This window comes from Sporolactobacillus caesalpiniae (assembly GCF_040513385.1).
In the GTDB taxonomy this organism is placed as follows: Bacteria; Bacillota; Bacilli; order Bacillales; family Sporolactobacillaceae; genus Sporolactobacillus.
This window is the reverse complement of the sequence record NZ_JBEVCB010000006.1, coordinates 57672-173014: the sequence shown is the minus strand read 5'-3', so window position 1 is coordinate 173014 and position 115343 is coordinate 57672. Positions and strand designations below refer to the sequence as shown.

At 42.5% G+C, this 115343-nt stretch carries 95 protein-coding genes, 1 other RNA gene and 1 riboswitch (1 of these 97 only partly in view); of the genes, 22 read left to right on the top strand and 74 right to left on the bottom strand.

What is annotated here, in order from left to right; genetic code table 11:
* Positions 1–1255, bottom strand: the 5' portion of a protein-coding gene (mbcS, locus tag ABWW58_RS13135) for an acyl-CoA synthetase MbcS (protein WP_353869558.1). Its footprint begins 335 nt before the window's first position; 1255 of the gene's 1590 nt are visible here — the first part of the coding sequence; the start codon lies at positions 1253–1255; the stop codon falls past the left edge of the window.
* Between the two features lie 106 nt (positions 1256–1361).
* Complete coding sequence (gene spoIIP / locus ABWW58_RS13130) at positions 1362–2453, bottom strand: stage II sporulation protein P (protein WP_353869557.1); 1092 nt, start codon at positions 2451–2453, stop codon at positions 1362–1364.
* A 222-nt stretch (positions 2454–2675) separates the two neighbouring features.
* On the opposite strand from spoIIP, the gene ABWW58_RS13125 reads away from it, so the two are divergent.
* Positions 2676–4397, top strand: a complete 1722-nt coding sequence (locus ABWW58_RS13125; protein WP_353869556.1) for a methyl-accepting chemotaxis protein — start codon at positions 2676–2678, stop codon at positions 4395–4397.
* Between the two features lie 64 nt (positions 4398–4461).
* Here ABWW58_RS13125 and pepF read toward each other — a convergent pair whose 3' ends face one another.
* Positions 4462–6264, bottom strand: a complete 1803-nt coding sequence (pepF, locus tag ABWW58_RS13120) for an oligoendopeptidase F (RefSeq protein ID WP_353869555.1) — start codon at positions 6262–6264, stop codon at positions 4462–4464.
* Positions 6265–6453: 189 nt separating this feature from the next.
* Here pepF and ABWW58_RS13115 point away from each other — a divergent pair, with 189 nt between their 5' ends.
* The gene (locus tag ABWW58_RS13115; protein ID WP_353869554.1) at positions 6454–7302 is read left to right on the top strand and encodes a VOC family protein; all 849 of its coding nucleotides are present in this window, start codon (positions 6454–6456) and stop codon (positions 7300–7302) included.
* A gap of 39 nt (positions 7303–7341) precedes the next feature.
* Here ABWW58_RS13115 and ABWW58_RS13110 read toward each other — a convergent pair whose 3' ends face one another.
* A complete protein-coding gene (locus ABWW58_RS13110; protein ID WP_353869553.1) occupies positions 7342–8103 on the bottom strand; it encodes a DUF975 family protein in 762 nt (253 codons plus the stop codon).
* Between the two features lie 262 nt (positions 8104–8365).
* Here ABWW58_RS13110 and ABWW58_RS13105 point away from each other — a divergent pair, with 262 nt between their 5' ends.
* The gene (locus ABWW58_RS13105) at positions 8366–9646 is read left to right on the top strand and encodes an aspartate aminotransferase type Ic (RefSeq protein WP_353869552.1); all 1281 of its coding nucleotides are present in this window, start codon (positions 8366–8368) and stop codon (positions 9644–9646) included.
* A 177-nt stretch (positions 9647–9823) separates the two neighbouring features.
* Here the strand turns inward: ABWW58_RS13105 and ABWW58_RS13100 are convergent, their stop codons facing one another.
* The 4 genes from ABWW58_RS13100 to ABWW58_RS13085 form a co-directional block, all read right to left on the bottom strand.
* Positions 9824–12478 carry a heavy metal translocating P-type ATPase gene (locus ABWW58_RS13100; RefSeq protein WP_353869551.1) on the bottom strand — a complete coding sequence of 885 codons (2655 nt, stop codon included), beginning with the start codon at positions 12476–12478 and terminating at the stop codon, positions 9824–9826.
* Positions 12479–12506: 28 nt separating this feature from the next.
* Positions 12507–12893, bottom strand: coding sequence for an ArsR/SmtB family transcription factor (locus ABWW58_RS13095; RefSeq protein WP_353869550.1), 387 nt, complete (start codon positions 12891–12893; stop codon positions 12507–12509).
* A gap of 576 nt (positions 12894–13469) precedes the next feature.
* Positions 13470–14096, bottom strand: coding sequence for a cyclodeaminase/cyclohydrolase family protein (locus ABWW58_RS13090; RefSeq protein ID WP_353869549.1), 627 nt, complete (start codon positions 14094–14096; stop codon positions 13470–13472).
* The gene (locus ABWW58_RS13085) at positions 14083–14961 is read right to left on the bottom strand and encodes a bifunctional 5,10-methylenetetrahydrofolate dehydrogenase/5,10-methenyltetrahydrofolate cyclohydrolase (protein ID WP_353869548.1); all 879 of its coding nucleotides are present in this window, start codon (positions 14959–14961) and stop codon (positions 14083–14085) included. Before ABWW58_RS13085 ends, ABWW58_RS13090 begins: the two co-directional genes overlap by 14 nt.
* Before the next feature lie 57 nt (positions 14962–15018).
* A riboswitch (ZMP/ZTP riboswitch) is annotated at positions 15019–15102 on the bottom strand.
* 232 nt (positions 15103–15334) lie between these two features.
* On the opposite strand from ABWW58_RS13085, the gene xerS reads away from it, so the two are divergent.
* Positions 15335–16432, top strand: coding sequence for a tyrosine recombinase XerS (gene xerS / locus ABWW58_RS13080; protein ID WP_353869547.1), 1098 nt, complete (start codon positions 15335–15337; stop codon positions 16430–16432).
* 90 nt (positions 16433–16522) lie between these two features.
* Here the strand turns inward: xerS and ABWW58_RS13075 are convergent, their stop codons facing one another.
* From ABWW58_RS13075 to ABWW58_RS13055, 5 genes are all read right to left on the bottom strand, one after another.
* Positions 16523–17218 carry a YjjG family noncanonical pyrimidine nucleotidase gene (locus tag ABWW58_RS13075; RefSeq protein ID WP_353869546.1) on the bottom strand — a complete coding sequence of 232 codons (696 nt, stop codon included), beginning with the start codon at positions 17216–17218 and terminating at the stop codon, positions 16523–16525.
* A gap of 24 nt (positions 17219–17242) precedes the next feature.
* Entirely contained in the window at positions 17243–17818 is a 576-nt protein-coding gene (locus ABWW58_RS13070; RefSeq protein ID WP_353869545.1) for a xanthine phosphoribosyltransferase, read from the bottom strand.
* A 41-nt stretch (positions 17819–17859) separates the two neighbouring features.
* Positions 17860–18816 carry a magnesium/cobalt transporter CorA gene (corA, locus tag ABWW58_RS13065; RefSeq protein ID WP_353869544.1) on the bottom strand — a complete coding sequence of 319 codons (957 nt, stop codon included), beginning with the start codon at positions 18814–18816 and terminating at the stop codon, positions 17860–17862.
* 47 nt (positions 18817–18863) lie between these two features.
* The gene (locus ABWW58_RS13060; protein ID WP_353869543.1) at positions 18864–19406 is read right to left on the bottom strand and encodes an EXLDI protein; all 543 of its coding nucleotides are present in this window, start codon (positions 19404–19406) and stop codon (positions 18864–18866) included.
* An 825-nt stretch (positions 19407–20231) separates the two neighbouring features.
* Positions 20232–20699, bottom strand: a complete 468-nt coding sequence (locus ABWW58_RS13055) for a MarR family winged helix-turn-helix transcriptional regulator (protein ID WP_353869542.1) — start codon at positions 20697–20699, stop codon at positions 20232–20234.
* Positions 20700–20963: 264 nt separating this feature from the next.
* On the opposite strand from ABWW58_RS13055, the gene ABWW58_RS13050 reads away from it, so the two are divergent.
* Positions 20964–22430, top strand: a complete 1467-nt coding sequence (locus ABWW58_RS13050; RefSeq protein ID WP_353869541.1) for a sugar porter family MFS transporter — start codon at positions 20964–20966, stop codon at positions 22428–22430.
* 79 nt (positions 22431–22509) lie between these two features.
* Here ABWW58_RS13050 and ABWW58_RS13045 read toward each other — a convergent pair whose 3' ends face one another.
* The 3 genes from ABWW58_RS13045 to ABWW58_RS13035 form a co-directional block, all read right to left on the bottom strand.
* The gene (locus ABWW58_RS13045) at positions 22510–23730 is read right to left on the bottom strand and encodes a class I SAM-dependent methyltransferase (protein WP_353869540.1); all 1221 of its coding nucleotides are present in this window, start codon (positions 23728–23730) and stop codon (positions 22510–22512) included.
* Positions 23731–23740: 10 nt separating this feature from the next.
* The gene (locus ABWW58_RS13040; RefSeq protein ID WP_353869539.1) at positions 23741–24607 is read right to left on the bottom strand and encodes a GNAT family N-acetyltransferase; all 867 of its coding nucleotides are present in this window, start codon (positions 24605–24607) and stop codon (positions 23741–23743) included.
* An 86-nt stretch (positions 24608–24693) separates the two neighbouring features.
* Positions 24694–25701 (bottom strand): NAD(P)/FAD-dependent oxidoreductase, encoded by a 1008-nt coding sequence (locus ABWW58_RS13035; RefSeq protein ID WP_353869538.1) that lies wholly within the window; start codon positions 25699–25701, stop codon positions 24694–24696.
* 250 nt (positions 25702–25951) lie between these two features.
* Between ABWW58_RS13035 and ABWW58_RS13030 the strand changes: the two genes are divergently transcribed.
* Positions 25952–26425 carry a hypothetical protein gene (locus ABWW58_RS13030; RefSeq protein ID WP_353869537.1) on the top strand — a complete coding sequence of 158 codons (474 nt, stop codon included), beginning with the start codon at positions 25952–25954 and terminating at the stop codon, positions 26423–26425.
* 19 nt (positions 26426–26444) lie between these two features.
* Complete coding sequence (locus ABWW58_RS13025) at positions 26445–26930, top strand: hypothetical protein (protein ID WP_353869536.1); 486 nt, start codon at positions 26445–26447, stop codon at positions 26928–26930.
* A gap of 3 nt (positions 26931–26933) precedes the next feature.
* On the opposite strand, the gene parC is transcribed toward ABWW58_RS13025, so the two are convergent.
* The 9 genes from parC to ABWW58_RS12980 form a co-directional block, all read right to left on the bottom strand.
* Entirely contained in the window at positions 26934–29378 is a 2445-nt protein-coding gene (parC, locus tag ABWW58_RS13020) for a DNA topoisomerase IV subunit A (protein ID WP_353869535.1), read from the bottom strand.
* A 2-nt stretch (positions 29379–29380) separates the two neighbouring features.
* Positions 29381–31339, bottom strand: coding sequence for a DNA topoisomerase IV subunit B (parE, locus tag ABWW58_RS13015; RefSeq protein ID WP_445783441.1), 1959 nt, complete (start codon positions 31337–31339; stop codon positions 29381–29383).
* Positions 31340–31444: 105 nt separating this feature from the next.
* Complete coding sequence (locus tag ABWW58_RS13010) at positions 31445–32956, bottom strand: carboxypeptidase M32 (protein ID WP_353869534.1); 1512 nt, start codon at positions 32954–32956, stop codon at positions 31445–31447.
* Positions 32957–33285: 329 nt separating this feature from the next.
* Positions 33286–34422, bottom strand: coding sequence for a THUMP domain-containing class I SAM-dependent RNA methyltransferase (locus tag ABWW58_RS13005; RefSeq protein ID WP_353869533.1), 1137 nt, complete (start codon positions 34420–34422; stop codon positions 33286–33288).
* A gap of 933 nt (positions 34423–35355) precedes the next feature.
* Positions 35356–35744, bottom strand: an RNA gene (gene rnpB / locus ABWW58_RS13000) — RNase P RNA component class B.
* Between the two features lie 72 nt (positions 35745–35816).
* A complete protein-coding gene (gene gpsB, locus ABWW58_RS12995) occupies positions 35817–36128 on the bottom strand; it encodes a cell division regulator GpsB (RefSeq protein ID WP_093669235.1) in 312 nt (103 codons plus the stop codon).
* Positions 36129–36238: 110 nt separating this feature from the next.
* Positions 36239–36829 (bottom strand): SLOG family protein, encoded by a 591-nt coding sequence (locus tag ABWW58_RS12990; protein WP_353869532.1) that lies wholly within the window; start codon positions 36827–36829, stop codon positions 36239–36241.
* A gap of 151 nt (positions 36830–36980) precedes the next feature.
* On the bottom strand, positions 36981–38267 hold the full coding sequence (locus ABWW58_RS12985; RefSeq protein ID WP_353869531.1) for a ribonuclease H-like domain-containing protein: 1287 nt from the start codon (positions 38265–38267) through the stop codon (positions 36981–36983).
* Positions 38264–40522, bottom strand: a complete 2259-nt coding sequence (locus tag ABWW58_RS12980) for a DEAD/DEAH box helicase (RefSeq protein WP_353869530.1) — start codon at positions 40520–40522, stop codon at positions 38264–38266. Before ABWW58_RS12980 ends, ABWW58_RS12985 begins: the two co-directional genes overlap by 4 nt.
* 115 nt (positions 40523–40637) lie before the next feature.
* On the opposite strand from ABWW58_RS12980, the gene ABWW58_RS12975 reads away from it, so the two are divergent.
* Entirely contained in the window at positions 40638–41369 is a 732-nt protein-coding gene (locus ABWW58_RS12975) for an SIR2 family NAD-dependent protein deacylase (protein ID WP_353869529.1), read from the top strand.
* Here ABWW58_RS12975 and ABWW58_RS12970 read toward each other — a convergent pair.
* From ABWW58_RS12970 to ABWW58_RS12950, 5 genes are all read right to left on the bottom strand, one after another.
* Positions 41366–42028, bottom strand: a complete 663-nt coding sequence (locus ABWW58_RS12970; protein WP_353869528.1) for an HAD family hydrolase — start codon at positions 42026–42028, stop codon at positions 41366–41368. The genes ABWW58_RS12975 and ABWW58_RS12970 overlap by 4 nt on opposite strands.
* Positions 42029–42132: 104 nt before the next feature.
* Positions 42133–43248 carry an o-succinylbenzoate synthase gene (menC, locus tag ABWW58_RS12965; RefSeq protein ID WP_353869527.1) on the bottom strand — a complete coding sequence of 372 codons (1116 nt, stop codon included), beginning with the start codon at positions 43246–43248 and terminating at the stop codon, positions 42133–42135.
* Entirely contained in the window at positions 43245–44084 is an 840-nt protein-coding gene (gene menH, locus ABWW58_RS12960; RefSeq protein WP_353869526.1) for a 2-succinyl-6-hydroxy-2,4-cyclohexadiene-1-carboxylate synthase, read from the bottom strand. Before menH ends, menC begins: the two co-directional genes overlap by 4 nt.
* Positions 44074–45810, bottom strand: coding sequence for a 2-succinyl-5-enolpyruvyl-6-hydroxy-3-cyclohexene-1-carboxylic-acid synthase (gene menD, locus ABWW58_RS12955; RefSeq protein ID WP_353869525.1), 1737 nt, complete (start codon positions 45808–45810; stop codon positions 44074–44076). Before menD ends, menH begins: the two co-directional genes overlap by 11 nt.
* Entirely contained in the window at positions 45807–47225 is a 1419-nt protein-coding gene (locus ABWW58_RS12950; RefSeq protein ID WP_353869524.1) for an isochorismate synthase, read from the bottom strand. The genes menD and ABWW58_RS12950 overlap by 4 nt, the downstream gene beginning before the upstream one ends.
* 171 nt (positions 47226–47396) lie before the next feature.
* Between ABWW58_RS12950 and ABWW58_RS12945 the strand changes: the two genes are divergently transcribed.
* From ABWW58_RS12945 to ABWW58_RS12935, 3 genes are all read left to right on the top strand, one after another.
* Entirely contained in the window at positions 47397–48083 is a 687-nt protein-coding gene (locus ABWW58_RS12945; RefSeq protein ID WP_353869523.1) for a DUF1361 domain-containing protein, read from the top strand.
* Between the two features lie 209 nt (positions 48084–48292).
* Positions 48293–49735 (top strand): 4-hydroxyphenylacetate 3-monooxygenase, oxygenase component, encoded by a 1443-nt coding sequence (hpaB, locus tag ABWW58_RS12940; RefSeq protein ID WP_353869522.1) that lies wholly within the window; start codon positions 48293–48295, stop codon positions 49733–49735.
* Positions 49736–49902: 167 nt separating this feature from the next.
* A complete protein-coding gene (locus ABWW58_RS12935; RefSeq protein ID WP_353869521.1) occupies positions 49903–51138 on the top strand; it encodes an EAL and HDOD domain-containing protein in 1236 nt (411 codons plus the stop codon).
* A gap of 123 nt (positions 51139–51261) precedes the next feature.
* Here ABWW58_RS12935 and ABWW58_RS12930 read toward each other — a convergent pair whose 3' ends face one another.
* The 3 genes from ABWW58_RS12930 to ABWW58_RS12920 form a co-directional block, all read right to left on the bottom strand.
* A complete protein-coding gene (locus ABWW58_RS12930; protein WP_353869520.1) occupies positions 51262–53109 on the bottom strand; it encodes an ABC transporter ATP-binding protein in 1848 nt (615 codons plus the stop codon).
* Positions 53102–54847: an ABC transporter ATP-binding protein gene (locus ABWW58_RS12925; protein WP_353869519.1), complete on the bottom strand. Its 1746-nt coding sequence runs from the start codon at positions 54845–54847 to the stop codon at positions 53102–53104. The genes ABWW58_RS12930 and ABWW58_RS12925 overlap by 8 nt, the downstream gene beginning before the upstream one ends.
* Positions 54848–54961: 114 nt before the next feature.
* Positions 54962–56632, bottom strand: a complete 1671-nt coding sequence (locus tag ABWW58_RS12920) for a PucR family transcriptional regulator (protein WP_353869518.1) — start codon at positions 56630–56632, stop codon at positions 54962–54964.
* A gap of 256 nt (positions 56633–56888) precedes the next feature.
* On the opposite strand from ABWW58_RS12920, the gene ald reads away from it, so the two are divergent.
* Complete coding sequence (gene ald / locus ABWW58_RS12915) at positions 56889–58025, top strand: alanine dehydrogenase (protein WP_353869517.1); 1137 nt, start codon at positions 56889–56891, stop codon at positions 58023–58025.
* Between the two features lie 134 nt (positions 58026–58159).
* On the opposite strand, the gene ABWW58_RS12910 is transcribed toward ald, so the two are convergent.
* The 15 genes from ABWW58_RS12910 to ABWW58_RS12840 all read right to left on the bottom strand — a co-directional run bounded on the left by ABWW58_RS12910 (position 58160) and on the right by ABWW58_RS12840 (position 74400).
* The gene (locus tag ABWW58_RS12910) at positions 58160–58603 is read right to left on the bottom strand and encodes an ASCH domain-containing protein (RefSeq protein WP_353869516.1); all 444 of its coding nucleotides are present in this window, start codon (positions 58601–58603) and stop codon (positions 58160–58162) included.
* Between the two features lies 1 nt (position 58604).
* The gene (locus ABWW58_RS12905; protein ID WP_353869515.1) at positions 58605–59615 is read right to left on the bottom strand and encodes a S66 family peptidase; all 1011 of its coding nucleotides are present in this window, start codon (positions 59613–59615) and stop codon (positions 58605–58607) included.
* Positions 59616–59717: 102 nt separating this feature from the next.
* Positions 59718–60152 (bottom strand): GNAT family N-acetyltransferase, encoded by a 435-nt coding sequence (locus ABWW58_RS12900; RefSeq protein ID WP_353869514.1) that lies wholly within the window; start codon positions 60150–60152, stop codon positions 59718–59720.
* Between the two features lie 113 nt (positions 60153–60265).
* Positions 60266–61987, bottom strand: coding sequence for an ABC transporter ATP-binding protein (locus ABWW58_RS12895; RefSeq protein ID WP_353869513.1), 1722 nt, complete (start codon positions 61985–61987; stop codon positions 60266–60268).
* A gap of 24 nt (positions 61988–62011) precedes the next feature.
* Positions 62012–63934: an NAD(+) synthase gene (locus ABWW58_RS12890; protein WP_353869512.1), complete on the bottom strand. Its 1923-nt coding sequence runs from the start codon at positions 63932–63934 to the stop codon at positions 62012–62014.
* Between the two features lie 237 nt (positions 63935–64171).
* The gene (locus ABWW58_RS12885; RefSeq protein ID WP_353869511.1) at positions 64172–65182 is read right to left on the bottom strand and encodes an ABC transporter ATP-binding protein; all 1011 of its coding nucleotides are present in this window, start codon (positions 65180–65182) and stop codon (positions 64172–64174) included.
* Positions 65183–66079, bottom strand: coding sequence for a C40 family peptidase (locus tag ABWW58_RS12880; protein WP_353869510.1), 897 nt, complete (start codon positions 66077–66079; stop codon positions 65183–65185).
* Entirely contained in the window at positions 66076–67182 is a 1107-nt protein-coding gene (locus tag ABWW58_RS12875) for a mandelate racemase/muconate lactonizing enzyme family protein (RefSeq protein ID WP_353869509.1), read from the bottom strand. Before ABWW58_RS12875 ends, ABWW58_RS12880 begins: the two co-directional genes overlap by 4 nt.
* A gap of 226 nt (positions 67183–67408) precedes the next feature.
* Positions 67409–68992 carry a peptide ABC transporter substrate-binding protein gene (locus ABWW58_RS12870; RefSeq protein WP_353869718.1) on the bottom strand — a complete coding sequence of 528 codons (1584 nt, stop codon included), beginning with the start codon at positions 68990–68992 and terminating at the stop codon, positions 67409–67411.
* A 55-nt stretch (positions 68993–69047) separates the two neighbouring features.
* Positions 69048–70064: an ABC transporter ATP-binding protein gene (locus ABWW58_RS12865; protein WP_353869508.1), complete on the bottom strand. Its 1017-nt coding sequence runs from the start codon at positions 70062–70064 to the stop codon at positions 69048–69050.
* A 5-nt stretch (positions 70065–70069) separates the two neighbouring features.
* Positions 70070–71026, bottom strand: a complete 957-nt coding sequence (locus ABWW58_RS12860) for an ABC transporter permease (protein ID WP_445783440.1) — start codon at positions 71024–71026, stop codon at positions 70070–70072.
* A complete protein-coding gene (locus tag ABWW58_RS12855) occupies positions 71026–71961 on the bottom strand; it encodes an ABC transporter permease (RefSeq protein ID WP_353869506.1) in 936 nt (311 codons plus the stop codon). Before ABWW58_RS12855 ends, ABWW58_RS12860 begins: the two co-directional genes overlap by 1 nt.
* 163 nt (positions 71962–72124) lie before the next feature.
* A complete protein-coding gene (locus ABWW58_RS12850; RefSeq protein WP_093669690.1) occupies positions 72125–72433 on the bottom strand; it encodes a DUF3870 domain-containing protein in 309 nt (102 codons plus the stop codon).
* Between the two features lie 187 nt (positions 72434–72620).
* Positions 72621–73424, bottom strand: a complete 804-nt coding sequence (locus ABWW58_RS12845) for a serine hydrolase (protein WP_353869505.1) — start codon at positions 73422–73424, stop codon at positions 72621–72623.
* Positions 73425–73479: 55 nt separating this feature from the next.
* The gene (locus ABWW58_RS12840) at positions 73480–74400 is read right to left on the bottom strand and encodes a S66 peptidase family protein (protein WP_353869504.1); all 921 of its coding nucleotides are present in this window, start codon (positions 74398–74400) and stop codon (positions 73480–73482) included.
* Positions 74401–74788: 388 nt separating this feature from the next.
* Between ABWW58_RS12840 and ABWW58_RS12835 the strand changes: the two genes are divergently transcribed.
* Both ABWW58_RS12835 and ABWW58_RS12830 read left to right on the top strand, forming a co-directional pair.
* Positions 74789–75571 (top strand): hypothetical protein, encoded by a 783-nt coding sequence (locus ABWW58_RS12835; protein ID WP_353869503.1) that lies wholly within the window; start codon positions 74789–74791, stop codon positions 75569–75571.
* Complete coding sequence (locus tag ABWW58_RS12830) at positions 75564–75998, top strand: hypothetical protein (protein ID WP_353869502.1); 435 nt, start codon at positions 75564–75566, stop codon at positions 75996–75998. Before ABWW58_RS12835 ends, ABWW58_RS12830 begins: the two co-directional genes overlap by 8 nt.
* On the opposite strand, the gene ABWW58_RS12825 is transcribed toward ABWW58_RS12830, so the two are convergent.
* The 5 genes from ABWW58_RS12825 to ABWW58_RS12805 all read right to left on the bottom strand — a co-directional run bounded on the left by ABWW58_RS12825 (position 75965) and on the right by ABWW58_RS12805 (position 79823).
* Complete coding sequence (locus ABWW58_RS12825; RefSeq protein WP_353869501.1) at positions 75965–76438, bottom strand: Fur family transcriptional regulator; 474 nt, start codon at positions 76436–76438, stop codon at positions 75965–75967. The genes ABWW58_RS12830 and ABWW58_RS12825 overlap by 34 nt on opposite strands.
* Before the next feature lie 280 nt (positions 76439–76718).
* Positions 76719–76967, bottom strand: coding sequence for an LSm family protein (locus tag ABWW58_RS12820; protein WP_093669298.1), 249 nt, complete (start codon positions 76965–76967; stop codon positions 76719–76721).
* 99 nt (positions 76968–77066) lie between these two features.
* On the bottom strand, positions 77067–77387 hold the full coding sequence (locus ABWW58_RS12815; RefSeq protein WP_353869500.1) for an ArsR/SmtB family transcription factor: 321 nt from the start codon (positions 77385–77387) through the stop codon (positions 77067–77069).
* 89 nt (positions 77388–77476) lie between these two features.
* Positions 77477–79033 (bottom strand): ABC-F family ATP-binding cassette domain-containing protein, encoded by a 1557-nt coding sequence (locus ABWW58_RS12810; protein WP_353869499.1) that lies wholly within the window; start codon positions 79031–79033, stop codon positions 77477–77479.
* A 310-nt stretch (positions 79034–79343) separates the two neighbouring features.
* On the bottom strand, positions 79344–79823 hold the full coding sequence (locus tag ABWW58_RS12805; protein ID WP_353869498.1) for a GNAT family N-acetyltransferase: 480 nt from the start codon (positions 79821–79823) through the stop codon (positions 79344–79346).
* Between the two features lie 165 nt (positions 79824–79988).
* Between ABWW58_RS12805 and ABWW58_RS12800 the strand changes: the two genes are divergently transcribed.
* Entirely contained in the window at positions 79989–80363 is a 375-nt protein-coding gene (locus tag ABWW58_RS12800; protein ID WP_353869497.1) for a hypothetical protein, read from the top strand.
* Between the two features lie 1133 nt (positions 80364–81496).
* On the opposite strand, the gene ltrA is transcribed toward ABWW58_RS12800, so the two are convergent.
* The 4 genes from ltrA to ABWW58_RS12780 form a co-directional block, all read right to left on the bottom strand.
* The gene (gene ltrA, locus ABWW58_RS12795) at positions 81497–82885 is read right to left on the bottom strand and encodes a group II intron reverse transcriptase/maturase (protein ID WP_353867335.1); all 1389 of its coding nucleotides are present in this window, start codon (positions 82883–82885) and stop codon (positions 81497–81499) included.
* A gap of 477 nt (positions 82886–83362) precedes the next feature.
* A complete protein-coding gene (locus tag ABWW58_RS12790; protein ID WP_093669308.1) occupies positions 83363–84814 on the bottom strand; it encodes an NADP-dependent glyceraldehyde-3-phosphate dehydrogenase in 1452 nt (483 codons plus the stop codon).
* Positions 84815–85559: 745 nt separating this feature from the next.
* Complete coding sequence (locus ABWW58_RS12785) at positions 85560–86045, bottom strand: dihydrofolate reductase (protein ID WP_353869496.1); 486 nt, start codon at positions 86043–86045, stop codon at positions 85560–85562.
* Entirely contained in the window at positions 86042–86836 is a 795-nt protein-coding gene (locus tag ABWW58_RS12780; RefSeq protein WP_353869495.1) for a thymidylate synthase, read from the bottom strand. The genes ABWW58_RS12785 and ABWW58_RS12780 overlap by 4 nt, the downstream gene beginning before the upstream one ends.
* Before the next feature lie 209 nt (positions 86837–87045).
* Between ABWW58_RS12780 and ABWW58_RS12775 the strand changes: the two genes are divergently transcribed.
* On the top strand, positions 87046–88029 hold the full coding sequence (locus ABWW58_RS12775) for a hypothetical protein (RefSeq protein ID WP_353869494.1): 984 nt from the start codon (positions 87046–87048) through the stop codon (positions 88027–88029).
* Positions 88026–88826 carry a spore coat transglutaminase TGL gene (gene tgl, locus ABWW58_RS12770; RefSeq protein ID WP_353869493.1) on the top strand — a complete coding sequence of 267 codons (801 nt, stop codon included), beginning with the start codon at positions 88026–88028 and terminating at the stop codon, positions 88824–88826. Before ABWW58_RS12775 ends, tgl begins: the two co-directional genes overlap by 4 nt.
* On the opposite strand, the gene ABWW58_RS12765 is transcribed toward tgl, so the two are convergent.
* From ABWW58_RS12765 to trhO, 3 genes are all read right to left on the bottom strand, one after another.
* Positions 88814–90292, bottom strand: coding sequence for an MDR family MFS transporter (locus ABWW58_RS12765; RefSeq protein WP_353869492.1), 1479 nt, complete (start codon positions 90290–90292; stop codon positions 88814–88816). The two genes, tgl and ABWW58_RS12765, sit on opposite strands and share 13 nt — an antisense overlap.
* A gap of 139 nt (positions 90293–90431) precedes the next feature.
* Positions 90432–91109 (bottom strand): type II toxin-antitoxin system HicB family antitoxin, encoded by a 678-nt coding sequence (locus ABWW58_RS12760; protein ID WP_353869491.1) that lies wholly within the window; start codon positions 91107–91109, stop codon positions 90432–90434.
* Positions 91110–91939: 830 nt separating this feature from the next.
* Positions 91940–92878, bottom strand: a complete 939-nt coding sequence (trhO, locus tag ABWW58_RS12755) for an oxygen-dependent tRNA uridine(34) hydroxylase TrhO (protein WP_353869490.1) — start codon at positions 92876–92878, stop codon at positions 91940–91942.
* A 178-nt stretch (positions 92879–93056) separates the two neighbouring features.
* Between trhO and ABWW58_RS12750 the strand changes: the two genes are divergently transcribed.
* Positions 93057–94331 carry a BaiN/RdsA family NAD(P)/FAD-dependent oxidoreductase gene (locus ABWW58_RS12750; protein ID WP_353869489.1) on the top strand — a complete coding sequence of 425 codons (1275 nt, stop codon included), beginning with the start codon at positions 93057–93059 and terminating at the stop codon, positions 94329–94331.
* A 69-nt stretch (positions 94332–94400) separates the two neighbouring features.
* Here the strand turns inward: ABWW58_RS12750 and ABWW58_RS12745 are convergent, their stop codons facing one another.
* Positions 94401–96092 (bottom strand): formate--tetrahydrofolate ligase, encoded by a 1692-nt coding sequence (locus tag ABWW58_RS12745; protein ID WP_353869488.1) that lies wholly within the window; start codon positions 96090–96092, stop codon positions 94401–94403.
* A 148-nt stretch (positions 96093–96240) separates the two neighbouring features.
* On the opposite strand from ABWW58_RS12745, the gene ABWW58_RS12740 reads away from it, so the two are divergent.
* Positions 96241–96666 (top strand): ribonuclease HI family protein, encoded by a 426-nt coding sequence (locus ABWW58_RS12740; protein WP_353869487.1) that lies wholly within the window; start codon positions 96241–96243, stop codon positions 96664–96666.
* Entirely contained in the window at positions 96663–97592 is a 930-nt protein-coding gene (locus ABWW58_RS12735; protein WP_353869486.1) for a DMT family transporter, read from the top strand. The genes ABWW58_RS12740 and ABWW58_RS12735 overlap by 4 nt, the downstream gene beginning before the upstream one ends.
* Positions 97593–98194: 602 nt before the next feature.
* Here ABWW58_RS12735 and ABWW58_RS12730 read toward each other — a convergent pair.
* From ABWW58_RS12730 to cshA, 4 genes are all read right to left on the bottom strand, one after another.
* Positions 98195–99082 carry an IS3 family transposase gene (locus ABWW58_RS12730; RefSeq protein WP_353869485.1) on the bottom strand — a complete coding sequence of 296 codons (888 nt, stop codon included), beginning with the start codon at positions 99080–99082 and terminating at the stop codon, positions 98195–98197.
* Positions 99079–99360 (bottom strand): transposase, encoded by a 282-nt coding sequence (locus ABWW58_RS12725; RefSeq protein ID WP_353869484.1) that lies wholly within the window; start codon positions 99358–99360, stop codon positions 99079–99081. The genes ABWW58_RS12730 and ABWW58_RS12725 overlap by 4 nt, the downstream gene beginning before the upstream one ends.
* 518 nt (positions 99361–99878) lie before the next feature.
* Complete coding sequence (locus ABWW58_RS12720) at positions 99879–100106, bottom strand: IDEAL domain-containing protein (protein ID WP_093669333.1); 228 nt, start codon at positions 100104–100106, stop codon at positions 99879–99881.
* A gap of 283 nt (positions 100107–100389) precedes the next feature.
* Entirely contained in the window at positions 100390–101835 is a 1446-nt protein-coding gene (cshA, locus tag ABWW58_RS12715) for a degradosome RNA helicase CshA (RefSeq protein WP_353869483.1), read from the bottom strand.
* A 348-nt stretch (positions 101836–102183) separates the two neighbouring features.
* On the opposite strand from cshA, the gene zwf reads away from it, so the two are divergent.
* Positions 102184–103656 carry a glucose-6-phosphate dehydrogenase gene (zwf, locus tag ABWW58_RS12710; protein ID WP_353869482.1) on the top strand — a complete coding sequence of 491 codons (1473 nt, stop codon included), beginning with the start codon at positions 102184–102186 and terminating at the stop codon, positions 103654–103656.
* A 105-nt stretch (positions 103657–103761) separates the two neighbouring features.
* Here zwf and dat read toward each other — a convergent pair whose 3' ends face one another.
* The 4 genes from dat to ABWW58_RS12690 all read right to left on the bottom strand — a co-directional run bounded on the left by dat (position 103762) and on the right by ABWW58_RS12690 (position 106273).
* Entirely contained in the window at positions 103762–104619 is an 858-nt protein-coding gene (gene dat / locus ABWW58_RS12705) for a D-amino-acid transaminase (RefSeq protein ID WP_445783439.1), read from the bottom strand.
* Positions 104620–104709: 90 nt separating this feature from the next.
* Positions 104710–105405, bottom strand: a complete 696-nt coding sequence (locus tag ABWW58_RS12700) for an SGNH/GDSL hydrolase family protein (RefSeq protein WP_353869481.1) — start codon at positions 105403–105405, stop codon at positions 104710–104712.
* 100 nt (positions 105406–105505) lie between these two features.
* Positions 105506–106033, bottom strand: a complete 528-nt coding sequence (locus ABWW58_RS12695) for a GrpB family protein (protein ID WP_353869480.1) — start codon at positions 106031–106033, stop codon at positions 105506–105508.
* Positions 106034–106153: 120 nt separating this feature from the next.
* The gene (locus tag ABWW58_RS12690; protein ID WP_353869479.1) at positions 106154–106273 is read right to left on the bottom strand and encodes an FbpB family small basic protein; all 120 of its coding nucleotides are present in this window, start codon (positions 106271–106273) and stop codon (positions 106154–106156) included.
* A 200-nt stretch (positions 106274–106473) separates the two neighbouring features.
* On the opposite strand from ABWW58_RS12690, the gene ABWW58_RS12685 reads away from it, so the two are divergent.
* Positions 106474–107847, top strand: a complete 1374-nt coding sequence (locus ABWW58_RS12685; protein ID WP_353869478.1) for a dipeptidase — start codon at positions 106474–106476, stop codon at positions 107845–107847.
* A gap of 570 nt (positions 107848–108417) precedes the next feature.
* Here ABWW58_RS12685 and acnA read toward each other — a convergent pair.
* The 5 genes from acnA to ABWW58_RS12660 form a co-directional block, all read right to left on the bottom strand.
* Complete coding sequence (gene acnA, locus ABWW58_RS12680; protein WP_353869716.1) at positions 108418–111126, bottom strand: aconitate hydratase AcnA; 2709 nt, start codon at positions 111124–111126, stop codon at positions 108418–108420.
* 180 nt (positions 111127–111306) lie between these two features.
* On the bottom strand, positions 111307–112035 hold the full coding sequence (locus tag ABWW58_RS12675) for a GntR family transcriptional regulator (RefSeq protein WP_353869477.1): 729 nt from the start codon (positions 112033–112035) through the stop codon (positions 111307–111309).
* Between the two features lie 4 nt (positions 112036–112039).
* On the bottom strand, positions 112040–112780 hold the full coding sequence (nagB, locus tag ABWW58_RS12670; protein ID WP_353869476.1) for a glucosamine-6-phosphate deaminase: 741 nt from the start codon (positions 112778–112780) through the stop codon (positions 112040–112042).
* A 1-nt stretch (position 112781) separates the two neighbouring features.
* Positions 112782–113951, bottom strand: a complete 1170-nt coding sequence (gene nagA / locus ABWW58_RS12665) for an N-acetylglucosamine-6-phosphate deacetylase (protein ID WP_353869475.1) — start codon at positions 113949–113951, stop codon at positions 112782–112784.
* 80 nt (positions 113952–114031) lie between these two features.
* Positions 114032–114964: a Gfo/Idh/MocA family protein gene (locus ABWW58_RS12660; RefSeq protein ID WP_353869474.1), complete on the bottom strand. Its 933-nt coding sequence runs from the start codon at positions 114962–114964 to the stop codon at positions 114032–114034.
* Between the last annotated feature and the right edge of the window lie 379 nt (positions 114965–115343).

The window sequence follows — 115343 nt, the reverse complement described above, 5'->3', positions numbered from 1 at the left end:
CGTCGCGCCTGCCTTGAAACCAGAAATAGTTGTCCTTGTCTCTCGATGCTCGGTCGCCAGTTAGAAAATAGTTGCCGATAACGGCCGCTTGGTAACGATCCGGTTGCTGGTAATAAGTCTTGAAGAGGGCGGGAAAGTCTCGGCGCACAGCGATATTACCCACAACGCCTTCCGGCACCTGGTTCCCGTCTTCATCAATGATTGTGATGAATTCGTCAAGTATGGGCTGCCCCATAGAACCGATCCGCACATCCTTTCCGACGAGTGTACCGATGAGTAAGGTGCTTTCTGTCTGACCGTAGCCGTCTTTAAGCTGAATGTCAAAAGTGTTTTTGAAAATATCAATAACGCCTCGGTTCAGCGCTTCACCAGCGGAACATGCGGTATGAAGGTTTGACAAATCATAGTCAGCTAAATGATCGACCTTTGACATGAGTCGATATTCAGTTGGTGTGCAGCAGAGGACGTTAACTTTATAATCTTGGAGAAGCTGCAGCTGTTTTTCCGGATGGAAACGGCCACAATAAACGAGACCGGTAACCCCTTTGCCAAGTACTGAAAGGAACGGACTCCAGATCCATTTTTGCCAGCCTGGACCTGCAGTTGCCCAAACCGTATCGCCCTCTTTAATGTTCAGCCAGCGTTTCGGAGCAATTCTGATATGCGCATATGCCCAAGCGTGCGTATGCACAACTCCTTTTGGCGTGCCTGAAGTTCCTGAAGTATAAGTTAAGAAGGCCATGTCATCTTTGTCTGAATCCACAGTGGTATATGAATCAGAGGCATTCTCCATGAGCTGATCCATGGAGAGCCATCCATCTGTATCACCGGCGACAGAAATCTTATGTCGCAGCGAAGGCATCGCTTCCTGAATGTGGTCAACTTGATCGGTATAATCCTTGAATGTGATGATCGCTTTTGCCGCGCCCTGATTGATACGAAAGCTGATGTCACCGGAACGAAGCATTTCGGATCCGGGGATCACCGCAATTCCTGCCCTAAGCGCACCTAAATAGATAACATAAGCATCAACGATTCTAGGGACAATCGTCATGACTTTATCGCCTTTTTTGATGCCTAATTGATTCAAGGCATTGGCAAAACGTTTTCCTTTTTGAATTAATTCATGATAGGTGACGGTTCGTTTTTCGCCATTTTCACTTTCCCATCGCAGCGCAATTCGATCGGAATCAAAACGGTCAATTTCACTTGTTAAATTATACTTCTGTGGTGCAATGAGATCTGTCAATTCCATAAGCTTCCGCTCATCTCCCTAGATTTTTTCTTGAGCGAGAAAACTCAAGATCAGTGTTTATATCTTAATATTAATACCTGGTGCTAAATATTACAACTTTTTTCACTTATTTATTTTTATTGATTACTTGCGCGAGAGCTTCGCCGAATGCTTGTGAACTACGCGTGATTTCTTGCAGATTATTATCTACTCCGCCAATTTCAATAAGAATTGCATTCTTAGAGAGGTCTTGATTGTAGATCCCGTTTCCTGTTAGTTTTGTCTTGCCGACAATGCCGCGAACAAGATCCGGATACTTCTTATCCAATTCTGTTTTTACCTTTTTGGCCAGATAAAGATTGGCTGAGTAGTTAGGATTTGCCTCGCCAATGATAATGCTGATACGGGCATAGGACGTGCCGCCGATCTTCATCGTTGTGATGCTTCTTCCTGAAGAATCACGATGAATATCTATTAGATAGTTCAAGCTCGGCGTTTGTTTCAGAGCATTCTGCACTACAATCCTTGACTTCTGATAAGCCTCATTGTAGCCCCAACCTTGTTTTACCTTTTGGATATAGCCAACACCATTTTCATTTAATGTTTTTCCGATAATTTCTCCATCTTTAACCACACTCTTTTGCGGTTCTGTATATGTGGAATCTTTCCCGTTGTTTATCGGCTTGTACGATTCCCACGGATGCGTATGATAGATAAGCACTGTCTTTTTTAGTTTTTCATTTGACTTGTTTGTGTCACTTTGCTCCGGTTTCTGCGGTTTCGGAGTATCAATATTAATGGACGGTGATGGCGGATTGTCTTTTGGCAGATTATTGTAGTTTAATCCTTTTCCAGCGACGAAAATGCGTGTGTTATAAATAGTAAAGCCAGGCAGCTCTGATCCGAACAAGCTGCGGTTATCATCAAAACGAAGGTCAGTCATCAACTCAAATAGGAGATGATAGACGGTTTTCGGACGATCCTTTTCCTTGATCGCGTGGTTATACACCACGTTTTCATTTCCAAAGGTTTCACTTAATAAAATTTTTGCCGGCCAATCTGCTTTTTGCATCGCGTCTTGAATGAAACCGATCTTGATTTGGCTTACCGTGACAAGAATAGCCATACCATAGATCAGGATCAGGACAAAGAGGTACTGGAATAAAAGTGAATGGTTTATGGAAGATTGTGTGTTTAGTGGTGGATTGATTCTTTTCAAGCTTGTCCCTCCCAATCCTCTGAGAAATTCATGCTGCTCTATTAATCTATGATTGAGAGGGGAAAAGATAGACATGTTTTTTCTAGTTCATGACTTTTCTTCAATGAGAATGTCTATGTAAATGAATTTTTACATATTATTTACAAAAAATGCCTTTTTCCGACGCTCATTTCCATAAATACTAAGTAGGGATACGAGCCTATGACAATCGGAGGGGTACGATTGAAGAACATCTTTAGAAGGAAAGCATCTTGGCGTCATCTGACAATCAGTATGAAATTTTCAGTTGGATTGTGGATTGTTTTACTGATTATGCTCATTTCTGCGGTCACATCGACTGTGCTGCTTTATCACACGATGCAAAGAGCGGAAGACGCGCGGGTGGCAGGGGAGCGAGCGGCGCAAATCACCGAAATCGGTTCGCTCTTTCGCTCAAAAGATTCACGCGTTGTTGATTATCTGTTGGAGCCTGGTGATCGTGCGGTGAAACTGTATTCTCAGGATCAATTGAAATTGACTAGGGCAGAGAAAAAGTTGAAACCATACATGAAAACAGAAGAACAAAAAAAGTGGTTTTCGCAGATTATGAGTGAGGACGCACGCACGTTCAACCTTTTTCAGAGTGAGTTCGTGCCGGCGGTTCTGATGAACGATAAAGAGAAGCTGATGCAAATTCACAAGGAGCAAAATCAAGTTCAAGAGAGAACTCTGGAGCTTGTGAATCGGTTGCGTACATCTGTGATTAATGAAGAGCAGCAAGCGATGGAAAATGTTCAGAAACAAGTAAAAGGATCCATGCTGTTTCTAGCAATAAGTGTCATTTTCTCTATTTTAATTAGTGCATGGATAACGTGGCGGATCAGTAGACAAATCAAAGCATCTTTTAAGCGCGTCATTGATTCGACAGAAAGAATCGCTTGCGGTGATTTAAGAAATCATGGGCAAATCATACATAACAAGGATGAACTAGGATTGATTTCGGATTCAATTGAAAAAATGAAACGCAATCTGCTTGAAATGATTCAAACCATGGTGCAGGCGGCTGAAATGACAAAAAACAGCGGACAAGCCCTAATTCGTTCGACCCGATCCGTTTCACATGAAAGTAAGGAGATGACCAACACCACAACTCAGCTTGCCGAAGGATTTGAAAATCAGGCGCGCAATGCCAGTCATATCGCAAAATTTACCGAAGAGTTCATGAACCGGCTGGAGTTGGAAATCAAAATGCTGTCCACGGTGCTCCAAAAAGCGCTTAACGCATCGGACTTGACTGAAAAAGGAAAAGTGCTGATTGCGCGATCACAAGAGAATATGCGCCAAATCGAATCAAGTGTACTTGACTCGCGTAACAAAATGGGACGTTTCAAGCTTCAATTAAATGATCTATCAAAGTTGGTGGAAATGGTCGATCATATTGCCAGCCAGACCAATTTGCTTGCGTTAAACGCGACGATTGAATCGGCACGAGCGGGAGAAGCAGGAAAAGGATTCAGCATTATCGCCGAGTCAATTCGGAAGCTGTCCATACAAACTTCGGAGTCTGCGAAAGAGATGACGGCTATGTTAACTGGTGTTAACCTTGGATCAGAAACAGTTGACAAGGCACTTCTGTTAAACCGCGAACAGGTACAGTCGGGAGTTAAGCAAATCACGCATACTGGGGATGCTCTAAGATCAATTAATCATGAGGCACAAGAAATTCGAGAAAACATGAATGAATTGTCATTACGTCTTCATGAAGTCAGTGCAATCGGTTTGCAGATGAAGGAGTCTATTGCTGCGGTAGCTGCAGTCTCTCAGGAATCATCAGCAAGTGTATCGCACGTCAATCAATCGATGAGCCATGTTGAGAAAACAATGGATGGTTTTGTAGATGAAGCGCGTGCACTCGCAGAAACCTCAGAACGTTTTGAACAATTGATTCAACGATTTAAACTATGATTAACCCAAATAAAGGAGTTCCCGACATCATGGGAACTCCTTTTAATTTCATGACTGTGTCTTATTAGTTAACCGATGCGGACTGAAGATCCGTTACAAGGGATCCGACATAAGCAACAGCATTGCGAATGGTTTCTGGATTTAGAATGTCGACCTGTGCTTTTTCAATCAGTTCTTGAGGTGTGATTCTGCCGCCTTCTTTAAGGACCGACAGCCAACGATTAACAGCCGGTTCTCCTTCTTGTTCGATTTGCTTGGCAACAGCGGTCGCCACAGTCAGCCCTGCGGAGTAGGTATAGGAGTACAATCCAGAGTAATAGTGTGGTTGCCGCATCCATGTTAAACCGTCGCGCGCGTCAAGCTGAACAGAATCGCCCCAGAACCCTTGAAGTGTCTCATTGAATAATTCGGTGAGTGTTGATGCTGTCAATGCTTCGCCTGCTTCAGCGCGGCGAAAAACGTTACGCTGATAGACACCTTCCAGCAGATGCGTAACAAAATTATGGTAATAGGTGCTGAGTAAACGTTCGGTAACCGATTTTTTCATTTCTTCTGAAGTAGCATTTCTTTTTAAGTATTGAGCAAGAATCAGCTCATTCATTGTTGACGGTGCTTCGATGAAGAATAGCGACGGACGATAATTGGCTAATTTCTGATATTTTTGCGCGAGCATGAAATGACCGGCATGACCAAATTCATGGGCAAGTGTTAAAATGTTGCGGATATCTCCGGTCCATGTCATCAGAATATACGAATGAGTGCCATAGGGAGAGGAGCAGAATCCTCCTGTAGATTTACCAACGTTATCAGCGTAATCAACCCAACGGTTGTTTAATCCTTCTTCAATAATCGTATGATATTCCGGCCCCATAATTTTTAGTGCCTCAAGAATTGCCAGCTTACTGTCTTCAAACGTTGTTTGTGGATTTGAAGTATCAATCGGAGCGAGCAAATCCGCGTACGTCATTTTATCGAGACCAAGCGCTTGCCGCTTCAGTTCAGCGTAACGCTGCATATGAGGCGCGAGTTCTTTGTAAATAATATCAAGTTGATTGTTGTACATTTGTTCGCTGACAAGTTGACGCTGAAGCAAATAATCGGTAGCTGTCTTGTATCCGCGCAGTTTGGCTACAGCGACAGTTTTCGCTACTTCTGCCGCATAGACAGAAGCAAACGTATTTTTGTAAGCATCCAGTGTTTTGGTAAACGAATCATAGGCGTTTCTTCTAAGTATCGTGTCTCTCGTTGATGCATAACTATTTTCATAAAGTGTGAACGACATCGGTACCGTTTTTCCGCTGCCGTCTGTAACCGGAAGAAACTGCATATCCGCAAGCTTACTGCGCGTATAGATCGTGTAAGGAGCTTCCAGGACCTCTGATAACGCCTTGATCGTTTTCTCCGCTTCCGGATGAAGCCGATAAGGTTTTAAAGCGAACAGCTTACGGAAATAGGGACGATATTCTTTAAGGCCCGAAGCATTCTGCTCCAAGATACTCAACTGGTTCTCATCCAGATTCATTAATTCATCCTCAAAAAAGGAAAGTGTCGTATCAATTTGTGCGTTTGCGGCATCTACACGGGCGGAGTCTGCCTGATTCTCTGAGTTGCTGCTGTCTGCGGATTGTTTCAGGCTAACATAAGTGGAAAGTCGCCACAATCGGGCTGAAAAATCAAAATAATCTTCTAAAGCGCGCAAGAGAGACGGGCCGTTTGCAGCCAGTTTACCTTTAATACTTGCCAATTCACTTACCTTTTCGAGTAGTGCCTTTAGTTCGGTCACGAACGCATCTCGTGTTGGAAAAAGATCGGTCAGGTTCCATGTTTTTTCAGTCGGAACTTGATTTCGTTTCAGTCGTTGATCCATACTTAGTCCTCGATTCGTTAGTATTAGTATTAGTTTACCACAGAGCGCTGTATCCTAACGCAACAGCTTAAGCACATCAGAACAGCGAGAAAGAAGTTTAGACATTCACAACTTATTATTATATACTAACTAACATAATGTAATTAATGATTTAAACAGATAAGCGAAATTTAATCTGGAGGGGTCACAATGAATTTTCACGAAGTGCCGAATACGTATGTAGATCAAATTTTTCTATTTGTGAGGAATTTGCAGCGTTCTAAGGATTTCTATTCGGGAATGCTCGGATTGAGTATCCTACAACAAAACCAGCAGGCAATTACATTTTCTGCAAACGGAACTGATCCTTTGCTTACGGTTGAGCAACCTGTGGATGTGCTGCCGCCCAACAGACGAAGCGCGGGACTTTATCATTTTGCAATGCTTGTTCCATCGCGAAAGGATCTTGCAGCGGTAACCGCGCATTTACTGAAAGAAGATTATCCGCTTGTTGGTGGGGCAGATCATGCAGTCAGCGAAGCTTTATATTTGGAAGATCCTGACGGAAACGGAATTGAAATCTATCGTGATCGCCCGGCGGATGAATGGAAATGGGAAAATGGCAAGGTGCTTATGCTGACAGAAGCGATGGATGAACACTTGCTTGATGAATTAAATGGGGAACCATGGAGCGGATTACCTAAAGAAACAAAAATGGGGCATCTCCATCTCCAAGTTGCAAATCTGAAAGAAACCGAGAAATTCTATGTGGAAGGACTCGGGTTTAACTTAGTTGCCGCTTATGAACCCTATGCCGATTTCATATCAACCGGCGGCTATCACCATCATCTGGGGTTGAATGTTTGGAACAGCAGAGGGGTTCCGGTGCAGGAAGGCATACATGTCGGGTTAAATTACTATCGTCTCGTCTTTCCAGATATTCAAATGCGCCATGAAGCGATTGATCGTTTGCTAAAATCAGGCGTATCCATTGAACAAACAAACGAGCGTATGTTTGCTAAAGATCCATCAGGAATCAAGTTTGAACTGGGAATTTAATAAATGGAAACTGTAAAACCGCCCAATATGGGCGGTTTGTTAATTTTGTTCATTTAATTCAGGTTGTTGAGTCAAAATCAGCCGTTCGTAAAAAGTGGCTAATGAAGTGCAGAAGTAAGGGACGAGCCAAAGGTACATCCAAATGCTTCCAATAATACCGATTGCGAGAAATAAGTAGCCGATTAAGTCATTAATCATAAAGCCAATCAATCCTGCAGCAATAATTCCGCCTAGGGTCGGGACAATCGACAAGAGCCACCAACCAATGAAACTCAATCCAAGAAGAAACAGTTTCCATTTATGGCCCTTCATTAACCGTTTGCTTTCCTTAATCGCTTTACTTGCCGAATAGTCCGGATGATCCTTTAAAATGAAATAGGTCTGGGAATAGGAAAAGGATTTGATGATGCCGGGGATGATAAATAATAAAATCCAAAGACACAAAAGAATGGCCATAAGCACATACGTCCAAACAAGCTTAACAATCATTTTTCCGTGTTCATAACCAAAAAATAGAATTTTCATTTTTGGCGTTTGATCGCGAATTAGGTCCAAGAAGTACCAATAGAAACCAAACTGCATCGGAATAGTGATGATAAAATAAATTAATTGGAAAATATCGGAAAGTGGTGGAGAATCCGTTTGATTTATCCAATTCTCGAACCCTCCGGACAGTGAACTATCAATCACAGTCGGTGGCAAAGCAGAGATTAAAAAGAAAACGAATACGAAAAACCCACTCGAGACAGAGTACCCTTGGAGAGACGTTCGTGCATCTTCCTTAATTCTAGAAATCCACATTTAATGGAATCCCTCCTTACAATTAAGATACGATCAAGGCTAACATAATCAAATTCCTAATGGTTTATTAATTCGATCTTGAACGTATTGTAACACAAAGCGTTTCTGAAAATAAAATGAATCAATTATTCCTATTATATAGAAGTCATCGGCGTTTTTTCATATAATGAGCAATGGGGCAAAAACTTTTGATCATAAAAAAAGTAGAACTGTAATCATTAACGATTCATTACTTTTTTTCTGCAAAGAGGAGGATCTTTAGTTGGGTGATATACATACTTTAGACAAGAGTGAATTGGTTGAACGTTATTCGAAATTAGAAGAAAAGTATGCTGAATTTAAGAGCAAGAATCTTTCGTTAGATATGTCTCGCGGAAAACCAAGTCCGGACCAGCTTGATCTTTCATCAGATCTTTTCAGCATTTTAAACACGAACACAATAAAAACAGTTGATAACAACGACATTCGCAACTATGGGGGAGTGGACGGCATACGAGAAGCAAAAGACTTGTTTGCTGAAATTCTTCACGTGCGACCTGCAGAAGTTATTATTGGTGGTAATTCCAGTTTAACGATGATGTATGACACGATTTCGAGAGCCTTGCTTAAAGGTGTTCTAGACAGCGATCGCCCATGGGGGAAGTTGCCTAAAGTAAAGTTCTTGTGTCCAAGTCCTGGTTACGATCGGCACTTTGCGATTTGCGAATCGCTTAATATTGAAATGATCACCATTGACATGCTTGATGACGGACCGGATATGAATAAAATTGAAGAACTGGTCAGCAAAGATGATGCGATAAAAGGAATTTGGTGTGTCCCAAAATATAGCAATCCTGAAGGGATTACATACAGTGACGAAGTCGTAAACCGCTTTGCGACAATGAAAACGAAAGCAGAAGATTTTAAAATCTTCTGGGATGATGCCTACACTGTACATCATTTAACGAATGAACACCCGCATCTAAAGAATATACTGCAAGTATGCAAAGATGCAGGACATCCGAACCGGGTTTTTATCTTTGCATCGACATCAAAAATAACATTTCCAGGGTCCGGAGTAGCGGCGATGGCAGCAAGCGAGGAGAATATTCAATTTATCCTGGAACAACTTTCTGCGCAAACAATCGGACCGGATAAGATTAACCAATTACGGCATGTGCGTTTTTTGAAAAATTTAGATCATATCAATGAACATATGAAGAAGCATGCAGAATTAATTAAACCCAAATTTGATCTTGTCTTGCGTGAACTTGACTCACAACTAGGCGATAAGCATATTGCTTCATGGAGCAAGCCAAAAGGCGGCTATTTTATCAGTTTAAATACACCAGATGGTTGTGCAGCCGAAGTGGTTAAGCGCGCGGCGGAAGTCGGCGTTAAATTAACAAAAGCAGGGGCGACTTTTCCATATGGTAAAGATCCAAAAGATCGAAACATTCGAATTGCCCCAACATACCCGTCGTTAGCAGAATTGAAAGTGGCAATTGACGTGTTATGCCTTTCTGTCCAAATGGTGAGTATAAAGAAGCTTTTGAACGATTAATAAATCCAAGGGTGAACTATGTTCACGACCATTTATTTATAAATTAAAAGTGCGCTAAACCAAATGAGGTTTAAGCGCACTTTTTTCAACTTAGCATGACAGCAATAAAGCATTAAATGAAGAGCTTTCTAATAATTCTCATTCATGGAAATTCAATTTGTAAAAATAGCTTTTAATTTAATTTCTTTGATGAACTAAGCGTAGGCTGTTTAATATAACAAGCAAAGCAGCACCTGTATCGCTGAATACAGCGAGCCAAAGTGTCAGCCAGCCCGGAAAAATCAAGAACAACGCAGCTGCTTTAACAATTAATGCAAAACTAATATTTTGTTTAATTATTTTTAGTGACTTTTGACTTAAGGAAATGGCAAATGGCAATTTCTCCAGATTATCAGCCATAAGTACAAGATCCGCTGTTTCCATTGCTGTATCCGTTCCTGCGCCGCCCATAGCGATACCGAGGTCGGCACTGGCAAGAGCCGGTGCATCATTAATCCCATCACCAACCATTGCCGTTTTAAGTCCGGAAGCTTGTAGCTTCTTAATTGATGTGACTTTATCTTCTGGAAGCAGGTCAGATAAATAACGTGTGATACCTGCTTCTTTTGCCACTTGCTCAGCCGTTTTCTGGTTATCACCGGTCAGCATCACCAAATCATGAATGCCTATTTTTTGCAACTTATTTAGAGCTGAGCGCGTTGTTTTTCTGATGGTGTCCGAAACGCCAATGACGCCAATCAATTTTTCATCTGTTCCAATCATGACCAGAGTCTGACCAGATTCCAACAATTTCTGAGCCTGAGCATATTCCTCTATAGTGCCGACTCCTTTTTCACGGAACAGTTTCAGACTGCCAGCATAATAAATCGTTCCTGATATATCTGCTTGAACACCTTTTCCGGGGATATTTTGATAATTTTCTCCGGCCAGAGCGAGGCTATTTTTTTCATTTGCATAAGCTGACAGACAACGAGCAATTGGATGCGTTGAGTAGTCTTCAAGTGTCTTAATCAAAGACATCAGATGGTTTTGATCGCTAGTAAAGGCAATAATGCTAGCAACCTTTGGCTTGCCTTCGGTAATGGTTCCGGTTTTGTCAAACGCAATCGCTTGGATTTGACCGGCTTTTTCCAGAAACGCGCCGCCTTTGATCAGGACGCCCTGTTTCGCTGCATTGCCAATTGCAGAAACAATAGCTACAGGGGTTGAAATGACGAGAGCGCAAGGGCATGCGACCACGAGCAGTTCTAACCCTTTATAAAACCATGATCCCCAAGTTCCAATTCCGATCATTGGAGGAATAAGCATGACTGCAACAGCTAGAATAAATACAATAGGTGTATAAATACGTGCAAATCGATCAACAAATGTTTGAGTCGGTGCTTGTTTTTCCTGAGCTTCTTCGACCATTTGAATGATCCGGGCAATGACAGTATTCGTCGACAATTTAGTAACCCTGCATTCAAGTGTTCCATTTTCATTCAATGTCCCGGCAAAAACAGCATCTCCCTGACTTTTGTCAACAGGAATGGATTCTCCGGTAATTGGTGCCTGGTTGACGCTTGATTCACCCTTAATAACCGTACCATCCAGTGGGATGCGTTCTCCAGGTTTCACGATCATGGTTTCACCAACAGTGACTGTACTCACTATTTTTTTTGCTATTGAATCTCCAGATAGTATCCATGCTTCTGCAGGGGCAACTTTCATTAAATCCCCAATAGACCGACGTGTCTTTTCAACAGAACGATTCTCTAGAACAGCGCCTAAAGCAAACAACCAAACAACGGTAGCTGCTTCGAGCCATTGATTAATGAATAGAGCACCGATGGCTGCCGCAGACATGAGAACGTTCATATCAAGCGAACGGCTTCTCAAAGCGTAATAAGCACTTCGCAATGGCTGATGTCCACTTATGATAAGAGCGATACCATATAAAGCAGTTGGCAGAACAGATGTTATCTGAGTAAAAGACAGGACAAATCCGGCAGCAATACAAAGACCGGAAATCAGGATTTCTAAACGTGATTTATGAGAATGGACATGCTGGTCGTTTTCTTGTTCGTCGTGTATATCTGGTAACGTCTGATACCCCAATTTCTTAACTTCCTGCTGAATGCGTTCAGCAGAGAGGGTATGGCTGATCGACATTTTACCGGATGAAAAATTCACCTCGACGCTCTGTACCTCAGGGAACCGATTCAGATGTTTCTCAATGGATTTTGCACAAGCGCCGCAATCCATTCCTTCGATTCTATAAATATCCAGGACATTTGTCTTAGTTTGAGAATTCAAAACTTCAGGCTTTACACGATAGCCAAGTTTGCTTAACTGTTTTGGAATAGGGGAAAGCCTGCTTGCATCTGAATAAGCAACACGCATTTTTCCTGTGCTGTAGTGCACCTGAACGGCTGTTATTCCGGGAATCTGTGACACGCTTTTTTCAATCGTTCGTGCACAAGCCGGGCAATCCATTCCACTTATTTGATAAACTGCCGAAGAAAGGTTGCGATCAAGAGGAGGTACCTCTTTTAGAATATGCTCGTCTTCGCCATCGCAACAATCGTCTGAGCAGGAATCCTTGTAGTGTTCATTTTTGCAACAATCGTCATCACAGTGACTATCATTTTCTTCATCATGACAGCAGTCATCATGGCTGTCTGTACAGCAATGACAGTTATCCGGTTTTATCGCAAGATTTCCACTCGTCTCATAGCATTTACAGCAGTTGCATTTTGCTTCAACACATTCCCGCACTTCTTGATGCTCACATGTTGAGCAGTTACATTGCTTATTGAAATCACGAATAGGGGTTAATTGTATCGGTTTCATTTTAAATCAGACATCTCTTTTCTATTTTTTATGCCATAGCCTCGCTATTAGGAATTTCTTTTGATGCTTGATGCCTGAATGCTAGGTGTACAAGCTGACGGACATAATCGTCATCAAGGGAATAATAAACGAATTTTCCATCTTTACGTGATTGGGCAAATCCGATTTTCTTTAGTAAACGCAAATGGTGGGATGCGGTTGCTTTAGAACAGCCAACAATAGCACATACATCACAAACACACAGTTCTTTCTCAAGAGCCAATGCGTGGACAATCGTTATTCTGGTTTGATCAGCTAAAATTTTAAACAGATCCGCAATCTCATTGGGGTTATTCTTTTCCAGATCTTTTCTGACACGCATCACTCTGTCTTTGTGAATACAAGTAACCTCACAAATATCCTGTGGTTTATTCATTTCAAGTCCTCCAATCAAATGATTGTTTGACTATAGTATACAAAATGATAAACAAATATTCAAATGATCGTTTGACTGTTTGCGGATGCAGAAAGCATAGGTGATTGGGTTCATGTGTTGAATTAGATTGTTTAAAAATCCCGAAAAAAAAAGCAGCCAAATCGGCAGCAATGAAAAATGCAGAGGAGAGAACGCATTAATTTATTTCGAAAAGGATGTTTTGGTTAAGTATAAGATCAAATATGGTGATATGGGGGAATGACATAGGATTGCAAGCGGGAATCTGGACGTGCTACCGAGAAATTTTAATTTGTGTTAACGAACATATACTTAGACAAATCCATAAATAAATGTAGTTCAAAGTATTGGATTGTATTACGAAACTACATGTCAGTAAATTAGTTGAAGAGTAACCGATATTTTTTATTTTGGATTCAAGGAAAGCAAATGATATACAAGTAGAGCATTTTTCTATGAGTTTATATAAAAAAGAGATGTGTAATACGCCTGGATATTACTACGTAAAATATAATTTTGACGAAGTAATATGGTGATGTGTTTTGAAGATTGTCTTTATTAACCTATTTTTGACATCACTGTTTCCATGACATGCTGTTTGATCTTTTGCGCATCACTTATCAATTTTATCCCTTGTTCCTGATAACTCTTTGTAATTGTTTTATCTTTAACGGTCGATAAATTTATTATCACAGTCAACCAAGCAGATTGAATTGCCGCATCCAATGAAATTACTGCAACACCGAGATCTGAGATCACATTCTTATTGAATTGATTAGAAGCATCTTCTAAAATACTCATCGCATCATGGCAGCTTTTCATTAAATGAAGCGGAACTTCCGCAGCCTGAACTGCCGCGCTCTGCAGCTGCGCCGTACGTTCAGTACGCTCTTCAGCAGTTTGTTTTGGCAATTTCAGTGCTGCCATAAAACGGCTAAACGAATCCATATCTTGTTGAGCAAAGCATTCAAAATCATGAATTGCTTTCTGAAGATTTGCAGCAATTTCATTCATCTTTGTTTGTACTTGTGTAAATTTTGGCCCTGTTGACAGATTTGCAACCATAGCGCCCATAGATGCGCCCAAAGCAGCACCTAATGCAGCAATACTGCCTCCACCGGGTGTCGGTGCAGAAGAACTTGCCGCTTCAATGAACTGGCCGATTTGCTGATCAAAGACTTTCACTGAGTTGCACCTCTCTTTTGTTTTCATTTGCTTGAAGGCGCACCGCTTTTAATAGATTTTCAAATAAAATCATTGTCGTTACCTTCCCTACTCCGCCTGGTACCGGAGTAGCCGCGTGGACAATCTCTGAAACTTCAGGTTGAACGTCGCCAACAATACCACCTTGTATCTCATTAATACCTGCGTCAACGACAACTAGGTCTTGGTGAACCATGTCTGTTGTAACTAAGTTAGCTTTTCCCACAGCAGAAATTAATATGTCAGCTTTCTCAATCTGTTCCTGTAAATTATTGGTATACACGTGACAGACCGTTAGTGTTGCATTTGCGCGCAGCAAGAGCTGAACAAGCGGTTTACCAACTGTTTCACCACAACCAATCAATACAACATTTTTCCCTTTTAATGGATAACCAAAGTAATTAAGAATACGAATACATGATTGAGGTGTAGCTGGATACAATCCTTCATCACCAGTAAAGCACGCCAGTTTATTTGCCGGAGACAGACCATCAACATCCTTTTCAGGAGCGATGGCAGCAGCTAACTTTTTCGCATCAAGATGTTTCGGAAGCGGTAATTCAAGAATAATTCCATGAATTGAGGAACAGCGATTCAGCCATTTGATTTTTGCCAGCAGTTCAGTCTCAGTAACTTGCGGATGTACCGATGTGAGTAAATAGCGAATGCCCAGTTTCCGAGCGATGTTTTCTTTTACTTTGGCGTAGCATTCAGATGCAGGGTCTCCTTGAACGATGATTACAGCAATTGTCGGATCAATTCCCTTTTCTTTCATACTCTTTACTTCCGTGACCAAGTGTTCAGAGATCTGTTTTGCTAGAGCTTTTGTTTGTAACAGTTTTCCCATTGGTTATGCCTCCATAAGCAAATAAAAAAAGCATCTGGATAACAAATAAGTTTCCAAATACTTTGCCCAGGCGTACGGCTAATCAAATAGTCACATGCTCCCTCATGGTTCTCCCATGCTACGCCAGTCACACATGATCTGTTAAATTCAATAACGAACAACTCATCTCTAACAATATAACACGATTAGTGTTGAAAATAAAATATATTTCATAGATAAATGATAAATGTCATAGACAAAAATAAATATAGTTCTCGTGAATGCCTGCAAGTATTCTTTTTTATCTTGATTACTTCGTAAAATATTGCTTTACTCGATCGTTTATGTTATGGTTAAATTACCATATAATACCATGTGATTGGAGTCTTTTATTATGGCTGATGAACGAGCGATGCATCTTTATGATCGAATCGATGAAAAAACGGCACAGCTGCCTTGGTATGTACGTGAATACGTAGACAAAAAAATGCGTATCATGTCGCCACGTTCATTATTGAATTACTGTCATGACTATCTTATTTTTTTTGATTGGCTGGTAGCCGAAGGCTTATATCAAGGAGCACGCGTGGATATTCCTTTAGATTGCCTTGAGAAATTAACACCACAGTCGATTGAAAATTTTCTTTCCTATTTACAGTTCCGACTTCAAAATGATAAATTCACAATAAATCGCAAGCTTTCATCTTTGAAATCGTTGTTTAATTATTTGCAAAATGTTGCGGAAACAAACGATCTTAAACCTTATCTCGTCCGGAATGTGATGGCGAAGATTGCTTTTAATAAAATCAAAGAAGACCAGGAAACAGTTGCTCAGAAAATGGCAGGAAAGATTCTCTGGAATGATGAATATGAAGCCTTCCGCCAATTTGTCGCACATAATTATCGAGACGTAATAAAGGATAATCAAAAATTGCTTAATTTTCATACGCGCAATGCTGAACGAGACACTGCCATTGTTTCGTTGATTCTCGGTTCTGGTCTCCGTCTATCAGAAGTCGTCGGACTTGATCTTCATGATGTTGATTTTCAAAAACGCATGGTGCGGGTGATTCGTAAAGGAAATAAAGAACAGTATGTTTTTTTTAGTGAGCAGGCTGGGCTTGATCTTGAGGACTATCTCGCCATTCGTAAGAAAAAGTATGACCTCCCCACTACGAACCAGGCCCTTTTTGTTGCTGCTTCGATGGGACCTAAAGGGACGACTCGCCGGTTAAGCGCTCGCGCGATAGAAAATCTAGTGAAAAAATACGCGATCGCATTTGGAAAGCCCTCGCTCTCCGTTCACAAATTACGCCATTCGTTTGCGACGCGTTACCAGGCAGAGAACAATGACATTCCCAAGCTGCGCCGGCAGCTTGGCCACTCAGCCATTCAGACAACGATGATCTATACGCATCTGTCGAACGATGAGCTGAAACGCGCGGTGGATCATATGGATGATCACTTTGATGAATCACAGGATCAGCAGTGAGTAAAACGAGCTGTCATTCTAGTTAACATAATTTATATTTTGTTAAAAAAAGCCTTGTTATACTTTACCGTTAACAAGGCTTTTGCATTATTATTGATTAACATGGACAATTGGGTAGAGCTGCTCCAACTTATGAATTTCATAGGTAGGCTGTTCATTAAGCTCATTTGTCAGGTTCTTGGCGTTGAACCAGCAGGTATCCAATCCCGCCTGACTGCCGCCATGAATATCAGAGATGAGCGAATCACCAATTATGAGTCCTTCATCTGCCGAAAAGTTCGTGATTCTCTCAAACACGTAATCAAAAAATTGATGATCCGGTTTATGGTAGCCGGTATCTTCGGAAACAAATATTTGTTTGAAACAATGAGACAGGCCCGCATCCCGTAAACGCTTATACTGAGTTTCTGCGACTCCGTTTGTCACGATGTACAAGTCGAACTTGTTTTTCAAGTTTTCAATTAGTTGTTGTGCACCGTTGACAAGCTGATGTCCCTCGCGCAGAAATCGACGATAATTTTGTTCCATTACGACTCCATCAAATGTTCTGCCAAAAGCACTAAATAGTTTGGTAAAACGGGTATTCACTAGTGTGTCGCGTTCAATTTTTCCGTTCTCAAAATCTTTCCACATGCCTTTATTCATTTCTTTATAGTAGCTTTCTATTTCTGGTGTCAGAGATAGCTCTTGACTCTCAAAAAGAAGATGCAGCGCCAAGTCTTCTGCCGCACCAAAATCAAGCAAAGTGTCATCGACATCAAAAAACAAAGTTGTATAGTGACTCATTGTTCCCCTCTCAATCCTGTCTCTTTATTCATCTATAAATGTTATCTGATTGTTTTCTAATGAAGCAATACGCGCTAAAGAGTACACGGAATACCCTGCCTCATCAAGCTTTGAGCGTCCATCTTGGAAAGACTTTTCAATGACAATACCAATTCCGGCGACAACGGCACCTGCCATTTCAATCAAGCGCGTCAAACCAAGCGAAGCCTCGCCATTTGCAAGAAAATCGTCAATGATTAAGATGCGGTCCTTTGCTTGAATCATACCTTCTTCAATATAGACCGAATTATGTACTTTCTTTGTATAGGAGTAGATTTTAGTTGTTAATGCCCCTTCGTTAAGTGTCAGTGGTTTTTTCTTGCGCGCGAATAAAACGGGTACACTTAATTCCAGACCGGTCATTAACGCCGGTGCAATCCCTGAAGACTCAATAGTCAGAACCTTAGTGATACCGGCATCAGCAAAAGCTTCAGCGAATTTTTTACCCACTTGCTTCATTAAAACAGGGTCAATCTGGTGATTCAAAAAACGGTCGACCTTCAAAATATCTGATTGGATCACCGTTCCTTCCTCTTGAATACGTTTTTTTAATTCATCCATTGATTTTAAGCTCTCCCCTTAATTCATTTAGCATGTGCGTTTCATTTGTCAAACCAACCCTTTTTTCGAAAAAAATAGTACATAATCAGAGCAATTAAAAACATCAATCCGAGCACAATAAAATAGCCATATTTCCAGTTGAGTTCTGGCATATTTGCAAAGTTCATGCCATAAATACCGACAATAAAGGTCAGCGGCATAAAAATAGTTGTAATTACCGTCAACGTTTGCATAATACTGTTTGTTCGATATGTAGTAAGCGACAGATAGCTGTCGCGGATGTCAGACGTAATTTCCAAATTTGATTCAATCATATGTGTTAATCGGCTTAAATTTTCATTCACATTACGTAAAAAGAGCTCATGTTCCTCGCTGGTTTGAATATACGACGAGCTGATCATTCGATTTATGATGTCCATGAGCGGTGTAATCACACGACGAAAACTGAGCAACTCACTGCGTAGTTGGAAAACGCGTCGATTCAGTTTATGCATGGGCTCTCTCTTCGCGTTCAAATCAAGATCATCAATTTTATCCTCAAGATCGTTTGCTGCCATAATGTATTGATCAATGAAACGACTCATGAGTCTGCGAAGTACATCATCTGGAATATTGTCCTTGGTGAACTGTTCGTCGGAACGACATTCATGCCAGATATCATTTAATCCTTTTAAATTATTTTTATGAAATGTGATAATCGATTGGTTTCCCACGTACAAAATCAGTTCATGTTTCTTAAGCGTATCCGGACTAATCACTTGCATTGACACAAAATAGCAGTCGTTAAATAGTTTAAGCTGCGGTCGATTGGAGCGATGCTGACTATCTTTGATTTGACGGTAGAATAACGGATTGAATTGTTTCAGCTGTTTCATTTCTTCCTCATCAGGGGCACTTAAATCAACCCAATAATAGTGAGCGTTCATCGCTTCTAAATCTGTAAAGGACAGATCAGTTACCGGATGCTCTTCTTTATTTTGTGCGAGGATACGTATCATTGAATTCAAAGCTCCTTTTAACAAAGCAAGTGTTTCGAATGAACAAATTAAATATCAAGAAATTCTCCATCTTTAATTTCGTGAAGAGCTCGATACAAGTCAGCCGGTATATGACCAGTGAGTGCGTCAATGGAATTGTAGACTTCCAATTTACGCTTATCCGGAGCCAAATCCTCAATTTCTTTTGGAAAAGGAATACTGCCCATGTTTTCGCCTGAAATTTTTTCCATAATTCTTTTCTTCAGTTCATTCTCGATTGACTGTTCAAGAGGAATTTTCTTTTGCTCTCGAATCAAAACGGCGTAGCGGCCATGTGTTGTTTCATAAACGATATAGGTCGTCAAAAGTGAATGGTTTTCATCATGTACACTGGCGGAAGCGAGTTCCCGGCCAATAAATCGCTTCCTTTTATAAAAACCATCTTCACCCTCAGAAACCTCAATATGCTCAAAGCCCTTTCCCTCACCGATCTTTGTGAAAAAACGAAGCGCCTGTACGATTGTAGCGGACAGATTCTTTCCGGAAACATCTTGAGCCTGATCAAATACCTCCAAATCAGCATCGGGAACATAAATGGTCTTATTTGGCATGATGATCTCCTTTACTTTTAATGGTCTATTTACTTTATACATATAAATATACTCGCTTTATACGTAGAATGAAAGCGATATGTACACTTATTATACATATATAACGCACATAACTATACGTATAATGTATGGACCTTTCAAAAAGCTGGAATCTGACTTTTTAGTAAGCGAGACGTTCGCTGTGCACTCTATTCGCATCATCAGCTTATAGAGAAGAACCGATAGGCCGTGATCTTCCAAATACGCGCAGCTGTTTTGAGTGATGAAGCAAATGATTCAGGTTCCATTCGGCGAGTTGCCACATCCTCTCTTGACTTCTTGAGAATGCAAATATATGGAACAAAACGTAAAGTCCCCATTCAAGACTGAAATCATCTGAAAAGAGATGCGCGCTCAAAGCACAATGAATGATGACCGAACTCTGCCACATGACTTCCCTGATTTATGTGATTGGCCGGTCAAATTAAGTTAATCTTTTCGTTTATCGTCAAGGTGCGGAAACGTATGGACACGAAGAAATAAAGCTAAAAGCGGATACAGCAAAAATGGCGCTGGACTTTTTAACTCCCGTTTCTAGAAAATAAAGAGCGGTATACTAATAACACCTAATGATTAGTTAACCGATGAATGTATGAATAAGGATCCTATAAAATTGTGCACAATCATTGGATAACAACCAAAAGGAAGTATTTGCAAATAAAATAGATCCTGATTAATCTCGTCATCCGTTTAGAAGGTACTGATCTTGTTATGTATCTCTATCAAAATAGCGAACACATTGATTAAACAAATGTTTACTTAAGTTTTATGTTCCCTGTAATGATCTCATTCATTACAATCAGAGTTAATCTCAGCGTCATTTAATTTTTTTAACAATTTGATAAGGTGCTTCTGTTCTTTTTTTGTCAGAACCTTAAACTGTTGCAAGAAGAACTGTTTCTGCTCCGGAACAACACGTTTATACATTTCTTTTCCTTTATCCGTCAATAATATGTACTTTGTTTTCCACTCTTGTTCGCGACAAATATAACCTTCTTTTTCCATTTTAATAATTAGTTGAGTAATATTTCCTTTCGTAAAGAACATTTTTTCTGCCAGTTCTTTTTGAGACATCCTTCCATTTTCACCAATTTTCACAAATACTTCATATTGGGAAATAGTTAAGTCCCAGTTTTTTAAGAAATGACTGTAGTATTTTAATTGACGATGATACGTTCTTGACAGTTGAGACCAAAGTTGAAGCCCTGTTTTTGCAGGCTTTTCTGATGAATATTCCATTGTGTTTATTTTCAATTAGTTTCACCTTTTTTGACATTACATCAGTTTAATGTTAAACTAACGGCAAGCCGAAAGAACATCAGGTTTGACCGTGTTGGTTTAGTCTTTAACCGATGGGGATCGGCTCTTATCTATATATCTATAACCTTAGTTTATCCCCGTTTTCACCATGATTCTTTTACGTATACTCACGGTTATGCGCAAACGCTTTATTCCTTATGGTTTAGTGCTTGATTTGTTGTTTCTTTTCGCTGTATAAGGAGGAGATTCACTATTAGTATGAACAAACAGTTCGAATCCGTTCAGAATGTTGCCAGACCCGATGTCCCCCCTCAGAAGAACAATCCGAAAAAATACTTAAAATTAATCACCATTGTTTCCACTTTTGGCGGGTTGCTCTTCGGTTATGATACTGGAGTAATCAATGGCGCACTCCCTTACATGGCAAGACCGGATCAACTTAATCTGAATGCTTTCACCGAAGGTTTAGTTGCAAGCTCCTTGCTCTTGGGGGCAGCGTTTGGTGCCGTGTTCAGCGGTCGGCTTTCTGATCATAAAGGAAGAAAAAAAGTAATCCTATATCTTGCATTTGTTTTCCTCATAACAACGTTGGGCTGTACATTTGCACCGAACGCAGAATTGATGATCTTTTTCCGTTTCTTACTTGGTCTTGCTGTCGGCGGAGCGTCGGTAACTGTACCCACCTTTCTAGCAGAGGTGTCGCCCGTTGAACTTCGTGGGCGGATGGTAACACAAAACGAACTAATGATCGTAACCGGCCAACTGCTCGCCTACACGTCAAATGCACTCATTGCTAATCTTTCCGGTGGATCAACACATATATGGCGCTATATGCTTGTGATGGCCACGTTACCTGCAATCGTACTTTGGATTGGCATGTTCTTCGTACCCGAAAGCCCAAGATGGTATGCTTCTAAAGGTAAATTGAAAAGCGCTTTGAAAGTTCTTCAAAAGATCCGTCATATAAATCATGCCAAACTAGAACTTGTTTCAATTAAGAAATCTATTCACACCGAACAGAAAATTAACAAAGCCTCATTTCGCGATCTTGGCACACCATGGGTCAGGAGAATTGTCTTCCTCGGTATTGGAATTGCTGTTCTTCAGCAAGCCACTGGTGTTAATTCAATCATGTATTATGGTACCCATATTTTGCAGAATGCCGGTTTTCAGATGGATGTCGCTCTGGTCGGAAACATTGTTAACGGTCTCATTTCAGTCATCGCCGTCATCTTTGGCATTTGGCTGCTCGGCAAGGTCAACCATCGTCCTTTACTAATAGTTGGGCTGATAGGAACTTCAAGTGCATTATTCTTGATCAGTATTTTTTCACAGACGTTGCAAGGATCGCCAGTCTTACCTTTTTTGGTCCTCAGTATGACTGTTATGTTTCTTGCCTTTCAGCAAGGCGCGATTGCACCAGTTACCTGGCTGATGCTTTCCGAAATTTTCCCACAGCGTTTACGCGGGTTTGGCATGGGTGTTACCGTGTTCTGTTTGTGGATCACCAATTTCCTAATTAGTCTCTTGTTTCCGGTAATGCTCGACTGGATCGGACTGTCCAGAACCTTCTTTGTCTTTTTTGTTTTCGGTATAGCTGGACTTATTTTTGTCAAATTCCTTTTGCCTGAAACAAAAGGGAAATCACTTGAAGAGCTTGAACTCTATTTTCGTAATAAGGGGCACAGTAAACAGAAAACAGTTAAGATTAGTGAAGGTGACTGAATCGAGCTAATATCACTAAATGATTCAAGAGCAACTAGGGTTGCTCTTTTTTTGTTCAAGTAAGAATGTGCAATAGGACTTATTCAGGTTTTGAACAAACAAGGGTAAATAGTTTAGGCAATCCGATGTCATTAACTTTCATGTTTGGCGTTTCATCCAGTCGTTGCACCATTAGTCCGGCCTGCGCGAATACCGTTACGATCTCACCAAGTGTCCATTCTCTTAAGTAAACAGTGTGTGTGGAGTTACTTGCAGCACCTTTATCAGTATCAAGATGCTTCGAGTAGGCGACATCACGTGTTCGAAGTGTCTGGTCGAAGTAATTTCCAAAAACAATCTGTCGTTTGCCACGGGTTGTGACCAGTTTCGTTGAGATTGGATGGAATTCTTGAATGACAAACGTTCCACCTGGTTTAAGCATTTGGAAAATGAGTTCGGCAAGTGGTTCAAGATCAACAAAATAATGCAGGATACCTAACTCCATGAATACTGTATCATACTTTGCATGGTGTTGATCAATGGGTAACTGCAAAACATCCGAAACAATATAGTTTAATGGTATATGGAGCGCATGGGCAACCTTCTCGGCATAAGCGGCATTTTCGGCAGATATGTCAACGACCGTTACCCTTGCGCCCATTAATGCGAGTGCAAGGGCTTTTCCCGCGTGCGAACCAAGAAGATTGATCACGTTTGTTCCCCGAACATCAGTTAAATAGTTTGCGAGCGCTCCGATCCTGCCAATAGGATCTCGTTTGATTTTATTAGCAGCCTGTTCAGGTGTGCCAAACCGATTAACCCAAGCCTGGTATGCCTCATTATTCCATGCCTGGCCATTCTGACTCGTATCCGATTTCTGCAATTGCCGCAAGTGATCCTTGACCGTCATTCGAATTGTATCATTTTTTTCCAAAGTATGTAAAAAATAACTGAATGATTTGACCGCTATTTGATCCGTTCCAATGAAGATCAGCATTCGATCCGGATCGGTACGAACCACTGTACCCAAATACCCAATAATTTTGACATAATAGTCATTTAACTGAAATGAAAAAGAGCATATTCTCGTGTCTTTTTCTAGTTTTCCCGCATTATATCTGTTCAACTTCTGGTGAAGCTTCTCTACGGCATCCCACTGGATGGAAAACTGAATGGATTCGTCATTTTGTATTGCACAGCCCTGCAAGTTTAACGCAGCAGTGCCTTCCAAAGTTGCGGAAATTTCCTCTTTCTCTAACATGTGCCAAGCATCAAGAACTGTGGCTCTCCAAAGTTCTTGATTGTGTTGTGCTTTATTCATAGTAAGCTCCTCAAAGATCTTTTACATGCACACGATAATAGTCAATCGTCTCATCTGCAGTAAATCCCGTTTTTTTGTAAACATGAAACGCGGATGCATTCCTCGATTCGACCTCTAATTTCACTACCGAGATTATGCCGGAGAACAGCTCATTCAAGATCAATTTAAGAAACGCTCCGCCAATCCCTCTTCCTTGATATTCAGCCATCACACCAAATCCGAATAGAAAAGCTTCGGTTTCGTCAAAGCGTACATAACAAATCCCAACAATCTGATCATCAAGCACAGCCATAAACCCTCGTCGATTCGCTGAGAGCAGGGCCATTTCAATTAATTTTCGCACATCTTCCCTGCTGTCATGGAAACAGTTTACACTAATATCAATCAATTGTTCCATGTGTTCCATTTTTTGTTGCTTTATTACTATTTTCGAATCTATTGGTTGTCTTTTATATGTAGATCGATTAAGTGACATCAGATGCTCTGAAAATTCATAAGTCGCACCGAGATGCTCAGCAATATTCTTATCCGGAAATGATGCTTGTGATACAAAAAGCAAGTCAGGTACTTGAAAAGTGTTCAGCTCCTCTGTGGCCCGAAGCAGCAGTGCGGTAAAATAACCATTTCTGCGATAATCCGGAAGTGTTAGTGCCGATAATTCAGCTTCGGAACTCATTGGTGCGAATAGATGTAAAAAGGCAATAAGTTTCTGATCCTCGTAGCACAGAAATGTATGGTTCATTTCTTTATGCGCATTAAGCGAATCATCTAAATCAGTCAGGTACTTGACGCCGTCTGCTTTTGAACAAATGTGTTCCAATTCATTTATTTGCTTTTTTATTTCTGTTTCTAGTCGAGATACAGATTTGATAATCATCGGTTAGCTCCAGTCATTTATGGGGTTTATACTTTCCAGACACGCAAAGAAGCCTGAAAAAGTTCAGGCTTCTGAGACGCATCGCCCTATTTTATAAATAGTTCGCCGGCACTAGAACTATGCATTGGTTGCGCTCTTGAATCTGGATCAATATAGTGCTTGGCATTATTCACCGCAGTGGGCGCCTCTCCTAGTCCGGTTGCGATCAGCTTCACTTTGCCAGGATATGCGGCGATATCACCGGCAGCATAGACACCGGGGATGTTGGTTTCCATTTTACTATTCACCAGAATTGAATTCTTTTCAAGATCAAGGCCCCAATCTTTAATCGGACCAAGCGCAGAAACAAAACCATAATTCACAATCAGATCGTCAAGCGGTAACGCTTCCTCATCGTCACCTTTAACCATTTGGATAATTAATTGATCAATTTTGTTTTGTTTGCTTGTAACAGCTTTTGCAACAAATGGTGTTTTCACTTGAACCGAAGCTTTTTTCATTTCCTCAACACTTGTCTCATGGGCGCGGAACTGCTCACGGCGATGAACGATCGTAACCTCTTTAGCGATCGGTCCCAATGTGTTCGCCCAATCGACTGCCGAGTCGCCTCCTCCAAGAATTACAACCCGTTTATTCTTAAAAACAGTCACATCTTGAACGTAATAATGAATGTTAGTGACCGCAGTAACATCCTGTTCCACCTTAAGAGGTCTGGGGGAAAATGCGCCGACACCCGCTGTAATCACAACGGTTTTCGTACGATGAATTTCACCGGAAGCACTGCCAAGCTCAATTACGCCATTCTCCAATCTGTTCATTGTTTCAATCTTCTCATCTAGAACAATTGTCGGGTGAAATTGCTGGGCTTGTTCGATTAGATTCTTGACTAAATCCTTAGCTTTAATTCTTGGAAATCCCGCTACATCGAAGATCTCCTTTTCCGGATAGAGTGTGCTGAGCTGCCCCCCAAGTTGAGGAAGACTTTCAATAATTTTCACCTTCATTTGCCGCATTCCAGCATAAAAAGCGGCAAAAAGCCCCGTCGGACCGCCACCAATAATCGTTATATCAAAGAGTTCCTGATCTTTCATCAAAACAATCCCTCCAAATACCTTCAAAACCGGTTCTTTTTAAGTCATGTATTATTCTAAATGATTTTTATTCTCATTGCTATTAGAAAGCTCGTTAGCGTCACATGAATAATAAACAGTTTATTTAGTTGGAAGGATAAAGAATGAAATTCACTCAAAACGTTCAAGATAACAGTTAGTATCATTAGTGAATCAATTAATTCGTATAGCTTCTTGTTTTTAACAATCTCTGGATCAAAGGAGAGGTTAATGAATGATTCTTGCAACAACCTTATGCCTGGCTTGGATTGTCATAAATCTTTTCATTATGATACCCAAGCAGCTGTCACGTGAAGAAAATCTCTTTCTTTTTCTCTCCAGTTCAATCACCATTATGCTATCACTTTTGATTCCGGCAAAGCGCATGTATTTTGGTGATCCTGGTTTTAATTACAGTATTGAAGGAACCGTCGCTTTTCTAATCAATCGAAACATTATTTTCCCTCTGCTCACGTTAATCTCCATTAATTTAGTTCACTATAAAAGTTTCTGGAAACGACTGCTCATATTTCTGGTTAGTCTCTGCACGTTTCTGCTGTTCTGCCGGCTCGATGAAAAGCACACGATTGTCTCGACAATCAGTTCTGTTAAGCTAAGTATTTACTTTATTTGTTACTTCGCGTTTATGCTTGCATTATCCAAAGCTTTTCGAAATCTGGGCGAAAAGCAGCAATTACCTGATAAGTAAACGATAAAAGGAGTTTAACATGATACCTAAAGGCACAGTTTTTGATTCAAATGAAATTTTCATTCTAATTACCGGGGCGCTGGCCTATTTAGTTATGTTTCTTTTACCGAAGTATTTTTCCAAGCAGCAGACCATTACGATGCTTCTGATCGGCAATTATATCAGTACTTTTTTTGACAACACCGTGTGCATTAATCCGTTCAATTATTATAATATCAATGATACGCCACACACTGATTTCTGGGATCTGCTTTCTTGTGTCATGTTCAGCCCCTTCGGGTATTTTTTCGTTTATTTATACGCGATTATTAGAAAAAATCGAACAACTTATTTTTTCTATATCTCGATGTGGTCGCTGATCGCTGTAGTTGCCGAAGCTTTAGCTTGGCATGTTGGTGTTTATCATTATAAAAATGGTTATCAGCTTTTTTTCTCGTTGCCGATTTACATCATTGTTCTTACCGTGACAATGATCTATTATCAATTCTTCATTCAAAAAAGATAAGCGTCATGCACGTTCATTTTCTTGCTTTACATCGATCCAAATGTCCGTTACGGTGCCGTCATCGTCTTGATCTAAAACAAAGGAACCGTTATTGTAGCGATCGGATGCACGAATGTCTGAAGCTTGTACGACTACGCTCTTGCCCTTATCAGTGCTGATTGTTATCCGATCATTTGGATCAACAAGTGTAAATCCAGCAATATGATGTGGTCGCGCCTTTAGTTCGCGCACTATTTGAACGCCGCGTCTTGGTCGCCCGGTCCTGTCAATCTGACCGTCCACAGCCATTTTTTTAACAGCTCCTCGATCAGTCACAATCAGCAAATGACGTTTGGAACTGTGGTCGTATGCGACAGCACCGGCTAAAGTATCGCCATTCTTTAATTGCACTGCTTTAACACCGGCTGCTCTCATACCGACCTCGCCCGCTTCTTCCTCAGAAAATCGTAATCCATAACCCATATGTGTTGCCAGTACTAGATCATAAGAACCGTTTGTCGCCATAGCGGCAAGGCAGGAATCATCTTTTTTCAACTTCAAGGCGGTCAACGGTTTTGAACGTCTTTGTGCTTTATATTCACTCAATTTCGTTCGTTTTACCATACCAAGCTTGGTGAAAAATGTCATATACAAATTCGTGTGATCAAAGTCTTTGACTGGAACTGCGGATATAATTCCTTCATCAGAGTCAATTGGAACCAGGCTCGCAATGTGTTGTCCAAGCTCCTTCCAACGTCGATCTAGGATCTCATGGACAGGAAGGTAAACATATCGACCTTTATCTGTAAACACGAGCAAGGTGTCTGTTGTATTCATCTGTTGCTGGAAGAACGCGTGATCCGTATCTTTCATCGCCACAGCATCATCACCGCTCGCAGAATAAGAACGCAAACTGGATCGCTTTATATAGCCATGTTTTGTCAGAGACACCATGACTTCTTCGGAAGCAACCATGACCTCAAGATCAATTTTAATTTCTTCAATTTCCGCTTCGATAGTTGTCCTTCTTGCGTCTGCATACTTTTTTCGTACTTCAACCAATTCTTTTTTGATTACAGCAATTAATTTTTTACCGGAATTGAGGATGCCCTGCAGTTTGGCGATCAGCTGATCAAGTTGATGTTCCTCTTCTTGAAGTGTCACGATGTCCGTGTTGGTTAAGCGATACAATTGTAAATTCACAATAGCTTCTGCCTGTGCTTCGGTAAATCCAAATGAGTCTGACAGGTTCTGCTTTGCGTTCTTTTTGTCCTTTGAACTGCGAATGACACGAATAACTTCATCAAGAATAGAGATTGCCTTAATCAGACCGCGTACGATGTGCTGACGATCAATACTTTTCTGTAACTCGAACTGAGAGCGCCTGGTTATTACCTCTTTTTGGTGCTTGATGTATGCTTCAAGAATTTCTTTGAGCCCGAGTTGACGCGGTGCTTTGTGATCAATTGCGACCATATTGAAGTTATAAGAAATTTGCAGATCTGTATTTTTAAAGTAATAGTTAAGAATTCCATTGGGATCAGCGTCTTTTTTCAGTTCGATAACAACACGCATACCGCTGCGATCTGTTTCGTCTCTAACCTCGGCCACGCCTTCAACCTTGTGGTCAAGTCGAAGCTCATCCATTTTTTTCACGAGCATTGCCTTATTAACTTCATAAGGCAACTCCATAATGATAATCTGTTTTCGTCCGGTGCGGAGCGTATCAATTTTTGTACGCGCGCGAAGAACAATTTTACCCTTGCCTGTTCTGTACGCCTTCTTAATGCCATCTAGGCCTTGTACAATTCCACCTGTCGGGAAATCCGGCCCCTTGACGAAGGTCATCAAGTCGTCGACTGTTGCATCAGGATTTTCCATCAGCATGATCGTTGCGTCAATGATTTCGGATAGGCAATGCGGCGGAATTTCAGTTGCGTAACCAGCAGATATCCCGGTTGATCCATTTACGAGCAAATTTGGAAACTTTGATGGGAAAACAGTTGGTTCTTCAGTAGAATCATCAAAATTAAGCACGTAATCAACGGTCTTTGCATCGATGTCGCGAAGCAGTTCGGCGGATATTTTGGAGAGCCTCGCTTCTGTATAACGCATCGCTGCAGGCGGATCACCATCAAGACTGCCGTTGTTTCCGTGCATTTCAATCAGCGGCATCCGTACTTTCCAATCCTGACTCATACGCACCATTGCTTCATAAACCGATGAGTCTCCATGCGGATGGTAATTACCAATCACATTACCGACCGTTTTCGCCGATTTACGAAACGGTTTATCATTTGTGTTGCCATCGCGGAGCATCGCATATAGAATACGGCGCTGCACCGGTTTTAAACCATCACGAACATCGGGAAGCGCACGCTCCTGGATAATGTATTTACTATAAATGCCGAATCGGTCGCCCATAACTTCTTCGAGCGTCCGATTCAATAATTTTTCTCTATTTGCCACAATTATTTCACACCTTTCACAGCGGTCAGTCCTTCGCTTTCAACTTCATCGAGACCGAAAGCCACATGCGATTCAATCCATTTACGCCGCGGCTCCACTTTGTCGCCCATAAGTGTCGTCACCCTGCGTTCAGCATAAGCCGGATCCTCGATACGTACTTGAATTAAGGCCCGTGATTCCGGATTCATCGTTGTCTCCCACAGCTGATCAGCGTTCATTTCGCCTAAGCCTTTATATCGCTGGATAGTGTAGCCCTTGCCAATCTTCTGGATCGCTTCTTTGAGTCCGTTATCGTCCCATGCGTATTCAAGCGTTTCCTTTTTGCCGACGCCTTTGCTTACTTTATAGAGTGGAGGAAGAGCGATGTACACTTTTCCAGCGTCAATAAGTGGTCGCATGTAGCGATAGAAGAACGTAAGTAATAGTACTTGAATATGTGCACCGTCGTTATCAGCATCGGTCATAATGATGATTTTATCGTAATTGCTGTCTTTAATGGAAAAATCCGCGCCAACACCGGCACCGATCGCATAAATAATGGTATTAATTTCTTCATTTTTCATAATTTCTTCGAGACGGGCTTTCTGCGTGTTAATGACCTTGCCTCGGAGTGGCAAAACTGCTTGAAATTTACGGTCACGACCTTGTTTTGCCGAGCCGCCCGCCGAATCACCCTCGACCAAATACAGCTCATTTCGATCCGCATTTTTTGAAGATGCAGGGGTTAATTTACCGCTAAGCACTGATTCTTTTCGCTTTGATTTTTTGCCGTTTCGAGCATCTTCTCTAGCCTTTCGTGCTGCAAGACGGGCTTGACGCGCACGCATCGCCTTTCGAATCAACATTTCACTGGTTTGTGGATTTTCCTCAAGAAAATAGGCCAATTGTTCAGATACAACCGTGTCCACTGCCGAACGTGCTTCATTAGTCCCCAATTTTTCTTTGGTTTGACCTTCGAACTGAAGTAAATGTTCCGGTACTCTAATGGAAACAATGCCCATGAATCCCTCACGTATATCGCTGCCGTCCAAATTCTTCTCTTTTTCTTTCAGAATTCCTGATTTACGCGCATAATCATTAAATACGCGAGTCAAAGCAGTCCTGAATCCGGATTCATGAGTACCGCCGTCCTTAGTGCGAACGTTATTCACGAAAGAAATCAAGCTTTCTGAGTAGGCGTCGTTAAACTGAAAAGCAACTTCTACTTCCATCTCGTTCGCAGTGCCTTCAAAAGCCACAACCGGATGCAGTACATCTTTGTCCTCATTCAGATAAGCAACGAATTCTTTAATCCCTTCCTCATAGTGAAAGACTTCTTCACGATCACTTCGTTCATCTGTCAGTACAATTTTCATTCCTTTTTGCAGAAATGCGGACTCGCGAAGTCGTTCACTGAGAATGTCAAACTGATAAGTTGTTGTACTGAAAATGTTCGGATCCGGTTTAAAATGAATCAAGGATCCTTTTCCGCGTGTAGTACCAATCTGTTCTAAGGTTGTGGCTGGATGTCCTCCGTTTTCAAAGCGCTGCTGAAATACCTTCCCATCACGCCATATGGTAACTTCAAGCCATTCGGAAAGAGCGTTCACAACAGAAGAACCAACGCCATGCAGTCCGCCGCTTGTTTTATAGCCGCCGCTCTGACCGAACTTGCCTCCTGCATGAAGAACAGTAAAGATTACTTCAACAGTCGGCTTTCCAGTACGGTGCATTCCTGTAGGCATTCCGCGTCCGAAGTCGCGAACACTGATGCTGCCGTCTTTATGAATGCGTACAAGAATTTCATTGCCATATCCGGCCAGTGCTTCGTCTACAGCATTATCAACGATTTCATAGACGAGATGATGAAGTCCTCTTGAATCCGTTGAACCAATATACATGCCCGGACGTTTGCGTACGGCTTCCAATCCTTCGAGTATTTGTATGGTGTCATCATCATAAGACGATACTTGTCTTGCCAAATAAAGAACCCCTTTCTTCATCCCGTTCATAGAACGAATGGGATTTATCCCGATCCAACAGTGAAGGTCAGGCCTTTTCTTTGCTGTTTCTTTGAATTTTACAAATTACAACCGATAAATGTCACTATATTTTTCAGATAAATAGTTCAGCAGATAGTCAGGATTCGGTCCTTCTCCAGTCGTATCTTTAAGTATTTCAAGTGGTTTTTTCAAACTTCCGAACTGGTGTATATGTTTACTAAGCCAATTTGTGACAACTTTTAGATTTCCTGAACGTACATGTTCATCAAAATCCGGAATATCCTTTGTCATTGTCTGCCTGAATTGAGCCGCGTAAACATACCCGAGCGCATAAGATGGAAAATAGCCAAAGTCTCCGCCCGGCCAATGAATATCCTGAAGCACGCCTTCGCGATCATTTGCCGGGGTAATGCCGAGATACTCATTCATTTTTTCATTCCAGACGCCCGGCAGATCTTTTACCTGCAGATCACCATTGAATAGTGCCTTCTCAATATCATAGCGTACCATAATATGGAGCGGATAGGTTAATTCATCGGCTAAGGTTCGGATGAACGATGGATGAGAAACATTGATTGCTCGATAAAAATCATCGAGTGCCACATCGTCAAACTGACCGTTAGCATAATGCTTTAATTTATCGTAATGACACGTCCAAAATGATTTGCTTCGACCGATGAAGTTCTCGAAAAATAGCGATTGTGATTCATGGATGCCCATAGATGTGCCTTCACAGAGCGGCGTACCAACAAGCTCCCGTGAAATATGCTGTTCATAGAGAGCATGACCGCCTTCGTGAATTGTCCCCAAAACAGTGGAGATAAAATCTAGTTCCTGATAATTAGTTGTTACACGCACATCGCCTGGATTAAGTGTAATTTCAAATGGATGTTCGGTCTCATCAAGGCGTCCCGCTTCAAAGTCATAGCCGATTTCCTTAAGCAGATTGAGACAAAGTTCTTTTTGTTTTTCCACTGGAAATGGGATTGAAAGGAATGAACGATCCGGCTGAGCATGTGAAGAAGTGACCGATTCAACAAGGGGAATTAACCCCTCGCGAAGTTTTCCAAAGACTTGGTCAATGGTTTCAGCGGTCAATCCAGGTTCGTACTGATCAAGTAAAGCGTCATATTTATTTGTTTTGATGCCCCAATAGTCAATAAAATTGCGTTTGAATGCCACTATTTTCTCGAGGTATGGCCTAAGCAGTTCAAAATCGCTCTTTGCTTTTGCTTCCCGCCATACACTTTGCGCTTCAGATTGAAGAATAACATACGCTTTATTCTCTTCGGGAGGAATAGTTACGTATTGATCATACATTTTTTTAGATTTCTCAGCCATTTTTTTCGTAATAAGGCTTAGTTGGTCTTGCACGGAAGAGTCGGTAAGTGCGTCTATGTATCCTTTCATTTCTTTGGATGTTGAACGCTTAAAAACTTCATCAGAGAGTGTGCCGACAACCTCTGAACGTTGCTTGATTCCTTTTTTAGGTGCACCTGTCCTCATATCCCACTCTGCAAGTGCGATTGATTCGTTAAAATCCATGATTTTCTTTACATAATGATCATATGAATCCACGATATCAGAAATAGCCATTGAAAACGCTCCTTCTACGATAGTAAATGCCGGATGTCCTTTGTCTCATTCTTCTTTCTCTTTATCAATCATAATGTCCTTCTTTCTTTGTGAAGAACGTTAACTTAAAAATCATCTTTTTTTGTCTTCTAAAATCGAAATGCCGTTATTTTATACTATAAGAAAGTATCTAATTTTAAGGGTTATAGTATAAGTGGTCCGGCAAACTTCGAAGCCACCACATCCTGCGGAAGTGCGTCCTCCTACGGATCACCGACACTAGGCTGCCCATGGCCTTCGCGACGGCGGCTTCGCATAAAAAAGGCTTGGCGAAGCCAAGTTTTCTAGAACTAGTCAATGTGTTTCTTTCCAAAGTACTGGAAATAATCAGTGCGAATCCGACCATTATACAACTTTCTTTTCTTACTTGCCGGTCGTCCGAAATAGGTCTCAAATTGTTCAAAAGATGAGATAAAGTACAAGGACCACGATTTGTATGTTTTGTACAAGTTTCCTAAATCTTTACAAATTGCTTGGATTTGCTGCTCGTCACCCATTCGTTCCCCATACGGTGGATTTCCAATCATACATCCGTTTTCATCTTTTGTTGTAAAATCAGCAACCTGCATCTGTTTAAATGTAATCAGGCCGCCAAATCCAGCCTCGAGTGCATTATGTTCCGATAATTCAACCATGTTATGATCTATATCGCTGCCCAGAATCATTAATGATTGATCATAGTTTGCCTTATTTTCAGCCTCATCGCGTGCATTCACCCAATTTTCTTTATCAATCACCGGCCATGATTCGGAGACAAATTCCCTGTTAAATCCAGGAGCGATATTTTGTCCGATCATTGCGGCTTCAATAGGCAGGGTTCCGGATCCGCAGAATGGATCGACAAATGGACGATCAGGAGTCCAGCGGCTTAATAAAATCATCGCGCTCGCCAAGGTCTCTTTGAGCGGCGCCAAATTATGAAGCCGCCTATACCCGCGTTTATGCAAGCCTTCACCCGAAGTATCAATGGACAAAGTGGCCCAATCCTTTTCAATAGCGACCTGAATTTTAAACATCGGTCCGTCTTCCTGAAACCATTCTTGGTGATAATGGGTCTTTAACGACTCAACAATCGCTTTTTTTACAATAGCTTGGCAATCTGGAACACTGTGCAGTAACGATTTATGTGATTTACCTGTCACAGGGAACAAGGCGTTCTCCGGCAGGAAATCCGCCCATGGCAAAGCTTTCGTTTGTTCAAAAAGTTCATCGAAGGTAGTGGCCTTAAAGCAGCCGATTTGGAGTCTTAGGCGATCCGCCGTCCGCAGCCAAAGATTACAGCGGCAGATATCCCTCGGACCGCCTGTAAACAAAATCCTGCCATTTTCCACCTTCAAGTCATCATAACCTAAATTTTTCAGTTCCCTTGCAGCAATCGCTTCAAGGCCCATCGCTGTCGTCGCGATCAGCGTCCATTTATCTGTCATCTATTTGTTCCCTTCTTGGTATTCCCTGCTTTTATATACACTAGCGGAAGCTAACAATTTTTTATTAGAAAACTTGCCGATTGGCAAGCCTCTGGCGCAGACAGAGGCCTAGTTGAACTTACGCTCGTTTCCTTTAAATTTTTTCTATACTTTCTTACCAGTGTTAGAAAAACCGGGCACAGCCCGATCCTTACTTCCGCAGGACGCGGTGACTTTCGCGTTGCATACAGGACGTATGCAACGCGAAAGTTCCTTACATACGAAAGCTCCTTTGCTCCAGATACCGTTTTGAATCATCAACCTTGTGCGCGAACAGATATTTCTAGTTCATCAATCATTTTGATCCTTAATTAAGTAACGAGGCCGGAGTAAAATAAGCGGAGATTTTCCGGTTATATGCATCCTGGCGCTTGTTTTACAGGTACATAAGGGTAATTTTTCCGCTTATGCACAGAAAAACCCTCCATTTTCACGTTTTTCAATTCGATAAGCGGAATTTATCCGTCTATTTAAGCAATTTTTTCATTCATTTTGTAATTAAGCGGAATTTTTCCGTTTATTTCTCAGATTGGGCGCTAACCTGCTCAACCCAATCGAATCTTATGACCTTATCGTCGTACCGGCAAGGCAAAACGCTATACTTTCTTACCATTGTTAGAAAAACCGGGCACAGCCTAATCCTTGGCTGTCATTCTGCACGCGGCTTTGATCCATCAACCTTGAACTTGAACGACACTTCAGCTGCTCGCTTGCCGCGGGCGATCCGGGAGTCTGCGGGGTCTCCCCTGGCTCGCTGTCCCGCAGGCGTCTCGCGCTTTCGTATCTGGATACTTTTTCTGGGTCAGCATGCTCAAGATCTTATACTTTCTTATCAGTGTAACAAAAAAAGCCCGTACAGGGCTTTTTCTTCATTAATAATATGCATTATTTATGTTCTGTAAGCCATGTTCTGTACTTTCGTACTCAAGCGGAGCTGCATGCTCCTCGTACGAAAGCGGCAATCATCTATCTACAGAATCATCTGTCCCTTTTTCCGTTTGGTTCCTTCCAAAGGGTTCCTCTACCAAGTTTGAGTTTCCCGCTCGAGGGGTTTACCGCGTTCCACTTCTTTTGTTTCCAAAAGACATCGTCACTATGGCACTTTACAGGACAGCAAGCCATATTCCCGTAGGAACACAGGCTTCTATCCCGCCGTTAGCCTAGATTACTCCAAGCTACCCTGGCTTATGACTTCGCCAGGCACGAACACTACGGTCATCACAGACCGTGCGAGCATGGACTTTCCTCTATATTCACAAGGAATACAGCGATCACCCGAACACAAACAATGTCACAGCTACATATTATAGAGCACTTTAATAAAAGAAGCAACCCATATTTTTAATTAATTGATCTTATTCACCTAATTTGCTGCCGAATACATGTTTCTCAAGATTAGATAGACGTTTAAGAATATCATAATTGGTTAAGCCTTGATTTTCAACAGGCTGCACGGATCGTTGCCCATCTTCATCCAACAATTGGCTTTTTAACCGTTTGTTTTCTTCACGCAGGCGCACTATCTCCGCATGAAAAACATCATAGTCGCTGATCACTAGATCCAGAAATTGATCAACCTCATCTTGTTGGTAACCATGAAACCCGGATTTAAACTCTTTATGAAGAATATCATTTTTAGTTAATCTAATCGTTTTCTGTTCTGTCAAGTCGACCCACTCCAAACTAATGATCTCATCTTATTTTTTCAAATTTAGTCTATTGTGTCAATGGTTCATTCATTACGATTTTTTTCACTCAATCCAGACAAGTGATGAGGTCAATCATCTCCACCCGTCCAGTAGTCGGGGTTTTGCTGCTGGAGCTCTTCAGAGGCAAGCTCCATGTCATAACGGTCGATTGTCTGGATGGGGTAAGCGGATTCATGAGCCTTCCGTTTTGCCGCTCCTAAGTAAAAATTGGGTGAACCCGGAGACTCTTCATCATAAACGATCAGCATGGCATCTGTTTTCGCGACAAGAAAGTCATTCTTTTGACGAAGCTGTGATGGATTTTCGTAGGGACGATTACTGATAACACCCGTGTAATCAGCCTGTTCAATAACGTGTACGTAAAGCTCCTTCTGCCAATCCTTATAATGCTCCTCTTGATTAAGAAAAGGCATGAGTACCGCAAGCTTGACGTTTATTTTATCATTGTCTCTTAGTTCGAGGCACACCTGTCCTGCCCAAAGTTCTACTCCAGTCTGACCACTAATCACAAACCAGTCTGCACCGTCTTCTGCATACTCGCGTATTTTTTTCTTTAATGCGTAGCAAATAACCGGAATTCCGGGATGATCGTTTGAAAAAACACCTAACTCATGAGCTTTGTAACCAGTAACAAGAATAACTGATCCATCTTCATGCATCACATTCCCCCTCCTTTCAAAATAAGATGGTGATTACTTGGGGATCAAACGCATCGCTTATTGTCGAATAATTGCCAATTGAACGTCTAAAGGGACGAGCGGTGACGATTTTAGGCGTTTTTTGCGCTTGCCCGGGTAATATCCTTATTTCTCAAGAAAATTTCTCGAATTGTTTCTGATCAAGACGATTTAATCGTTTTGCATACATTGCCTCAGTCTTCGCAATTGTCTCATCAGAACCCTGACTCTTGTGAAGGCGCTCAATAGCTTTTTGGGTATAATGGATCGCTTTTTCATAATCCTTAAACCGATGTTCCAATAATTTTGCGGCTTCAATACACAGCGAGCCATCTTGATCTCCGTATTCTCGGATGACGGACCGAAACAAGTTCAAGGAGTATACATAGTTACCTTCTCGTTTACACAGCTCAGCAAGTCGCACCTTGGCCGAACTTTGATACGAAGACTTGCCATTGATTAGTGTTTCCCAGAGTTGACGTGCTTTCTCGTGATTACCGAGTTGATCCGACCATCGGGCAATTTCATATTGTTCTTCTGTATCACACTCAATTTCTCCCAAAATTTTATTTGATAAATGAATATAGAGACAAATTAGTGTCAGCACATCTTTACGGTTGTGTTCGATAATTCCTTTTACTAACTGTGCATCCGGATGTTTCAGAAATTGAAAGTAGAGAAAAGGCGCCATTTTTCCTGGAACATCAACAGATCTCTCCATGGACAGAATTTCGCTTTCAATTGTTTGAAGACGTACCGACTCCAGTCTTTTTTTCCATAATCGACGCGACGCATGCAAAAGATCGAAATGTCCGAAAGCCGGCAGCTTTGGTACCTGATCACGCACAAATTGGTGCCGCGTTTTCACTCTTGGCCAGTCGAACGCTTTCCCATTAAAAGTTACTAAATTTTTTAGGGAACCGCAATCTTTTAAAAAGGTATCGTAAAAGGCTGCTTCATGTCCGGGACCCGGTAAAAAATATTGCTTTAACTCAAGTCCATTACAGGTGACGCGGGCCCAACCGATTAAAAAGATCATCTGCCCTGTGCCGGAACCTAGTCCTGTTGTCTCCGTATCAAAAAAAAGCAGATCATCCGCATGCAGGCCACGCGCCGATAATGGATGATCAGAAATATCCGATTGCCACATGTCAACGATCGGCTTCAATTCGCCTAAAGTATAAGGACCGATTTTCGTACTAAGTGGGAGGCGCTCGGTATGAACGAGTACAAATTGATCATCAAAATGACGAATTGATGCGCCAAGTGCGCCCGCCGCCCGCCGAATCTCTTTATTTTCCAGCTCCTCCCTTTTCTCAGAGCAGTCGGAATCATGATCGGATTTTTGCGCGGTCCTAGCATTTTGTTCATGCAGCTGTTTGCGATACAGTTGTAATTTCTTAGTTAGTGACACATTCATCGTTCCCTTAACAAACGCCTTAGCGTCAATTTAGCTGCCCTGCCTTCATTGACAAAGCCGATACACGAGGGACATCCGGATTCGCAAGTACAATTCTCCACCATTTCACTTGCCTTATCCAGCAGCTTAGGCATTTCCTGATATAGTTTCTCGCTAAGGCCGATACCGCCCGGGTATTTGTCGTACAAAAAAACCGTTGGCTTCTCATTATGCGGCGCCTTGATCTTTGGAATAACGGAAAGATCCGATTGATCGCACATAACAAATAGCGGTGCTGCGTGACGAAGCAAGTGGCTGAGTCCAACAAGCGCCCCCTGAAAAACATCTTTACCATAGACATCTAAAAGCGCCGGATCAAAGCTGAGCCATGCTGCGTTCGTATGCATTTCAAGCTCTGGAAGATGGATTTTTCCCCATCCGATATTTTCATAGGTTTCAAACCGAATCTTTTTGAAAATTGTTGGCAGTGCGCGGACAGAGACGTCTCCATAACCTTTTTCCAATTTATCGTTGTCAAAATCAGCATGCTTGTCCATCTCCAGAACATCAAGCTGAACAGCTAAGTCTGAATCTGTATAATAATTGACATTGACTTTGCGCACATACGCTTTACGTTCTTCCAAATCCAAATCATCGACATGATACTGTGTCCCTTGATGAATATAGATCGCATCTTCGTAAAGCATGGTCATTGCTCCAAAACGGTCCATCTCACCGATTACTTTTGCATGACCCTGATCGGTTACATCAACGATCGCAAATGAGTCTTGCGCTGCAGATCGTAAACTGACATTGTTCGCAGGGAAGCCGTCACTCATCCAATACCATTTTCCTCTTTGAAAATGGAGCACATCCTCGTCAGTGAGATAGTCGCATAGTTCATCGACTGCTTCCTCGCCAAACAGCTCCCCTCTTTTGAAGGGCAGTTCATAGGCGGAACATTTGATATGCTCCATTAGAATCATGATATTATCGGGATTGATACGCACTTCCTCCGGGGTTCTCGAGAAAAAGTAGTCCGCGTGATCGGCCATGTACTGGTCAAGCGGGTTCGAGGAGGTTACCATAATAATTATTGCGTCATCCTGCCTTCTTCCCGCCCTTCCCGCTTGCTGCCAAACGCTTGCCATGTTGCCCGGATAACCGGTTAGGATACATACTTGCAGTTGTCCGATGTCCACACCCAGTTCGAGCGCATTTGTACTGACTACCCCCATAATATCGCCGCTGCGTAATCCCCGCTCAATTCTGCGCCGCTCAAGTGGAAGATAACCGCCTCGATAAGCACATATTTTCGCTCGATCTTGCCTCCCGCTGTTCAATTTTTGCAGATGACTGACCAGAAGCTCAACTTTTAATCTGCTTTTCGCAAAAACGATCGTTTGAATTTTATTCTTTAAAAAGTTAGTCGCAAGTCGAGTCACCGCGTAGCTTTCGTCCTCGCGCACATTCAATTGTTTATTCGTTACCGGCGGATTGTAGATAAGAAAATGCTTTCGCACACTTGGCGCACCGTTGCGGTCAATGAGAAACATCCGTCGTCCCGTCAACGCTTCAGCGTGTTCTCTCGGATTGGCAATGGTTGCCGATGTACAAATGAATTGTGGATGACTGCCATAATAATGACAAATTCTTTTCAAACGTCGGATCACATTGGCGACATGACTGCCGAAAACGCCTCGGTATGTGTGCAGCTCATCAATAATAACGAACTGAAGATTTTCAAATAGCGAGACCCACTTTGTATGGTGGGGTAAAATAGAAGCATGAAGCATATCCGGATTGGTCATTACGACTTGTCCGGACTGGCGGATCGTCTGACGGATTGAGCCCGCCGTATCTCCATCATAGGTATGACTTTTTATTGGCAGACCGATTTCGTTTATAAGCTCAGTCATCTCATTCATTTGGTCCTGAGCAAGCGCTTTAGTTGGGAAGAAATACAGAGCTCTGCCTTCCGGATGTTCAATCATAGCCTCGAGTACCGGCAAATTATAGCACAGCGTTTTACCTGAGGCTGTAGGAGTCACAAGTACGACATCTTTTCCTCCACTGACCGCTTCATAGGCTTCTGCTTGGTGGGTATAGAGTGACTGAACACCGCGGCGAACAAGCGCGTCTTTCAGCCTTTCGTCAAGGGATTGAGGAAAGGGCGCATATCTAGCTTCTCTTTTGGGAATGGTTTGCCAATGAACGATATTCGGATCGCTCTTCAATTGATTTAAAAGGTCGTTTACGCTCTGACGTCCAATCATTTAAACCACCTCAATTCATGCATCGTTCGTTATTACTGAACAGTCCTGCTGTCCATCATTATAGCATAACGAATAAACGTTCGCTAAACATTTAAAAACTACCGGAGGGTTTATCATGCCAACACTTAATGAACAAATTCGTAATGATCGAAAGCTCGCCATTCTTACAGGGGCGGGAATCAGCGTACCATCCGGCATTCCACCGTTTCGCGGAACGAATGGTCTTTATCAAAATGCAGATGTGGAACGTTGTTTGTCGATGCATTTCTTCCGAACCCATCCCGCCGAATTCTGGACATTCTATTGGTCACTATTTGATGCAAATCTATTACTCGAAGCGCTGCCGAATCGTGTTCATTATTGGTTGAAAGACCTTGAACGCGCGCACCAAGTCACAGTGATCACGCAAAATATAGACGGTCTGCATGTAAAGGCGGGCAGTTCACAGGTCATCGAAGTTCACGGTGCGTTCAATCGTTGTATCTGCCCTAAATGCGCGTCCGTTTATGAAACGCGTACATTGATAAACGAAAAGGTTCCGCATTGTACCGCCTTATCCAAAGAAGGCAAGCCATGCGGAACGGTATTAAAACCAGATATTGTACTGTTTGGTGAAGCAGTTCGCGGCTTACGAGCTGTCGAACAAGCAGTGAGTCAAGCCGATCGTTTGCTGATTCTCGGCACGTCGCTTGGTGTTGCTCCAATCAACTTTTTGCCTGAGTATGCGGAGAGATTCGGCGTACCCACACTACTAATCAATGATCATCCGGCGCTGCAAATGGACGCCGTCAATCAATTTGTAAAAACGAACTTTTTCAAGTTTGATGCCAACACGATTCATTGTTAAAGTAACGAGTTAGTTGTTTTTTTCAGGAGCTCGACAAACTGGCTGACTTTTGTCCAATAGAATTCCGGTTCTGCCGGAAATGAACTAGATTGTGAGACTTCAAGCCACTGAACAGCAGCCGTATGGATACCCGCCGCTTTTCCTGCCAAAGTATCACCATTTGCGTCGCCTACATATATGGACGCATCCAGATTGGCTTCAAAGGTCTCAAGAGTTCGCTTAATTCCTTCCGGATCCGGCTTAGGAAGTACGACATCATCTCCCGTGATGACGCTATCGAACATCCCTTGAAAACCGAGCTTTTCTTCAGAAATGATGTAGGAGCGACGTGCTTTTCCAGTAATTAGTCCAATCTTTATTCCTTGTTCTTTCAACAAATGCAAGAGGTTAAAAATCTCAGCGTTCTTCTCTACAAATCGTTCATGTTCTTTCTCGTACACTTCAAAATAAAGCTCTGTCGCGTCTGGAATTGCCGCTTTGTTTTTGAAATTATTGGCAATCATGCCCTCTTCCGGTGGTCCGAACATGGAAACAATGCCATCGTGGTCGATGGTTCGTCCATCATATTTCTGAAACAAAATTTGCATGGCGTGAACTGTAAGCGGTAGCGTGTTCGCAAGTGTTCCGTCAAAATCAAAGAGCACGTTTCGTAATTGCATTCTTATACTCCTCCAAAGTTAGGATAATTCACTTAAATACTCATATAAGTATCCTATTTATCTCGTAAGTTTGTCAAAAATTTTCTTACACACATTTTTTTCATCTATAGAGATCCTTTTTTAAAAGTTTCAAGATGTTCCGTCATGTCATGGAGCACCTGAAGATCAATCGCATAGCCGATGCCGGGCTGATCTGGAACGTGAATCAATCCTTGATCAATGGTGATTTCAGGTGCAACAAGATCTTGTTTCCAATAATGATTGGAAGCAAACAGGTCGCCGGGCAACGTGAACCCTTTTAATGAGGCAAGCGCAATATTATGTGCCTTGGCGATGCCGAATTCGATCATTCCGCCGCACCAGAGCGGGATGGAATGGCGCACACATAAATCGTGAATGCCTAAAGCCGCCGCCCATCCGCCTACCCGCGCCATTTTCATTACGAAAATTTTCGCACTTCCTAATTGAATCGCAATTGCGGCGTCTTGATAGGAACATATACTCTCATCGAGACAAATCGGCGTATCGATCATTTTTTGAAGGAAGGCATGATCCGCCAAATCATTATAAGCGAGCGGCTGCTCAAGCATCAGTAAATTGAATTGATCCAACTGACGAAGATGATCACAATCAGCAAGGCTGTAATCCGAATTCGCATCCGCCATAAGAGCGAGATTGGGAAAATGCCTGCGAATGCCTGACAACAACACCATATCATTTGTGCGTGATATTTTGATCTTATAGCGCTTGTACCCCGCGGACATGAGCCGTTCAATCTGTTCAACGGCATGTGCGGGTTCCTTGGCTGTGATTACTGCACCGGCTTCAACTTCTGATTTTGCAGAGCCGAAAAGTTCTCCAAGATACACTTCTTTTTGCTTCGCATAGAGATCCCAAATTGCCTGACTAAGCCCAGATTTGGCCATATGATTGCCGCGTACTCCAGCCCAAATTCGATCGAGCGCATCAGGATGAATCGATTCACAGCGCAACAAAATAGGGATCAGGAAATCCTTAAGCATATGAAGGCATGTTTGAATGGTTTCTTCTGAATACCAAGGACTAGAAAAGGGATCCGCTTCACCATAGCCGATGCGTCCATCAGTATCCATAATTTCAATAATCAGCGCTTCTCTGCGCGTCACTTGCTGTAGATGAGTGATGAATGGTACGTTTAGAGGTGCTGCTATGGCGCGAATCGTGACAGAATGAAGCTTCATTTTATATTTTCCTCTCGTAACCTCAGTGCGTGGCATTGGATGAAGGTATGGATACGTTTCTGATAGTCCGATGGTTGTTCAAGATGAACCGCATGGCCAGCAACCGGAACCACTTGCCAGTCGGCATTTGGCAAACGATCACGCAATTCAGATGCGATCTTACAAAATTTTACATCCAACGCTCCAGTAATTAAAAGAACCGGTATCTGTAAAGTGGAGAGATGTTCCCACCACGACGGTTGTGCTCCAGTTCCCATACCAATTAAACTGCGTGACAGTCCGATTGACTGATTTGAAAGCCGCTGCTCTCGTAGAGCTGAGCGCCTTGATTCAGGGAGATGCTTCTGCGAGTCAAAAAGCTCGAGGTTCTCCCAACGGTTGACAAAAGCGGGAATGCCATCTTCACAAATCGATTCGGCTAACTTTTGGTCGCGTAAACGACGCGCCATTCGTTCTGCTTCCGTTTTCAATCCCGGTGAAGAACTCTCCAAAATTAAGGTGGCGATGCGTTCTGGAAACAGGCATGCAAAAGTGAGCGCAAGCCTGCCGCCCATGGAGTAGCCAATCAAATGCACTTTATCAAGATTTAGTAAATCAAGCAGGGTCAATAAATCCTTTGCCACTTCATTGATCGCATACCGCCTTGAATCCTCAGGGCTTTCAGAGTAACCATGGCCGATAATATCGACAAAAATGAGTTGGTAATCTCGAGCGAGCCGCGCTTCAAGAAAATGCCAGGTTTCCATACTTCCGGTAAATCCATGCAAAAAAAGCAGGGGTTCCCCCGTTCCTTTCCGCTCATAATGATAGATCACACCACGAAGTTCAGCCTTCATAACTAGCTCCCTCCCTGTCAAGGAGTTTTTGCAACGCATGATGCTTTTCAACATTGTCTTCTCGTTTTGTAGGTATTTCAATGATGTTCAAACCATCAATGGTCTGAGATTCGTTGAGTGCTGAGTCAAAAGTTTCCCAGTCGCTGATTTTGGTATAATGAGCACCGTAAAGCGTTGCTGTATGAGCAAAGTCAAGACCATGCGGCGTGCCAAAAAGGGTTTCAAAATGCTTTTTTTCCGATGCCTGTGGAAGAAAGGAGAAGATTCCTCCGCCATCATTGTTCACGAGGATGATTGTCAAATTCGCTTGGTTTTGATTTGCTGCGAGCAGTCCGTTCATATCATGAAAGAAACTAAGATCGCCTATTGCCAGAATCGCACGTTGTCTCGATAAGGCAACACCGACTGCTGTCGAAACAACACCGTCAATACCATTAGCCCCGCGATTTGCAAAAATCCGTGCAGATTTAGAGTGAGTAAACATAAAACTGTCCAGCTCCCTGATCGGCATACTGTTACCGACAAATAGGTTCGTTTTTTCAGGAAGCCATTCGGCCAGCTTCAAGAATACTTTTTCCTCACTCAATAGTTGTTCGTCGCGTATGCTTGAAAGCACCGTTTTCGTTGTTCTATTAACGGAAAGCCATAAACGGAGCCATTCCGTATCATCTGTTTTATCAATCAACGGCAGCAGATCCTCACAAAAGCGCTGTTCATCACAATAGATCATTTCCGTTGCTTTACAAGTCGGATCTCTCCATTCCATTCCACCGTCGATAACAAAATTGGCACAGCTTTGCTGGTTCATCCACAGCTTAGCGGCTTTAGACACCGGCGGCGCGCCAAATCGGATGATCAAATCCGGATCGAATGCGGATGCGATATGTTCATTGCGAAGAAATGTGTCATAAGTCTCAATAACCGTGTCCATTGAATGCGGGCCCCGCCGAAGCTGTGAAAGCGGGTCGGCAAGGATAGGAAAACCCGCATGTTCTGCAAGCTCGATGATGCCGAACGTACGGGCGTCCGTATCCGTGATTCCGCAAATAATAACGCCTTTTTTTGCGGACATAATGCGTTCTGAAATTGCCTTCAGTTGGTTCTGACCAAGCGCGAGCACGCCCTGATTGATCGTCATCTCGGTAATTGTGCGTCCGTTGCCTTCAGACAGCGTATTTAATCGCCCCGGAATTAGTGGTTCTCTGAGTGGAACATTAAGATGTACCGGTCCGTTAGGCAATCCAATTGAAATGGCTACCGCTCGACTAGCTAGAGCTCGATTGTAGTCAAGTAGGCTTAAATCATGCTCCGATAGCTCCAACTGAAAATAGTGTTTGACATGTCTTCCATACATCCCCTGCTGATCCACTGTTTGCGGTGCCGCGACATGCTGCAGTTCGTAAGGCCTGTCCGACGTAATGACGATCAAGGGAACATGAGATAAATAAGCTTCAATCACCGCAGGATAGTAATTAGCCGCGGCTGTTCCAGATGTGCAAAGCAATGCAACGGGCTGAGCAGAGGCCTTTGCGAGTCCAAGTGCCAGAAACCCGGCAGAGCGTTCATCAATATCCAAATATGTCTGAATGTCAGGATGTTCTTCAAAGAGCATCGCGAGCGGTGTCGATCGCGAGCCCGGACTGATAACGACAGTCTGTACATTGTGCTCCGATAGTGTATGAATAAATGCGGAGAGATAGCGCGTCACTAATTCTTGATGATTCATGAGTTCCTCCTCGTGAGTGCATTGAGCATCGGCTTAAACTTAATCGCTGTTTCTTCATATTCTTGTTTTGGAATCGAATCTTTCAGCAAGCCGCAACCAGCATATAAAAGCACGTTCCTGCCGTTAATTAACGCCGACCGTATGCCAACATTAAATTCGCCATTTTCTTGTGCGTCACACCAGCCAATTGGTGAAGCGTAGAATCCGCGATTTAATCGTTCGTGCGCGCGGATCCAATCCATGGCTGCTTTGCGTGGCAGTCCGCCGAGCGCGGGTGTCGGGTGCAGGCGTTTAACAAAATCAAAAACGGAAGCTGATTCAGCGCATATTCCTTCAACCGATGTGTATAGATGCTGGATATTCTTGTTTTTCATCAATACTGGTTGCTTTGGAATGGTCAGCTGTTCACAAAGATCAGTGAGCGAATCGCGTACTGCTGAGACCACATACTGATGCTCCATTCGATTTTTCCGGTCGTTGAGCAGCCACTCACCGAGGCGTGAGTCCTCTTCATCCGTTTTGGCGCGAGAAACCGATCCGGCAAGGCACGCTGAATAAATGCGTCGGCCACTTTTTTTAATCAACCGTTCCGGTGTTGCGCCGAGAAATGCTGCCGACTCTTTTTCCAGACAAAAGACACATGTATTTTCTTGTTGCTCGCGTAAACTCCGTATGAGTTCGTCACTTGAGATCTCATTTTGGAAGATCATATTTCGAGTACGCGCCAGCACAATCTTTTTTATTGCGCGTTCTTCCATTATTTGAATGGCATCGTCAACCGTGTGCGTCCATTCATCCAGATCTTGATCCTTTTGTTCGAGAAGCGGATTCCATGGTTGTTTTTCCCAATGGGTTATTCTCACGTTACGGAATATAGTGTCTTCACTTTGCTGAATCTGCCGCATCAACTCATCCGCGTGATCACCCGGTCCGCAAACCACTGTGCGTGTCAGATAGTACTGTCCCTCTTGCTTTGTCACCAAGAATGTTGGGAGAAAAAAATAGAAACAGCCAAAAGAAGCCCATTCTTTGGACGACTGCTTCGTTGAATCAAACGTATGACCGCCAAATAAAAGCGGTCCGGTGCCCTCGATTCCGCCAATACCAGTCACAGTCGCGGTGTTCCGGAGCCGTTTCAGACTATCTCGCACCAATGTATCATTATCACCTTCTGCAGTTGCAGAAACCGCAACTCCTGCTCCTACTAGAGCAAATCCAGTTGACTGGCTCTCCCAAAAAAAGCGTTCACCACGATACTGCTTCGCGGCAGCATGATAAAAATTGAGCGGATCAATTGATTCTATCGCTTTTACTTCACTAACGACACATTGTTTCCCGATTACTTTGGCATGATCTATCGCAGTACAAATCACGTTATAAAAATCTTGCCTATTTGAAACTGTCACCTTTATCACCTATTATCGCTTCTAATGTGAACATATTATGTCTTTTTAAAGATAACTCTTCTCAATTCTGGCTGTCAATTTCAAAGTATGATGTCTCAATTGAAGAAAAAGAGTAAAACTTGTCCTTGGTTAATATAATCCAAAAGAGTCGTTGACCATTGGGGAAGGGATTTCGATCGCATGTTTCAAAAAAAATATTTTTCACCTAATCCGGTACTCTATTGTATTGTTTTCTATATACTTTTCAGTCTGATTTTGTACGCTCTCACAAAGCGTACGATACATGTTATGATGCTATGGAATCTTCTCTTGGCATTTCTTCCACTCATCTTTGCTGCATGCATGTGTCTCGCAAACGCGGCGCGGGATTGGCTCAGAACATGGGTGCTTGGATTATTGTGGTTGATCTTCTTCCCAAATGCGCCGTATTTGGTCACCGATTTCATCCATCTTCAAGGAATTTCTTTTTATACAACAGGAAAATCGATTGTTTATTCCAATGACTTCTTATCCTGGTTAAGTCTCATTCATATTGGCATCGGCACTTTTGTCGGTACCTGCTCCGGCATGCTTTCGATGTGGATCATCCATCATCGTTTTTTACAAAAATTCGCGCCTCCTATTGTTTCGATCATTATGACTTTGATCTTTATCATAAGTGGTTGCGCGATGTACATTGGCCGTTTCTTACGTTTGAACTCCTGGGATCTCTTCTATCCAACTAGTTTCTTGTCACGAGTGACGCATCATGTCAGTGCTTTTTCAATTGGTTTTTCGTTGCTCTCCGCGTGCTATATTTTTATGACTTACTACTTTTTCTCCGTTCTTTTTACAGCAATAGTAAGGCTTGGAGAACAGTTACGATGAATAGTAGTGCTATGCTAGCATACTTCTCAAATTACCGATTCAAGAACGGGACAGGAGCTAATTTTTTCCGGAAAGCAGTATCAAATCTTTATGTACCTGATCAAAAACAGCGATCAGATCTTTAATTAAATTAATTAGATCTATAAAGTCATTTCCTCAGTTATCTATTCATAATCTAAAAAACAATGATTAGACGGAGGGGACTGCGCATGGGCTGCATCGATGGTAAAACATATCTGGAACGGATTGATCGTCTTCGCAATAATGTCTGGATTAACGGAGCAAAAATATCAGGCAACCTTTCTGAACACCCCGCCTTTAAAAATGTAATGAGAAGCCAGGCAAAGCTTTATGATATGCAGCACGAGAAATCTTTTCGTAACATTCTGACATTCAAATCGCCGAGTACTGGCGAACGAGTGGGTACTGCATATTTGGAACCAAAAAGGAAAAAAGATCTTGTGATACAGAGAAATGCATTTCAGACTTGGGCACGGCAAACTGCCGGTATGATGGGCCGTTCACCCGATTATATGAATACCGTTGTAATGACATTTGCTGCGTGTGCCGATCTTTTCGGTGACAAACAAGGTTCAGACAATATGCGTGCCTTCTATTTGAATTGCAGAGAACATGATCTCTCACTTACCCATACGTTCATTCAGCCTCAGGTGAACCGATCCTCACTTTATTTTGAAAATGAGTCGGACGCTGTTGCTGCACGAGTGATTGATGAAAACAAAGACGGTCTTGTCATTCACGGTGCGCGACTACTCGCCACACAAGGTGGAATGACTGACGAACTGCTTGTTTTTCCGACCGGTGCTTTTCATTTTGATGAAGCTTATGCGTATGCGTTCTCCATCCCCTCAAATACACCTGGTCTAAAATTTATTTGCCGTGAATCCTTTGACACTGGAGAAAGTCATTATGATCATCCGCTCAGTTCACGATTCGACGAAGTTGATTCAATTGTTCTTTTTGATCACGTCACTGTGCCCTGGGATAGAGTATTCCTGCATGGAAATACCGATATTGCAAGCAGGCTTTATACGGACAGTGGTTTTATGCCACTTCAAGTTCATCAAGTGACCTCAAGAAATATTGTGAAAACAGAATTTATTCTTGGTGTCCTCCAGTCGTTAGTTGATGCCATTAAAATTAGTGAATACCAACATATTCAAGAAAAAATAACCGAGGTGATCGTAGCGCTTGAAACGCTCAAAGCATTGCTCACCGCATCAGAGGTTCACGCCTCAATCGATAAATGGGGTACAATGGTACCGGATCGAAAGCCGCTGCTTGCCGCAATGAACGTGTATCCAAAAATTTATCCGCGATTTGTTGAAATTGTACAATTGATTGGCGCAAGCGGATTAGTTACCATTCCTACAGAAAGGGATTTCCAATCAGAAATTGGTGATGAGTTGCGAAATTATTTACAATCTGCAGATCGTAATGGTTATGAGAAAGTTAAATTATTTCGATTAGCGTGGGACTTGGCGATGAGCTCCTTCGCAGGTAGACAAACATTGTACGAACGTTTCTTTTTTGGCGACCCTGTCCGCCTCGCCTCGAACCTTTATCGTGACTATGACCGATCGGAATTTGTTAAGTGGGTTAATGAGTTTCTCAACCGCGAAGAGCTATAAAGTGATTGTGGACCGCAAAAAAACATGGTAGCATAGGAATTATGATCTACGCCTAGCAACTTAAGAATGGATTGGGTATTGCTGTTCTCGGCTATCTGGTACACCATTTTCCTCACAGGTCCGTTTGGGTCAATGGCATGATTACACTTTTATTGCGAGATGATCTAATGGATATTTATGTTGCCCGACAACCTATTTTTGATCGAGAGATGCGTCTTTTTGGTTATGAATTGTTATATAGAGAGAGTGGTACAAATGCGTTTCATGGGACGACAAATGACGGGCATGCAACCGCTTCACTCCTTGCAAATTCCGTACTCGTAATCGGTTTCGATGAGTTGATTGAGGGAACAAAGGGGTTCGTCAACTTTCCAGAGGATTTTCTCGTACAGCAATTGCCTCGGCTGTTACCTAAGCAGAAAATTATCGTGGAAATATTGGAGCGTGTCACCCCAAGTCGTGAAGTGATTAACGCTTGTCGATTGCTGAAACAGGACGGATATACTTTGGCGTTGGACGACTTCATTTTCGGACGTAAAGACTATGAGGAATTGATTGAACTCGCGGACATGATTAAAGTAGAGTTCTCAAGAACAAGGATTAAGGATCAGATGCGTTTCATTCAAAAGTATCGAGGTCAAAAGATTCTTTTGGCGGAAAAATTGGAAACGATGTTGGACTACCGCTTCGCACTCGCGATGGGCTATGATCTCTTTCAAGGGTACTTCTTCAGCAAGCCGCTTATGATCAATGCGAAGGAAATTGGCTATCAACAAGCCAACTTAATTCGAATTCTCAAAGAGTTGCGTGAGCCTGAGCCTGATCTCATTCGGATCAGCACACTCGTCCAAGAAGATCTTGGATTGACCTACAAATTATTGCGTGTGGCGAATACCATCCGCTACGGAGCAAAGTATCGAATTAAATCCGTTGGCCAAGCACTGATCAGGATCGGCACAGAAGATATGATTAAATGGACTCACATTATGTTATTAACCGGTGCGCAGGAAGTTGAAAATGCCGAACTTGTGAAGCGTTCGCTGATTCGCGGGAAGATGTTGGAGCTCATAGCTATTAAACTTGGACTTATAAATCAGAGTTCCGACTATTTTATCACAGGTATTTTCTCCTCGCTGGATCAGATTCTCAGCCAGCCTATGCAAGAGATTTTAACTAAGCTTCCTTTGGATCAGGAAGTATTCGAAGCTTTACTTGGCAACGAAAATGATTTAAGAATATGTCTCGATTCAGTTGTTAAATTCGAACAGGCGCAATGGGACGTGACACTCCCTTTCATTAAAAGCCATAAATTGACTACCGAAGACTTTATGTCGCTCTACTTAAAAGCCATAAAATGGCAACATACGTTGTCTGAAGAAGAGGCGAAGACAAGTCACCTATAAGACCTTATCGACTACGTCTATCGTCTATTGAGTAACAGAGAACCTAATTAGGGTTGCTTTTTCTCTCATTTTGATGCCCCTTCTCGCTCTGAATTTCCTGCTCCCCTAATTCGACACTTCCCCTTATACCGAAAATTGATCCTTGTACATTTTGTAATAAAGACCATTTTTCTTCAAGAGCTGCTCATGACTTCCCTGTTCGGTGATCCTACCATTATGCACAACAAGAATTTGGTCTGCGTGACGAATTGTGGAGAGGCGATGCGCGATAATGAAGTTCGTTCGCCCGTTCATCAACTGTGCCAGTCCTTCTTGAATTTCACGTTCCGTATGTGTATCTACATGGCTCGTTGCTTCATCCATAATTAGAATGGCCGGATTTGCCAGCAATGCTCGAGCAATGGTTAGTAATTGTTTTTGTCCTTCACTCAAATTTTCTCCATTACCCTGTAAAATCGTATCATAACCATGCTCAGAAGCCATGATAAATGAGTCCGCATGCGCTGCCACTGCCGCGCGCTTTATCTCTTCGTCTGATGCCTCAAGCCTGCCATAACGTAAATTATCCTTAAAAGTGCCATGAAAGAGGTAGGTATCTTGAAGAACCATACCGAATAAACTGCGGTAGCCGGAACGGCAATACTTCTTAATATCCGTACCATCGACGCAAATGGAACCGCTAATCGGTTCATAAAACCGCATCATTAAATTGACTATGGTTGTTTTTCCGGCGCCTGTCTGTCCGACAAGTGCGACCGTTTCACCGGGATGCGCGTGAAACGAAATTTTCTTTAGGATGGGGTGCTTCGAATCATAACCAAATGAAACGTTGCGAAAATCAATCTCTCCTCTGCAATTTTCTCGGCTAATTGTCCGAGCGTTTTTTGGATCCGGCAATTCTTCCTTTCGATCAAGAATGTCGAAAACGCGTTCAGCACCAGCTATTGCAGAGAGCAATGTATTAAAAATACTGGCTACATCGTTCAGCGGACGAGAAAATTGCCTTGAATAAGTAAGAAAACTGGCGATCATACCCACGGTGATCATGTTTTTAACTGCTAAAAAACCACTGAAGGAAGCGACTGCAGCAAAGCCTAAATTATTGATTACATTCATCAAAGGCATCAGGTAACCAGACCAAATCTGCGCGCGCAGTCCGACATTTGTTAAGCGTTGATTGATTTGTGTGAACTGTTCAATTTCTTGATGTTCGTGGCTAAATGCCTTGATTACGGACAATCCGGAAATTGATTCTTCGATTCGGCCATTCAAGGTGCCCAACTCTTTCTGTTGTTCTACAAAGAGTTTGGAGGTTCTAGTGGCGATTGTTTTGGTCAAAATAAATACAAGCGGCACCATGATCATACTGGCGAGCGTTAATGAAGGACTGATCCAGAGCATCATAACAACTGATCCGGAAATCATAATCACATCATTCATCAGTTGCACCGTGGATTGCGAAAGTGTGACATCAATATTTTCAATATCATTTGTTAGCCGACTCATGATCTCTCCATGGTTATTGTGATCAAAAAAAGAGATCGGCAATTTCTGTAATTTCCAAAATAGACTTTTACGAATGCTGATTACGATTCTTTGACCTGTGGTTGCCATAAGCCAGTCTTGAAAAAAAGTCAGCACACCATCCATCAAATAGAACATACTAAGAACAAAAATTATAGTGATCAGCATCGAAAACTTAACCGAATGTGCTTCAGTGCCAATCTGGTTAATCGCGATTCCGATAAAATAAGGAATCAACAAGGAAATAATCGAATCAAGCAGAACAAAGAAAAAAACAATGATGAGCGCACGTTTTTCGCGAACGAAATAAATGCCGAGCCTCTTTAATGTAGCCCACATTTTTTCCGGCTTTTCAACAGGGGCGAACCGCCCCGCTCCCCTTCTTCTACCGCTTCTTCCAGGCATTGGTACACTGATATGATCTCTAGAACGCTTCTTTTCAGTCATTTTGGATTCCGCCTCTCTCCATTTGCATAGAATATATACCGCGGTAGAATGCCGAAAATGATAATAATTCCTTATGCGTGCCTATTGCCTCAATGCCTCCACGATTCATCACTATAATCTTGTCCGCATCCTTAATGGAGGCAGCCTTTTGAGAGATGATGATGCAAGTTAACTGATTTAGTGCCTGCTTTAGACGGCTTCGGATAAGTTTGTCGGTACGCACGTCTACAGCACTCGTCGCGTCATCCAAAATCAGAAGATCCGGCTTACGAATCAGTGCACGCGCAATTGAAATGCGCTGCTTCTGCCCGCCAGACAAGTTGACTCCTCCTTGACCAATAATTGAATCATAGCCATGCGGTAGACGGCGGATAAATTCGTCCGCGTCTGCGATCCGAGCAGCATCATAGACTTCTTCATCACTTGCCTGCTCATTTCCCCAGCGAATAGTGTCAATGATCGAGCCGCTGAATAAAAAGGTGCGCTGAGGTACAATTGCGACTCTTTTTCGCAGCTCACCTTCGCTATACCTTTTGATATCGTTGCCATTAAATACTATCGTGCCTTTGTCCGGATCGTAGAAGCGAAGAATTAACTGCGTCAGTGTGGATTTTCCTGACCCAATCGGACCAATAATACCAAGTGTCTCTCCGGGATCAAGATCAAAATTAATGTCTTTCAATACAGGATCTTGACCCTCATGTTTTTGATAGGAAAAGGTAACATGACGAAACTGAACTGCCCCTTTCTTTTCGGGTACAAATAGCTCGAGGTTCCCCGTTTGAAAACGCTGATCCAGTTCAGCATTCATCACTTCTCCGATCCGCTCTGCCGAGGCTTTCGCGCGCACAAGCATATTAAAGGCGTTATTCATCATCATAATCGCAAAAAGAAGTTGCATCATATAGTTAGTAAAAGCGATAATCGCACCCACTTGCATGGAACCGGAATTTACGCCAAGTCCGCCAAACCAGAGAATGGCAAGAATTCCGCCATTCACTGCCAAATTAAGCGCAGGGCCAAAAAGGCTGCCGATTTTAGAGGCGGCAGCTGATAGCTCACCCAGTACTTTATTATTAATTTGGAACTTTTCCTGCTCATATGCGGAGCGATTAAAGACTTTAACGACGCGAATTCCGACTAAATAGTCCTGCATCGAACGATTAACACGATCAAGTGCGCGTTGTACATTTCGAAAAAAAGGATAACTGATTTTCATATTTAAAAACACCAGTACCGCTATAATTGGAGCAATTCCCAGCAATACCAATGAAAGCTTCGCGTTCAAATGAACGGCCATAATAAGACTTCCGATTCCAACGAGCGGCGCTTTTACCATAATGCGCATCATGCCGTTAGCGAAGGTTTGCACACGGGTTATGTCATTCGTGAGACGAGTGATCAATGACGCGTTGCCAAAATGATCGATCTGAGCTTGAGAGAAGCTCTGTATTTTTATGTATAAATCTTGGCGCAGATTCTGAGCGAAGCGCTGAGAAACAATACCCGAGAGTACATTGCGCGCGCTCGCGCAAAATGCACCAATCACCGTTATTGTGAGCATCAAAAGCCCAAACTGTTCAATAAACGGCAAATCTGCCTTGCCAACGCCCTGATCAACGATCCGTGACATTAGTGCCGGCTGCATCAAATCCGCCAAGGCTTCAAGCGACAGGAAAAAGAGTGCAAAAACAAATTTTACTCTATATGTTTTCCAGTAAATACGAAGGTAGCCCATAGAAAACCTTCTTTCTGAATACGCGCTGACAGGTCATAGCTCCGGATTCATTAAGTATATCAACAAGAACGCTCATGAGTAAGCAAGACGACTCGTTTTCTAATACCTTTTGATTTAAAAGGGATTGACGTTCGTGTTGAATTCTTCTATGAGCGGATGCCCGAGCAATGCCATTTCCAGACAATGACGCCGTTCTGGTTCAAAGAAATCCTCGCCTAATATGTCTCTAATTTTCTCAAGTCGATTGTACAATGTCTGACGATGAATAAACAACTTTTTCGCAGTCTCTCCCTTTGAACCCATACACTGAAAATACATAGATAGGGTATCCACCAGATTTAAATGATGTTTATGATCATAGTCGATTAATTGCCCGAGCTGATCCTTTATGAATTCGGAAAGAATCGGATCAGGAACAGCTTTTAGTAACTGATATATCCCCATCTTCCCATAAAAGTTGCGTTGCTTCATCGCCGGCACGGTTTGTGAAATTTCGATCACCTGATAGGCTTCTTTAAAGCTGATCCATACATCTAGCAGCCGTGTCCTTGATTTTCCAATACCTACATGAAAATGAAGACTAGGCAACGCCTGTTTGATGTACTTATCCAAACCGTCAATCAAACCTTGAATGTTTTTGTTAATGCTAGTTAGAGAGTCTTTATTGACACGTTCCTTCGCGCATAGTAAAAAGATTTGATTGTTCTTCATCATTAGCAAGTGGTGCATCTGATATCTTTTTAAAAGCGACCGGATCAGGACAAGAATATCTTGATTTCTCGCTTCCATCCGCTCTGGTCCTGCTTCAATGACATTATGTTCAAATTCGATAATTCCCCCGACAAAAATATACCGTTCGCCATTGGGGGAAGGCAGCCCCATCCTCATTTGCGCCTGTTCTTCACTCTCGATCTGCCGACTAAGAATATCTTGAATGAGTTCATTTTGATTGCTTAATATCTTCTCTTCAAGAAACTGTGTGCGGAGAAGAACGGTTGCTACCGCCTTCGCTGTATAATCGATAAGAAGCTTCATATATTCAGTAGGATGAGCCTGATGCAAAATCATGCCGACGCACGAGAACACTTGTCCAAAACATACAACCGGCTGAATCAAGAGATAATGCGTCTCATCCATCTTCCATATTTCGGTTTCTTGAATTTGATCGAAATCTTTCATTTTCTTATTGCAAAATGTATTAATTGTTTCCGCAGTCTCCGACGTCACAGAAGGATAGAACTTATTCGATTCAATTGTTGAGAGATAGACAATCTGCCCATCAGAATAGCTTTGCAGCAGCCGAAGAATGGCGGGAATATCCGTACTCTGTAAGATCAGCTGCTGCTGTTGCTGTGAAAAGTGTTCCAAATTTTTAAGAAGCCCGAAATGCTGATTGATCAAATAAGAATGGATGTCTTGAGTGATCTCCTCGAACCGTATTGGTTGACGAAATAGAATAAGTGGAAAATCGTGTTGGTCACAAAGCTCAATAATTTTGTCAGGAATTTCATCAATGGTTGTTCCGAACTCAATACAGAGTCCGGATGTTTCATGATCAATAATCTGACGTGTGTATTCCAGTCCTGATTTGACCGAACGCTTCAGCCACAGACCAGTTGTAAGAATCAAATCATGTTTGCTGACATAGGGAGCGGCATGTGTAATCTCAAGAATATGAACCCATCGTACTTCCCGGTATAATCCATGAGCGCCCGCAAGCAGTATTGCTCGTTGGAAAAGCGGTCGTTCAAGCACATCTTTCACACTAAATGGCATTTCGTCCATGCACAGCCCCCCATGTACGTCTCATTTCATTTCATTTCATATAATGTCATATTATCTAACACGTACATCAAATGTCAAGTTATTTGCCAAAAGACTAGACAAAACGTATGATGAAATGATTTTTTATTATTTGTAACATTCTAGATAAGGAATAACTTAACCCCGATCTAATGCATCATTTGTTTTATTGGTCTTGATCGAGGTGACTGATTATTCAATCATTGGTTTTAATACTCAAATTGGGAGGAATTCATTCATGATTATCGGTATTCCGAAAGAATTGAAGAACAACGAACGTCGCGTCGCAATCACCCCTGCAGGTACGTACCACCTTGTTCAAGAAGGCAATGTGGTCTATGTTGAAACGCTTTCCGGCGCAGGTGCAGGATTTTCCGATCAGCAATATGAAGAAGCAGGTGCAGTGATCACTTCAGCAGAAAAAGCTTGGTCTGCTGAAATGGTGATCAAAGTAAAAGAACCAGAACCAGAAGAATATCATTTCTTCCATGAAGGACTAATTCTCTTCACTTATCTTCACCTCGCTCCGGCAGTCGGCGCTGAATTAACAAAAGCTCTTGTTGCCAGCAAAGTTGTTTCAATCGCTTACGAAACCGTTCAACGCGCGGATCGCGTGCTGCCTCTCCTCCAACCAATGAGTGAAGTTGCCGGAAGAATGGCCGTTCAAATCGGTGCTCAGTACCTTGAAAAATTTAGTGACAATGCAGGAAAAGGTATCTTGCTTGGCGGCGTACCTGGCGTATCCCGCGGAAAAGTAACGATCATCGGCGGTGGTATCGTTGGAACGAACGCAGCGAAAATTGCTGTCGGACTTGGTGCTGATGTCACTATTCTTGACATCAGTGCTGACAGATTGCGCGACCTCGATGATATTTTCGGTAATTCGCTGAACACAGTCATGTCAAATCCTTATAATATTGCTGAATCAGTTAAGGAAGCTGATCTTGTTGTCGGCGCGGTTCTAATCCCAGGCGCTAAAGCTCCGAAGCTTGTCACTGAAGAAATGGTTGCCAACATGAAGGAAAACTCGGTTATCGTTGACGTTGCGATTGACCAAGGCGGTGTGGTTGAAACATCAGACCACAGCACAACACATGATGATCCAACTTATACGAAGCACGGTGTCATTCATTATGCCGTTGCCAATATGCCTGGTGCTGTTCCAAACACATCAACACTCGCTCTGACAAACGTGACCATTCCTTACGCTGCGAAAATTGCCAGCAAAGGTTATGCAAAGGCGTGTCTCGAAGATGAAGCGTTGCTTAAAGGTCTGAACACATTGGATGGCTATGTAACCTTCAAAGCAGTTGCCGACGCTCATGGTTTGGAATACAAATGCGCAAAATCATTGCTTGAAACTGCTAAGGTCTGATTCTTAAACCTAGTTAGTATATAACCGTTAACCTAGTTATTCTGTGGCTCTTTGATAGTCCTTTTCCTCCTGTTTATATGAACAGGGGGATTTTTTTAACTTAAGCACGAGTTGCTGCATATGACCGTGTCGCATCACTTTACATCAACCAAAGTAAAACGCTCGCAAACAAGAAGCATGTCCTCTTTAAATAGTTGACCAATTGACGAGAGCTCTTTTGTAAAAAACTCTTGATGAACCTTCCACCAATAGTCATGAGTCCGGCCTCCTTCGCCTTCTTCCCGAGCGTGCTGCTCAGAAACTTGATTCATCGGAATAATAGCCACTTCAATTGTTTTAGTAATGCAAACGGGTTTGTCTTGACTAGTTAAAATAATGTTATAGTCGCCGACCTTTGGTAATTCTTCACGCTCACGTTCATAGAACACGTAGGCAGAACAAGTTGCTGTCTTTATCCCTTTCGCAACTAAATCTGCCAGCTGATCCGGATCTCCGCCAAACTGCCACGCAGACACCGAGACGGGGTGTTTGTTGTCTTTCCAAAAATGAGTCCAATAATCCTCACAAGCTTTATTCATTTCAGAAACTTTCTCCTCTAAATGAGATATGATTGATCCAAACCGATGGATTATCCTTATTCGCGTTGATGCGAATCTGGGACCCGATCGGCATCGTAAGCATCGGATGCGTGTGGCAACAGTCAAAATCAGCAATAATTGGCAATTTGGTTCCATTCAATACCTCAAGCAGCAGGTCAATTGGTTGCTTGCCGGTTCCCTCGTCATCAAATCGCTCATGCTTGCCGAGCAATATTCCGCCAATTTGTTCAAAGACACCATTGACCTTCAGCAATGAGAAGTTCTTCTCCACTTGCGAGGCAGCTTTCATAGAATCTTCAATGAGCAAGATATCCCCTTTTTGTATTTTCGGCATATAGGGACTTCCCCAAAATCCATTCATCGCATTTAGGTTACCACCAATCAGTCTTCCCGTGGCCTTTCCGCCATTTATACCGTACCAATGATTAGGACGTCTCTCCTTTTCCCTAGTTTGTACTTCCCAATTCACACCTTCATCAGACCAATAACAAGGCATGGGCATCTTCATAGGATAAGATGTATGTTCTTGGAACATTGTTTCAAAATAGCTAAATGTTTCATCCACGTAAGGCGGAAATTCTCCAAACGACGGAACAAGAGCAGGTCCATAGAATACCGGACAACCTGTTTGTTCGTATATCGCAAGTAAAAGAGCGGTCACATCTGAATAACCAATCATGATCTTGGGATGCTCTTTAAATGCTTGATAGTCGATATATGGCAGGAGAGAATTTGAATTTGTGCCACCAATAGTTGACATAATCATTTTTATGTCGTTATTTCGAATCAAGGCATTTAATTCTTCAGCACGTTCCTTAATGGAACCTGAACGATAATGATCCCATTTTTCAGTCAAATTTCCCTCTACGATTTGGAATCCCTTTGATTCAAGAAACCGTTTCGCACGCGCAAAGCGTTTTGGCGATGTTGCTGTAATTGGCGACGATGGAGAGTAAATACCTATTTTGTCTCCTTTGTTCAAAGAGTACAATGAAGACGCTCCCTTCAACTATTTTTTGAAAAAAATGCCGACACTAAATTGTCGGCACTACTTCATTCCCTAGAAGGATCAAATTGAAGAAGGTTCTAAAATTTATGACTCGATCACTTTTTTGAATACATGGCCGGAACGGTCAAATTGCATTTTTTCCATATAAAAATGATATGCAGATTCGTGCTGCGATTCACTCGAAAGCAAAACGCTCGAATAGCCATGATCCATTGCCCACTGCTCAATGAATTGAAGCAGCTGCCCCCCATAATCCTGCGAGCGATACTGCTGATCTGTGACTAGATCGCACACCCAAACCGACGGTCCGCTGTATAGCGTTGTCATTGGCATAAAACCAGTAACAGCGACCAGATAATTTCCTTCAAAAACAGCAAATAGATGATAACGCTCATTTCTAGTCGCCTGCATCACAAGTTCAAGATAGGTCTCTTCATCTAAATCTGTTCGGAGCTGATTCATAACTGGAAAAGCAGCCTTCCATTCCGTCACAGTTCTCAGTTCGCGAATGATGCTCATTGACGTTCTCCTGAAATTTCAATTGCTGAATGACTTTTATCGAAAAACTTCCGAATGCCAACAACAACAAAATTCATCATGCAGAACAACTCCTACTTTGTCTTGTTTTATAATTACATGTTCATTGTAAATTGAGATTCATACAAGCGGCTGTAAACTCCGTCACGTTTCAAGAGCTGTTCATGTGTTCCTTGCTCAGTAATTCCATGCTCGGTTACAACAATAATACGATCTGCGTTTTTGATTGTTGCCAAACGGTGTGCAATGATAAGTGTTGTACGCCCTTTCGCCAATTGCTCTAGAGATTGCTGAATCGCCGCCTCTGTTTCTGTATCCAAAGCCGAAGTTGCTTCATCAAGAATAACTATTGACGGATCCTTGAGAAACATCCGTGCAATGGAAAGCCGCTGCTTCTGTCCGCCGGAAAGTTTCACTCCACGTTCGCCGACTACCGTATCCAAACCGTCAGGCATATTGAGAACAGTTTTCTCCAATCGCGCGAGGCGAATCACGTGCCAAATTTCTTCATCGGTTGCATCTAATTTTCCATACGCAACATTTTCGCGGAGTGTACCGGAAAAAAGAAATACATCTTGTTGCACTAGTCCAATATGACTGCGTAACGAAGAAAGTTTAAAATCACGAATATCGATACCGTCAATCGTAATGCTTCCCTCGGTCACATCATAAAAACGTGGAAGTAAGCTGCATAATGTTGTTTTTCCGGCACCCGTAGGTCCAACGAATGCGACAGTCTCTCCAGAATGAATGTGCAGATTGATATGATTCAGCACTTGTTTCTTTCCTTCATACCCAAAGCTGACATTAGTGTAATTAATCCGACCTTCAATAGATGCAACAGTAATCGCCTGTTCACTGTTCACAATTTCGGGGGCTAAACTTTTCAATTGCAGAAAACGCTTGAATCCGGCAATACCCTTTGGATACAGTTCAATAACGGCGTTAAAATTCTGAATCGGTTGAACAAAAATGTTTGAAAGCAATAAGAAGGCGACAAATTGTCCACTGCTCAGTTCGCCATGAATGACAAACCAAGCCCCACTGATTAATGTGAATAACGTAATGAGGCGCATGAAAAAATAATTTGTTGTTACACTCGTCGCCATAATTTTATAGGAAAATAGCTTCGCTTTTCGATATAATTTATTATTTTCTCGAAAGCGCTTTTTTTCATAGTCTTCATTCGAAAATGCTTGGACAACACGAATACCGCCGACAGCATTTTCAACATTAGCATTAAAGACAGCGATATCTTGATAGATTTGATCCGAGGCTCTTGTCATTTTTATGTTAAACATAATGATAAAAGAACCTAGAATGGGAACGAGAACAAACGTAATGCACGCGAGCTTCCAGTTGATCGTCAACATCAGGAAAAACGCACCAAGTAGTGACATGATCGCAATAAAGAGTTCTTCCGGACCATGGTGAGCCGTTTCACCAATATCAAACAGATCCGTCGTGAGACGCGACAACATGTGACCGGTCTTATTATTATCAAAGAAATGAAAGGATTGTCTCTCAATATGTTCAAAAAGCTCCTGGCGTATATCGGTTTCAATGTTAATTCCTAGCATATGGCCCCAATAGGTCACCACATAATGCATCAAAGTATTAATAATATAAAACAATAGCAGGCCTGCTGAGGCAAGCATAATAATCGACCAATCCTTTCCAGGAAGCAGTCGATCGATCACTTGATTCACCGCCATAGGAAAGACAAGTTCAAGTAGCGCAAGCAGAACTGCGCAAGAAAAGTCGAGAATGAATAATTTCTTGTAGGGTCTGTAATAAGAGAAAAAACGGCGAATCACATAAGTACCTCGCTTTCACCTGTTTTAATGTTCAGTTGTCCAAAGATTACGGCTTGCATCTGACGGCATACGCCAATCACCGCGTGGTGACAAACTGACGGTTCCGACTTTCGGTCCGTCAGGAATCGCAGAACGCTTGAATTGCATTGAGAAAAAGCGGCGAATAAATGTTTGAAGCCATTTCTGAATCGTTGCTTCATCATAAGAATCTTTGAACGCAATTTTTGCAAGAAATAGTATTTTTGCAGGTGTGAATCCGCTGCGTACGAAATAATAAAGAAAGAAATCATGCAGTTCATATGGTCCGACAATATCCTCTGTTTTCTGCGCAATTTTTCCTTTGCCATTCTTCGGCAATAATTCAGGAGTTACAGGGGTATCAAGAACATCAAAAAGAATCGCGGCGATTTCCTCACGTGTCTCTTCTTCAGCAACATAGCGAACTAAATAGCGAACAAGTGTTTTTGGGACGGAACAGTTCACAGCATACATCGACATGTGATCACCATTGTAGGTGCTCCAGCCGAGTGCAAGTTCAGAGAGGTCCCCTGTCCCTATAACGAGTCCCCCTTCTTTATTAGCGATATCCATCAATAGTTGTGTGCGTTCACGAGCCTGCACATTTTCATAAGTCACATCATGAATTGCAGGATCATGGCCGATATCTTTAAAATGCTGTAGACAAGCAGCTACAATATTCACTTCGCGGAAGTCAGTCTCCAACTTTTTGCAAAGTGAAACGGCATTCTGATAGGTCCGGTCGGTCGTACCGAAGCCTGGTAAAGTAACCGTTATAATATTTTTCCGGTCATAACCGAGTAAATCAAAGGTTTTTACAATCACAAGCAAAGCCAGGGTTGAATCAAGACCTCCGGAAATTCCAATCACGGCATTCTTCAGACCTGTATGTTCCATACGCTTTGCGAGTGCCGCTGCTTGTATACTGAAGATTTCACTGCAACGCTGCTCTCTTTGCTTCGCATCAGCAGGAACAAACGGATGCTTATCAATTTCCCGATCAAACACTCCGTAATCCATATGCTCAAAGGAATAATTGATTTTTCGAGCTGTCCAAGGCATAGTAGAAGTTGCTTCTCTAAAGCTGATATTCTTTATTCTTTGTAAATTCAATCGATCAATATCAACGATTGATGTCTTAATTTCATTGTCTCTCTGAAAACGCTTGTTTTTATTCAGCATCGTCCCATTTTCAGCGATCAGCAGTTCGCCTCCAAAGACAACATCAGTCGTAGACTCGCCTGTACCCGCTCCTGAATAAATATAAGATGCCATACATTTTGCACTCTGAGATGCCACAAGCGTTTCACGATAACCCGACTTACTCACCACTTCGTTTGAAGCAGAAAGGTTTCCAATTATTTGAGCACCGGCAAGGCTTAGATAGCTGCTCGGAGGCACGACACTCCACAGATCTTCACAGATTTCAAATCCAAATTGGAATGCACCGCTCTGAAAAAGCAGATCAATACCAAAGGGGACATCTTTCTGAAAGGACACATCCACAGTATGATTGGTGATACCTTTACCGGAAGTAAACCAGCGCCGTTCATAAAATTCTTCATAATTCGGTATGTAACTCTTTGGAACAATCCCTAATAGATTACCGTCAAACAAGATATAGGCACAATTATAGACAACTGTCTGAGCATAGAGCGGGGCACCAACAGCAATAAGAATGTCTTTGCCCGTGCAATAAGCGCATAACTCCCTCACACCTTGTTCCACTTCATCGAGCAGCTGCTTCTGTAGAAACAAATCCGCACATGTATAAGAAGTAACGCATAGTTCTGGGAAAACAACCAGCTTCGCATGCTCATGAACTGCTTTATCAATACATACCTTTATATTCGCCACATTTGTGTGGACATCCGCGACTCGAGTCACCGGACATGCGGCTGCCACGCGAATAAAATTCATTGACTCCATCAACATAACCCCCGATTAGAAAACACCTGTAAAGCTTACGTTCATTATTATTCCCCAAAATCAGATCAGACATTGCACAACTGTGCAAAAAGCCTCCCAATATTGGAGAGGCTCTAGAAGCATCAACATCTACTAAATATCAAGCACTAATCTATAAAAGCGATGTACAGAATCAGCTACATTTTAATGCTATATCAAATAATTGTCAATAAATACCTCTATCGTTCAAGATCAACCTTACTCAGCTCTCTTATGCATATGTACGATCACTCGCTCATTTTTAGAGGCATGCAGGTGGCAAGCCGAATAATGTCCCTTTTCTACTTCCACAAACTCCGGACGTTTTTTTGCGCAAATATCCATAACAAACGGACATCGGGTGCGGAAAACACAGCCACTTGGAGGATTAATCGGACTTGGAAGTTCTCCTTTTAGTATGATCCGTTCCCTCTTTTCTTCAATATCCGGATCGGGAATCGGAATTGCCGAAAGCAGTGCCTGTGTGTATGGGTGAAGCGGATTTTCATAGAGATTATGGCTTGATGTCATTTCAACGAGATTGCCGAGATACATAACGCCAATTCGATCACTAATATACTTAACCATAGAAAGGTCATGAGCAATGAACAGCATCGTCAAACCTTTCTCCAATTGAAGTTGCTTCAGCAGAAAAACTACTTGAGCTTGAACAGAAACGTCCAACGCTGATATCGGTTCATCAGCGATAATAAATTCAGGATTAAGGGCAAGAGCACGAGCAATACCGATTCGCTGCCTTTGTCCTCCGCTGAATTCATGCGGATAACGGTTTAAATAATTTCGATTTAATCCTACCTCTTCCAATAGTTGTTCTACTTTTTCCTTGCGCTCTCTTGCACTTTTGCAGGTCTTGTGAATTTCCATCGGTTCTGCGATTATTTCGAGAACCGTTGAACGCGGATTTAATGATGCATATGGATCTTGAAAAATCATCTGCATAGTGCGATGTAAACGAAATCGTTGATCAGTAGTCATCTGATCAACATTCTGACCTTTATACTCAATTTCTCCCCCGGTTTTTTCATAGAGACCCATAATTGTACGGCCAAGTGTGGATTTTCCGCAGCCCGACTCACCCACAATTCCAAATGTTTCACCAGGCTGAATGGAAAGGCTGACGTTGTCAACGGCTTTGAGAACTTGTGATCGATCTAGTTCAAAGTACTTTTTTAGTTGGCTTATTCTAAGAAGAGGTACATTCCCCACCATTCATCCTTCCTTCCAATAACGCCTAATCGCGCATAATTCTTCTTCATAAATTGTTCCTTTAAGTGTGGTCACAATGACTTTTTTTCCGGGAGTCTGTGAATGGATCATTTTTCCATCTCCGTAATAGATACCGACATGATGTACAAAACCCTTCCCCTTTTCATAAGCGAAAAACAGCAGATCACCAGGCAGAATGTCTTTTTGATCAACCGCTTCCCCATGCATCGATTGATCATCAGCATCGCGAGGAATGAGATAGCCAGCCGCGCGAAGCATTGAGTAACTGAAGCCCGAACAATCATATCCATAGGCGCTCATTCCAGCCCATAAATAGGGAAGATCGATGAATTGACTTGCATAGTAAACCACTTCAGCACCGGTAAGCGGCGATCTCCTTTCAGGAAAAGAAACATCTTGCTTTCTAAGAATAAGGGCTCCTAAAGGAGTGGCCACTTGAACAAACATAGCGTTCTCTTCAATTAATGAGAGGAACGTTCCAAAGCTCAAATCCATAAGCGCCTGTTTATCTTTGCTGTAAAGTGTTGCTAACCTCTTTTGCACCATGACGGGTTCAAGTGATTCAGATACATCACAGTCAATCGAATGACTGATTGGCATCCAGCCGGGATACCCGCGCCGATCCTTTGAAAAGTATTGATTTGGAATACAGACCTTTGCCCAGTCTCCTACTTGTTCATCGATAATAATCGGTTCGTTGAACAGTATCTGTGTTTGCGTTCTCTTTTCTTTACATAGTGCGATGGTTTCTTCACGAGTCATGCCGGAGATCCAGCCGTCCATATCCGGAGGGTTCAAAACAGCAGGCATATCAATTGGCCGAACAGAACCTGGTGACGTCCAAACCGTCGCTACAGGAACAGAGATTCTTCTCCTCAATTTCCCTCTCCTCTCTTTATCTTTTTAAAATTAACTCCGGTGATGCCCAAACCCGGAGCATCAGACAAAGTGATTTGACTTTGTCTGTAGCTTGCGCCTCCCTCAATGGGTTCCGAAGCAAACATGAGTGGTGTATCCAAATCGCAGCGTGTCACATTTACTTTTGCAGCCGCAAAATGGCAGGCTGCAGTCACTGAGACTTTAGACTCAACCATACATCCGACCATACATTCAACACCGTATGTTTCGGCCAGAGTGTTAATTTTTTCCGCTTCTGCGATACCTCCGGCTTTCATTAATTTGATATTAATAATATCGCATCCGTGCATTGCAAGCAGTCGTGCCGCGTCTTTGGGGTTGAAAATACTTTCATCAGCCATAATCGACGTATCCACGTGTTCAGTTACGAGTTTCATTCCTTCGAAATCCCATGATGGAACAGGTTGTTCAATCAACTCGATACCCAGATCCATATCCTCCATCTTTCGAATAATGGCTATTGCATCTTTCGCACGCCAGCCTTGGTTGGCATCCAGTCTTAATTTAATCTGGTTGCCAACTGCTTGACGAACACCGGCAACTCTTTCTAGATCCTCATTAATCGTTGAGTTCCCAACCTTTATCTTCAATGTGGTGAATCCTTTTTTAACGATTTCGTGCGCATCCCGCGTCATTTCTTTGACACTATTGACACTAACTGTAAAATCCGTCTCCAGCCTGTTGGCGTTTCCTCCAAGAAATTGATAGAGCGGCATACCTGCCTTCTGCGCAAGGCAATCATAAACCGCAATGTCGACAGCAGCTTTAGCACTTGTATTATGGAGGATTGCTCTATCTATGACTTGGTGAATATGTTCTCTCTTCTCAACTTCAAGTCCGATAATTAAGGGGCGCAGTACCTCCATAATCGTATAGTTGATGCTACCGAGACTGTCACCAGTGATTACGTGTGTCGGCGGAGCCTCGCCAAAACCAATCGTTCCATCATCGCAAGTCAAGCGTACAATCATGCTCTCTGCTTTCTCGACTGTTCGAAGTGCGGTTTTAAATGGTTTAATGAGAGGAATAGATAGTTTATCTGTCTGTACGTTTACAATTTTCATACCAAGGTGCCCTCCGTATTATCTGCATAACCTCAAGTTAAATTGCTTAATTGTTATTCGTTTTGCATTCTTAAGTGAACAAATATTCATTATAATTTTTCGCAAATCAAAAAAGTTGTTCTCTTATCTTCTTCAATGAAAAACCGTTTTCCGTGTTCAGGAAAACGGCTTCTTCTGATTTGAGAATCATCAACTCTAAGGATTCCAATTAATCAGGAGATTTAAGTTAGTTAGACTTTGTCGCCCACTTCAGTTCCATATAGCCTACCGGGTGCCGAACAATTCCTTTAACTTTGCTGTTTTGCAATTCGGACTGATTGTAGAAATATACTGGGAAGAGCGGCATTTCTTTCATGAGCAGTTTTTCAGCCTGATACATCAATGCATAGCGTTTCGCATCATTTTTCTCGTTCTTTGCTTCTTTGATCAATTTATCATATTCTTTGTTGCTCCACTGCATGCTGTTCATTGGCATGCCGGTAATGAAATTTTCCAGGAAGTTGATTGGATCGCCGTAATCGGCTAAGAAAGAGCCGCGTGAGAATTGGAATTTGCCTTTCTTTTGATCAACGCCGTAAACGTTCCATTCCATATTGGCTAATTTCACCGATACGCCGAGATTCTTCTTGTACATTTCTTGAACCGCTTCTGCAACAGCCTTGTTAATATCGGTTGTATTGTAGGTCAGTGTGATTGGCGGCAACTTATTATAGCCTTCTTCTTTCATCCCTTCCGCAAGCAGCTTTTTAGCTTCTGAAGGGTCGTATTTATAAAGATTGCCGTTATGGCTGCGGAAGTCCTCTCCGCTTGGATCCTTAAATCCGGGAGAAACAAAACCGTATGCCGGATCATTTTTCTGCTTAACCACGTAGTTAACGATTTTTTTGTTATCAACGGCAAGTGCAAAGGCTTTTCTGATTTTGGCATTATTGAATGGTTTCATTTTCACGTTCATACTAAAGAAATAGGTACCTGCTTGTGGACCGACAGTAACCTTTCCCTCTTTAAAGAGTTGATCAGATAAGTCAGGCGGTACACTCGCAGTATCAAGTTCCCCTGTTTTAAACATTTGATATTCAGTATTTGTATCATTGACCATGGCCCAGTCGACTTCGTCAAGCTTCACACTTTTCTTATCCCAATAAGTGCTGCTCTTCTTAAATACCATATTTGAATCATGTTTCCATGATGCCAGTTTAAAAGGTCCGTTTCCAACAAATGTCTTGGCATTGGCATACCATTTCGAATCCTTTTCAGCAACTTTTTTGTTTACCGGAAAAAAGGCAGGATTAGAAATCATATTGAGAAAATAAGACTGTGGTGCATTGAGGGTGACCTTTAATGTTTTGTCATCTGTCGCTTTCACTTGTACATCATCAGCGGAGCCTTTTTTCAGGTTATACGCTTCGCCGCCTTTGATTAGGTAGCCCAAGAAGGCTGCAGGTGATGCCGTTTTGGGATTTAACAGTTGTTTCCACGCATACTCAAAATCTCCGGCAGTTAACTCATCACCGTTATCCCATTTCGCGTCTTTACGAATGTGGAATGTATAGGTCATTCCATCTGAAGAAACGTCCCACTTCTCTGCCGATGCAGGATGCGGCTCATTATCCTTACCGAGACGTGTCAAACCTTCCATTAAGTTGTTTAATGCATTCCAAGACACAGAATCAAACCCGATTGGCGGATTGAAAGAAGTTGGTTCCGATCCGTTATTGAGTTTTAAAACCTGTTTTCCGTTCGCTTTCTTGCTCGTTGAATTTGGCTTCGCTGTACATCCGCTGAATGCGAAAACAAGCAAAACTGCCATGCCGAGCAAAAACACATTTCTAAGCAACTTTTTCAAATGAAATCCTCCTGCCTTTTTATAATATTTCAACCTTTTGCCGAATGGTATCAGCTCTTTTATCTAAAAGCCAACAATCAACAGCATGATTTTCATCAACCATAGATGTTGGCGGTTGAACATGTTGACAAACCTCCATCGCAAACGGGCACCGTTCACAAAAAGCGCAACCATCAGGGGGTGCAAATAAATCCGGCGGCGCACCTTCGATCGGCTTTAGTGTATCAGCAGGAATATCGACTCGGACGATGGCGTTAAGAAGCGCTTGAGTGTACGGATGCTTCGCTCTATAAAAAATATCGCGCTTGCTGCCCATTTCCACAATCTTCCCTGCATACATAACTGCCACACGGTCTGCAGTCTTCGCGACAACGCCAAGATCGTGAGTGATCATAATCATGGAGACGCCTGTCTCTTCTTGAATATGATCAAATAATTCCAAAATTTGAGCCTGAATGGTTACATCCAGTGCTGTTGTCGGTTCATCAGCAATAATCAGATCCGGTTCACAAATAAGGGCCATGGCAATCACAATTCTCTGCCGCATACCACCACTAAATTGGTGCGGATATTGCTTCATTCGCTTTTCGCCATTCGAAAGACCGACCATATGAAGCATCTCAATCGCTTTTTTATGAGCTTCTTTCCTTGATACCTTTTTCTGATGAATAATGCCTTCGGTCAACTGTGATCCTATGGTCAATGTTGGATTAAGTGCCGTCATCGGATCCTGAAAGATCATAGATACATTAACGCCCTGAATACGACGCATCTTTTTCGGAGGTAACGTGGTCATCTCAGTACCTTTAAATCGAATGGAGCCGTCGATAATCTTCCCATTGGGCTTTGGAATCAATCCCATTACTGCCAAAGAAGTCACACTTTTTCCGCACCCCGATTCGCCCACAATTGCAAGTGTCTCTCCTTGTTTAATATCAAACGCAACACCGCGAACTGCATGAACCTCACCACCATGCGTTTTAAAGGACACATGTAAGTTATTAACTTCAAGCAACTTGTCCGTTTTTTTTGCCAAGGTGGTCATCTCCTTAATTTCGGATCCAGCGCGTCTTGCAAGCCGTCCCCAAGGATATTAAAAGCAAACATTGTTAAGGAAATAAATAATGCAGGGAAGAACAATCTCCACCAAAAACCTGCTAATAGTGCTGATAAGGCGTCACTAGCCATAACACCCCAGCTTGCATACGGCGCCTGCACACCTAACCCAAGAAAACTGAGAAACGCTTCAGAAAATATAGCTGACGGAACAGTCAGAGTCATTTGGACAATGATTGGTCCCATTGTATTTGGAATAAGATCTTTACGAATAATACGCCACGGCTTGCTCCCAAAAGATTTGGAAGCTGTCACAAATTCAAAGTTCTTCAATTGAAACATTTGTCCCCTTACAATTCGCGCCATACCTGTCCACCCTGTTACTGTCAGAGCAACAATAATGGTCAATAAGCTTGGTCCCATAACCACCATAAGCAAAATGACAACAAGCAAATAGGGGAGGCCGTAAAGAATTTCAATGATTCGCATCAGCACTAAATCTGTCTTTCCACCGATGTATCCGGATAATCCGCCATACGCGACACCAATGAGAAGATCGACAAGCGCCGCAACGACCCCGACAAATAATGAAATTCGCGCACCGTACCATGTACGGGTAAAGACATCTCGACCAAGTTCATCGGTGCCGAACCAATGGCTTGCCGACGGTGCTAAATTCTGCAGCGTCAAGTGTTGGGCCGTGACCGAGTAAGGTGAAAATATCGGACCGAAAATTGCGAATACGGCAAGCAGGATTAAAAAACACATTCCCAGCATGGCCAACTTGTTTTTACGTAAATGAATCCACGCATTTTGCCAATAAGAGATACTTGGACGCGAGAGGTTCTGTTGTACTGACTTGTTGCGGTTCAAAAGACGAAACCATTCTCCTGGAACGTTTTGCGCTGCGCACTGAACCTTTGTCCCGTTTGTATTTGCCATCATCTGCCCTCCTTATTAAGTTTGATCCGCGGATCAAGCCAGCCATAAGCAATATCAACTAGGAACAGCATAACGATTAATATCGCACTATAAAACATTGTCGTTCCCATGATTACCGGATAATCTCTCGAGTTGATACTGTCAACAAAATATTTACCCATGCCTGGTATCGCAAAGATTTTCTCAATCACGAAAGTACCGGTCAAGATACTTGCGGCTAGTGTGCCGAGAACGGTAACGACAGGAAGAAGAGCATTTTTTAATGCATGTTTCGTAACAATTAAAAAAGGTGACAATCCTTTAGCCTGCGCAGTCCTGATGTAATCCTGAGTCAGAACCTCAAGCATGCTGGAACGGATCAGTCGGGCAATAATCGCCATTGGAGCAGTTGCAAGAGCGATGATCGGCATAATCATATAAGAGAGTCCTTGCCACGTTCCTGCGGGAAGCAGGCGCCAATGAACAGCGAGTTCTTGAATTAGAAGAGTAGCCAGTACGAAATTAGGAATGGAAATACCAAGTACCGCAACAGTCATGGCAATATAATCAATCAAGCCATTATGTTTCAAGGCAGCAAAAACCCCAAGTAAAACCCCGGAAAGAACAGCAACCACAAGAGACCACATACCAAGCTCAAATGATACCGGGAAACCTCTCCCGAGTAAGTCATTTACAGTTTGGGATGGTTGTTTTATTGACGGACCATATGTAAAAGTTGCAATTGATTTAAGATAAATTAGATATTGAATCGGGAGCGGCTGATCAATATGATAATGAGATTCCATATTTTTTACCGCGGCGTCACTCAGAACTTTGCCGTTCATGCTATTAAAAGGCGATCCTGGAATTGAATGCATAAGCAAAAATGTCAAAGTAGCGATCACCCACAGGGTTAAAATCATTGCTAGAAACCTCTTGAAAACAAATTGCAGCATAGCAAACCTACCTTTCTATGTAGACTAAATAAAGAGATCCGTTTAACTTGAAATTCCGAATATTATATTCGTGTTTATTCGACAATGCATTAAAAAGCACAAAATCCAGCTCCTCGTAGATTGAGAGCTGGATTTTGCCTAGTTTTATAGACAAAGCGGCATATTAAACTATTTGATTATACTTTTTCACCGCGTCTCCAAAAGCAACAATTAGTGCTTTTTGTGATGAGCCAAAGTATCTTTGCCTTATTTCGTCCACGATTGTAGGATCATTGATTAATCGTCCGGTTAGTAATGAATGAACAAAGCGAGCCGTTAGGTTAATAGTGGCTGAACACTCTGCATCCACAATTCTTCCGCTTGCACGATCAATGACCAATCCAATAAAAAACTGATTAAAACGAATTGTTATCGGATTCTTTTGCGATGATTTGGCATCGCCAATAACAAAAACAGTATCGTTGCAGTAGATCATGATGATTCCTTCCTTACTTATTCAGATGATTTGAGGGGCTGGCAACTGGATGGCTGCAGGAACTCAAATCGTGAACAGCTTCAAGGATTAACAAAAGTATATAAGACAATCTTTTATTTGTCAATATTATAATATTTCAAAAAATAGTGCTTTTTTATTAGTTGGATCACGCATTATCCTGCCATCATCCGACTGATTTCGAGAGTTCGATTAAATAGTGAGCAGCCAGATTACCGATCTCTTGACTAGCAAATAAAGCATCTTGTCTATTTTCAAGTCCGCTTGTCATAACGGTTAACGCCATTGAATGTCCATTACAATAGAAATAAGCCGCATCATGATCAATTTTTTCCATTTCACCCGTTTTGTTATAAACGGTAACCGGTTGTATTTTTTCATCAAATAAACCAGGGAGCTTGTCTCTGAATTGTTGATGAAGCAGCCAAGATTTAACTTCATCCGGCAACGGATCAGATTTTGAAAAGACACGGCGAATCATCCAATTTGCGTCATGCGCGCTTATCCAATTTGTGCGCCCCTCTTGTTGCGCGGCTTCATCCATCATTTTTCGTTCAACTCGTGTTTCCACTAATCCCTGTTCTTCGATCCACGCCTGAATAGCATCAATGCCAAAGAAGTCCATTATTAAATTCGTTGCCGTATTATCTGAAACGTTTATCATCAAAGCGAGGAGATCTTTGACTTTCCATTCATGCGCAGACAATACTTGAAGCACTCCTGAACCGCCCACAATCTGATTTTTACTAAGCGTGATGGTTTGATTAAGCATATCTGAACTGCCATTCAATCCTTTGTATGCGTACAGCAATATCGGTAATTTAATCAAGCTTGCAGAAAGCATAGGGACATTCTCCTTGTATCCCAGAGCAAATCCGTCCGATCCGATAGCCTCAATAGCAATATGGCCATCCAGCTTATAGACAATGTCCATGATTGCTTTGTATAAATCATCATTCAAATCAATCATTAGTCTCCCCCTTACGTTCAAATGGATTTGTGAAAACGCTGATAGATAATAAGTGTTACATCACACCCGGCTGAATCCACAATTGTTTCCGATCTGCATCAAGCATCGCGTCAACACCAAACGGAATTGAGAAATTCGGCGCACAATGTCCGATCATAAAACCGCTGACCATTGGTTTTCCAAGCTCACCTAAATAGGTTTGGAACACTTCTTGATAAGTAAGAGTCGCGTCCCCATTATCCGCTTGATTTTGGTGAAAGTCCCCAATGATAAACCCCGCTGCTTGATCTAATTTTCCTGCTAACCGCAGTTGATTAAGCATACTGTCCACACGATATGGCGCTTCGCCAATATCTTCTATAAAAAGTAATTTGTCTTTAGTTTCAATCTCAAAATCAGTACCAAGCGAGCTCGCAAGCAGTGTAAGATTTCCCCCGACGAGCATTCCCTCAGCTGTACCTCCTTGATATATGGTTAGAGGCGACAGATATTCATCATAACGCAGAGACATCGGCTGAAAAAGCTGAGAGAACAGTTGTTTCGAGAGCAATGGAACGTCATTATCACCAAGATCTGAAGCGAGCATTGGGCCATGAAACGTAACCAATCCTGTTTTTTGACGAATTGCTGTATGCAGGTATGTAATGTCGCTATAGCCCCAAAACACCTTAGGGTGGCTGCGGACCAAATCATAATCAATTCGATCTGCGAAACGTGCCGTACCATAGCCGCCTCTAGAACAGATCACCGCACGAACGGAATCGTCGGCAAACATTCCATGGAAATCATCCAAACGATCATCATCGGGACCAGCCAAGTAACCGTATTTTTTTGCAACATTCTTCCCTAAGCGTACTTGAAAACCGAGCTGTTTCAACCAGTCGGTTGCCACTTCAAGGTGCTCCATATTCGGCGGTCCGGCGGGACTGATCACACCGATCGTGTCCCCTTCATATAAACGGCTTGGAATGATCATTATACCATCTCCCTCAAACATCACAAAATCCAGTTCATCAATCAGGTTGAACTGGATTTAAGCCCAGGATTATTTAGACAAGACAACTCGTGTTTACTGATAGCAGCAGTCGCTGCCGCCTAGATATGGTAACAGCCTTAAACAAACCAAGTATATTAGTCCGGTAATACTTTGTCAATATTTTAAAAATTAACTATTATTTTTCATTATTTGTATTGACAACACAAATAATGATTTCTATTATCATGCGGTAAATGCCAATTTCGACTTTTATGTATGAATCAATACCTCTGAGGAAAGCTAAGAATGAACGGTCTATTATTGATAAAACAAATAATAACAGTAGTTAATGCTGGTGTTCAGTTATTCTATGAATTGAGGTTATAAGATGGCAAGAAGAAAACGAGCCGCACTTAATTTTCTTGGATCTACAAATTTATGTTACCATCGGCCGGTTGTGGTTGCTTGGTGGTCTGCGGCATTTCCAGGTTTCGGGCATATGCTGCTGGATATGCACATCAAAGGGAATGTACTCTTCCTTTTTGAAATTATTATCAATGTTCATTCTAAGCTGAACTTGGCTATGGTTTACAGCTTCATGGGGGAGTTTGACCGCTCAATAAGTGTAATAAATACACGTTGGATACTGATCTATATTCCTTTTTACTTTTTCTGCATTTCAGACAGTTACCGATCTGCTCTTAAACTAAATCAGCTCTCCACGTTGACAAGTGCACAGCCTCTAAATATAAAACCGCTTGATCTGCGCACCTTTGAAAAATGTTATCTTGACAAACGAGGCCCATGGGTCGCTGCGATTTGGTCCATTCTTCTCCCCGGTCTTGGTCAACTTTATGCCCGTCGTCTCATAACATCACTGTTGCTTCTGTCATGGTCGCTCACAATTTATGTTAATTGCCATGAATGTGAATATATCTTGATTTTGACTGATGGCATTACCGACTTTCAGGAGGCGGTTAAGGTACTCAATCCCGAATGGCTGCTTTTTATGCCCTCCCTAATTTTTGGAGCTGCTTATGATGCTTACTTAAAGACGATCGATACCAATAAGTTGTTTGACGACGAACAACGCGAGTACTTGAATCGAGATTGGCAAGCGCATAAAAACAGCGTGCTATTGGGGAATAGGGGGAATCTGATTAATGAGTAACATCATCTGCCTTTTTCAACCGTCACTAGCTGTTGAACTGGTATTAACGGAGTTGCAGAAAAATCAAATAGAACAAAATAACCTTGCTTGTTTTTTTCTAGATCCTGTTCTATCTAAACCAATCATGCAATCAGATGAAAAAATGACAAAGGCAGAATTAGGATTTATTATTGCAACTATTTTCGGAGTGATAGGGGCAAGTGTGGGATTTCGCTTGCAACTGGGACCCATTGTCTGGGGGGTGTGTTCAAGTTTTGTCGGTTTTTTAATTGGATTTGTCATAGATTATTTGATTAAAATAAAGGGCAAAAATAAGCCCCAGTCCTTTGTGGTCATCTCAATTTGCTGCCAAAAGGACCAGGTGCCTGACGTAAAATCAATCTTAACCAGTTATCACGTACTCGGACTTACTGTTATTGAATCATGAATGCCGCCCTCAAATTTTTCCTTCGTCATTTTATCGCGACAGCTTTTGCAATAACCATATATTTCAAATTTGTGTCCGGTCACTTGAAATTCAGGATCAATTTGTGACAAATCTTGCATCGGGCAGACATCAATCGTTCGTGTTTTGCCGCAACGGAGGCAAATAAGATGATGGTGATGATACTCGGTGCAGTGGAATTGGTATATCTTTTCTCCATCAAGTTCTGTCTCTTCAAGAATCATCAGATCCTGAAATAAGGATAGATTGCGATAGATCGTATCGAAACTAATACCTGGATAGTCGCCCTTTAGCTCTATCTGAATATCTTTTGCTGATAAGTAGCCATTCTTCCGATCGAAAAGATCCAGTATATCCTCACGCTTATCCGTGTGTTTGTAACCTTTATTCTTCAATAAAACCATGGCTTCTCGTTTGTTCACTGAGAATCACCTCTTTGGTAGCAAATCAGTACTTCACTTCACAGCATACCATTTTTCTGTGAAAAATCCTAACAATCCTTTTCAAATCAGAAGTGGATGTCTCAAAAGGATTCTGAAATGAAACGTGTACTGCCTTCGATTGTTCGCAATCAGCAGGGATACTCCCGCAGGAATCCGCACCTTGCTTCATTACCTATGCCTTTGTATCTCACTCTAAAAAGGTGCCCCAAGGTCAAAAATAGACCTTTGAGACACCTTCTCAGTTCCTGTTCCTTTATCGTTACCAGAGAAATCCTAACGCCAATATTGCAGCGATTGATGCCAAAGCAATAGGATAACCCCAACCCCAGCCTCCCCAAAGAAATAATCCGGGATTGTTTGACATATCGCTGCCGGCAGGCTGCAAATAAGCGTTACGCTCGTCGACACGAGTCAGAACGCCTCGATGTACCGAACCATCATTGCAACGAATTTCGACCGGTTGATTCACCAAATTGCGACATTGAGAATAAACAGATTGGTTGAGCATTACGCATTCGCTCCCATTCACAAGGTATTCTCTAATACTTTATGTCGGAACATCCTAAAGCGAATCGACATACATCACGCCATTTGCGCCTGTTTTTAATTATTCCCTGATATAGCGATGCCTGGTATGGTCAATTGTTTGAGCAAGCAGATTCATGACATGCTCATCTTCTTCAGAATAATACATCACTTTGCCATCTCTACGTGATTTAACGAGATGTAACTGTTTCAAGAAACTGAGCTGGTGTGACACAGTTGATTGCTGCAAATTAAGAAATTCCGAGATTTGCGAAACTGAGCATTCTGTTTGAGATAGTAAAAATAAAATGCGCACACGTGTCGGTTCTGAAATTGCCTTGAATATTTGAGCAACAGCGTTTAAGGTTTGTTCGTCTAGATCAACAGGTGTTGGGTCAACCATATTCATCCTCCTAATCTAATGCCATCGTTCGTTTAAAAGAAAAAGATCGATGACAGACCTGTTCTTAAGCAGCTTAACATGTAGTCCGCTTATTTTCGTACGTTTACTTTTTTCGACCACTCTTCAATATTCCACACTCTAGTGATCCATTTTTCATAGAATGCGGGTTCATGACTGACAACCAGCACTGTACCTTCATAGGTTTCAAGTGCATTGCTCAGCGCTTCTTTTGCGGAAACATCAAGGTGGTTTGTTGGTTCGTCAAAGATCAGCACATTGCTTTTTTGCAGCATCAGTCTGCCAATGCGCACTTTTGTCTCCTCGCCGCCGCTCAGTGTATCCATTGGTTGACGCATGTGCTCGGCGTAAACGCCACATTGAGCCAAATGCTGGCGCAACACTTTTTCAGGCGTCTCAGGGTATTGGTCCATCATCCATTCTAAAGGTGTCAGATGCGGTGGCGCAGAGAGTTGAGAAAAATAACCTGGTTTTACGCGATCTCCCTGACCAACTTTTCCCGAAAGCGGTTCGAGCTCACCTAAGAATGTTCGGAGAAGTGTCGTCTTACCGATACCATTGTGCCCCACGATCGCAATCTTTTCGCCACGTTCAATTTTCACAGATATGGGAGGAAAGAGCGGCCGTTCATAGCCGACATTTAATTTTTCCGCTGTAAAAATCATTCGAACAGGCTGACTATCCACTTTAAAGTGAAAGGTAGGCTTTTTCACTTGGGAGGGCGGATCCAGTCGATCGATTTTGTCTAGCTGCTTCTCTCTACTCTTCGCCTGTTTTGCCGTTGCAGTTCGCACTTTATTCTTCTGTATATAGGTCTCAAGTTTTTTGATTTCTCGTTGCTGCTGTCTAAAGGCAACGACCTGCTGCTCTCTGCGCGCCTCATGCTGTTTGAGATAGGATTGATAATTTCCGACATAACGTATCAACTGTTGATCTTCCAAATGATACACGAATTGAGCAATGTTATTTAAAAAATCTGTATCATGAGAAATAACGATAAAAGCGTGTGAATAATTGTTTAGATAGTTCGTCAACCATTTGATGTGCACTACATCCAAATAGTTTGTCGGTTCATCTAAGAGCAGAACATCCGGTTTCTCCAGCAATAGTTTAGCCAGACATAATTTAGTTAATTGACCACCGCTCAGTTGATTGACATCTTTATCAAGGCCGATTGCAGACAAACCTAAACCATCGGCCATCTCATGAATTCGCGCGTCGACTGTATAGAAATCACTTGCAAGCAGCAGTTCTTGAAGCTGACCATATTGGTCAATATAGGATGAATCGGCATCCGGCTGCTGCATTTTAACCGCCAGTGTATTCATCTCACGTTCCGCATCGAACAATTTTTTAAACGCATCCTGCAGGCTTTCATAAATAGTTTTTCCATTTCCAAAATGAAGGTGCTGCTCAATAACGCCAATTTTCATATTCCGCCTTTTGCTTATGGTTCCGCCATCTGGCAGCAGTTCACCTAATAAAAGTTTAAGAAAGGTTGATTTTCCGGCGCCATTATGCCCAACAAGCGCGATGTGTTCACCTTCCAAAAGTCTAAAATTCATTTTTTTATAAATCAACTTATCTCCGTATGAGAAAGCGACATTTTTCGCTTCAATAAGTAACATGTATTCACTCCCCTAATTTGTGGCCGATCGAGAAGGCTGCAGATTAGAGTCTTTTCCGCATCCACTTGAAAAAAAGGCGAAGCAATAACGCTTCGCCTCTCCTAAGTTCATGATTCAACCGTAAGAAACAGAAACATCTCTGATCAATTGCTGCAACCGATTAGCCTGATTTAACTCGTGAAGAAGGCAAACTCCCCCTATCAAGCCAATTTAAGTTGCAGACAATCAGACAGAACCATAAAAGTTTCCACTCCTCTATTTTATACTCAATACATTTTAACTCTTTAAAGATCGAAAAGCAATGCATTCATTAATAACGATAGGCGAGCTCAATCTCATGTTCTATAGGAATACCGTCCTCGTTGTATATAGGAATCGCGGGTTTCAATCTTCTTGCTTCAGTTACCGCTCCAATCCTCAATGCAGAGATGGTGAATCCTCTCTTTTGATAAAAGTGCAGGGCATGCGTGTTGTCGTTGGTTGTGGTTAAATACAGCCGGCTTGTTTTCCTTTCCTTTGCGACTTGCAACATTGCTTGGATTAAAGAAGAACCAACGCCGCAACTGATTTTGATGCTGTCCAGTGAAATGATTTCAATCGCATTTTCCATCACTCGGTACGTCAACAAGCCAGCGAATTGCTCATCTATATATGCGAGGAATCCCGGCAAGATCGGCACATCGATCAGTTCGCCATGGATTGCCATCATTCGCCCGCCCCAATGAAACTCCATCTGTCTCTCAACATCCAATCGATCCTTGTCTTCAATAGGCCTTATTTTAACACGCATTTTGACGCCTCCCCGATATTGTCTATAAACAATGACACAGAATTAGTTAATCGCCCCTAATATAAAAGCCCAAACATTTTTCAATACCTTGCATAGTCTACAAATAGGCCTTTGTTTAACCATGACTAGTGTTTATTCGATTTACCGATCATAGGAGGTTAGACCATGTCATATCAACAGTACTGGGAAAATCTAATCAACCAGCCAGTCGAGATTCAATGCAATGACGGATCTGTTCACGTTGGAATCATCGAATCATTTGACCAAAATAATGTCTATCTAAAACCTTTGGACAGCAACCAGACAACCAATGAGACAAGAAGCGGGAATGAAAATGATGAACGTTTCTTCGGCCTCGGCTTCGGACCTCAGGCATTCCTAGGAGGTTTTGCCGGCGGATTGCTTGGTGTAGGACTTGGATCCATTATTGGCGTTCGTCCATGCCCTTACTGCCCACCGAGACCTTATTACGGGCAGGGACCTCGGCCACCATATGGCGGCGGATTCTACGGTCAAGGACCCGGACAGTTCTATTATTGATCTGATCTCTATCCTTTTCGCACACCCGTTGCAGGTGTGCTTTTTCCTATTTAAGGCAATCGGAATCGAAATATTCAATAACTTGGCGTTGCCAAGCCTTTGAAAAGAGCCAAATTGGCGTCACCTCAAGAGTTTGCCTCTGTCTTCCTCCAGATTCCACCTCACGTTGACGCCCTTGCCTTTGGTTAACAGTTCCTACTGCCAAGTCTGTATCAGATGTTTCATCGCCGAGTTGTCACCCATGTCGGGCGCACTTCGAAAAACCGGTCAAGCCCGGTCCTTACTTCCGCAGGATGCGGTGGCTTTCGCGTTGCTTGCAGGACGTATGCGTGCTTAGCGAAAGTTCCTTACTTATGAAAGCTCCTTTGATCCAAATACCGTTTTGAATCATCAACCTTGTCTTGAACAGACATTTCTATTTCATACTGGTAGAGTTTGTTCAAAAAGGAGGACAAAAAGAGCCGAGAAGATCAAGGAAGCGCAGTTTCGAGCACCAGAGCGTATGCAAATTATACGTGAGGAGCGGAGAAACAAGCTGACGCAGAGATTCGACAGCAATTTTTCCCGGACTTTTTGAACACCCTCTGGTAGGAAAGTATAAGAAAACATTTAAAGAAAACGAGTGTAAGCGGTCCGAAAAAACGCCGCGTCCTGCGGCTCACCGGACACTAGGCCGTCCATGGCCGTCGCAACTAAGTCTTCGCCTTCGCCAGGGGCTTGGCGAAACCAAGTTTTCTAATAAATCATTCTGGTCCTTAATTCGGTATCGCGGCCGGAATAAAATAAGCGGAGATTTTCCGCTAATATGCATCCTGGCGCTTGTTTCACAGCTACATAAGGGTAATTTTTCCGCTTATGCACAGAAAAATCCTCCATTTTCACGTTTTTCGATTCGATAAGCGGAATTTCTCCGTCTATTTAAGCAATTTTTTCATTTATTTACTAATTAAGCGGAATTTTTCCGTTTATTTCTCAGATTGAGCGCTTACCTGATCGCCCAGCCCAACCGAATCTTATGATCTTATCGTCGTACCGGCAAGGCAAAACGCTATACTTTCTTAACTTATCGAGTAGGAGGAGATAATTTCTCCGACCTCTCACACCACCGTACGTACGGGTCCGTATACGGCGGTTCAATAGCTTAAGTGTACATGCTCGAACAGATGGACTAGATTTTTGAGTCCCACCTGTTCGAGTATTTTGTTTGTGATCGACCGATGTAAGATATGGCTACAGGCGATGCGCCAGTAGCCTTTTCGTGTATTTGCCCATTCCCATGCTTTTGGTTTTGGAACGTTAAGTTTCATGAGACTTTTATATCTCGTCTTGACTTTCTTCCAACGTTTCCAAATGATCTGGCGAATTCTTCGCCGGAGCCACTGATCAATATGCCGAATATAGCTCTTCATATAGCTTATGCCATAGTAGTTGATCCATCCTGTGGTTACTTCATTAATTTCTTTAACGATCCCACGGATGTTACCGCTTCGGCTTCTTTTCGTCAGTTGTTTGAGCTTTCGCTCAAAGCGCTTTTTCGACTTGATGTGGGGGCGAAATCCCAATCCCTGCTTGGTCGTGTGCAGGCAGAATCCAAGAAATTTAAGTTTCGTTGGGCTGCCGACCTGAGTTTTCTCCCGATTGACGGTTAGTTTCAGTTTATCTTCCAGAAAGGTGGTGATGCTCTTCATGACTCGTTCGCCCGCTCTTCTGCTTTTGACGTAGATCGTACAGTCGTCGGCATAGCGAACAAACTTATGTCCTCTTCGTTCCAGTTCCTTGTCCAGTTGATCAAGATAAATGTTGCCTAGAATGGGCGAGAGATTCCCCCCCTGGGGAACACCGGCCTCGGTCGGTACAACCTTTCCATTCGTATGCACACCACTGCGCAGGAACTTGCGAATGAGTTGAAGGACGATTTTGTCCTTAATCCGTTTTTCCACGCAATACATCAACTGATCATGATTCACTGTGTCAAAGTAGGCTTTTAAATCAAGATCCACCGCATATCTATATCCTGCTTCGTAGTAAGCCTTGACGCGTTTCATTGCGTTATGGGCACTGCGGTGCGGGCGGAAGCCAAAGCTGTTGTCTGAGAACGTCGGATCAACGATTCGTTCCATCACTTGAAGGATCGCTTGTTGCACCAGTCGGTCACAAACAGTCGGAACGCCAAGGTTTCTTTTTGATCCATCGGGTTTGGGAATTTCCACACGTTTTACCGGTTGTGGCTCGTACGAGCCATTCGTGATCTGTTGGATAAGCTCATCCCTATTTCGCATGAGAAAGGGAAAGAGTTCATCAACGGTCATTCCATCAATTCCGGCTGATCCTTTATTCGCCTTAACACGCTTATAGGCTCGATTTAAGTTCATTCGGTCGGTGATTCTCGTGATGAGATCATGCACACCATCTCTTCTTTCAGTTTCACCGTGAGTCGTACTGCACACTTCTACCGTACCTTCGGATTCCATCCTATTCTTCGATAGATAGCCATCTTTTGATGTTGTCTGTGATTGTCGCATGACTCACACCTCCGCTGCTTCCAAGATTACTATTGTTCAGCCCTTCGTCCTGTCGGACTACTATGGCTTCTGCTGACTTCTTACAGTTCACCAAACCATCACTGGCTCGGTTGCTTCTGTGGAAATTTTCTTTCCTCTTGTCGGAGGCCCCTGTAAGATCTCCCCGGGTAAGAACGACCGCTTTCCTTCCATGTGGCTGCTGCATATACTGTTTGAGATTCGGGCAGTATTGGACTTCACCTTGTTACGCAGGCTTATCCGTCTCTATTCAGCCTTAGTATGCAGTTCTTGTTCATCAGCCCAGAAGTTTGCCTCCGGCTTCCTTCAGATTCCACCTCACGGTGGACACCCTTGCCTTTGGCTAACAGTTCCTACTGCCAAGCCTGTAGCGGACTTTCACCGCCTAGCTGTCGTCCATGCCGGGCGCACGTGAAAAAAAGGAATCAGCCTCAGCTGATTCCTTTTGATAATAATTCATTATTTTAAGTTTAAGACAGTCACACGTTCACGGGACATGGACAAGATACTGTTATGGATACCTTGAACACCCATACCGGAAGCTTTCACACCGAGGAATGGGAAATGATCCGGCCCCCGCTCCGTACGGCCATTAATTTGAACCGTACCCGCTTCAACTTGTCGTGCAACGGCGAGTGCACGATCAATATCCTGTGAGAAGATACTTGCTTGCAAGCCGAATTCGGACTTGTTTGCAATTTCAATTGCTTCTTCATCGGATTTTACACGAATGACTGGCAATACGGGACCAAATGGTTCGATCCATGCAATATCCATGTCTTCTGTTACGTGATCCAGAAGTGTAGGATAAATCAGGTTCTCTTTCCGTTTGTTTCCTGTAATAAGTGTCGCGTTCTTCGCCAAGGCATCATCAATTAACCCTTGAACAAAGTCAGCTGACTTGTCATCAATTAAAGGAACAATTGTACTGTTATTTTCCGGTGAACCTACAGTGAGTTTTTCAATCTCTGTTTTCAAACGTGAAACGAGTTCATCAGCAACTTTTTCATTCACGAGCACACGTTTGATTGCTGTGCATCGCTGACCTGAGTATGAAAATGCGCCATTCATAATACTGCTAACGGCAACATCCATATCAGCATCATCAGAAACAAGTGCCGGATCCTTGCCGCCTAGTTCAAGAACAAGTGGAATCATTGCTGTTTGTTTTGAAAGGTGACGTCCGGTAGCGGAACCGCCGGTGAAGCTGATCATATTGATTCCCTTGTGTTCAACGAGGTAATCACCAATCACTGAACCGCGTCCTGTTGTCAGACTAAGCAAGCCTTTTGGAAGACCAGTTTTATCAAGTGCTTCAATCATTTTAATACCGCTGATCGATCCTTGAGTCGCCGGTTTGAATAGTACAGCGTTGCCAGCCATCAAAGCCGGCGCAATTTTCGATGCGGCAAGGTTAACCGGATAATTAAATGGTGCGATCGCAAGCACGACACCCAACGGCGCACGTTCAACGATACCAATTTTCTTTTGATCGCCGCCGGGAAAGCCGTCTCCTTTCAGGCTTTCACCGTGCATATGCAATGCCTCTTGCACAGTATAGCGAATTAAATCCGCGGTGCGAACAACTTCCTTTTGAGCATCCTTAAACCCTTTGCCCACTTCTTGCATAACGGCAGTCGCAATATCCTCGCTGCTTTTCACAAGTTCGTCAGCCCAGTTTTCTAAATAAGCGCCGCGTTCACTTAAAGACAGCTTAGCCCATTCTTTTTGTGCCTTATGAGCTGTTGTGATTGCAGAATCCACTTCATCCTGTGTGACCGCTTGAACATATCCGATCGTTTTTCTCAGGTAAGGGGATTGAATGGCGATTGTCTCTCCAGATGAACTTTTTTTCCATTCACCTTCGAGGTAAGCCATATAGGTGGTCAATTCTGATACGTTAGAAGCCATACCTTTTTCATTCTCCTTTTTTGTCAATTATTTTCTATATCGCAATTGTTCTCAAAGCCGCGCAAAGCCGCAATGAAACAAGCGCTCCAATTGACATTTATTTTCGTTCACCCATTACAGTAATACAATAAGATTTTCAATGAGTACTTATCTTTTCACACATTTATTTTCGCACGAAAAGTGCTTAATATCCAATCTTCTGCTCACTGGCTGTGTGATCCGGTCGTTCTTAGAAGCACGTAATACTATTATTTTACCTGCTTATTATAAGGTTTTAAAGCAATTTCATATATTTGTCAAGAAATTAAATTTATTTGTACTCGACTAAGGAACAGTATTATCCCAACCTTTTATACTTGAATAAGTAAGAACCCATCACCTATGTATTAGAAACGGAGATGTGTAGAACAAGAGACTCCCTGAATTAGGAGCCTCTTTTCAACAATCGCTCTCCTGCATAAACCGAAATCTGTTCGCAAGCGGAGCAAGAATTAACGCCAAAATAACAACAGGCAGCCAAGCAACCAAAAAAAGGAAAAAAGCGGCAAAATGTTTGGGCCGCCAAGTGCACCAGAACGGAAGCAGACCTAACAGTGACCCCATGATCAGTCCAATTATTCCATAACATAACCAAAGTTGTAGACCTGATATGATCATTTTTATCAACTCCGTCACCTTTTTAATAGTTTATGCAGGATAGCTAAAGAGGTGAGGGATGATACGCATTATATCAGGCTCCTAATGGTTAGGTGCGTTCATAGACGTCGAACACGTGTGGAAATATATTCTTCCGATCTAGGACTCCGGGAATGCGGTTTACTAAACGCCATTCGTCTGAATTGAATCCTGTAAAGTAGGTGTCGCCTTCAAATTCCGCGTCAATATGAGTAATATAAAGCCGATCCGCAAAAGGCAAAAAGGCTTTAAAAATTCCAGCACCGCCAATGATGAAGCATTCATGACCATAGGCAGTACCACTTTTCAAAAATGCATCAACTGACGAAAATGTTGTTACATGTTCTTCAGAGAAGTCCGGGTTATGTGTCAGAACGATGTTTTCACGGCCGGGTAAGGGTTTACCAATGGAATCAAAGGTTTTCCTCCCCATAACAACGGGATGACCAAGCGTTTTTTGCTTGAAATAACGCAGATCATTCGGCAGATGCCAAGGCAACTCATTTTTATTACCAATCAGCTGATTACGGTCCATTGCGAGTAGAAAGGAAATCATACCGACACCTTACCTTTAATCGCAGGATAAGGATCATAATCAATAAACTGAAAATCATCATAATCAAAATCAAAGATTGATGAAACAGAGCGCTTGATTACGAGCTTTGGCAGTGTTCTTGGGTTACGCTCAAGCTGAGTCTTGACTTGATCAAGATGATTGAGGTAGATGTGCGCGTCACCAAGCGTGTGGACAAATTCCCCCACTTTTAATCCGGTAACATGAGCGATCATATGCGTGAGCAGCGCATATGAAGCGATGTTAAACGGCACTCCAAGAAAAATGTCCGCGCTGCGTTGATAAAGTTGACAGCTTAAACGACCATCATTGACATAAAACTGAAAGAGGCAATGGCATGGCGGCAGTGCCATATCCGGTATATCCATCGGATTCCAAGCCGTCACAATTAGTCGACGGGAATCGGGATTCATTTTTATTTCATTAATGAGGTTGGTTATTTGATCGACGGTTTCCCCATTTTTTCCCGGCCAAGAGCGCCACTGGTGACCATAAACCGGACCAAGATTCCCCTCTTTATCCGCCCATTCATTCCAAATACGTACACCGTGCTGTTGCAGATACTTGATATTCGTATCCCCTTTGAGGAACCAGAGCAGTTCGTAAATAATTGATTTATAATGCAGCTTTTTTGTCGTCATTAACGGAAAACCATCTTGTAAATTGAAGCGCATTTGATGCCCAAATACACTAATTGTTCCGGTTCCGGTACGATCGTTTTTCTCATGACCTTCGGAAAGTACCCGTTGGCAAAGATCCAAATATTGTCTCACAGCTGATCACTCCACTTTTCTATTGCTGATTTCTAGTTTATCATAATCTGCTCGTTTCAGATACGACAGAAATTGCATGAATCAGAAAGAGATCTTTTTATGTTTTCCCTACTGTTCACTAACTTTTTTATTAAAGAAGGTAAGCGCGAATAATTCATATGGCCGCACATAAGCATGATACAAGGTTTAATACTTTGGGGGGGATCGCGATGAACGCTGATAAGCAGCAGAGCAATCCACTAAATCAATTGAGGCATAAACAACCGGATGCATTAATTGATGAGTGGAATCAAATCTGTCAAACCGATCGCGAACGCGCATTAACATGGATCAATGATCCAAAGTTAGAGTTCCCGGTACTTTACATGCTGAGAGAGCAATTGGAAACACGTGATGAGGATCTCGATCCTCGCGCTCGCATTGCTTTGGCGCAGATCCGTAATGTGCTGCAGGGAGCTGATATAGGTGTAACTAAAGTTGCCGCATTTGCCACTCAGCATGATGAAGTAGTTGGTGCAATGCATTGGATGCTTAATACCGGTTGGAAAAATATTGTATCAACCGATTTTACACAAGTGATCGACCAGACAGCGATCAATTTCTTGCACACATACCATGAAAATTGGCTTAAAGAAATGGTTGATCTTGTCTTATATCGATACAAGAATAAAAGTCAACGCCATTATTTGATTTGCGCCATGTGGGAAACGGCGGATCCAATCTGTCTCGTCTATCTGTCAAACTATCTCTTATCCGATCAGTCTGTCGAGAGCAACTATGCTCGCCGCACGCTCGCGTTCATTCCCGAAGTGCGGCATGCGCTTGACAATCAATCAGCCATGCTCGCTTTTGAAACGTGGTATGAAGAGAATGCACACTACTTGGTGTATACAGGTGAAACGAATGACGCTGTGCCCGGAGGCCGCCCCTATCGTATTCACTACAGTGCGAAATACCTCGGAAAAATTGTTTCACCAAGGAGCGGCGAGCCTATTCAAGCGCTTCTGTCCAAGGAAAAAAAGAATTATTTTGAGTTCATTAAATTACCCGTTCGTTTACAAATAAGTCTGTCCGCATACTCAAGTCTGCTTCGGAAACAGCAGCCGAAGATTTGGCGTGGCTGGGTCGTTCAACCAATTAAAGAGCAGCTTCAATCCATCAGTACACCTGCACATGGGAGGTATAATCTATGATCATCGCCGCAAACGAACAACTTTCAGCCGATGATTACGGAAGTTTCGCTGTCAACGGTCGTTTCGCTCCAGCTATTTTCAGAGCCATGGCGGAGTCTCATGAATGGTTTGCCTTTCCCTCACAACATGAGCTTCACTTTGAAATCAAGCTGAGAAATGAGACAATTGAAGGCGCACGCGCACTGCTTGCGAGTGGCGCATCTTTTGCAACCTTTTACTACTCTGAATGCAACGATTACTATTGGACGTTAACCGGCGACGGAGGATTTGAATTAAAGCCTGGAATGGCAGCTTCAAAAGCCGTTAATGATATTTTTGTCAATGGTGAAGCGTACGCCTTCGAATGCGCGACTGCCATGATGATTATTTTCTATAAAGCTTTAATTGAGACTATTCCGGAACAGCGATTCGACGATGTCTTCCAGCATCTCTATCTTTGGGACTGGCAAAACCATCCTTTCTTTCCGTTAAGAAATACGCCGCGAGTCGGTGGTGGCATTCCTGGTGATGTCCGTTATTTCAAGAATCCTGATGTCAGCCCGCAAACGCCGCAGTGGCAAGGTGAAAACGTCGTGGATCTTTCTGATGGCATGTACTACGGTCATGGAATTGGTATCATGCCGGCAAACCAGATTATAGCCGAGCTGAATAAATTTCGACGTATCGGATCTATGACCTCGGCATTTCTAATGAGCAATGCTACGCGGCCAAATTATCTGGCTCTATCTGCTCTCGCAGACGGCCAGCAAATGGAAGGAATCCGAATTGCCGCCGGTACCTCCTTCTACACATTCTGATTCTTGTCCAATTTTTTTGGCAACAACAAGGCGATGCTGAATGCAATCAACGCAAGCACGAAAAATACGATGAATAGACTATGAATACTCATTGTGAGAATTTCGCGCAGCACGCGCAGCATGGATGTATGCGGCTGTACGTGCCCTTCAGGATGGACAAGTTGATTTAACTGATCGATTGAATAGTGCGCGCCCCCCTCTTCGTGAATGGCTTGTTTTGCTTGGGCGTTAAAATACATGCCGAAGAATGCTGCGCCGATTGTCTGCCCGATACTACGGAAAAATTGGTTGGATGCAGTAACTGTTCCGCGCAGCCCGCTCCCCGCGGCGGACTGTGCCGCGATTGTCGTCAATGTTAACGTTATCCCAAAGCCTAAACCGAGTATCGCTGTTAAAATGTAGAGCGTATATTGATTGCTTCCGCGATCCAGCAATGTCATCCATAATGTGCCTATAAGAATGAATAACGCGCCGAGGCACTCACTTTTCCTTAATCCTAATTTAGGAAGTAGTCGGTCACACCAAAACGAACCTGCCATCCAAGCGAGGGACATTGGTGTCAGTACAAAACCGGAAGCCATCGCACTATAGCCAAGCAGTCCCTGAATCCACATAGGCATATAAATATCATTTCCGATGAGTACGGCACTTGCGATGAGCGCAAGTATATTTGTCACCAGCACAATTGGTGATTTCAAAATTGAAAGTGGAATCATTGGGTCCTCTGCATGGTTCTCAATAAATGTGAACAACCAGAGCAGTAGAATGGATAGGATAAAAAAGATCAGATTCCATGAGTTGTCCCAACCCATTTCGCCAACCCGCTGCAGCGCAATAAGCATAAAGATCATGGCGCTCGCGAAAACTCCCGCTCCCGCAAAGTCAATCGATTTGCGTTCACGATTCCAATGTTCATGAAGCCCCATTGAAACAAGAACGATTGTAACAATGCCGAAGGGAAGATTAATAAAGAAAATCCAATGCCAAGACAGAGTGTCGACAAAGAAACCGCCCACAAGTGGACCAAGTATACCGGCTATGCCCCAGATCATTCCCATCATGCCAAACATCTTTGCCCGTTGTTCCACAGGATAAATGTCTCCGATAATGGTTGTGCTTAGTGTCATCACTGCGCCCGCGCCAATCCCTTGAATTCCGCGAAATATGATCAGCGTATGCATCGACCAAGCGAATCCGCATAGAATGGATCCAGTCAAGAAAATCAATGTACCCATCGTAAAGATACGCTTTCGACCAAAGAGATCTGCCAATTTTCCAAATAGAGGCACCGTTACCGCAGAAGTAAGCATGAAGATTGAAAAAGCCCAATCCATGATACGTATTCCTTGTAAATCACCTATTATTTTCGGCATTGCCGTACTGATGACCGTTCCTTCGATCGCAGTCAAGAAAGTACCAATCATTAAGCCGATAAGCACTAATTTTTTATTTGTCAGATTCTTCACTATGGTTGCCTCCAAAATATTCCGGTAACTACTCAGATCATCTCATTGTAGTAGGAATGAGAGAAACTCGTCAAATGAAATTGTGATGTCCACGCAAAAAAGAGCCCGTGAAGGCTCTCTGTTCTCGTAAACCTCTCATTCACCGATTCAATTTTTCAAGCAAACGATTGATTTTTTCGTATAATCGTTGGTATTCCTCGGAATTTTTTAAGCGGTCTGTTACATCATTCAATTCCTGTTTTATATGATCAATTTCTGTTTTCAGTGACTTGGTTACCGATTCATTCTGTTTTTCTTTTTCATCTTCATCAGCCATGTTTACATGAACGCGTATTCTTGATAAATCTTTTAAACTCTTTTTCACCTTATTCAACTGTTTAGTTAGTTTGTCTTGAACGGAATAGGAGTGATTGTTGTCATCCATGTTAAGTTCATCTTTAAGTGCATCCTGTAAAATTCTGGAATAGTTAAGATCGGCATTTTTCGCTGCATCGTCTAACCACTTAGGGATCGTCAGCGTCTTTTTCACTGCCTGATTTTCCATTTTTTTCCGAAATGGAGGCATCCATGTATCAATCAGCGTCACAAACTGTTCAGGGTCAGCGTGGATTGACGTAACTTCTGAAGGCTCAGGAGCCTTTTCGCCTTTTTCCTCAAGATGATAAATGTAAATGGCGAGTGCTTCCTTCGCGTGGGTAAATCCTTCTTCACTATTTTTCGCTGTGGCAGTGCATTCAGGCAGATCCGGGAAAGCAATGGTTATCTGACTGGTTTCCGTTGTGAAGATTGCAGGATAAACGTACTGATCTTTGACCATTTGAATCACCTCACCACTAGTATAACACGTATTAAATACGTATCAAACCCATAGAACACACGCGTTTTTCCATTAGAAAAAACCGGACAAAAAGCGCCCGGTCTTTACTTCCGCGTTGCTTACAGGACATGCTTTCGCAAGATGCGGTGACTTTCGCGTTGCATACAGGTCATATGCGTCATTAGCGAAAGATCCTTACATACGAAAGCTCCTCTACTGTTAACGAACATTCCTTTGCTCCAAATGTCATTTTCGATCATCAACCTTGTCTTGAACAGACATTTCTAGTTCATAAATCATTTTGATCCTTGATTAAGTAACGTGGCCGGAATAAAATAAGCGGAGATTTTCCGGCTATTTGCATCATGGCGCTTGTTTTACGGGTACATAAGGGTAATTATTCCGCTTATGCACAGAAAAACCCTCCATTTTCACGTTTTTCGATTCGATAAGCGGAATTTCTCCGTCTATTTAAGCGATTTTTTCATTCATTTTCTAATTAAGCGGAATTTTTCCGTTTATTTCTCAGATTGGGCACTTATCAAACCTGGCAAAAAGCGCCCGATCTTTACTTCCGCCGGATACGACTTTAAATCATCAACCTTGTGCTTGAATTGATACTTCAGCTGCTCGCTTGCCGCGAGCGTCTCGCGCTTTCGTGTCTGGAGTTAATTTATTGATAAAAATGCCGCTTATCCCAGTATCTGCAGGCGCAAAATCATATAATTTTTTTTATGTTAGAAAAACCGGGCAAGCCCGATTTCTTAACGATGGTAAAGAAGCATATAATCAAAAATGTTAAAGGAACGTAAATACCGTTTACTCTTTTTTCACACTATCGCTTCTGAAGAATGGTTCTGTGCTGACTCCTGTACATAACGATTTCGCGGATGGTGATAACAAGCCTCGCTGCATGATCGACGATGCGTTTTCTCACATTCCTCGCAGCATATGATTTGCTTATTGCATTCAGGATTGGCACAGTTCACGATTCGATCACATGATTTCCCGCAATGATGGCAATGACCGACAATAACATCTTCATCCGTACGGTTTACCGGAACGGAAATACGCTGATCAAAGACATAGCATTTCCCGTCGTAGAACTTTCCCTTAACTTCCGGATCTTTTCCATATTCAACAATACCGCCATCAAGCTGACTGACATCTTGAAAGCCGGCGCGAAGCAGATAGCCGCTAAATTTCTCACAGCGAATCCCTCCTGTACAGTAGGTGAGCACCTTCTTCTCTTTAAAATCAGAAAGGTTTTTCTCAATCCATTCAGGCAAATCACGAAAGTTACGGATATTCGGTAAAATTGCGTTGCGGAAATGCCCAATTTGCGTTTCATAATCATTTCGAGCATCAATAAGGAGAACATCTTCATCCCGCATCGTCTCAAGGAAATCCTTAGGCTTTAAATGCTTACCCGTCAGTTTATGCGGATTAATATCATTGTCAAGGTTGAATGCGACGATCTCTTTACGTGGCCGAACATGCATTTTCTTAAAAACGTGGCCGTCTGCTTCATCAATTTTAAACGGCATATCCGCAAATCGCGGATCCTGATGCAATGTATCCATATAGATCTGCGTTTGTTTTGCTGTGCCAGAAACCGTCCCATTCAGACCTTCTCCCCCAACTAGAATACGGCCTTTCAATCCAAGCTCTTTGCAAAAGCGGAGATGATCCTGCGCGAATAGCTTTGGATCATCAATCGTTGCATAGTGATAGTACAAGAGCACTCGAAATTGTTTTTTCTCTGTCAATTTAATCACCTCATATTGATCAGTACGATCCGATCACTTCATTCCTTTGTTTATCCTATCAGATTAAATCAGTTGTGACAATTATCACATATATTTTCTTTTTTAGGACAAAGATGAAAAATGAGTCAAATTCTGTTATGGTTACGATAGAAAAATGCTAAAGTGAGGACGAACAACAATGGATTTTGATGTGATTGTCGTAGGCGGCGGTCCTGCAGGATTAATGGCTGCAATTGCCGCAGCAGAGCACGGTGCCCATGTGCTATTGCTCGATAAAGGTGATAAATTGGGTAGAAAATTGGCGATCTCCGGAGGCGGTCGGTGCAATGTCACAAATGCGATGCCAATTGATGAATTAATTCGGCATATTCCCGGAAATGGACGTTTTTTGTACAGCGCTCTATCATCTTTCGATAATCAGGATATTATCCATTTTTTTGAGCAGTTAGGGGTCGACTTAAAGGAAGAAGATCATGGACGGATGTTTCCGGTTTCCAATAATGCGAAATCAGTAGTGACTGCACTTTTAAAAGAAATGCACGCGCTGAAGATAACCATTAAAACGAACACGCCTATTCAGACTGTTCTCTACACGGATCGAGTAAACGGTGTCAAAACTAAGAACGATGAAAAAATATCGGCAGCTTCAGTCATTGTTGCGGTTGGGGGTAAGAGCGTTCCAAGAACTGGAAGCACTGGGGATGGGTATGCTTGGGCAAAGGCTGCAGGTCATACCATCACTGAACTCTACCCTACTGAGGTTCCGCTTGTATCCGATGAACCCTTTATCCAACACAAAACACTCCAAGGACTCGCATTGTCTGATGTCTCCGTAACATTGGTCAATCCGAAGGGAAAAGCCATTCAGACACATCGATGGGATATGATTTTTACTCATTTTGGACTATCCGGACCTGCCATTCTTAGACTAAGTCAGTTTGTCGTCAAGGCATTGAAGAAATTCAAAACAAAAGACGTCACTGTGCTCATTGACAGCAAGCCGGATCTTCATGAAAATGAATTGAGTACGCAGCTGCTTGGACTTGCCAAAAACGAGCCCAAAAAAGCCATTAAAAACGTTTGGAAGGGCACTGTACCTGAACGATACCTTATGTTCCTCTTAGAGCAAATCCCGTTATCGCCGGATCTGACTTTCCACGACCTATCTAAAGAAGATGTCCGGAAAATGACTGAAGCATTAAAACGCTTCCCAGTTCGTATTTCAGGCACGCTCTCGATTGAAAAAGCATTTATAACGGGAGGCGGAGTTTCACTAAAAGAAGTGAATCCGAAATCAATGGGATCCAAATTAATGCCGGGGCTTTTTTTCTGCGGCGAAATTCTCGATATTCATGGATACACCGGAGGATACAATATTACATCAGCATTTGTAACCGGACACGCTGCCGGAACAGCAGCTGCAGCACATGCTGTTGAGCAGCAACAAAATTAATTCGATCATAATTTGTAAGACGCAAAAAGCCAGCGCATTATCTTTGCGCTGGCTTTTGATTTTGTTCACTTAAAACAACCCAACCACGTTTCCATCCTTATCGATATCCATATTCAGAGCTGCCGGTTGTTTCGGGAGCCCCGGCATCGTTAGAACGTTGCCGGTCATCACAACGATGAAACCTGCCCCTACAGATGCTTTTAGTTCACGCACATGAATCGTGAAGTCTTTTGGTCTGCCAAGTAATTTTGGATTATCTGAAAGTGAGTATTGTGTTTTGGCAATGCAAATTGGGAATTGACCCCAACCGTTTTGCTCAATCGATTTCAATTGTTTTCGAGCCTTTGGCGAATAGTCCACGTCTTTGCCGCCGTACACTTTGGTGACAACGGCTTTGATTTTATCTTCTACCGAATCATTCAGTTCATAAAGCGGTTTGAAATGATTTTCTTCTTTTTCAATGGTTTCTACAACTAATTGAGCGAGTTCCTTTCCGCCTTCTCCGCCTTGTTCCCAGACCTTGGATAAAGCGACAGGATGTCCATTCGCCGCACACCAATCCGTAACATAAGCAACCTCACGATCTGTATCGAAAATGAAATGATTGACTGCGACGACATAAGGGAGACCAAAGGACTTAATGGTGTCGATATGGCAAGCTAGGTTTTCCATACCGCGGGCAAGCGCGTCGAGATCTTCATGCTTCAGCTCGTCCTTTGTTAATCCCCCATGCATCTTGAGTGCGCGAATCGTTGCCACAATAACGACAGCGCTCGGATCAATATGTCCGGCACGCGTCGTTATGTCGAGAAACTTTTCCGCGCCGAGATCCGCACCGAATCCTGCCTCTGTAATCAGATAGTCGCCTAATTTAGCCCCGATTTTCGTTGCGAGTACGCTGTTGCAGCCATGCGCTATGTTGGCGAATGGTCCGCCATGAACGAATGCCGGCGTATTTTCCAAAGTCTGCACAAGATTTGGATGAATCGCATCTTTTAGGAGTAAGGTCAGTGCGCCTTCAACTTTTAAATCACGAACGAACACCGGTGCGCCTTCATAGGAATATGCAATCAACATTCGGCTAAGCCTTTTTTTCAAGTCTTCAAGATTTTCTGAGAGACAAAGAATTGCCATGATTTCCGAGGCTACTGTAATATCAAAACCATCTTCGCGAGGCACACTATTTGTCCGTCCGCCGAGCCCGACGATGACGTGTCTCAGCGCGCGGTCATTGAGATCAAGCACGCGTTTCCAAACAATCCTCCGGGCGTCAATGTTAAGCGCATTCCCTTGATGAATATGATTATCAAGGAATGCTGAGAGCGCGTTGTGAGCAGTCGTGATTGCATGAAAGTCACCGGTGAAATGCAAATTGATATCTTCCATAGGAACGACCTGGGCATAGCCTCCTCCAGCCGCTCCTCCCTTCATTCCCATTGTCGGTCCCAGGGACGGTTCGCGTAAAGCAATCACGGTTCTTTTCCCAATTTTGTTCAGAGCTTGACCTAATCCAACAGTAACCGTGGACTTTCCTTCGCCTGCCGGAGTTGGATTAATCGAAGTCACGAGAATTACCTTGCCATCTGCTTTACCATTCATTTTACTCAGAATATCTACTGATACTTTGGCTTTGTAACGCCCATAAGGTTCCCAACTGCTTTCATCTAAGCCGAGTTGATCGGCGATCTTACTGATCGGCTCGAGTACAGCACTTTGGGCTATCTCAATGTCCGACTTTACTTTTTTCGACGTTTCTGACATTTTCTCATAATCACCCATTCACTATTAAAGTTGTTCAGCCATTTTTCTTCTATTATGATAACATAATGTGAGCAATGCTAAAATGACATAAAATTCTATTGCATAACAAATTTATTAAGACGCATTGATCGATGAGGATGTGACAAATGTGATTGAAGTTTCATTTGATGGCGCGACAGTAGGCAATCCAGGTCTTGCCGGAGGCGGGATATACATAAACGAAGGAAACGGGACAGAAATCAGGCATTCAATCTCCCTTGGAGAACTTTCAAGTAATCATGAAGCCGAATTTGCCGCATGCGTCGCTGCGCTCAAATGCGCGCGTGATAGGGGCTATCGGATCGTCTCGTTCAGGACGGACTCCCAGCTTGTTAATCAAGCATTAGAGAAGCGGTATGTTAAAAATGTTCAATTCATTCCCTATCTGAATGAGGCCATGCGATTGATCGAAGAATTCGACCTGTTCTTTTGCAAATGGATTCCGGAAAAACAAAATAAAAATGCCGATTCGCTAGCACGTTCAGCGATCCGCACACAAATCAATGCGAGACAGAAAAAGGAGGACAACTTTTGAAACTAAAACATGTGTTACTTGCTGATTCCGTCCTGATTGGAATCACTTTCATATGGGGTACAACTTTTATTATTGTTCAAAATATATTGGATAAGCTGACACCGTTAACGTTCAACGCTTGGCGCTTTTTTTTCGCCGCCTTATTTCTCGCACTATGGCAATTTATGTACAGAAAAAAGAGTAAATCAGTCGTCCGCCGATACAGCTGGTCTGTAGTGGGTTCCGGCATACTTTTAGGCGTTTTTTTATTCGCGGGTTATGTCTGCCAGACAATTGGTTTGCTTTACACGTCGGCTTCGAACGCCGCATTCATTACAGGGTTAAGTGTCGTGCTTGTCCCAATTTTTTCCGCGCTTTTATTGCGGAATGCGCCGCGGCCGGCTGCGATTTCCGGTGTTGTTTTTGCTGCAATAGGTTTGTTTTTCCTCACCACGCGAGGTCAATTCTCTTTAAACAAGGGTGACTTGATCGTTCTTGTCAGCGCTGTAACCTTCGCGCTGCACATTATCTTCACGGCAAAAGTTACCGAACGCTATAATAGTTTATCTCTGACCATTGTGCAGCTCAGTGCAGTCGCATTTTTGGCATTTGTTGTCGGAATCTTTTTTGAGGGCGGCAAAGCATTTGATATGCGCCTATTGCTTCAGACCGATGTCATTATTGTGATCCTGTTCATGGCATTATTTGCAACGGCTTTCGCGTTTCTTCTGCAAACGGCATTGCAAAAAGAAACACCAGCCACTCATGTTGGTATTATTTATATAATGGAGCCGGTCTTTGCCGCATGGACTTCTGTTCTTTTTCAAGGCGCGCAGTTTGGGCCGAGTGAATTAACAGGATCTATTCTGATCCTGTTCGGCATGCTTCTCGCTGAATGGCCGGTTAGAACTCGTAAAATCAGTCAGTCAAATAGATCACAGCTTTAGTACATTTGGCTTTGCCAAGCCTTTTTATTCGTATCAGAATTAGAAAAACCGGGCAAAAAGCGCGCGGTTCTTACTTCCGCAGGATACTTTGGCTTTCGCGTTGCATACAGGACATATGCGTCATTAGCGAAAGGTCCCTTTGATTCAAATGCGGTTTTGAATCATCAAGCTTGTCTTGAATAAACATTTCTAGTTCATGAATCATTTTGATCCTTGGTTAAGTAACGTGGCTGGAATAAAATAAGCGGAGATTTTCCGGTTATATGCATCATGGCACTTGGTTCACAGGTACATAAGGGTAATTTTTCCGCTTATGCACAGAAAAATCCTCCATTTTCACGTTTTTCGATTCGATAAGCGGAATTTCTCCGTCTATTTAAGCAATTTTTTCATTCATTTTCTAATTAAGCGGAATTTTTCCGCCTAATTCTCAGATTGGGCGCTTACCTGATCGCCCAATCGAATCTTGTGGAGTTCTGTCAATAAAGTGGACACAAAAATTTGAAACTGAGTTTAACTAAATGCCTACCGCGCTTCGCTTGGTGTGGCTTTTCTCATGGAAAGTTGAAAGGACCAACTGTCCATGAGAAAACCCGTTTGGGTCATTTATGAGATCTCCCTGCTTGCTCATGCATCTTCTCAAATTGGTTTGGTGACCAGTAACCCAGACTTGAATGCATCCGATATGTGTTATAGCGGTAAATATAGTGATTAATCGCCTGTATGGCCTCTTCACGTGATTTGAAGCGCCTCCGATAGATGAGATCTTTCTTCAGTGTCGCATGGAATGACTCCATGCAAGCATTGTCGTACGGATCGCCTTTGCGGCTCATACTAATCTGCATCTGGTGCTTTTTCATCAGAGCGATATACTCGTTGGCGCAGTACTGGGAGCCTTGGTCTGAGTGATGAATGAGACCTTTACCCGGCTGGCGTTTCTCAATCGCTAACTTGAGTGCCTGCAAAGGGAGCTCCTTTTTCATCGTCGTGTCCATGTACCAGCCGACCACTTTCCGTGAAAACAGGTCGATGACTGAGGCCAGATACACCCATCCTGCCAGTGTCCGAATATAGGTCATGTCTGTGACCCAGGCTTGATTCGGTGCCTCTTGTTGGAACTGACGATTCAACAGGTTAGGATAGACTTTTAGATCATGCTTGGAGTCGGTTGTTGCGACATAGCGTTTCTTTGGCGTTGCCCTCAGTCCGATTGCTTTCATCTCGCGTGCAATCGTTTTTTGCGACACAATAAACCCTTGACGCACCAGGGCAATATGGATGCGTGGACTGCCATAGTGTCCGTGGTTATGATAAAAGATTTGCTTGATCCGACGCTGTAATTCTTTTCGTTTACGCCTTCGCTTGGTATCCGTTTCCTGTCGCTCGCCGCGACTCCATTTATAATAACCGCTCTTCGATACGTTCAAGACTTTGCACATCAACACTACAGAATGTTCATCTCGATGAGCTTCAATGAATCTGTACCTCACTGACGGCCTTGAGTGAAGATGTGCATGGCTTTTTTTAAGATTTCGTTTTCCTCTTTAAGTCGTGCAATTTCTTTTAACTGTTCTTTTTGAAGTTGTTCGATTTCTTTTTGCGTCCGATACGGTTGATGTTTCTGCTTTAACGACTCTCGGTAGTCTCCCACCCAGCGGCTTACCGTACTCTTGGACAGTTCTAATTCATAGGCAACTTCGCGGGCAACCCTCCCGTCATCCACAATCAATTTTGCGACATATTCCCGATACTCACGATCGTATGCCATAGTTGAACACGCCCTTTTTTAGGATAGTTTAATCATACGAAATCCCATTTTGACATGTCCACTATTAAGACTAACTCTATTGACCTTATCGTCGTACCAGCAAAGCAAAACGTTATACTTTCTTACCTTGTTAGAAAAACCGGGCACAGCTCGGTTCTTGGCTGTCATTCTGCACGCGGCTTTGATCCATCAACCTTGTGACTTGAATCGTCACTTCAGCTGCTCGCTTGCCGCGGGCGCAGCGCGAGCCTCCTCAGACAGGCAGGAATCTGCGGGTTCTCGCTGGCACTGCGTGTTTGATGCACTATCTTTTGCATAACCAAAATCACATGTTTTTTTACCTGAAATAAACACATACAACGAAAAGGGAGTCCAACATGGACTCCCTTTTCGTTGTATGTGTTTTGAAAAATCGTGGAAACAAATAAAATGAGTGGTGTGTGGAAGAAAGATCAGTCGTCCACCTTCACTGGCAACAACCCTACGTTTACTTCTATTGAACCCGCAATCGAACGAACTCAGCGGGTTAAGTCCATATATTCAGCAGTGAGTTTCATAAAAAGTGCTTCATTCCTTGAATCCAAACTCGCATCAATCTGTTCACGTAATTGATTCACTTTTTGATTGAATTCCATTTCATCAAGGATCATTTGGGCATACATTTCGACAACCGAGACCTTCGCCTGTTGTTCTTTGTAAACAACAAGCGCCTTCGTATTCTCCTGGAAAGAGTGATCATTGTTCATCTTTATTGCCCCCTTTGCACTTTTTACTATTCTACACCTTTTTTCTGAAAGTTACAACCATTTAGATTAATTTTCTTTTTACTTTTCTAACTATTATGATTTAAAGGATTCTGTTATTATTGAAACCTTTGGATATGTGCGTCAACCGAGTACGGATGTTCAGCTAAGGTTCCCTATTACCAAACCATTTTACATTCATTTACCTTAAGTTCTTTTATAGATGCTTAATTATCCGTGTAAAAAAAAGAAGCCAATTGGCTTCTTTTCAGGTTGAAAAATTCAATTAATATCGTTGGGACTTTTGCTTGCTTCTTCCTCTGAAGTTATTGCCCTGCCTGTGATCACGATCACGGGAATGATAATTCCTTCCTTTTCCGCCTCTTTGTTGTTGACGGCCTGAGGAGCGTTTCACCATAACAGGAGACTCGCGTGTCAATCGAACCGGCGTCGTATCCGGTTCTTTCGTAATAATCTTCAAAGCGGCAGCCACCAGATCAGCTGCGTCAAAATCATTGAGCAATTCTTGAGCTTTGGCTGCGTATGCGTGGTAATTGCCGGACTCAAGCGTCTCCTTCAAATTATCAACCGCTACTTTTTGCTGGCCTACGAGTGCTTCTTCATAGCTCGGCGCATTAAGTTGTTTCATCGGTTGCTTCGTCAGACGTTCAATTGAACGAAGATGCGGGAATTCACTTGGCGTAATAAAGGTTAGCGCCATACCGGACTTTCCTGCACGTCCCGTACGACCAATTCGATGCACATAGCTTTCCGGATCCTGCGGCAGGTCAAAGTTGTATACATGGGTCACATTGCTGACATCAAGACCACGTGCGGCAACATCGGTAGCAATAAGCAGCTTCACTTCATTTTGTTTGAAACGGCGAAGCACTAGGTCACGCTTTGATTGGGTCAAATCACCATGAATGCCTTCTGCTTCATATCCGCGTTTTTGCAACGCACGCATTAATTCATCAACTCTGCGCTTCGTCCTTCCGAAAACAATCGCTCGTTCCGGTGATTGAAGATCGAGGAAACGAGTCAAAGCATCGAACTTCTCAGATTCTCTAACCTTTACGTAGTTCTGTTCAATTAAAGAAACTGTCAGTGTTTTAGCTTTAACTTGAACCTTCTTTGGTTCATGCATAAATTTCTCAGCAAGCAGTTGAATAGGTTTAGGCATTGTTGCTGAGAAAAGGAGGGTTTGACGATCCTGCGGGGTACTTTCAAGAATTTCATGAATATCGTCAATAAATCCCATGTTCAGCATTTCATCTGCTTCATCAAGAACGATCATCTTGATCTGATCCAAACGAATCGTCCGCCTTTTGATGTGGTCAAGCAGCCGGCCCGGTGTCGCTGAAATGATGCTTGGACGTCTCTTCAGATCGCGTATCTGTCGTTGAATATCCTGTCCGCCATAAATAGCAACCGTTCTAACTTTTTTATAAAAACCAAGTGAACTCAGTTCCTGCGCGTTTTGAATAGCAAGTTCACGCGTAGGCGTAATAACTACACCTTGAATTTCTGAATTCTGAGGATCCGCCGCCTCAATCATCGGTATACCGAAAGCAGTTGTTTTTCCTGTGCCCGTTTGTGCTTGACCAATTAAGTCCACACCTGTTTGAGCAACCGGAATTCCCTGCTCTTGAATCGGGGTCATATCCGTGAACCCCATCCGTTCGGTCGCCTTTTTAATTTCTTCACTAATTTTGAGTTCTGCAAATTTCATTAAGCTATACTATCTCCTTTTTCATGTTTAGTTTTATCAAACAAATGATTAGGCATTCCCCGCGACGGACGGAAAATGCCTACTAAACATTGAACGAGATTTCATCGTTGTTTTCAAAAGTAAACCTCTTCCATCCCTATGATTACCTAAACACATGAATTTACCTTAACATGTACAGACATGAAATGCAATGGAGGCATCATGAAATACGGATTGAAACCACTGCATTCCGTCAATAATGACATTGTTCACATTCATTTCATAGGTAAGAGGAATAAAGTGTAACACATTAGTCTAAAAGTGTGATAACATTTAAGCATAATGACTGAGGAACGAGGGAAATGAAAAATGATTGAAACGTCAAAAGAGCCGGTTTTAATTTTTCTTTTCGGAGCAACAGGGGATTTAGCGCGAAGGAAACTTTATTCTGCTCTTTATAGACTTTACACCAAGGATCAAGAATTTGCAGTAATCGGTCTTGCGCGCCGCGCTCATACGGACGAGTCGTTTCGGGATCTAATTAATGACTCGCTTCCTTCCGATGCAGGACAGCGCAAGCACTTTTTAGCCCGTTTTTATTATAAACGTCTCGATATTACGCGGCCTGAAAGTTTTGCCACATTAAAAAAATTCAGTGACGAGCTTGATACGCGCTATCAGTTGCATGGTAACAGAATTTTTTACCTTTCACTCGCTCCATGCTACTTTGCAGAAGCAGCGAAGAATTTGAAAAAAGCAGGCATCTCGGAAACTCCCGGTTGGAAACGACTAATTATCGAAAAGCCTTTTGGGCATAACCTAGAATCCTCGAAGGAACTGAACGAAAGCCTGCTCCACGCATTTAAAGAAGATGAAATATACAGAATCGATCACTATCTCGGAAAAGAGATGGTTCAAAATATTGAAGTGCTGCGTTTTGCCAATCCGATTTTCGAAGCGATATGGAACCGCCGCTACATTTCAAATGTGCAGATTACGCTGAGCGAGACTTTGGGTGTTGGCGACCGCGCGAACTATTACGATCAGACAGGCGCTTTATTGGATATGGTTCAAAACCACATTATGCAACTTTTAACACTCGTGGCTATGGAACCGCCAACCCGGTTTGAAACAAATGATGTTCGCTATGAAAAAGTTAAGGTGCTTAAAGCAATACGCCCAATGAATATTAATAATATCGTGGAGAAAATTGTTCGTGGTCAATATGCAAGAGGAATAACACCCGAGCGTGAGAAACTTCCCGCATATATTGACGAGAACAACATCAGCAGTGATTCCGAAACCGAGACTTTTGTCGCAGCCCGCTTCCTAATTGATAATTATCGGTGGCAAGGCGTCCCATTCTATATACGAACCGGAAAACGTATGGCGAAGAAATCAACACAGATTGTGATTCAATTTAAAAAGCTGCCGAAAAATCCATATTTCCATAACATCAATCACGTTGGGCCAAATCTACTCGTCATCTATATTTCTCCGGATGAAGGTCTTTCATTAAAATTAAATGTGAAGGAAAATGGAAATGCCGGGAATACCGTTCCTATTTCATTGAAATTCCGAAATAGCGAACTTGCCATGGAGAATATGCAAGATGCCTACGAACGGCTGATGGCAGACTGCATTAATGGCGATTCAACGAACTTCACGCGTTGGGATGAGGTTGCTTATTCCTGGGAAATTGTTGATTCCATTGTTGATTCATGGAAAAAGCGCCGAGTGCCCGTTGACTACTATGAAGCAGGTTCGATGGGTCCGAATTCAGCAGATGAATTGCTTGAAAAGAATGGTCATCATTGGTGGCCGATCATGCAAATGGAATAAAACCTTTGACATAAATCTATACTCGTTTTCTTATATCCTTTAGTATTTATACTTTGTGCACCAAAAAAGCGCCTCGCAGCAATTTGCAAGACGCTTTTTTGGTTTTTAGGAAAGCGAAAAAGATCTGATTCGTTCTACTTCAGCATCAAATGCAGCAATCAGTCTCTCTGAGATCGGACCTTGTTTCCCATTGTTGATTATCTGATCATCAATTTGGAGGACTGGATTCACTTCATTACTGGTACTCGTGATAAATACCTCATCAGCATCTAATAATTCATCGACAGTGAATTTGCGTTCAACATATGGAATATCCAACTGCTTCGCAAGATCAAAAACAAACAATCGCGTAATACCATTTAGAATGAAATGGTCGGCCGGATGTGTCACCAATTGACCGTTCTTTACAATAAAAACATTGCTCGACGATCCCTCTGTCACCGTCGATTCACGATGCAGTATGGCCTCACCGGCCCCAGACACATGTGCCTTTTGTTTTGCAAGAACATTACCAAGCAAGTTGAGTGTTTTAATATCGCATCGCAACCATCTAATGTCATCAGCAAGACATGCTTTGATACCTTTAGGACGGTTCGTAAGGTCACGTGTTCGTACTGACACAGATCCGGTGATCACAGTCGGCGTATTATCCGGAAAGAAGTGCTGACGTGGTGCCGCACCCCGCGTAATTTGAAAATAGACAACTCCATCTTCCAAATTGTTCAACTCAATCAATTTCTTTATATTCTCAGTAAGATGGCCAACACTATAGGGTAGTGACAAACTAAGCTCACGAGCACTTCGTTCAAGACGCTTCATATGCGGTTCTAAGAGAAAAATATGACCGCTGTAAACCATCATCGCTTCATAAATTCCATCACCAAACTGATAGCCTCGGTCCTCAATATCCACTTTTGCTTGCTCACGATCAATAAATTGATCCTGATATAAAATCATAGCCACTGCCGCTTCCCCCTAAACAATTTATAATCTGATTATATGCCCCCGGTTAGAAACCGACAATCCCTGTTCGTACTGACTTGACTATACCAATTATTTATCAGTTGCTTTATTTTCATTTATATAGTGAAGTAATCGGTCAGACATTTTCAAATATCCTTTTTTATTTGGATGAAAATGATCATCGTAGAGAAGATGGTCCGTCTTGCCTTTAAACAGATCACTAGTAGGTATAAAAGATATGGGTGTGAATTTTGCACTGATTTGCTTACTATTGGCATTCCATTGATTCAAGATCGGGACAAAATCCTTGTTTGCTTTTCCAAGGTAATCCTCAAACGGGTTATAGAGTCCAAAATAATAGATATGCGCTTCTGGATTCAATTCGCGTATTTCCAAAAATATCTTGTTCAAATTCGATGAAAAGATTTTTTGACGCTTAGCAAAATCGCTTTCATGTAAATCAAGAAAATTTTGTTTAAAAACATGAACTATGTCGTTTCCACCAATGGTCAAAAAAACCGTATTGGCATTTTTAATGGAGTCACTGACTTTTTGCTGCTTTAGTTTCTTCAGCAAATCTTCCGACGTGTCCCCTCTATGGCCGAAATCTTGCATAGTAACGTTCGTTACATTTTTCTCTTTCTTGAGCGCTTTTGTTGTTACACCTACATAGCCTTGGTTTTCAAGATCCCCCACACCTTCGGTCAATGAATCACCGAGCGCAACAATCTTGTAATTGAGCGGTTTCGGTTTGATTTGTGGAGCCGTATTCCTGTCAATATGCAAGAATACGAGAAACGCAACAAAGATTGCCGCGATAATTGCTAAAATACTGATTACTACTCTCTTTTTTATAACCTTGTACCCCCTCCCTCACGCACTAATTTTATGCGTCGTACCACCATTGCAGCGCGATTTGTTCAATTCGTTTGCAGAGTTCATTTTTCCCCGCGCAATAGCTTTCACGATCATCTGGGAATTGTTGAGCCAGTTGACATTTCAGCGTACTATAAAAAGCTGCGTCCTCATCATGTGTCCTCAAATAATCGCGAAATGCAAGATGCCGGACAACGTTATCCGTATCCACAACGAATATGTGCAAATGAAAAAGATGTCTGCCTTGCCCATCCTCTTTAACAAAGTACCTGCGCTGATGAATTCCATTTTCACCGAGTGCTCTATAATTGAGCTTGGAAAGTGATGAATTTAACAGATCAACAGCGTTCAAATCATTAACCTCAGCTAAGATATCAATTGTTGGTTTTGCGAAAATTCCAGGAATCGACGTGCTTCCCACATGATGAATCGCCTGTAAAACCGGCGTGAGCACATGCGCCACGCGTAATGCTTCTCTTTTATAGGATTCTGCCCATTCCTCGTTATAGGGAACAACCTGAATTTCTCTTTGTGCCAATTTAATCACCTCTATACTAGTCCGGAGAACTGATATCATTTTAACATAGCACGCCGTAAGAGAAATAAAAAAACAGCGTTATTTCGCTGTTTTTTTATTGAATGCGCTATCATTTTTCAGTTATTTAATCGTATGCCTATTATCAATTTTCACTTCAATTTTTGCTAATTGTTTTTCATCCCTAAGAATTTCGGACTTATTTTTCTGAATCAGTTCTTTAATGCTATCACGTTTCCTCATCGACAGCCCACCTTTCTACTCATCCTTTTGTTAAGAATAGTGTATCATCTTTTTTTTCATTAAATTTAATTGTGTGAATTTTTTATTATATATCTATCATTCCCCAACATTTGTTTTTAAAACCTGCATTTTTACATTTTTGTCGTAGGATTGTTCAATCTGCTACAATGGAGAAGTTAATTAAGACGGGAGGATTTTCCATGGATAAACAACTTATTGAAACACTGAAAAAGAATCATGATCGTTATTTGAAACAAATGACTGACTTCCTTTCTATTCCAAGTATTAGTTCCGATTCAACACATAAAGCGGATGTAAGACGAGCGGCAGAGTGGTTGGCGAATGATCTTAAAAACGGGGGGCTAGAGCATGTTCAGATTCTGGAAACTGCCGGTCATCCAGTTGTTTACGCAGACTTCCTGAAAGCAGAAAACAAACCAACTGTTTTGTGTTATGGGCATTACGATGTTCAACCGATTGATCCGATTGATAAATGGGATACAGATCCGTTCAATCCGATTATTAAAGACAATATCATTTATGGACGCGGAACAAGCGATGATAAAGGTCAAGTGTTTATGTTGGCAAAAATGGCCGAAACAATTCTATTGGCTAAAGGCGATCTTCCTGTCAATATTAAATTCTGCTTCGAAGGCGAGGAGGAAATCGGGAGTGCTCATCTCGATGAATTTGTGGATGACCATCTTGATTTGTTGAAAGCGGACGTGCTGCTTGTGTCAGACACAACTATGTTGAGTATGGATCAACCAGCTGTCAGCTACGCACTTCGTGGGTTATGCGGCCTAGAGATTGAGCTTCAGGGACCAAAAGGCGATCTGCATTCAGGTGTTTATGGCGGGGCCGTACAAAATACGCTTCATGCAATGGTTGAGCTTCTCGGAACTTTGCATGACAATAAGGGCCATGTAACTGTTGATGGATTCTACGATCAGGTGGCACCACTTACCGATGAAGAACGGGCGACTTGCGAGGAACTCTCGGATGATGAGGCTTTGAAAAATGAACTTGGTGTTGATACGTTGTACGGCGAGGAAGGCTATCCTACGGTCGCAAGGATTTGGTCTCGCCCAACTTTGGAATTGAACGGACTGTTCGGCGGATTTCAAGGTGAAGGCCTAAAAACCGTTATACCGTCAACGGCAACAGCAAAGATCACTTGCAGACTCGTTCCAAATCAGGATCCTGCACTCATTGGCGCTCTATTAACAAAGCATCTCAACGAACATTTGCCATCCGGCGTAAAGCTTGACGTCAGACTGTTGGATCATGCGGAACCATTCAGCATGCCAGTTAATCACCCGGCTCTTCAAGCTGCTCATAATGCTTTGGAAGAAGCGTTCAAGGCAAAGGCTATCCTTTCTCGTCAAGGGGGATCGGTTCCGATTGTCAACACATTCCATGACAAGCTTGGACTTGCACCGATTTTGATGGGATTTGGTCTTGACAGTGAAAATTTTCATGCGCCGAACGAGCATTTCCATCTTAAGAACTTTGATCGCGGTTTGCACGCTTTAATCGCATTCTTATATGATCTGCCGAAGCAAATGAACTAATTTTCCCCCACCATTAAAGAAAGGCGAAGATTTAGTTACTTCTTATGATATAAGAAAAACCGGGCAAAAAGCGCCCGGTCCTTAATCTCCAGCCATGTGTGATGGTTTTGTGTCTTTTCGGTGCTGAATCGTCGCTTCGGTTACTCGCTTGCCGCGGGCGCACCGCGAGCCTCCTCAAACAGGCAGAAATCTGCGGGGTCTCGCCGGCACGCTAATCCCGCAGGCGTCTCGTACCTCCGCTTTGATTCTCGGCCAAGACACTGGTCTATTGGTTTGAAAACGTGCAAAATAATAAACTTTCTTTACTTGTAAATAAAAGAGGCTGTCCTTTTAATGAGGACAGCCTCTTTTTTGTTGAAGAAGTCATATGAAGTTTTTTCATCCAAAACGAATCTTTTCTAGAGACTCTTTAGTAAAAGAACTTTGGGAAAACCATAGGATCAATCATTGACCTTTCCAACGGAACCCACTCCCCCGAAAATAATCCGAATGTTTGAAGGCACTAAAATGATCTCCTTCGATCATTATCCTGCCCCAATTGACGAAGAAAATACACTGAAAGCAATAAATTTATTCCGTAAGTTTTCTGCGTAAGACCGTTTGCAGGATACCGCCATTGCGATAATAGTCAATCTCAACTTCACTATCAAAACGAACAATGACATTAAACGTAATCTCATTGCCTTCTGGGCTCACCGCTTTAGCTTCAACCGCATCTCTTGGTTTAACGTTCTCATCTACATAGACCGTAATGACTTCCTCGCCGGTCAAGCCAAGCGATTCAGCGCTTTGACCTTGTTCAAATTGCAAGGGAAGAACGCCCATCATCGCTAAATTGCTTCTGTGAATACGTTCATAGCTTTGCGCGATCACAGCCTTTATCCCTAAAAGATTGGTTCCTTTGGCTGCCCAGTCTCGAGAACTTCCCATACCGTAGTCTTTTCCGGCCAGAACAACCAAATTTGTGCTGCTCTGCTTATAATTCATCGCGGCATCATAGATCGGCATGACTTCACGGGTCGGCCAGTAAGTCGTATACCCGCCTTCGGTTCCCGGTGCAATCTGATTACGGATCCGAACATTGGCGAAGGTTCCCCGCATCATAACTTCGTGATTGCCTCGCCTTGAACCATATGAGTTGAAATCGAACCTCTGAACGCCTTTATCAAGCAAGTAACACCCCGCAGGACTTTTTGGCGCGATGGAACCGGCTGGGGAAATATGATCTGTTGTCACCGAATCGCCAAATTTTCCAATGACGCGCATCGCTTCTAACGGCTTAATTTTATTTAGTTCAGCAGAAAGATTTTCGAAAAATGGTGGATTTTGAATATAAGTTGATTCAGAATCCCAATCATACAGTTCGCCTTCACTTGTCTGAATTGCATTCCATCGCTCGTTCTCAGTGAACACATTCTCATATTCCTTTTTAAAGCTTTCAGGTCCTACGGAACGATTCATCACTTCTTCAATTTCATCACTTGATGGCCAAATGTCTTTGAAATAAACATCATTCCCATCCGGATCTTTACCAAATGAATCATGCGTCACATCAAAATCAACCGAACCCGCCAACGCATAAGCGATAACAAGAGGCGGTGAAGCGAGATAATTCGCACGAATGAGCGGGTGAATACGTCCTTCAAAATTTCGATTACCTGAGAGAACTGCGGACACGGTGAGATCTTTTTCTACAATCGCTTTTTCCACCGCTTCAGGTAGTGGCCCGGAGTTTCCGATGCAGGTCGTGCAGCCATAGCCAACCACATTAAACCCTAATTTTTCTAGATAAGGAATCAGCCCGGCTTTCTCAAGATAATCGGTAACAACCTTTGAACCGGGGGCAAGGCTTGTCTTGACATAGTTCGGAACCGATAGCCCTTTCTCCACCGCTTTTTTCGCAACAAGACCGGCTCCGATCATGACACTCGGATTGCTTGTGTTTGTACAGCTCGTGATTGCAGCAATTACAACAGCTCCTGTGTCTAAATCTTCTTGTGCTCCATTCTGGTAGACAACCTTTGCCGTTTTATTTAATTCACTTTTCTGAAAGCCAAATCCTTGATTACCAGATGGGCGTGTTAATGACGCCTCAAATTCTTCTTTCATATCGGTTAAGGCAATACGGTCTTGAGGACGTTTCGGGCCAGCTAGTGACGCATGCACGTCAGACAGATTCAATTCCAACACTTTTGTAAATGTCGGATCTTCCGCATCAGGCGTATAGAACAATCCGTTCACTTTACAGTAGTCTTCGACAAGTTTCACCTGTTCTTCAGAGCGCCCGGTTAGGCGCAAGTAATCCAGGGTCACCTGATCCACAGGGAAGAACGTTGCTGTGGCTCCGTTCTCCGGAGACATATTTGAAACTGTTGCGCGATCGGCAAGAGACATATGCGAGAGACTCGGTCCGAAGAACTCAACAAATTTACCAACAACGCTTTCTTCACGCAGCAACTGAGTCACACGCAAAGCAAGGTCCGTCGCGGTCGTTCCATTAGGCAGACTGCCCACAATACGTACACCAATGACATCCGGAACCGGAAAATAGGATGGCTGACCAAGCATACCCGCTTCAGCCTCAATACCGCCGACGCCCCATCCGAGAACGCCCAGCCCGTTAATCATGGTTGTATGCGAATCTGTCCCAACCAACGTGTCTGGGAACGCTAGTATTTCTCCATCTTCATCACTAATCGCATGAACAACGGAAGCTAGGTATTCGAGATTCACTTGATGAACAATACCGGTAGCTGGTGGAACCGCACGAAAATTTTGGAAGGAAGATTGTGCCCATTTCAAGAATTTATACCGTTCTTCATTACGTTCAAATTCTCGATCCATGTTAAAAAGAAGCGCTTGATTTGTTCCGAATTGATCGACTTGGACTGAATGATCCACGACCAGATCTACCGGTTTTTCCGGATTTATCTTTTCAGGATCGCCGCCCAGATCCGCCATTGCTTTTCTCAACGATGCAAGATCGACAACAGCTGGTACACCCGTGAAATCTTGAAGAATGATACGTGATGGATTAAATGGGACATCAATGCTTTTATCCAGTTTATCAGTGCCCCACCTCGCTAAATTTTCCACATGTTCTTTCTTAATCACGCTGCCATCACATTGGCGCAGAACAGCTTCCAATAATACTTTAATCGAATAAGGGAGCTTTTCAATATCACCATAATCCGACAATGCGCTTAGTTGATAAAAATTTATTGTTTTCCCATTGCTTGAGAACGTATTTAAGGCTTTGAAAAAATCATTTTTTTTCATTGATTTTGCTTCGACCTCCGCTGCCATCGTCTCACCATCCTGTCTGATTTTTGACTATGTCTTTATATTAATCATAATGGATCATTTTCATTAAGTAAATTCTATTTATTCTATTTACGTTCATAAGTGACGCTTATCATAATAGATACAATATAAAAAGATAAGCACATCTTGCAATGCTTATCCCCTAGGTAGAGTGATCATTAATTTATATCGATCGGCTCGAAAAAGCGATTTGGTTTGCTCAATTGGTTGACCGTTCTCTAAGTATGAACGGCGTTCGATTAATAAAATCGGTGAAGATTTAGGTACTTCCAAAATCTTCGCTTCTTCGGCAGTGACAATCGCAGCTTCAATCGATTGATCTGCGTGATCGATCATTAATCCGCATTCGCGTTCAATGTATCGATAGAGTGAAGGACTTGCCAACTCTTCGGTAAGATTGGGAACCAATTTCGTCGGAAGATAGCATGTTTCAATCGCCATCGGTTTACCATCTGCAAGTCGCGTACGTTTAATTTCAAACACCTCGTCCACTTCCGACACTCCGAGATGCTCAGCAATTTTGACGCTTGGCCGGATCCTTTTAAAACTCAGCATTTTGCTTCCGGGATTCATCCCGCGTCCAACCATATCTTCTGAAAATCCGTTAAGTCCAAACAGGGATTTTTCAATTTTAGCTTGATTGGACACAAACGTGCCTTTTCCCTTAATCCGAATCAGAATCCCTGAATTCACTAAATCCATGACCGCCTGTCGAACAGTCATTCGTGATACATGAAACTGATCAGTGAATTCTCGTTCGGAAGGAATTTGATCGCCGGCTTTCAAATTCCTGCTCTCAATTAACTGTTCAATATAACGTTCAATCTGATAGTACATCGGCACCGGAGACTTACGGTCAATCATTCCATCATTCCTTGCTGATTTTAATTAGAGATAATGCAGGTTCATCAGCGATCACCGTTACATTTGGATGCTGAACCAGGGCTGAAGCAGGAAAACTGCTGTCTGGGACTGACGCTCGAACAAGCTTGCTCATCGCGTCAGCCTTCTCTTCACCGGAAACAACCATGATAATTTTCTTGCTTTTCAATATTGTCCCGATGCCCATTGTAACGGCTCGCTCAGGCACCTCCGAGATACTGCCGAAATAGCGAGCATTTGCATCCCGGGTTGAATCAGTTAATTTTACTACATGTGTGCCAATCGTTAAAGGGGTTCCTGGTTCATTAAATCCAATATGTCCATTACGCCCGATCCCAAGCAGCTGAATATCCACCCCTCCAAGACTTGCGATCAAATCATCGTAGCGGGCACATGCTTGTTCCGATATATCTTCACTATTGGGGAGATGACGCTGATTCTCCGGGAGATCGATATATTTAAAGAAATGATCTTCCATATAAGTGTGGTAACTGTTCGGGTCGCTTGGATCAATGGCAGCATATTCATCAAGATTGACCGTGTGAACCTTATGATAGCTCGTTCCATGTTCGCGATAGTCGGCAACTAACTCTTTATATGTTCCTTCCGGTGTTCCACCAGTTGCAAGTCCTAGCACAGCGTCAGGCTTTTTCTGAACAACCTCACGAATTATCTGTGCAGCTTTGCGGCTCATTTCATTTTTATCTTTAACAGCGATAATTTGCATTTTATTGCACCTCTTCCTTTTGATAAGCAATCGTCCCTCGGCAAATCGTCAATACTAACTCATTTTGTTCATTTAAGACAATTAAATCGGCATCTTTACCCGCTTCGAGAGATCCTTTACGATCAAAAACGCCGCACTGCAACGCAGGGTTAATCGCGCCCATCTGCACCACATCAGCGAGTGTCGCGTCGGTAAAGGCAAGTATATTGCGCAAAGCATCTTTCATTTTCAGCACACTTCCGGCGATGGTACCATCTTTTAGCAGAGCAAGGCCATTATCCACATACACATCCTGACCGCCAAGATCATAGACACCTTTATTCATACATTTCGCGCGCATGGAATCCGTAATCAATATCATCCGATCGCTGCCTTTTAACTTGTACGCGAGATTTACCATACCTTGACAGACGTGATGACCATCACAGATTAATTCCGTATAAAGACCATGATGAAGCAGTGCTCCTCCCAGAATACCGGGTTCGCGATGGTGCATCCCTCTCATCCCGTTATACAAATGTGTCACTTGAGTAGCTCCTGCATCGATCGCTCGGATCACATCTTCATCAATACCGTTGGTGTGTCCAATTGAAGGGACAACACTTTGCGCTTTCAAATGGCGAATAAAATCAAAACCTCCCTTCGCTTCAGGTGCAAGTGTTACTTCTTTGATGTGATTGCCCGACAACTCTTGCCAACGATCGAAAAGCTCGCAATCCGGTTCAAGAATAAATTCTTCTGGTTGTGCACCTGTTTTCTCCTTATTTATAAATGGGCCTTCCAAATGGATGCCGATAATCTCTGCTTCTCCCGATTTCTGATGGCCAATTGCTTCACCTGCGTTGACAACTGCTTTTTCTATTGCAGGGATCGATTGTGTGATAGTCGTCGCTAAAAATGAAGTGGTTCCCTCTTTAGCAAGCGCAGTGGCAATGGTTCTCAAGGCTTTGGGTGTTGCGTCCATTGTATCTGCTCCGTTTGCTCCGTGAATATGCATATCAATCATACCTGGCAAGCATTTGTAGGTATCCGGAAAATGGAGCGTTTGGTTCGCGGCTGCGGTTTCATTTGCACCAACACTGACAATCTTTTCCTTATCGATCAACAGACTGCTTTTTTCCAACCACTCATTCTTGCTATAAATAGAGCATCCTTCAATTTTAGTCGCCATACAATCGCTTCCTTTTTTCTTTTAGTTTATCACTCAATTCGTCGTATTGTCTAGACATCTATACGTAATGATTATCCAACTTAATTTGAACGTCTATTAATCAACTCAATCTCTCCCTGATTAGTTACCCATTCGCATAGTCGGTATGTTTCCAATGCGTCTCTTTTATCAATTGGTTCACTTTGTCCCATTTTAACCGCCTGAATGAATGCAGAAATGATTGGTTCAAAACCACGTTTATGAAGTGTACTCGTCCAATCATCAAATCGTTTCAACTGTCTTGCAGTGCCTTCTGTCCATTCTCGCTCCATAAGATTATGAACGACACATTCCCCATGCCTAGTCATCACTTGTGTTGTTTCCTCATTAGCGCCGCTTACACGATTCATGATTCCCGACACAAGAATATGTCCGCTTTGAAATAGCGCGAGTATTCCTGAACATTGGTTTTCACTATTCCATGAGAAATGAACAGAGATTGGATCAATTGGCTTCCCGATGATAAATCTTACAGTGTCTAAAACGTGAATAAAATCATCATATACAATGGTTCGCAAATCACCGGAGGCGTCCACTCGATTCTTTTGACAGATAATCATTGTTTTATCAGGCAAAAGCGATGCTTCTGTAAGCAGTGGGGCAAATCTTCTGTTGAATCCTGTGGTCAGCATAACATGTTTTTCTTCAGCAAGCTTCGTCAGATATACAGCGCTTTCAAAACGATCCGTAAGCGGTTTATCTGTATATACAGCTATGCCTTCGTGAATCAAGCGCTCAATAATCGTTGGATGCGCAGGCGTCGCCGCATGCACAAATGCAGCCCGTATCCCTTGTTTCAATAAATCATCAATCGATGTAAAAAGATGGTTCCATCGATACTTGGAGCGAATTTCATCGAGCGTATTTTCATTACGCGTGCAGAAATAAAAATCAACATCGTCCATGCACGCATAGATTGGGAGATAGGCTTTTGCGGCAATCAAACCAATTCCAATTACACCTACTTTAATCACAGAACATCCATCCTCGCACTTGTTTCTTCCTATTGTAATACAATTCTCCCATGAATGGTTTATACAAAAGGGTTAAAGAATCATTTTCAATTCTAGTAGTGCAAACAGTCAGCAAATTTTCTTGTTCTTCGTCTGTTTTCTTCACGGCCTAAATTTTTACAACCATGTTATCCTCTCACAATTGTGGTAGGATAACGGTGTACCTATTTAATAACGATCAGTGATTGACTGTGAAGAAAACAATTATTAGGCTGCCCATTCTCTGCATTTACGGGTTCCCATTTGTTTACTTTCGATGAGCCAAGATTATTTTAAGGTTCCATGGTTGGTAATATGGTGGATCATGGGATGCTGAACAGCTCTTTGTGAGCATCTTAAT

Coding starts and splice junctions, on each gene's coding strand:
- pepF (WP_353869555.1), bottom strand. CDS start 6,264: ATGGATCAACGACTGAAACGAAATCAAGTTCCGACTGAAAAAACATGG.
- ABWW58_RS13115 (WP_353869554.1), top strand. CDS start 6,454: ATGAATTTTCACGAAGTGCCGAATACGTATGTAGATCAAATTTTTCTA.
- ABWW58_RS13110 (WP_353869553.1), bottom strand. CDS start 8,103: ATGTGGATTTCTAGAATTAAGGAAGATGCACGAACGTCTCTCCAAGGG.
- ABWW58_RS13100 (WP_353869551.1), bottom strand. CDS start 12,478: ATGAAACCGATACAATTAACCCCTATTCGTGATTTCAATAAGCAATGT.
- ABWW58_RS13095 (WP_353869550.1), bottom strand. CDS start 12,893: ATGAATAAACCACAGGATATTTGTGAGGTTACTTGTATTCACAAAGAC.
- ABWW58_RS13085 (WP_353869548.1), bottom strand. CDS start 14,961: ATGGGAAAACTGTTACAAACAAAAGCTCTAGCAAAACAGATCTCTGAA.
- xerS (WP_353869547.1), top strand. CDS start 15,335: ATGGCTGATGAACGAGCGATGCATCTTTATGATCGAATCGATGAAAAA.
- ABWW58_RS13075 (WP_353869546.1), bottom strand. CDS start 17,218: ATGAGTCACTATACAACTTTGTTTTTTGATGTCGATGACACTTTGCTT.
- ABWW58_RS13070 (WP_353869545.1), bottom strand. CDS start 17,818: ATGGATGAATTAAAAAAACGTATTCAAGAGGAAGGAACGGTGATCCAA.
- corA (WP_353869544.1), bottom strand. CDS start 18,816: ATGATACGTATCCTCGCACAAAATAAAGAAGAGCATCCGGTAACTGAT.
- ABWW58_RS13060 (WP_353869543.1), bottom strand. CDS start 19,406: ATGCCAAATAAGACCATTTATGTTCCCGATGCTGATTTGGAGGTATTT.
- ABWW58_RS13050 (WP_353869541.1), top strand. CDS start 20,964: ATGAACAAACAGTTCGAATCCGTTCAGAATGTTGCCAGACCCGATGTC.
- ABWW58_RS13045 (WP_353869540.1), bottom strand. CDS start 23,730: ATGAATAAAGCACAACACAATCAAGAACTTTGGAGAGCCACAGTTCTT.
- ABWW58_RS13040 (WP_353869539.1), bottom strand. CDS start 24,607: ATGATTATCAAATCTGTATCTCGACTAGAAACAGAAATAAAAAAGCAA.
- ABWW58_RS13030 (WP_353869537.1), top strand. CDS start 25,952: ATGATTCTTGCAACAACCTTATGCCTGGCTTGGATTGTCATAAATCTT.
- ABWW58_RS13025 (WP_353869536.1), top strand. CDS start 26,445: ATGATACCTAAAGGCACAGTTTTTGATTCAAATGAAATTTTCATTCTA.
- ABWW58_RS13010 (WP_353869534.1), bottom strand. CDS start 32,956: ATGGCTATTTCTGATATCGTGGATTCATATGATCATTATGTAAAGAAA.
- ABWW58_RS13005 (WP_353869533.1), bottom strand. CDS start 34,422: ATGACAGATAAATGGACGCTGATCGCGACGACAGCGATGGGCCTTGAA.
- ABWW58_RS12990 (WP_353869532.1), bottom strand. CDS start 36,829: ATGCATGAAGATGGATCAGTTATTCTTGTTACTGGTTACAAAGCTCAT.
- ABWW58_RS12985 (WP_353869531.1), bottom strand. CDS start 38,267: ATGAATGTGTCACTAACTAAGAAATTACAACTGTATCGCAAACAGCTG.
- ABWW58_RS12980 (WP_353869530.1), bottom strand. CDS start 40,522: ATGATTGGACGTCAGAGCGTAAACGACCTTTTAAATCAATTGAAGAGC.
- ABWW58_RS12975 (WP_353869529.1), top strand. CDS start 40,638: ATGCCAACACTTAATGAACAAATTCGTAATGATCGAAAGCTCGCCATT.
- ABWW58_RS12970 (WP_353869528.1), bottom strand. CDS start 42,028: ATGCAATTACGAAACGTGCTCTTTGATTTTGACGGAACACTTGCGAAC.
- menC (WP_353869527.1), bottom strand. CDS start 43,248: ATGAAGCTTCATTCTGTCACGATTCGCGCCATAGCAGCACCTCTAAAC.
- menH (WP_353869526.1), bottom strand. CDS start 44,084: ATGAAGGCTGAACTTCGTGGTGTGATCTATCATTATGAGCGGAAAGGA.
- menD (WP_353869525.1), bottom strand. CDS start 45,810: ATGAATCATCAAGAATTAGTGACGCGCTATCTCTCCGCATTTATTCAT.
- ABWW58_RS12945 (WP_353869523.1), top strand. CDS start 47,397: ATGTTTCAAAAAAAATATTTTTCACCTAATCCGGTACTCTATTGTATT.
- hpaB (WP_353869522.1), top strand. CDS start 48,293: ATGGGCTGCATCGATGGTAAAACATATCTGGAACGGATTGATCGTCTT.
- ABWW58_RS12935 (WP_353869521.1), top strand. CDS start 49,903: ATGGATATTTATGTTGCCCGACAACCTATTTTTGATCGAGAGATGCGT.
- ABWW58_RS12930 (WP_353869520.1), bottom strand. CDS start 53,109: ATGACTGAAAAGAAGCGTTCTAGAGATCATATCAGTGTACCAATGCCT.
- ABWW58_RS12925 (WP_353869519.1), bottom strand. CDS start 54,847: ATGGGCTACCTTCGTATTTACTGGAAAACATATAGAGTAAAATTTGTT.
- ABWW58_RS12920 (WP_353869518.1), bottom strand. CDS start 56,632: ATGGACGAAATGCCATTTAGTGTGAAAGATGTGCTTGAACGACCGCTT.
- ald (WP_353869517.1), top strand. CDS start 56,889: ATGATTATCGGTATTCCGAAAGAATTGAAGAACAACGAACGTCGCGTC.
- ABWW58_RS12910 (WP_353869516.1), bottom strand. CDS start 58,603: ATGAATAAAGCTTGTGAGGATTATTGGACTCATTTTTGGAAAGACAAC.
- ABWW58_RS12900 (WP_353869514.1), bottom strand. CDS start 60,152: ATGAGCATCATTCGCGAACTGAGAACTGTGACGGAATGGAAGGCTGCT.
- ABWW58_RS12890 (WP_353869512.1), bottom strand. CDS start 63,934: ATGGAGTCAATGAATTTTATTCGCGTGGCAGCCGCATGTCCGGTGACT.
- ABWW58_RS12885 (WP_353869511.1), bottom strand. CDS start 65,182: ATGGTGGGGAATGTACCTCTTCTTAGAATAAGCCAACTAAAAAAGTAC.
- ABWW58_RS12875 (WP_353869509.1), bottom strand. CDS start 67,182: ATGAAAATTGTAAACGTACAGACAGATAAACTATCTATTCCTCTCATT.
- ABWW58_RS12870 (WP_353869718.1), bottom strand. CDS start 68,992: ATGGCAGTTTTGCTTGTTTTCGCATTCAGCGGATGTACAGCGAAGCCA.
- ABWW58_RS12860 (WP_445783440.1), bottom strand. CDS start 71,026: ATGGCAAATACAAACGGGACAAAGGTTCAGTGCGCAGCGCAAAACGTT.
- ABWW58_RS12855 (WP_353869506.1), bottom strand. CDS start 71,961: ATGCTGCAATTTGTTTTCAAGAGGTTTCTAGCAATGATTTTAACCCTG.
- ABWW58_RS12845 (WP_353869505.1), bottom strand. CDS start 73,424: ATGATTGATTTGAATGATGATTTATACAAAGCAATCATGGACATTGTC.
- ABWW58_RS12840 (WP_353869504.1), bottom strand. CDS start 74,400: ATGATCATTCCAAGCCGTTTATATGAAGGGGACACGATCGGTGTGATC.
- ABWW58_RS12835 (WP_353869503.1), top strand. CDS start 74,789: ATGGCAAGAAGAAAACGAGCCGCACTTAATTTTCTTGGATCTACAAAT.
- ABWW58_RS12830 (WP_353869502.1), top strand. CDS start 75,564: ATGAGTAACATCATCTGCCTTTTTCAACCGTCACTAGCTGTTGAACTG.
- ABWW58_RS12820 (WP_093669298.1), bottom strand. CDS start 76,967: ATGCTCAACCAATCTGTTTATTCTCAATGTCGCAATTTGGTGAATCAA.
- ABWW58_RS12815 (WP_353869500.1), bottom strand. CDS start 77,387: ATGGTTGACCCAACACCTGTTGATCTAGACGAACAAACCTTAAACGCT.
- ABWW58_RS12810 (WP_353869499.1), bottom strand. CDS start 79,033: ATGTTACTTATTGAAGCGAAAAATGTCGCTTTCTCATACGGAGATAAG.
- ABWW58_RS12805 (WP_353869498.1), bottom strand. CDS start 79,823: ATGCGTGTTAAAATAAGGCCTATTGAAGACAAGGATCGATTGGATGTT.
- ABWW58_RS12800 (WP_353869497.1), top strand. CDS start 79,989: ATGTCATATCAACAGTACTGGGAAAATCTAATCAACCAGCCAGTCGAG.
- ltrA (WP_353867335.1), bottom strand. CDS start 82,885: ATGCGACAATCACAGACAACATCAAAAGATGGCTATCTATCGAAGAAT.
- ABWW58_RS12790 (WP_093669308.1), bottom strand. CDS start 84,814: ATGGCTTCTAACGTATCAGAATTGACCACCTATATGGCTTACCTCGAA.
- ABWW58_RS12785 (WP_353869496.1), bottom strand. CDS start 86,045: ATGATTTCCTTTCTACTCGCAATGGACCGTAATCAGCTGATTGGTAAT.
- ABWW58_RS12775 (WP_353869494.1), top strand. CDS start 87,046: ATGAACGCTGATAAGCAGCAGAGCAATCCACTAAATCAATTGAGGCAT.
- tgl (WP_353869493.1), top strand. CDS start 88,026: ATGATCATCGCCGCAAACGAACAACTTTCAGCCGATGATTACGGAAGT.
- ABWW58_RS12760 (WP_353869491.1), bottom strand. CDS start 91,109: ATGGTCAAAGATCAGTACGTTTATCCTGCAATCTTCACAACGGAAACC.
- ABWW58_RS12750 (WP_353869489.1), top strand. CDS start 93,057: ATGGATTTTGATGTGATTGTCGTAGGCGGCGGTCCTGCAGGATTAATG.
- ABWW58_RS12745 (WP_353869488.1), bottom strand. CDS start 96,092: ATGTCAGAAACGTCGAAAAAAGTAAAGTCGGACATTGAGATAGCCCAA.
- ABWW58_RS12725 (WP_353869484.1), bottom strand. CDS start 99,360: ATGGCATACGATCGTGAGTATCGGGAATATGTCGCAAAATTGATTGTG.
- ABWW58_RS12720 (WP_093669333.1), bottom strand. CDS start 100,106: ATGAACAATGATCACTCTTTCCAGGAGAATACGAAGGCGCTTGTTGTT.
- cshA (WP_353869483.1), bottom strand. CDS start 101,835: ATGAAATTTGCAGAACTCAAAATTAGTGAAGAAATTAAAAAGGCGACC.
- zwf (WP_353869482.1), top strand. CDS start 102,184: ATGATTGAAACGTCAAAAGAGCCGGTTTTAATTTTTCTTTTCGGAGCA.
- ABWW58_RS12690 (WP_353869479.1), bottom strand. CDS start 106,273: ATGAGGAAACGTGATAGCATTAAAGAACTGATTCAGAAAAATAAGTCC.
- ABWW58_RS12685 (WP_353869478.1), top strand. CDS start 106,474: ATGGATAAACAACTTATTGAAACACTGAAAAAGAATCATGATCGTTAT.
- acnA (WP_353869716.1), bottom strand. CDS start 111,126: ATGAAAAAAAATGATTTTTTCAAAGCCTTAAATACGTTCTCAAGCAAT.
- ABWW58_RS12675 (WP_353869477.1), bottom strand. CDS start 112,035: ATGATTGACCGTAAGTCTCCGGTGCCGATGTACTATCAGATTGAACGT.
- nagB (WP_353869476.1), bottom strand. CDS start 112,780: ATGCAAATTATCGCTGTTAAAGATAAAAATGAAATGAGCCGCAAAGCT.
- nagA (WP_353869475.1), bottom strand. CDS start 113,951: ATGGCGACTAAAATTGAAGGATGCTCTATTTATAGCAAGAATGAGTGG.